We start from the raw sequence: 90,884 nt of genomic DNA on the forward strand, positions 1-90,884 counted from the left end.
GAAGGCCCAAGAGAGCGTGGCAAAGGAGAAGCCGCGAATCGAACGCTTGCAATGGTGGAATGCGGTGCAGGCCAAGGTGCCGGGGTTCTCGGCGGGGAAGGTGTATCACTTCCACCCGGTGGGATTGGCGGGGAATCTTGGGAAAAGACGGCATCCGATCATTCAGATTGATGGGAATAGCGTCGAACTGGAATTTCTTGAAATGTATGTGGGTGGCGATCTCAGTGATGCTGACATTGAGGCTGCCGCCAAAGAGCTTGGGTGTGAGCCAAGCCTAATTTACGCCATTGCGCGTCAGGAATCGGCTCATTCATCTTTCATCAGCGTGGACGGAGAGACGATTCCCTCCATCCTATATGAGAGGCATTGGTTCAGAAAGCTCACAAAAAACGCATCTTATGAACAGACGCATTCTGAAATTTGTGGCCCTGCGTACAGAAGGGCGAGGAAAAACAGTTCGGGAAAATTTATTGATGTAAAAACTGGAGCGGAAGTTGATGCTAAGGATGTGTATGGGTCGTCGGGAAAGCCTCAATACGAAAGGTTAATGACAGCCTATGGGCTCAATGAGGCGGCGGCATTGCAGGCGTGTTCGTGGGGTAAGTTTCAAATAATGGGTTTCAACTACGCCGCTGCAGGATATGGCTCTGTAAAGGATTTTACGGCTGCCATGTCGCTTGGAGATGCCGAGCATATTAAGGCCTTCTTGAAATTTGCAAAAAGTAATTCAACATTATTGAATGGGCTTCGGTCAAAGAATTACGAGTTAATTGCAGAAGGCCATAATGGTTCTGGGTGGAGATCAATTAATCCTGAATATGCGAGAAATATTGAAAGGTTCAGCAATGAATATTCAAAAAAATAGGCATGTATTTGTTTTGTTTGCGCTGTTCTTTGGAACACATATCTTTGCTAAAGAAGGAGATTCTCAGAAGGGGCGTATCCTTTGCAAGGAAAGCGAATCTCCGGTTTTTTCTTTCCGGATCGAGAGATCGACCAAGATCGCCTCAATATGCAAGGGCGCTCGGGATTCGTATTTGGTATATCGGTTTGGTCGACCAGGCCGGGTTGAACTTCAATACCCTAAAGATCTGAACTTGGGGTCGTGGAAATTATTCAAATTCAGCGGCTATTCCAGAGGTGGAGGAATCCAGAATGACGCCATGGGCGACTACACTTTAAAGTTCAGTAATGGCAATGTTGAATACACGGCGTTTCAGGAGTGGCGACTCATCGATAACGGATATCAAATAGGAATGGTAGTGGATGTTGGCAATGTCCGAACCGTTCTAAAGGGGAAAAAAGAGTCGCAGGTTGGGGCGCTTACATTGCTTGATGGAAATGCCAATATGATGAACTCGGAATAGCGATGTGAAATGCTGTCAAGCGCCCGGCCACTTGGGGCGCACGTCGTTCTGAGTGCGAAGGGAATATATTTAATGACTATGGACACACGCGGGTAATGACCGACGCATCAGCACGATTCACAGCATTGCGAGGAAGAATGTGAAAAGTTCCAGAATGGTGGTGGTGACATTGCTGCTATCGGCCATGTGCGCCTGCGAAAGCAAGGACGATACTGGGGTGAGTATTGCTGACGAACATCGTCGAGATTCTACCGAGGTGACCGTCGCCGCTACTCGTATTCTTCATGGGGATAGTAACCCGGGGAAAAGCGACAAAAATCGGTTGTGTCGGCTTGAGTTTCTTGACCGAAATTCAAGTGCGAACAAGTTCCCCGAGCTTTCAAATACAAGTTCGTCGCTATTCGACCGAGTCAAATTTTTTATCGATGGCGCGGAGATTGGTTCAATCGGTATGGGGGCTGAGAACAACCCTTTTGTTCAAGATGACTTCGACAATCACTTTTCACCCAGTTGTGATCTTGCGTGGGTGGGGAATTTGGCATTTGGTACGGTTGAGGATGACAAGGGGCGGGCGGTAAAATTTCACGACCGATACTACTGTGCCTTCGTCAGACTGCCTGACATGTGCGTCGTTGGAAATTCCACGGATTTGATGTGCGACGGACAATTCGATTCTTCAGGTCAATGGGTGCGTAATGATGGTGAAGATTCAGATATCGATCTCTCTTATCGAGTTACCGCCAAGGGTCTGCTTGATGGAAATTTGGATGGATCAGGTCTGGTTGGTTCCATTGGCAACTTGCTTCGTTGCGATCCTGTTTCAAAGGAGAATTCAAGCCTCTATAGTGATTTGATTAAAAGAAATATCATAAAAATGAGTGCGAAGGAACGAGATGATCTTGCTAAAAGAGTTGATGAATTCAGATAGCTTGCCGTCCGACGGGTGTCCTGCTTGATAAATTTGCCAGCAGCGATCGAAAACCAGAATCCACCACTTAATGGTCTGGTAGACCGGTATCACGCCTTCGCCTATGCCCAGGCGTTGCTCTATGAATCGCCCGCATTTCCCGATGCGCAGGGGCAGATGCAGTGGCGACCTGATGACTATGCAATCAAGGAGCTACCATGACCCTGAAATATATTTTTCTGACGCTATTGGTAGCTTGCGCCGGATGTAATGCAGAAACATCTAAAGCAGATGCCTCCAAAGTCAGCCCATTGCCGACAGGAATGGATCACTACAAAATTGCTTTCCAAGGCTGCGAATTTGAATTCGTAGGCCCTTCTGGAAAAGGACAATATGCGCAGGTGCTAGCTGACAGTGACCCCTATGTTGAGGGTGTATTTTCCGGATATTCCCATGCAAGAGATGTGAAAGAAGAAGATAAATTCGAGGTGGATTTTGTTTGTAGACGCGAAAGTGCTGAAAAACTGTGTCCCGAATACCTCAGCCAAAACGCAAAGCAAACCGATCCGATCATAGTTCGGGACACGCAGCAAAAGCACCTTGCCAAATTAAGCCCAATTTACTGGGCTGAGGGCTACGTCAACACGGTTACGGAAATGAGTGTTCCTCGGACGCGAGAACTGAATTTCTGTCTCGGTGACGAGAAGCACAGCCTGACGGGGCGTGCGGTAGTAGGCATTGAGTCGCGCGAGCCTAGGGAAACTCTTGGCACACCACCTTCACCAGAATCGGAGATTGCACTCAATGCGGTTCTCGAATTAATTAAATCCATTCGCTTCGTAGGCACATCGAAGGGGCCGGGTCGATAAATGCGACTGCTGGCTCCTTCTAAGCTGTGCTTGTTCCTGGGTCTATTTATGATGGCCTCCTGTAAGGCGGAGCCGTCAATTGAGTTGACTGGAATTAAGGCAGGATTGCGGGCCCCGACTGGGTTGCTGATTGAACCCGAAGAGAAATTCTCGCGCGCGTACCAGGAAACGGAATGCGTCAATTTCGTGCTCACTAAGGGAGGTGCGAGCGCCGGCATCTTGTGCTCATCAAAGAGTTCGGAATTTCTTTCGGATTTCGGCATTGCCGGACTGGCAGCGGGTTCGACAGACGATCAAGGAGGGTTGCCAGTAGTCACGACCGGAATGGCTGCATACCCAATGAGTGTGATTGTCGAAAAACCCGTGAAGGTTTATTCGGCAAAGGTTGACTGTGATGGGGCTGGTGGAGCCATCTATCGCGCCACATCCACATGCTATGTAACGACTTCATTTCTTGATGATGGTAGGTTTTTATACAGCAACTTCGTCATTGAAGATCACGTGACCCGTACCAGCAAGATCAAGCCTGTAAACGTGGAGGAATTTTGGCAGGGATTGCTGTTGGAGCGCTTCTCGCCCACAAGTCGATTGCGATACTCTTCTGAGGCGGCCGCGCATGGGTTTGAACTCGCCTACCTGTCGATTCAACTTGCGGTAAATCCCTGCATAGACGAAAAAATAGATTGGGCGGATTCTTCCGAGGTCATTGCTCAAATAGCAGAAGCTAGAAATGCCTGGCCCAAAGGTACCTGTGAAGATCAATCTACGGCGCAGTTGCTTTCAGAGTTGCTCTACACGCGCCATGCGGCACTCGCGGCAACCGATGCTCCGCTGGAGGTAGCCAGTAAAGTCATCGAAAACGAAAAACTATTAAAGCTCTGCAAGGACACTGCTTGCATTAGAGAAGTCTCATCTTCCGGAATAAGGGAGTTTAAGCATCTATTTGATGTATCTTCTGTCTATGGCGAAAAGATCAGGCCAGACTTTGTCTTGGATGCAAGGCCAATAGACAGCAAAAACGCGTTGTATGGTGAAATTCTCCGAATTCTTGATGAGGCCGACAACTGGTGCGGGGGTTCATCAATTGAGATTGGCGAGCGAAAGCTTAAGCCAAGCGAATCCAATATCTTCGTTGCTAGCTGCTTTACTGGGGCTCCAGAATATCCATTGTGGATCATCAAAGAAAACAAGGGGAAATTAAAACTACTGCTTGTGTTGGAACAAGGAAGCAACCTGCATTTATTACCGAGAGTTAGTGGCGGGTTGCCTGATCTACGCAACTCAATTCGAGTCAATGCCGGTGAGCGCATTGTGGAGATATATTCTTCCAATGGCGGCAGTTATGAATCCGTTCTCGAGCTTGACGTGCAGAATTCTGGAGATGTAAGTCTTGCTTTTTGATAGGTCTTCCCACCAACTGCGTCGAGTGATCCGAGCCGTCGCCATGTCTCTGGCGCTACTTGCAGGGATGTCCGTCTACGCAGTCGCCGCGCGACCGGATACCGTCACACGTCCAACTTTTGACGAAAAGTCGGTGCCGTCTGAGTTAACTGATGCGCTAGCAGGCAGGGCGACAATACAGAATCTTGACGCTTCATTTTCTGACTCGGCACTCGAAAGTCTGTTCCCAATGGAAGCAGGGGAGCGCATAGAGAGAGATAAGTCCCTTGTGTGGGCGGTCGATGAAAAGAAGTTCTATTTCTTTCCGGTCTCTTACAAGAAGCAAACGTGCAGATTTGTTTTCGTGGATGCCAGCGATATGAAGGTCATAAGTGATGGCGGGTTTTATCTTGACGACTGCACTTTCATATCCCGACCCGAATTAATTGATATAAACAATGATGGAGTCACTGATTTCAGGGTGCGGATGAAGCTCGGGCATCAAATTGGTTCTTCCGTCCGGGTGAAGCACAGCTTGGATTTTATATACGACGGAAATAAAAAAATGTATTGCGAAACTGATAGCGGAATGCCCTGTAATTGAGGGCTATAAGTGGAGTGAATATCATGGGCCGGACGATCCGAGCCGTTGCCGTGACTCTGGCCTTGCTCGCAGGCATGTCTGGCTGGGCTAGTGCCACGCAGCCGGATACCGTCGCACGTCCAACCATTGATGAAAGTGCGCGTTGCCCCTTCCGGATCGTGGTCGAGGAGGGCAGCCTCTGGCACGCTTGGATGACGGAGGAAGACAGAAGCGATATGGATCAGGTGCCGCAACCACAGCGGCACAACGACAGTACCGGATCGGCCTGGGATTTCGTGCAACCGCTTGAGTCCGGTGGCATGGTTCTACAGGTGGCTATCCGAGGCAGTTGCCTGTGGTTGCTGGATGACACCGGCCAGCCGCTTCCGGTCGGTGACGCGGATCACGTATTGGGGAGCATCGATTCTGTTGGGCGCACTGTCAGCGATGACCCTCCGCCAGGTGCGCTTTTCCTGCTCGGTTTCGAGCGGAGCGAGGCAGATCGTGGCACGTCCTACCTCAAAGCTGCTCGTCTGCTGCGGTATTCCCCCGAGGCAACGCGCTTGTCGCCGCTGCTGAATGCTTACCCGAAACTTGTCGATTCACCATACCGTCTGTATGACCGACCCACTGGCTACGCATATGAAACATCGCACTTCGACCTGCGTTTTGGCACGCCCGGCCGATTGTGGATAGTGCAGCAACAAGGTGGCGGGTTCGGCGTGCTGGACATCGAACGCATGAACTATGTGGTGCCACCGATCTACGCAGAGATCCGGGGCTATCAAGTTTCAAGCAACCGTGAGCGTGTGGGTTACTGGGGTGCATTGACGCTGCCTGGCGGCGCTGACGGGGAACAACCCACTATCACCCTGTTCGATCGGACTGGAAAACGGCTGCTCGACGAATTCGATATCACTGCGATCGAGAACACACCGCACGGCAACCTGCAGCCGGTACGCATACGAGACGACGGGCTTCCGTTTCCGGAAACTCCTCCCATCAACTCATCCAGGCTCGACACCGGCAATGCCTGCGTGTACTTGACCCCGACAGGAACGTTGCTGGAGGCACCATTTGCATGGCCCGATCACTCCCAGTTGTGTCCGGCGCCGAATAGCGATGGCTTGCTCACCTTGAGATACGGCGCCGATAAATTTTCCATCTACCGCATCACGCTGAACGGCTCGGACGCGTCGCCGGAGCGGCTCAAGATCAGCGATGTGCATGGCCGTCTGATCACGTCTGACACCCATGGACTCGCGATCGTTGCCGAAGGCGAGGTGGGCGCCCTCCGCTATCGAATCTACGACTTGACGGGAAAGCTGCTGCAGCCCAAGCATTTCGACAAATTCGAGAACCTTGGTTGCGGCCATCGGCGCGTTCACCTTGCCGAAAACGACACTTGGTACAGCATCAACCTGGACGGCACGCTGAGTACGCGCCTGACGTATCCATTCTCGTGCTGATGGCCTGTCCCCACTGGGCTATACCAGCTGAGGCCGCAAAGTCCGTCGATCATGGCATGGGCGGGGCCAAAGCCCGTGCAGAAGTTGCCAGCCTCTTGGAAGTAGTACATAATTTGACGGTACCAACGGCGTAAGATGATGGGAAAGTCTAATACTGTCAAGGAGATAGAGCGAGGATTTATGCCTCGTCTCCCGTTTCGGATTTCGTCCTGAAAGGGGCGGTTCCCCAAGCCCCGTCCGCGGGGTTTTGTGTTGTAAGGCGCTTGAAAACGCGCTGCGATTGCGCCAGTCTGACGCGATCGCCACCGGCCTGGTGGCAGAGTGGTTATGCAGCGGACTGCAAATCCGCGTACGCCGGTTCAATTCCGACCCAGGCCTCCATTACGCAACGCGCTCGACGACACCCGGCCCGCCGGGTGTTTTCGTTTGCGGCGCACTATCGCCGGCATCGGGCGGCTTTCCATTCTGCCGGCGGTGAGGCAGGCTATCCGCATGCCCGGATGGCGAAATTGGTAGACGCATCGGACTTAAAATCCGCCGGCCGCGAGGCCATGCCGGTTCGATTCCGGCTCCGGGCACCAATGACGACCGGGCGCGCTCCAGGCATCGCGCGCCCTTCCACGCGAGGAACGCGATGAGCCGCTACCTAGCCTATGGACTGTGCATCGCGCTCGCGCTCGCCTCCGTCGCGCTGGCGCTGGTCTGGCCCGCCTGGTGGTGGTCGGCGGCCGCATTCGCCGCGCTGGCGCTGCTGGGCACTTGGGACCTGCTGCAATCGCGCAGCACCCTGCGCCGCAACTATCCGGTATTGGCGCACTTCCGCTACGGGCTGGAATCGGTCGGGCCGGAGATCCGCCAGTACTTCATCGAAGGCGATACCGCCGAGGTGCCGTTCTCGCGCCAGCAGCGTTCGCTGGTGTACCAGCGCGCCAAGGGCGTGATGGACGTGGTGCCGTTCGGCAGCCAGCAGGACGTCTACAGCGTGGACTACGAATGGATCAACCATTCGCTGGCGCCCAGTTCGATCGATTCGCATGATTTCCGTGTCGTGATCGGCGCCAACACCGCGCATCCATACTCGGCGAGCGTCTTCAACATCTCGGCGATGAGCTTCGGCGCGCTGTCGGCCAATGCCGTGCGGGCGTTGAACGAAGGCGCGCGCCGGGGCGGTTTCTACCACGACACCGGCGAGGGCTCGATCTCGCCCTACCATCGCGAGAAGGGCGGCGACCTGGTGTGGGAGATCGGCTCGGGCTACTTCGGTTGTCGCGACGGGCAGGGCCGGTTCAGCGAGGAGCGCTTCGTCGAGAACGCGCGCTCGCCGCAGGTGAAGATGATCGAACTGAAGCTGTCGCAGGGCGCCAAGCCCGGCCACGGCGGCGTGTTGCCGGCGGCCAAGGTCAGTGCGGAGATTTCGGTCACCCGTGGCGTGCCGATGGGATACGACTGCGTGTCGCCGGCCAGGCATTCGGCGTTCTCCACGCCGGTGGAACTGCTGCAGTTCGTCGCGCGCCTGCGCGAGCTGTCCGGCGGCAAGCCGACCGGATTCAAGCTGGCCATCGGCCATCCCTGGGAATGGTTCGGCATCGCCAAGGCCATGCAGGAAACCGGCCTGCTGCCGGACTTCATCGTGGTGGACGGCGCCGAAGGCGGCACCGGCGCGGCGCCGGCGGAATTCATCGACCACGTGGGCGTGCCGATGCACGAGGCGTTGCTGCTGATCCACAACACGCTGGTGGGGCTGGACCTGCGCGACCGCATCCGCATCGGCGCGGCCGGCAAGATCATCAGCGCCTTCGACATCGCCCGGATCATGGCGATGGGGGCGGACTGGTGCAATTCGGCGCGCGGTTTCATGTTCGCGCTGGGCTGCATCCAGTCGCAGAGCTGCCACAACGACCGTTGCCCGACCGGCGTCGCCACCCAGGACCCGAAGCGCTGGAAGCACCTGGACGTGCCCGACAAGTCGGTGCGCGTGCAGCAGTTCCACGACAACACGCTGAAGGCCCTGCGCGACATGCTGTGCGCGGCCGGCCTGGAGCATCCGCAGCAACTGGGCCCGGAACACATCCTGCGCCGAGTCTCGCCCATCGAGGTGCGTTCGCTGGCCTCGCTGTACCGCTTCGTCGAGCCGGGCGAACTGATCGACCGTGTGCCGGCGCATGCGGTGTTCCGCGATTTCTGGCCGGATGCCCGCAGCGACTGCTTCGCCGCCCCGCAGCGGGTCAGTGCGCTACGCGACACCAAGGATCGTTGACCTGTGTAGGAGCGCCCCATGGGCGCGATGCTTTCCCCTCACCCCACGCAAGAGCATCGCGGGCATGGCCCGCTCCTACAAATCACGGTGCCCGCAGGAGCGCGATGCTTTTCGCGGCAGCCCCGACCGAGAGCAAAAGCATCGCGCCCATGGGGCGCTCCTACGGGCACCGGCGCCGGGGAACGGCATGCGTTGACCGGATGCCGGGTCCGCGATTACCATACGCGCCCCGATCTTCCGGGCGGTTAGCTCAGCGGTAGAGCACTGCTTTCACACGGCAGGGGTCACAAGTTCGAAACTTGTACCGCCCACCAGTTTCACCAAAAAGCCCGGCAGTGCCGGGCTTTTTCGTTTTCCGGCAGGGTATTCCCGGTGGTCCCGGGGTACGGGATACGTCGGCCTGGAGCTGTCTGCCGGTCCGGTATCCCGGCGTTCACGTCAGCGGGCGGGACAAGGGTGGTCCAGGCCTGTGGCACGGGCCTGCGCAGGACGGCGCGAGTGCGATAAGTAGTTGTTTTCGGAGCCGAAAAGGTGCTCGGGAGGTGGCCGTTTGTGGTACACTCCGACAGTTGCAGAACCCGCTGGAATTCCCGCCCGTCACTGCCTCGCCGGCCTGGTCCCGGCAGGCGGAACTCGGCCCGGATTCCGGCCCGCATAACCAGTGAACCACGGAACCCGAATGGCCGAACTCGCCAAGGAAATCATCCCCGTCAACCTCGAAGACGAGATGCGCCGCAGCTACCTCGACTACGCCATGAGCGTGATCGTGGGGCGCGCACTCCCGGATGTCCGCGATGGCCTGAAGCCCGTCCACCGGCGCGTCCTGTTCGCGATGAACGAGCTGGGCAACCACGCCAACAAGCCGCACGTGAAGTCCGCCCGCATCGTCGGCGACGTGATCGGTAAATACCACCCGCACGGCGACCAGTCGGTCTACGACACGCTGGTGCGCATGGCGCAGCCGTTCTCGCTGCGCTACCTGCTGGTCGACGGGCAGGGCAACTTCGGCTCGGTCGATGGCGACGCCGCCGCCGCCATGCGTTACACCGAAGCGCGCATGGCCAGGATCACCCATGAGCTGCTGGCCGACATCGACAAGGAAACCGTCGATTTCCAGCCCAACTACGACGAGAAGGAACAGGAGCCGACGGTCCTGCCGACGCGCTTCCCGAACCTGCTGGTCAACGGTTCGGCCGGCATCGCGGTGGGCATGGCCACCAACATCCCGCCGCACAACCTGTCCGAAGTCATCGACGGCCTGATCGCGCTGATCGACAACCCGGAGATCGACGTCGACGGGCTGATGCAGTACATCCCGGGCCCGGACTTCCCCACCGCCGGCATCATCAACGGCACCGCCGGCATCGTCGCCGGCTACCGCACCGGCCGCGGCCGCGTGCGCATGCGCGCCAAGGCCGAGATCGAGGTCAACGACGACAACGGCCGCGAGTCGATCATCGTCACCGAGATCCCGTACCAGGTGAACAAGGCGCGGCTGATCGAGAAGATCGCCGAGCTGGTGAAGGAAAAGAAGCTGGAAGGCATCAGCGAGCTGCGCGACGAGTCCGACAAGGACGGCATGCGCATCTACATCGAGGTCAAGCGCGGCGAATCGGCCGAGGTGGTGCTGAACAACCTGTACCAGCAGACGCCGATGGAATCGGTGTTCGGCATCAACATGGTCGCGCTGGTCGACGGCCGCCCGCAACTGCTGAACCTGAAGCAGATGCTGGAAGCCTTCGTGCGCCACCGCCGCGAGGTGGTGACCCGCCGCACCATCTTCGACCTGCGCAAGGCCCGCGCCCGCGCCCACATCCTGGAAGGCCTGACCGTCGCGCTGGCGAACATCGACGAGATGATCGAGCTGATCAAGACGTCGGCCAACCCGCAGGAAGCGCGCGAGCGCATGCTCGCCAAGACCTGGGAGCCGGGCCTGGTCGGCACGCTGCTGGCCGCGGCCGGCGCCGAGGCCTCGCGTCCGGAAGACCTGCCGGCCGGCGTCGGTTTCCACGACGGCCGCTACCAGCTGACCGAAGTGCAGGCCACCCAGATCCTGGAAATGCGCCTGCACCGCCTGACCGGGCTGGAACAGGAAAAGCTGACCGAGGAATACAAGCTGCTGCTGGAGACCATCGCCGGCCTGATCCGCATCCTGGAGAACCCGGACGTGCTGCTGCAGGTGATCCGCGACGAGTTGCTGAACGTGCGCACCGAGTTCGGCGATGCGCGCCGCAGCGAGATCCGCCACAGCGAAGAGGACCTGGACATCCTGGACCTGATCGCGCCGGAAGACGTGGTGGTCACGCTGTCGCACGCCGGCTACGCCAAGCGCCAGCCGGCCAGCGCCTATCGCGCGCAGCGGCGCGGTGGTCGCGGCCGCAGCGCGGCGGCGACCAAGGAAGAGGATTTCATCGACCAGTTGTGGCTGGTCAACACGCACGACACGCTGCTGACCTTCACCAGCCGCGGCAAGGTGTTCTGGCTGCCGGTGCACCAGTTGCCGGAAGCAGGCTCTAATGCGCGCGGCCGGCCGATCATCAACTGGATCCCGCTGGAACCCGGCGAGAAGGTGCAGGCCGTGCTGCCCGTTCGCGAGTACGAGGAAGGCCGCTATGTCTTCTTCGCCACCCAGGACGGCACGGTCAAGAAGACGCCGCTGACCGAATTCGCGTTCAGGCTGGCGCGCGGCAAGATTGCGATCAACCTGGACGACGGCGATGCACTGGTGGGCGTGGCGCTGACCGACGGCGAGCGCGACGTGATGCTGTTCGCCTCCAACGGCAAGGCGGTGCGCTTCGCCGAGAAGGAAGTGCGCTCGATGGGCCGCACCGCCACCGGCGTGCGCGGCATCCGCCTGGCCCCGGGCGAGGAAGTGGTCAGCCTGATCGTGGTCGACGGCGATGGCGACATCCTGACCGCCAGCGCGCGCGGCTACGGCAAGCGCACGCCGGTGGAGGAATATCCGCGCAAGGGCCGCGGCACGCAGGGCGTGCTGGCGATCAAGACCAGCGAACGCAATGGCAAGCTGGTCGGCGCCATCCAGTTGTCCGACCACCACGAGGTGCTGCTGATCTCCGACGGCGGCACCCTGGTGCGCACCCGTGCCTCAGGCATCTCGCAGGTCGGCCGCAATACCCAGGGCGTGACCCTGATGCGGCTGTCGGAAGGCGAAACCCTGCAGGCGGTCGAACGCCTGGACGCATCGCTGGACGACGAGGAAGAAGGCGGCGACGAAGCCGCGCCCGAAGCGTCGGTCGACCGGCAGCCGCAGGCTTGACGCAGCGGCAGGCCGCAAAAGAGCCCTGGGAATCCCGGGGCTCTTTTTTTGCCCGTTCCCATGCTTCCCGGAGAGCGTTAGGAGCGCCCCCTGGGCGCGAGCCTTTCTTCGATCCGGCATCCAGACAAGAGCTCACGCCCAGGGGGCGCTCCTACGGGGGGTTCGTATGCTCAGGCTTGTGTAGGAGGGGCTTCAGCCCCGACGCTTTTCGTGTAGCAGGGCCAACACTACCCGCATTCGTCCGCGGCGCGCATGCTTTGTCACATTGAATGGGCCGACCCCAAAGCGGCCCGTTACCCGTTCTATACTGCCGGCATAACCGGGCAGGGACATGCACATGGAATCGGCACCGAAGATCACCACCGACGCGCGCGCCTCCCGGGTGCGCGCGTTTTTTCTTGTCGCGCTGGCGTTGCTGGCATTGGCCGGCTGCAAGCGCAACGAGACCGGCCAGTTGCCGGAAGCCAGCGGCGAGCCGGTCAAGGCGCAGCGCGCCGAAGTGGAAGGCTTCGCGCTGGTCGGCGCCTATCCGGACCAGCACGACGGCAACCTGGCCATCGCGCTGGAGTTCAGCCGGCCGCTGGTGAGTTCGCAGGACTTCGATGCGCTGCTGGCGGTGACCGACGCCAACGGCGCGGTGGTGAAGGGCAGTTGGGTGCTGGACGACAAGGGCCTGGTCCTGCGCTTCCCGTCGGTGGAAGCGGCCAAGGACTACCAGGTCGCGCTGCGCGCCGGCCTGTCCGCCGCCGATGGCACCCGCCTGGGCCAGGACGACACCCGCAAGGTGCATACCGGCGAGGTGGACCCGGCCGTCGGCTTCGCCTCGCAGGGCAGCGTGCTGCCGGCGCGCGAGAGCCGCGGCCTGCCGGTGGTGTCGATCAACGTGCCGGAAGTGGACGTGGAGTTCCTGCGCGTCGGCGAGAAGCAGTTGCCGAAGTTCTTCTCCGAGTACCAGCGCGGCGGCCGCCGCGGCAGCTGGGACCTGGACAGCGACTACGGCGACAACACCCCGCTGGGCAAGCTGGCCGAGCCGGTCTACCTCAACCGCTTCGTGCTGGGCGGCAAGCCCAACGAGCGGGTTCTGACCTACCTGCCGATCCAGGACATCCGCGAGTTGCAGGACCCCGGCCTGTACTTCGCGGTGATGAAGCGCACCGGCAAGTATTCCGGCGAGTTCGAGACCGCGTTCTTCACCGTCAGCGACATCGGCCTGCACACCCGCGCCTACAAGGACAAGCTGTTCGTGCACACCGCTGCGCTGCGGGACGGCGCCGCCATCGGCGGCGTGGAGCTGCGCGTGCTGGATGCGCGCGGCGAACCCGTGCTGACCGGCAAGACCGACGGCAACGGCAACGCGCTGCTGAACTACACGCTGGACGCCGGCCACGTGCTGGTCGCCATGCGCGGCAAGGACGTGTCGATGCTGCCGTTCAACCAGCCGGCGCTGGACCTGTCCGAGTTCACGGTATCCGGTCGCGAACAGGCCTGGTTCGACGTGTTCGCCTGGTCCGGGCGCGACCTGTACCGGCCCGGCGAGACCGTGCGCATCTCCGCGCTGCTGCGCGACAACGACGGCAAGCCGGTGGCCGCGCCCAAGGAGGGTTCGCAGCCCGTCTTCCTGCGCCTGAAGCAGCCGGACGGCAAGGTGTTCCGCGAAACCCGCCTGCAGCCCGGCGAGCAGGGCTATTTCAGCTTCGAGCAGGCGATCCCGCAGGAAGCGCCGACCGGCCGCTGGCAGGTCGAATTCCGCACCGACCCGGCCAGCAAGGAAGCGGTGCAGGGCATGACGCTGCGCATCGAGGAATTCCTGCCCGAGCGCATGAAGCTGGACCTGGAAAGCGCGCAGGCCGCGCTCAGGCCGGGCGAGCCGCTCAAGCTCTCCGCCACCGCCGCCTACCTGTATGGCGCGCCGGCGGCGGGCAATCGGTTCACCGCCAAGCTGGCGGTGGCGGTGGAGCAGCACCCGCTGGAACAGCTGCCGGGCTATTTCTTCGGCGATCCCACCATGGAGCTGCCCAGGGAAGCCAAGGACATCATCGACACCACGCTGGGCGACGACGGCGTGCTGAAGGAAGACATCGCGCTGCCGGCCGAAGCCAAGCCGCGCAGCACCATCGCGGCCATCGTCTCGGGCAGCGTGTACGAGACCGGCGGCCGCACCGTCAACCGCACGCTCAAGCGGGTCATGTGGCCGGCGGACACGCTGGTCGGCATCCGTCCGCTGTTCGACGACAAGGACGGCGCCGACGCCAACGCCAATGCCGGTTTCGAACTGGTGCGCGTGGATGCGGCCGGCAAGCCACGGCCCGGCCAGGGGCTGAAGGCCACGCTGGTGCGCGAGCTGCGCGACTACCACTGGAACTACTCCGAGGACGGCGGCTGGGACTACGACTTCACCCGCCGCTTCGAGAACAAGGAAACGAAGACGCTGGACGTCGGCGCCACCGCGGCGAAGATCGACTTCCCGGTGGAGTGGGGCGAGTACCGGCTGGACGTGTTCGACCCGGCCACCGGCCTGACCACGCGCTATCCGTTCCGCGCCGGCTGGAGCTGGGACGACCAGAACCGCGGCCTGGACGCGCGCCCGGACAAGGTGAAGCTGTCGCTGGACAAGACGGCCTACAGGGCCGGCGACACGCTCAAGGTCGTGGTGACGCCGCCGCACGCCGGCAAGGGCCTGCTGATGGTGGAAAGCGACCGCATGCTGTACGTGCAGGCCATCGACGCCAAGCCGGGCAGCACGTTCTCCATCCCGGTGACGAAGGACTGGGAGCGCCACGACGTGTACGTCACCACGCTGGTGTTCCGCGGTGGTTCGGCGCCCAGCAAGATCACGCCGGCCCGCGCGGTGGGCGTGGCCCACGTGCCGATGGATCGCCGCGACCGTCGCGTCGCCGTGGGCCTGTCGGTGCCCGCGCAGATGCGGCCGGAGCAGGACCTGCCGGTGACGGTCAGCGTGCCGGAGCTGGCCGGCCAGTCGGCGCACGTCACCGTTTCGGCGGTGGACGTTGGCATCCTCAACATCACCCGTTTCCCGGTGCCGGACGCCAACGCGCAGTTCTTCGCGCAGCGCCGGCTGGGCGTGGACGCCTACGACATCTACGGGCGGGTCATCGAGAGTTTCGAGGGCGGCAGTGCCAGGATGCGCTTCGGCGGCGACATGGCGCTGGCGGCGTTGCCGCAGGCCAAGCGGCCGACCTCGCGCGTGCAGACGGTGGACCTGTTCTCCGGCCCGGTGAAGCTGGACGCCAAGGGCAATGCGCGCGTCGCGCTGAAGGTGCCGGACTTCAACGGCACGCTGCGCGTATCGGCGATGGTCTATTCCGACACGCGCTACGGCAACCGCGACCGCGAGACGCTGGTGCGCGCGCCCATCGTGGCCGAGGCCAGCCTGCCGCGCGTGCTGGCGCCGGGCGACCGCAGCACGGTGACGCTGGATGTGCAGAACTTCACCGGCAAGCCCGGCGACTTCAAGGTGCAGGTCGACGGCGAGGGACCGTTGAACATCGCCGAAGGCGGCCGCAACGCCACGCTGGCCGCCGATGGCAAGCGCACGCTCAGCTTCCCGATCAGCGCGGGCGAGGGCTATACCACCGCCAAGGTGCGCGTGCGCGTGGAGGGCAACGGTTTCAAGGTGGATCGCCGCTACGACGTGCCGGTGCGCGCCGGCTGGCCGTCGGTGCTGCGCTCGCAGACGCGCGTGCTGGATGAACTGGCGCCGGTCGAGATGGGGGCGGGCTTCGCCGACGGCCTGATGAGCGGCTCGGTGACCGCGCGCATGACGGTCAGCGCGTTGCCGCCGATCCCGTTCGCCAGCGCGTTGCAGGGCGCGCTGGAATATCCGTATGGCTGCGCGGAGCAGACCACCAGCAAGGGCTACGCCGCGCTGGAACTGGACGACGCCACGGCGAAGCTGCTGGGCGTGACCGGACTGGACGCGAAGAAACGCCGCGAGCGGATGGAAGGCGCATTCGGCCGGCTGGCCTCGATGCAGGTGGCCAACGGCCACTTCTCGATGTGGGGCAACGACGACTACGTCAATCCCGGGCTGACGCCGTACATCGCCGAGTTCCTGCTGGACGCGCGCGAGGGCGGCTTCGCGGTGCCGGATGCGGTGCTGCAGAAGGCGCTGACCCGACTCAACGAGGACCTGCTGGCCGGCGGTGCGCAGTTCTACGGCTACGATCACCGCGATCATCTCAAGTTCGCCAACCAGGCCTACGCCGGCTACGTGCTGGCGCGCGTCAACCGCGCCCCGCTGGGCACGCTGCGCGCGCTGTACGACAACGAGCGCGGCAAGAGCCTGACCGGCCTGCCGCTGGTGCACCTGGGCATCGCGCTGTCGCTGCAGGGCGACAGGAACCGCGGCGAGAAGGCGATCGCCGAGGGCTTCGCCAAGACCGGCGACCGTCCGGAATACCTGGGCGACTACGGCACCCGCCTGCGCGACGATGCGCTGATGATCGCGCTGGTGCACGAGCGCAAGCTGTCCAGGCCGGAATACGACCGCCGCAGCGTATCGCTGGGCCGCGAACTGGATGCGCGCCGCAACAGCGGCTGGCTGTGGCTGAGCACGCAGGAGCAGGTGGCCCTGGCGCGCCTGGGCAAGGCGTTGATGGTGGACCAGTCCAAGCAGGTGTCCGGCCAGTGGAGCGTCGGTGGCGATGCCGAGGCGATCGCGCCGGTGCGGCTGTTCGGCCGCGGTTTCGACCACGCCACGTTGTCGCGTGGCGTGCGCTTCGTTCCCGAAGGCAGTCCGCCGCTGTACGCCAGCCTGGAAGTGGCCGGCGTGCCGCGTGCCGCCCCCGCGCCGGACAATCGCCAGATCGGCATCGAGCGCCGCTACTACACCACCGACGGCAAGGAGTGGAGCGGTGGCTCGCTGAAGGAAGGCGAGGCGCTGATCGTCCGCGTCGGCATCACCGCCAACGTCGCCATGCCGGATGCCTTGTTCACCGACCTGCTGCCGGCCGGGCTGGAGATCGAGAACTTCAACCTGGGCGACGCCAAGCAGTGGGCCGAGGTGGTGGTGGACGGCATTTCCGTCAGCGACCGCTCCAGCGCCGCCGACGTCAAGCACGAGGAGTTCCGCGACGACCGCTACGTGGCCGCGCTGAAGCTGGGCCGCGGCAGTACCGCCAAGGTGTTCTACCTGGTGCGCGCGGTCACGCCGGGCACCTATACCGTGCCGCCGCCGCTGGTGGAGGACATGTACCGCCCGGACATCCGCGGCGTGGGCAGGTCGACGCCGGCGACGATCACGGTGGTGCAGCCATAGCTCCTGTCCCTCTCCCGCTTGCGGGAGAGGGTGCCGAAGGCGGGTGAGGGTGAACCGGAGCCGGTTTACTTCAGTTTGGTTTGATTTGCGGGTAAAGGAGGCAGAAGCGTTTCGCGCATGGCGCGAGTTACTTTCTTTGCTTGTGCAAAGAAAGTAACCAAAGAAAGCACACCCCGGCGGCATGCCCTCCGCTCCGCTACGGGTCCGCAAGCATCGCGAGAATTTTCCGAAGCAGCTTCCTGCTGCTCGGAAAACGGCGCACATCCATGTGCGCCGCCCCTGTGGGGGTTTTCCCCGCGCCACTTGCCATGCCCAAGGGGCCCCGTTGATCAGCAAGAGCCAATGCAAAAGCAGAAGCGATACTTCCGTGGAATCCTGACCTGGCTGCGCTGGGCCACCGTCGCCGTGCTCGTCGCGCTGCTGGTCCTCGATTTCGCCTTCCCGCCGCCGCTGCCCAAAGCGCGCGACATCAGCACGCTGGTGGTCGCGCGCGATGGCACGCCGCTGCGCGCGTTCGCCGACCGCGAGGGCGTGTGGCGTCACCCGGCCACGCCGGACAGCGTATCGCCGCTGTACCTGCAGGCGCTGCTGACCTACGAGGACCGCTGGTTCTGGAAACACCCGGGCATCAACCCTTGGGCATTGCTCCGTGCGGGTGGGCAATGGCTGCAACGCGGGCGGATCGTCTCAGGCGGCTCCACCCTGACCATGCAGGTGGCACGCATGCTGGACCGCCATTCGCGCACGCCATGGGGCAAGGCCAAGCAGATGCTGCGTGCCGTGCAGCTGGAAGCGCGCCTGTCCAAGCGCGAGATCCTCACCCTGTACCTGGAAAGGGCGCCGTTCGGCGGCACCATCGAAGGCGTGGAAGCGGCGAGCTGGGCGTACCTGGGCAAACCGGCGGCGCAGCTCTCGCATGCCGAGGCCGCCCTGCTCGCCGTGCTGCCGCAATCGCCCAGCCGCCTGCGGCCCGATCGCCATCCTGAAGCCGCGCAGGCCGCGCGCGACAAGGTGCTGAGCCGCATGGCCGAACTCGGTGTGTGGTCGCGCGCGGAGGTCGAGGATGCGCGCATCGAGCCGGTGGTGGCGCGTTCGCTGCAACCGCCGCTGCACGCCGCGCTGCTGGCCGAACGCCTGCGCCGCGCGCAGCCGCGCGCGGCCCGCATCGAGTCCACGGTGGATGCCGGCCTGCAACGCACGCTGGAGGAGCGGGTGCAGGCCTATTTCGCCACGTTGCCCGCGCGCACGTCCGCCGCGCTGCTGGTGGTGGACAACGCCACGATGGAGGCGCGCGCCTACGTGGGTTCGGTGACGTTCGGCGATCATGCGCGGCTGGGCCATGTGGACATGGTGCAGGCCTGGCGCTCGCCCGGTTCCACGCTCAAGCCGTTCCTGTACGGCCTGGCGCTGGACGACGGGCTGATCCATTCGGAAAGCCTGCTGGTGGACGCGCCGCAATCCTTCGGCGGCTACCGGCCCGGCAACTTCGATGCCGCGTTCAACGGCCCGGTCGGCGCCGCCGATGCGCTGCGGCTCTCGCTCAACGTGCCGGCGGTGGACCTGCTGGATCGGGTGGGACCGGCGCGTTTCTCGGCGCGCCTGGCCAACAACGGGCTGGTGCTGCGCTATCCGCCCGGCGCGCAACCGAATCTGTCGCTGATCCTGGGCGGCACCGGCGCGCGGCTGGAGGACCTGGTGGGCGCCTACGCGGCGTTGAACCGCGACGGATTGTCCGGGCGCGTGCGCTACACCCGGGACGACCCTTCCACCGACCGCCGGCTGCTGTCACCCGGCGCGGCGTGGATCATCCGCGAGGTGCTGGAGGCGCACCCGCGCCCCGGTTACGGGAGCGGCCTGCTGGATACCGGCAGCCGCCCGCGCGTGGCGTGGAAGACCGGCACCAGTTACGGTTTCCGCGATGCGTGGGCGCTGGGCAGCACGCGCCGCCATACCGTCGGCGTGTGGGTCGGGCGGCCGGATGGCACGCCCCTGCCGGGCCAGTACGGCGCGGTGACGGCGTTGCCGCTGATGTTCGAAGTGATCGACAGCCTGCCGCGCCTGCGCGGCGATACGGAACGCCCGCCGATGCCACGCGAGGTGGCGGAAACCGATATCTGCTGGCCGCTGGGCCTGCCGCCGGAGGACGATGCGCCGCAGCTCTGCCAGCGTCGCCGGAAGGCATGGACGCTCGGCGGCGCCGTGCCGCCGACCTTCGCCGAACGCGATGCGCGGTTGTGGAGCGCCGGGCGCGAACGCTTCGACGTGGACGAGCGCACCGGCCTGCGCCTGTCCGGCGAATGCGCCGGGCCGCACGTGGCCCGCGGCACCGAGATCGCGCGCTGGCCCGCGCTGGCCTCGCCGTGGCTGCCGGCGCAGACGCGGGCCGCCTCGCGCCTGCCGCCGCTGTCGCCCGACTGCCGGCCCGACGGCCGCGATGCGGTCGAGGAACTGCGCATCGAAGGGCTCAACGACGGGGCGACGCTGGCGCGCGCGCCCGGCAACACGCACGGCGTACGCCTGCAACTACGCGCGCTGGGCACGGAATCGCGCGTGCAATGGCTGCTGGACGGCCGGTGGGTGGCGGAAACCCGGGGCGCGCAGTCCTACCAGTACGATTTCGACCAGTCCGGCGAACACCAGCTCACCGCCTTGGCCGACAGCGGCGCCTGGACGCGGGTGCGGTTCAAGGTGCTGCGCTGACCGGAACCATGGGCTGTGCAGGAGCGGGCCATGCCCGCGATGCTGTCCGTGCGGTGATGGGAAGGCATCGCGCCCATGGGGCGCTCCTACGCCTTTCCGCCTTCCGGATGAGTCAGCCGATCAGCCGATATGCTCCAGCACGTGTTCCGCGGCCGAGACCTTGTATTCGCCCGGGGCCTCGACGAAGACGTTGCGGACGATGCCGTCCTCCACGTACAGGGCGAAGCGCTTGGCGCGCACGCCCATGCCGTAGGCGCTGGCATCCATCTCCAGGCCCAGCGCCTTGGCCAGGTCGGCGTTGCCGTCGGCCAGCATCTGCAGGCCGTCCGGCACGTGCTGGGTCTTGCCCCAGGCCTGCATCACGAACGGGTCGTTGACCGACACACAGAACACCTCGATGCCGCGGCTGCGGAAATCCTGGAAGTGCTGCACGTAGCTGGGCAGGTGCTTTTCCGAGCAAGTGGGGGTGAAGGCGCCCGGTACCGCGAACAGCACCGCCTTGCGGCCGTCGAACAGCGCGGTGGTGTCGACGGTCTCGACTCCGTCGCGGATGCGCTTGAGGACGACTTCGGGAATGCGGTCGCCAACCTGGATGCTCATGGGGGGAATCCTTGCGTGGAGGGAATCTGAACGCAGTGTAGCGCGCCCGTGTCACGCCCCGGTGACGGCCTTGAAAAGCGGGCGCCGGAACCTATCTCCCGGCTATCGGCGCACCGACCGACGCGCCCATCCGCGAGGAGAAAACGACCATGAGCATCGTGCAGTACAACCCCTGGGGCAATCCGCGTGGCCTGCAGGACGAGATCAAGCAGGTATTCGACCGTTTCCTGGGCGAAGCCGACACCGACCCTTCCAGCGTGGTGACCAGCCAATGGACCCCGCGCGTGGACATCCGCGAGGATGCCGACCGCTTCGTGATCCTGGCCGACATCCCCGGCGTGGACCCGAAGGACATCGAGGTCCACATGGACAAGGGCATCCTGACCCTGCGCGGCGAGCGCGTGTCCGAAAAGAAGGACGAGGGCAGCCGCCATTCGCGCGTGGAGCGCGTGCACGGCACGTTCTACCGCCGCTTCGCGCTGCCGGACAGCGCCAATCCCGACGGCATCACCGCCAGTGGCAAGCACGGCGTGCTGCGGATCGATATCCCGAAGAAGCCGGAAACCACGCCGCGCCGCATCCAGGTGCAGTAAGGTGGCTTGGCACCGTCCCCGCGCTCCGGCGCGGGGACGGTGAAGGCGGGAGCGTCCTGCCTTCGGCCCTGCTGCCTATAGAATCGGCCCGTGGCGCCCGCGTCGCGGGCCTTTTTCGTTTACCGGGCACCGTCGTCCGAAACGGCGGCGCCAACAGGATTCCCGCGGAGATTCCATGCAGTTCAAAGACTATTACGCGGTGCTGGGCGTGGAGCCCACCGCCGGCGACGCCGAGATCAAGACGGCCTACCGGCGGCTGGCCCGCAAGTACCACCCCGACGTCAGCAAGGAAGCCGGCGCCGAGGAGCAGTTCAAGGCCGTCAACGAGGCCTACGAGGCGTTGCGCGACCCGCAGAAGCGCGCCGCCTACGATCAGTTGCGCGCGCGCGGTTACCGGCCGGGCGAGGAATTCCGTCCGCCGCCGGATTTCGGCCATGGCGGACCGGGTGCGCAGGACTTCGATTTCGAGGAGATCTTCGGCGGCGCCGGTGGTGCCGGCAGTGGCGGTTTCAGCGACTTTTTCGAGGGACTGTTCGGTCGCCGGGGGCGTGCGGAAGCGCCGCAGCCGCGCGGCCCGCAGGCGCCGCGCGATTCGCGCGCCAAGCTGGCCGTGCCGCTGCAGGCCGTGTACGACGGCGACAGTGTCCGCCTCAACGTCAACGGGCGCCAGTTGGACGTCAGGGTGCCCAAGGGCGTCAAGCCCGGGCAGGTGATCCGCCTGGCCGGGCAGGGCAGCCAGGGTGGAAACCTGTTGCTGGAAGTGGAGTACGCGCCGCATCCGCAGTTCGAGGTGGACGGCCGCAACATCATCCACGTGTTGCCGGTGACGCCCTGGCAGGCAGCGCTGGGCGCCACGCTCAGCGTGCCGACCCTGGGCGGGTCGGTGGACCTGAAGGTCCCGGCCGATTCGGACTCCGGCCGCAAGCTGCGCCTGCGCGGGCGCGGCCTCCCCGGTACGCCGCCCGGCGACCAGATCGTCGAACTGGAAATCACCGCGCCCCGCGCGGAGACCGAGGAACAGCGCAAGGCCTACGCGAAACTGGCCAAGGCCTTCGATCACAGCTAAGGCGCGTATCGGTGCCGAGCATCGCGATCTTGTAGGAGCGCCCCATGGGCGCGATGCTTTCCGGGCATCGACAGGAAGGCATCGCGGGCATGGCCCGCTCCTACAGGTCTCCTGGCTGTTGATGGGGTGTGGCGCATAGTGGCCCGGCGGGGATTGGTGAAATTTTCGCCATCCATCTTGACAGGCCCACCATGCAAGGCGGCGGGACGGTTATCCACAGATTCGTGCACGCTTCATCCACACCTGCTGTGGAAAACCCTCGCATGCGTGGATCACGGTACCGTTGCCGGCGGCTTGTTCCGTGCACAAAAAACCACGCCACCCGAAGGTGGCGTGGCGGTGGCGACGAGGAGTCGCGTTACTTGGCGGCGGCGGGTGCGCCCGGTGCGGTCAGGCCGCGCTTCTCCAGCAGCGGCTCGATCCTGGGATCGTGGCCGGCGAAGTCGCGGAAGATCTTCATGGCGTCCTGGCTGCCGCCCTGCGACAGCAGGGTCTTGCGGAAATGGTCGCCGTTGGCGCGGGTCAGGCCGCCGTTGTTCTTGAACCACTCCACGCTGTTGGCGTCCAGCACCTCCGACCAGATGTAGGCGTAGTAGCCGGCCGAATAGCCGCCCATGATGTGGCTGAAGTAGGGCGTCCTGTAGCGCGGCGGCACCGGCGGGTAGTTGATGCCGTCGGCGGTCAGCGCCCTGGCCTCGAAGTCGAGCACGCCCGCGGCGTCCGGCACCTGGTCGGCGGTGATCTGGTGCCAGCGCTGGTCCAGCATGGCGGCGCCCAGGTATTCGGTGGTGCGGAAGCCTTCGTTGAACTTGGACGCGGCGATCACCTTGTCCAGCAGTTCCTGCGGCAGCGGTTCGCCGGTCTGGTAATGCTTGGCGTAGTTCGTCAGGATCGACGGCCAGTCGGCCCACATCTCGTTGACCTGCGACGGGTATTCCACGAAATCGCGCGGCACGCTGGTGCCGCTGAAGTACGGGTACTTCACGTCGGAGAACATGCCGTGCAGGGCATGGCCGAACTCGTGGAACGCGGTGGTCACCTCGTCCCAGGTCAGCAGGGTCGGCTCGCCTTCCGGCGGCTTGGGGATGTTGAGGTGGTTGGCCACCACCGGCCGGTTGCCGGTCAGCGCCGACTGCGACACGTAGGAGTTCATCCACGCGCCACCGCGCTTGGACTTGCGCGCGTACATGTCGGCGATGAAGATCGCCAGCTGGCTGCCGTCCTCGTTGAACACGTCGTAGACGGTCACGTCGGGGTGGTAGACCGGCAGGTCGGTGCGCTGCTTGAAGGTCAGGCCGTACAGCTGGTTGGCAGCGTAGAACACGCCGTTCTCCAGCACGTTGTTCAGCTCGAAATACGGCTTGAGCTGCGACTCGTCGAAGTTGTACTTGTCGGCGCGGACTTTCTCGGTGTAGTAGGCCCAGTCCCACGCGGCCAGCGGGAAGTTGCCGCCTTCCCTGTCGATCATCGCCTGCAGGTCAGCGGCCTCGCGCCTAGCGTTGGCCACCGCGGCCGGGGCCAGCTGGCCCAGCATGGCGTTGACCGCTTCCGGCGTGCGCGCGGTCTGGTCTTCCAGGCCGTAGGCGGCGTGGTTGGGGTAGCCCAGCAGCTTGGCGCGGTCGGCGCGCAGCTTCATGACCTTGCTGATGATCTCGCGGTTGTCGTACTGGCCGCCCTTGCTGCCGCGGGTGACCGAGGCTTCGTGCAGGCGCTGGCGCAGGGCGCGGTTGGTCAGCTGCGCCTGCGGCGGCTGGCCGGTGGTGTTGAGCAGGGTCAGCACGTACTTGCCTTCCAGGCCACGCGACTTGGCCTCGTTGGCGGCGGTGGCGATCTGCGCTTCGGTCAGGCCGTCCAGTTCCTTGGCGTCGTCGACCACCACGGCGGAAGCATTGACCTCGTCCAGCACGTTCTGGCTGAACTGGCTGCCCAGCGCGGCCAGTTCCGCATTCATTTCCTTCAGCGTGGCCTTGTCGGCCTCGGACAGGTTGGCGCCCGAACGCACGAAGCTGGTGTGGTAGCGTTCGACCAGGCGCACGCCCTCGGCGTCCAGGCCCAGCCCGTTGCGCTGGTCGTACAGCGCCTTGATGCGGGCGAACAGCTTGGGATTGAGGTTGATCGCGTCGCCATGGGCGGCGAACTTGGTGGAGTAGTCCGCGCGCAGCTTGTTGCGCGCGTCGTTGGTATCGGCGCCGACCAGCGCGTAGAACACGGTGGTGGCGCGGTCCAGCACCTGGCCGCTCTTTTCCAGTGCGATGATGGTGTTGTCGAAGGTGGGCGCGGCCGGATTGTCGGCGATGGCCTCGACTTCCTTCAGCTGTTCGGCCATGCCGGCGTCGAAGGCGGGGGCGAAGTCGCTGTCCTTGATCTTGTCGAACTGCGGGTAATGCAGCGGCAGCGGGCTTTCGGCGAAGAACGGGTTGGCCGCCTGGGCGGTCTGGGAAGTGGCCGGGGCGGCGGCCTGGCTGTAGGCGGGCATGGCAAGTCCAAGGGTCGCGGCGAGCGCGAGGGCGAGGCGGGTGGTCATGAAGCGCGACTTCCTTCCAGATGTGGACTTCCAAGGGTAACCCAAGGGGGTAGGCCGGACCCATGACGAAAGGCATGGCCTGCCGATGCGGGCAGGCGACTGGCGGGCGCTCAGGTGCTTTCCCGTGGGAGCGACACGAGTCGCGACCGCGCCCCAAACAGGTGAAACCGATCGTTTGCCACCCGGGCGCGCTGCGGCGCGTTCGTCACAGTGCACCCGGACCGCTATCGCGGCGCGGTCGCGACTCGCGTCGCTCCCACGTCGCAGGGGAGGCGGTTCAGGCCAGTATTTCGTAGCGGCGCCAGATCCACGACAGTTCGTAGAGCAGCGCGACGACGGCGAAAGCGCCGTGGTAGCGCGGGCTGCGCGTGGCGATGGCGACCAGGCTGGCGAGGATGTAGCCGGCGTTGCGCAACGGGTACTCGACGCTCAGGTGCCGGAAGTACGCCTCGCCCTTGATCAGCGTGTCGCCGAAGTCCACCGCGAACATCACCGCCAGGATGCCGAAGAACCAGTGCCGCCGACTGTAGAAGTAGCTGCGGTAGTCCTCGTACTGGTCCACCGTTTCCGGAAACACCAGTGCGCACAGCAGGTACAGCAGCAACGCGTACAGGGTGACGAACAGGTACAGGTTGAAGTCCCAGTGCGACTGGTGCGACAGGCGGAACTCCCACCACCAGAAGTGCAGCAGGTAGACGAACATGAACCCGGCCCAGACCAGATGCACCCAGTACACCTTGCGCGAGCCGGGGCGCTCCACGATGCGCGCCACGTGCCGCAGCAGGTGGGTCAGGCCCAGGCCCACGATCATCCCCAGCAGGATGCGCACGTGGATGTACAGGCTGGCGTAGGAGGCAGGATCGGCGGACTGCGGCATGGCGGTTTCCCGGGACCGGTGCCATGCCAAGGTAGCCGATCGTCGCGCGCCCGCCCAGTCCGCCACGCAATCGCTTGCCGAAGCGTCGCCATGGGTGTCTGATAGCCGCCATCACAGGAGGCGACCATGACCACCGCATACGATTTTTCCGCCCAGGACATCGAGGGCCACGAGCGTTCGCTGTCCGAATACGAGGGCAAGGCGCTGTTGATCGTCAACGTGGCCTCCAAGTGCGGCTTCACCCCGCAGTACACCGGACTGGAGAAGCTCTGGCGCGACCTGGGCCCCAGCGGACTGGTGGTGCTGGGCTTCCCCTGCGACCAGTTCGGCCACCAGGAGCCGGGCGACGAGGCCGAGATCAGGAACTTCTGCTCGCTCAACTACGACGTGACCTTCCCGATGTTCGCCAAGGTCGACGTCAACGGCGACAAGGCGCATCCGCTCTGGCAGTGGTTGAAGAAGGAAAAGAGCGGGCTGCTGGGGTTGTCGGCCATCAAATGGAACTTCAGCAAGTTCCTGGTCGGCCGCGATGGCAAGGTCGTCAAGCGCTATGCACCCACCGACACGCTGGAATCGCTGGCCGACGACATCCGCGCCGCATTGGCCTGAAGGCCGCCATGGTCGAACCCCCTGCCGGCCAGGCGTTCCATATCGAATTCAGTTCCGCCGACTACGGTCTGCGGGCCTGGGTGACGGGCATCAACGGTACGCTGGAGACCACGCTGGCCTGCTGGCAGGCGATCGCCGGCGAAGTGCGGCGCCTGCGGCCGAAGGGACTGCTGGTGGTGGACGACATGGAGGGCGAACCTCCGCCGCCGGAACAGCTGCTGGCCTTCGTCCAGGCCATGCAGGGGCAGGGCCTGGAAGACGTGCGCATCGCCTATGTCGAGCGCCATACCGAGCAGATCCCGCAGGTCGAGGTGGCGGGCCTGCTGGCCTACGAGCACGGCTTCAAGGCGCAGATATTCGAGGATGAAGGCGCCGCGGCCATCTGGCTGCGTTACGGCGAGCGTTGACTGCCCGGCACTTCGGGGCGGTCCGGAGCCTGGCGCGCGACGGGGCCGGTTCCGGCCGGACGCGGGCCTGGGACACCGGACAATCGGGCGGGAACAGGCGTGGGGCCGGGTCCGGCGCGTTGTTGCGTTCTAGCGGGCATCAGCTTGGCCATATCGCACGTTTCCATCGCCCATGACCCTCCGCCGTACCCGCCTGGCCGCGCGCATCGTGGCCGCTGTCCTGATGATGCCGATGTTGTCCCATGTCCATGCGGCCGTCCCACTGGCGCTTGCGGTGGTGGGGGATTCGGACAGCCATGCCTACCATGACCGCGTCTATTTCCGTGCGGGGAAGGCGCAGCGGGGGGGGCGCCACCACGCCACCACGCTGCAATGGACCGAAGTGCTGCATCGCCTGCGCTCATCGCAGATCGACCAGGGCGAATGGGGGCGCCATGGCAGCCGGGGCTACATCGCGCGCGCCGAAGACTGGCTGGGCATCGCGACGCGGACGCCGCCCAAGGAGGACTTCCGCTACAACTTCGCGGTGTCCGGCGCCTCCTGCGACGACCTGATGGAGGGGCAGCGGCAGGTGCCGCACCTGCTGCAGTTGATGGACGAGTCGCCGGCCCGCTGGCGCAACGGAGTGGTGCTGATCCGCATCGGGGTGAACAGTTTTGGGCAACGCGAGAAGCTGGACCGGCTGGCGGCCGATCCCCGCGATCCCGCCGTGCTGGCGCAGGTCGATGCCTGCATCGCCGGCGTGCGCGCCGGCGTCGCCGCCATCCATGCGCGGCACCCGCAGGCGCGCATCGTGCTGGTGGGCATCTTCGACAATGCGCATATCGCGCACAACTTCGACCTGTGGCGCTCGCCGCGCCAGTTGGCCAACCTGCAGCCCGCGCTGGACCGCTACGACGATGCGCTGCGGGCGATGGCGGCGAAGGACGCGCGGATCGCATTCTTCGACGACCGGCAGTGGTTCGCCAACCGTTGGGGCACACGCGACCGGGAAGGCAAACCCGCGTACCGTCCCGTGTCGATCGCGGGAAAATTCCGTGTAACCAATACCGCCGGCGACGCGCCCGTCAACGCCATCCTGGCGGACGGCCATGCCGGCACGGCCTGGAACGCCTTGTGGGCGCAGTCGCTGGTGGTGCTGTTGAACGCCCGCTTCGGGCTGGAGCTGACGCCGATCGGCGAGACGGAAATCCTGCCGCTGGTGCGGGCGGGCCTGCATCCGGTCGAACCGGGCCGCGATGCGACGCCGGATGAGTCTTCGCGCCGGCGCGCGCCGTCTACGGGCTCCTGACGCGACCGCTTATTTCTCGACGAAGGCGCGCTCGAACACGTACTGCCCCGGCGTACCGATGCGCGGCGCGGCGACGAAGCCGCGGCCGTCCAGCAGCACGCGGAAATCGGCCAGCATCTGCGGGCTGCCGCAGATCATCGCGCGGTCCTGCTCGGCGTCCAGCGGTTCGATGCCCAGCGACTGCATCATCTGGCCGGTCGCCATCAGGTCGGTTAGGCGGCCGCGGTTGGGGAACTCGTGGCGGGTCACCGCCGGGTAGTACAGCAGCTTCTCGCGGATGGCTTCGCCCAGGAACTCGTGCTGCGGCAGTTCCTTCTCGAAATAGTCGCGGTAGGCCAGGTCCTGCGCGCTGCGCACGCCATGGGTGAGGATGACCTTGTCGAAGCGCTCGTAGGTTTCCGGGTCCTTGACGATCGACAGCCATGGCGCCAGCCCGGTGCCGGTGCCCAGCAGATACAGGTTGCGGCCCGGGTGCAGGTCGCTGATCAGCAGGGTGCCGGTGGGCTTGCGGCCGATCAGCACGGTGTCGCCCGGCTTGATGTTCTTCAGCCGCGAGGTCAGCGGGCCGTTGGGCACTTTGATGCTGAAGAATTCCAGCTGCTCTTCCCAGTTGGCGCTGGCGATGGAATAGGCGCGCAGCAGCGGCTTGCCGTCGACCTGCAGCCCGATCATCACGAACTGGCCGTTCTCGAAACGGAAACCGTCGTCGCGGGTGGTGGTGAAGCTGAAGTAGTCGTCGGTCCAGTGACGGACGTCGAGCACCGTCTCGGTGCCGAAAGCGGAGGACATGGGGGGTCGTTGCGATCAGTCGAATCGCATTATTGTAGCCGATGGCGCAACCGCGCCTTCCGCCGCGGGTGTCGGCGAATTCATGCCTTGCTTCGGCCTGCGCCGCCGCGCTTGTGGAAATAGACTTGTTCGGCGGCCCAGCGCAGGGGCGGCGAACGCAGCAGCAGATCGAACGGCCAGTCCATCTGCCCGTGGTCGAAGGCCCAGCGCAGCGTGCGCTTGATGAGAAAACGCGGTGCCTCGCGATGGGCGATCCGCTCCGGCGCCGGGCCACCGGCAGAGGCGCCGGCCAGGGCCCGGCCCACGCTCCAGCCATGCCGCCAGGCCGAGTGGATGCCGCCGGCGGTCACCGGTGACACGATGCCGGCCGCGTCGCCGGTGAGGATCACCCCGTCGCGCGCCAGCGGCGCGACCGGGCCGCCGCAGGGAATCAGCCCCGCGCGCACGGCATCGGGCCGGCGCCGGGCAGGCAGGCCGACTGCGCCGCCGACGTGTTCCAGGAAGCCGGCGATGTCGGGTAGGCGAGGGGCGGCAGGGTCGTGCCGCAACGCCAGGCCGGCCTGTACGCCGGTGGGCGTCTGCGCGATCCAGCCAATGTAGCCGGGTGCATATCGCCGGCTGATGAAGCAATGCAGTGCATTAGGCTCCGGCAGCGCGATGCCGTCGAACTCGTGCTCGACGCCGTACAGGAATTCGTGCACGCGCCCCAGCCCGAAACGTTCGGCCACGCGCGACTTCGCGCCATCGGCGCCCACCAGGTAGCGCGCGGTGCCTACGCCTTCCACATGCCACCCGCCCGTGACGCGCTCGGCCGTCCGGAACGATTGTCCCAGCCGCAGCTCGACGCCGGCCGCGCGTTGCCGGTCGGCCAGCCAGCGCATGACCTGGGGCGTGTCGGTGGTGAGGAAGTAGTAGCCGGGCGCCGACAGGCTGATGCTGCGCAGATCGGGCGAATACAGGCGGACTTTTTCCACCCGCCGCACGAACTGCGCGGGCAGGTCCTTCAGGCCGGTGTTCTCGGCCGCTTCCTTCACGATGATGCCGGTGGTGTGCAGGCGCTCCCCGGGGTCTTGCTTGCGCTCCAGCACGCAGACGCGCAGGCCGGATTCGCGTGCGGCCAGGGCGCAGGCCGCGCCGCCGAAACTGCTGCCCACCACGATCGCGTCGTAGGCCGGCTTGTCGTTCGTGTCGGATGTCATCCTCGCCCGATCCATCGCATTTCCCAGGGGACGCACGATGCCGGGACAATGTGGGGCGGGCATGAAGCGGGGCGGTGGCCAAGAAGAAGGGTATCCGGAATTTCTTGTGGGCAGGCGGAGGAGCCGTATCCCTCTCCCCGCTTGCGGGGAGAGGGTGCCGAAGGCGGGTGAGGGGCCGACGGCGCCGCTGCGATTCGGCGCATGAAGCATCATCGAGTGAGGGATTCCAGCATCTTTTCGCACTCGATCCATCATCACGAGCATCATGTCGACGGGCTCTGTCGCCCCTCATCCGGCCTGCCGGCCACCCCGTATCGAGTACGGGGCAGGCTCTTCTCCCCGTTGACGGGGAGAAGGACAACCCCCCACTGAAATCCGGATACCAAAAAGAAAGGGCGCCGAAGCGCCCTTTCATTCATGCCGATGCCGGTGCGGTATCAGCCGTGTTGGCCACCACCGCGCGGGCCGCGGTTGCCGCCACCGGCCGGACGACCGCCGGGACCACGGCCACCGGCCGGGCGTCCGCCGGGACGGGGCCCTGCATGCTGCGGACGATTGCCGCCGGCCGGGCGCCCTTGCGGACGCGGGCCACGGGGCGCCTGGCCGTAGGGGCTGAAGCCCGGGTTGGCGTGATCGGACGGAAAGCTGGGCGCGCTGCCGGGATGGCCGTACGGACGCGCCGCGCGCTGCGGCTTGCCCGCACCCGCGCCTTGGCCTTGCGTGCCGCGCGGACCACGTTCGGCGGCAAAGCCGGTACGGTCGTTGCCGAACCGGTCGCCGCCGAAACCACCGGCACCCGCGCCGGGACCACGCTTGCCGCCGCCGGGTTTGCCGCCCGCGCCGGGGCGTGCGCCGGGCTTGCCACCGTAGGGTTTCTTCGGGCCGCCGGGACCGGCATTGCGGTGGCCGGCCGGGCCGGTGTCCACGCCTTCCGGCACGTACCAGCTGCGGAACGCCGCGGGATTGCCTTCCGGCAGCGGCTTGGGACCCTTCGGCGTGCGCTGCTTGAACGGACGCTGCGACTGCTTGGCGGCGGCTTCGCCGCTGACGGTCAGGCCGCCGTGCGGCTTCTTGCCGCGCCCGCCACGGCCGCGGTCCTCGCGCACGTGGTCGAAGCGGCGCAGTTCGCGGCCTTCGTCGGCGCTGTTGTGGCCGTTGACGTAGGCGTTGCCGGTGCTGCGGCCACCGCCGACATGCACGGTGGACTTGGCGGCCTTGCGCTGGCCGATCACCGGTTGCAGCGTCAGCGCGGCGGGCGTGCCGTCCTCCAGGCCCAGTTCCTTGCGCAGCGCCTGCACCTGGGCGTCCGGCAGTTCCTGCGACTGGCCGCGCAGCAGCGGCTGCGGCAGGCTGACCTTGCCGTAGCGCACGCGCTTGAGGCGGCTGACCTGGCAGCCCTGCGATTCCCACAGGCGGCGCACTTCGCGGTTGCGGCCTTCCTTGACCACCACGCGGAACCAGTCGTGCGAGTCGGTGCCGCCGATGCGTTCGACTTCATCGAACCTGGCCGGGCCGTCGTCCAGCGCGACGCCGCGGCGCAGGCGGTCGACGAGGTTGTCCGGCACGCTTTCCTGGCCTTCCGGCGCGCGCACGCGCACGACGTACTCGCGCTCGACTTCGTACGACGGGTGCATCATCGCGTTGGCGAGTTCGCCGTCGGTGGTCAGCAGCAGCAGGCCGGTGGTGTTGATGTCCAGGCGGCCGATGGCGATCCAGCGGGCGCCCTTCAAGGCGGGCAGCGCTTCGAAGATCGTCGGGCGGCCTTCGGGGTCTTCGCGGGTGGTGACTTCGCCTTCGGGCTTGTTGTAGATCAGCACTCGGGAGGGTTCGGTCAGCGCGCTGGCGACGAAGGTCTTGCCGTCCAGTTCGATGCGGTCGCCGCCCTTGACCGACATGCCGGTCTGCGCGGTTTCGCCGTTGACCTTGACCAGGCCGTCGGCGATGCGCTGTTCAAGCGCGCGGCGCGAGCCCAGCCCGGCCTGCGCCAGCACCTTGTGCAGGCGTTCTTCCAGGCGCTGGGTGTCGGGGGCTTCGGCGCTTTCGCCGCGCTTCAGCGAGAGTTTGTTGCGGGGGGTGTTGCTCATTGTTTCTGCTCCGACGGTGCCCGGTCTTCCTGTTCGGAACCAGCGGCGTCGTCATCCTGGGGTTGAGGTTCGTCGAGGGAAGCGTCTCCGGCGCCGTCGCCGGCTTCCATCGGGGTGTCGTCTTCGGCGGCATCGTCCTGCGACGCGTCCGCGTGGTCCTGTGCCTCGGCATCCGTGCCGGTGTCCGTATCGTTGTCATCGAACGATGCCGCTTCGCCGGCCGTGGCTTCGTTGGCGGCATCGTCGTCCTGCGTTTCCTCGGCGTCGTCGCCGCTGGCGATGCTGACCGGCAGCGGCGCGCCGTCCAGCGGCAGCTGCGGTTCCAGTTCGCCGATGTCCTTGAGTTCGGACAGCGGCGGCAGTTCGTCCAGGCGCTTGAGGCCGAAATAGTCCAGGAAGGTCTTGGTGGTGCCGAACAGCGCCGGCTTGCCGGGCACGTCGCGGTGGCCCACCACGCGGATCCATTCGCGCTCTTCCAGGGCCTGGATGATGTTGCTGCTGACCGCCACGCCGCGGACCTGTTCGATCTCGCCGCGGGTGATCGGCTGGCGGTAGGCGATCAGCGCCAGCGTTTCCAGCGTGGCGCGGGTGTACTTGGTCTTGCGCTCGGTCCACAGGCGCGCCACCCAGGCGTGCACGTCGGCCTTGACCTGGTAGCGGAAGCCGGAGGCGACCTCGACCAGTTCCACGCCGCGGTCGGCGCAGGCTTCGGCCAACTGGTGCAGCGCCTGTTCGACGCCGTCCGGCGGCGCCGGCTCGTCCTCGGGGAACAGGCCGTGCAGCTGCGCCAGCGTCAGCGGCTGGCTGGCCGCCAGCAGGGCGGCTTCCACGATGCGGTTGATGAGCGATTGATCCATTCGGGTTGCGGGTTCCTGGTTCTTGGTTGCCGGTTCCCGGAAGGGCCCGGTGCCGCTTTCGCCAGCGACCGGGAACCTGCAGCCGGAAACCGCTCTTCGGACTCAAGCGTCGTTGGCGGCGTCGCTGTCGTCGAACTCGCTGGAGAACTGCAGCGGTTCGTTGGTGTTGTTCAGCGCCAGCGACTTCACGTAGATCGGGGCAAGCGGGGCTTCCTGCACGATGTCCAGCAGTTGCTCCTTGGCCAGCTCCAGCATGGCCAGGAAGGTCACCAGCACGCCCAGCTTGCCTTCCTCGGCGGTGAACATGCTCTCGAAGCGGTGGAACTTGCCGTCCTCCAGCCGCGTCAGCACGTCGCCCATGCGCTGGCGCACGCTGAGCGCTTCGCGCTTGATGGCGTGGCCGGTGAAGAGCTCGGCGCGCTTCAGCACGTCGTGCAGCGCCAGCAGCATTTCCTTCAGTTCCACCGGCGGCGGCAGCTTCACCGACGCGCGGTCCGGCACGTGCGCCTGCGCCGGCGTGGTGTCGCGGTCCTGGCGGGGCAGGCCATCCAGGTCCTCGGCGGCCTGCTTGAAGCGCTCGTACTCCTGCAGGCGGCGCACCAGTTCGGCGCGCGGGTCGCCTTCGTCGCCTTCCTCCGCCACCGGCCGCGGCAACAGCATGCGCGACTTGATCTCGGCCAGGATCGCGGCCATCACCAGGTACTCGGCCGCCAGTTCGAAGCGCAGCTCCTGCATCACGTTGATGTAGTCCACGTACTGCCGGGTGATCTCGGCGACGGGGATGTCCAGGATGTCCAGGTTCTGCCGGCGGATCAGGTACAGCAGCAGGTCCAGCGGACCCTCGAAGGCATCCAGGATGACTTCCAGCGCGTCCGGCGGGATGTACAGGTCCTGCGGGATCTGCAGCACCGGCTGGCCATGCACCACCGCCAGCGGCATTTCCTGCTGCTGCGGGTGCGGGGCCTGGGTTTGCGGATTCGCGTCGGACGCGAGTTCGGAGCTCATCAAGAAACAGCCGTAATGCTATTCATATCGCCATCGGGGCAGGCGGTGCGCGGCAGGGGCGGCGCGATCCGGTCATGCGCTAACCAACACAATGCGTCGCAGGGCGAACGCTTCCCTTACATCAACCAGCAATGCACACCACGGAGGCGTGGCGGCGGACAGCGAGGAGGTCGTCGGGCGCGGGCGGGTGGGGGCAGCGATTCGGTCGTCCCGGGCCATTCCCGTGCTTCGGGGGCTTGCGGGGCGCGCCGGTGTCAGTCGGTGTATCCCCTGGACGGGCCGCTGCTTCCGGCCGTGCAATGGGGCAAGAGTAAGCGCTGGCGGGGGCGCTGTCCAGCACCGCGGTGGCGGGGCCCACGTACAATTCAGGCATCACCCCGGAGTGGAGACACCATGTGGTATGCCATTGAAGGTTACGACGCGGCCGATGCGCTGCCCAAGCGGCTGGCCGCGCGGGGCGCGCACCTGGCCCGGCTGACCGCACTGCGCGACGAAGGTCGCCTGCTGCTGGCCGGCCCGTGCCCGGCCATCGACGCGGAGGACCCGGGCCCGGCCGGCTTCAGCGGCAGCATCGTCATCGCCGAGTTCGATTCGCTGGAGGATGCCCGCGCCTGGGCCGAAGCGGACCCGTACATGGAAGCCGGTGCCTACGCGCGGGTCGAGGTGCGTCCGTTCCGAAAGGTCCTGCCGTGAGCCGGGTGGAACGGATCCGGGCGGCGCTGGAAGCGGCCTTGCAGCCGCAGGTGCTGGAGGTCGCGGACGACAGCCACAAGCACGCCGGACACGAGGGCGCCCGCGACGGGCGTGGTCATTTCAGCGTGCGGATCGTCAGCGCCGCCTTCGCCGGCAAGGCGCCGTTGGCCCGGCACCGGGCGGTCTATGCCGCACTGGGAACGATGATGCAGACCGACATCCATGCGCTGGCCATCGAGGCACGCACGCCGGAAGAAGCGGCCTGAGCCATCCGGCACTGCGTCATGCAGGCGCTATTGAAAACGTTTACAGTCGCGACCCTCATCATGCCGGGAGGGCGCCATGAAGCTGAACACGCAAACCAGACCCTGCTCCGTGCTGGCCGGCCTGCTGGCCGTCGCACTCGCCAGTCCGGCCGCCTGGGCCGATCCGCAACGGGGCGCGGCGCCTGCCGTCTCCGGCGACCGTGCGGCCGAGCGGGCCTTCGTCGACGCGCTGATGGCGAAGATGACCCTGGACGAGAAGCTGGGCCAGCTGAACCAGCCGCCGGGTGTGGGCAACAACACCGGCCCGGAAGCGATGGCCGGCAGCGAGGACCAGATCCGCAAGGGGCAGATCGGTTCATACCTGGGCACGCAGGGCGCCGAACTGACCTGCCGTTTGCAACGCATCGCGGTGGAGGAGTCGCGCCTGGGCATCCCGCTGCTGTTCGCCTACGACGTGATCCACGGCCACCGCACGATCTTCCCGGTGCCGCTGGGCGAGGCGGCCAGCTTCGATCCGGCCGAAGTGCAGAACGCCGCGCGCGTGGCCGCGGTGGAAGCGACGGCGCATGGCATCCACTGGACCTATGCGCCGATGGTGGACATCGCGCGCGACCCGCGCTGGGGCCGCGTGGTGGAAGGCGCCGGCGAAGACACCTACCTGGGCTCCGTGCTGGCCGCGGCGCGCGTGCGCGGCTTCCAGGGCACGGACCTGGCGGCGCCCGACACCTTGCTGGCCACCGCCAAGCACTTCGTCGCCTACGGCGCGGCCGAGGGCGGGCGCGACTACGACGTCGCCGACATTTCGGAGCGCACGCTGCACGAGGTCTACCTGCCGCCGTTCAAGGCCGCCGTCGATGCGGGCGCGCAATCGGTGATGGCCTCGTTCAACGAAGTCGCCGGCGTGCCGATGCATGCGCACCAGCCGTTGATCGAAGGCGTGCTGCGCCAGGCCTGGGGCTGGGACGGCCTGCTGGTCAGCGACTACACCGGCGTGATGGAACTGATGCCGCACGGCGTGGCCGCCGACCGCGAGGAGGCCGGCCGGCTGGGCCTGCGTGCCGGCGTGGACGTGGACATGGTCAGCACCATCTACCTGAAGGACCTGCCGGCCGCGGTGCGGGCAGGGCGCGTGCCGATGGCGCAGGTGGATGCATCGGTGCGGCGGGTGCTCAATGCGAAGCATCGCCTGGGCCTGTTCGACGATCCCTACCGTTACTGCACGGATGATGGCGCGCGCGAACGCGCGCTGACGCTGACCCCGGCGCATCGCCAGGCCGCGCGCACGATGGCGCAGAAGTCGCTGGTGCTGCTGGAGAACAACAACGACACGTTGCCGTTGTCCAGGTCGCTGCGCACGCTGGCGGTCATCGGGCCGTTGGCCGATCACCCGCGCGCGATGCTGGGCAACTGGGCCGCGATCGGCCGCGAAGAAGACGCCGTCACCCCGCTGGCCGGCCTGAAGGCCGCGCTGGGCGACGGTACGCGCCTGATCGTCGCCAAGGGCGCGGACATCGACAGCCAGGACACCTCCGGCTTCGACGCGGCCGTGCGCGCCGCGAAGCAGGCCGACGCCGTGGTGATGTTCCTGGGCGAACACCCCGACATGAGCGCCGAGGCCAACAACCGCACCACGCTGGACCTGCCGGGCGTGCAGGAACGACTGGCATTGGCGGTGGCGGCGACCGGCAAGCCGGTGGTCGCGGTCCTGTTGAACGGGCGTCCCTTGTCCATCGGCGCATTGCAGGGCAAGGTCCCCGCGATCCTCGAGGCGTGGTTCCCCGGCGTCGAGGGCGGCCACGCCATCGCCGACGTGCTGCTCGGCGACGTCAACCCGTCGGGCAAGCTGCCGGTGACGTTCCCGCGCAACGTCGGCCAAGTGCCGATCTACTACGCGCACAAGAACACCGGCCGGCCGCCGCGCGAGCAGGAGAAGTACTCCAGCAAGTACCTGGACGTGCATTGGACGCCGCAGTATCCGTTCGGCCACGGCCTCAGCTACACCACGTTCGGTTACGGCGACCTGTCGGTGAAGCAGCCGCGATTGCGCGCCGACGGCCAGCAGGAAGTCGCGGTGCGCGTGACCAACACCGGCCCGCGCGCCGGCGTGGAAGTGGTGCAGCTTTACGTTCGCGACGATGTGGCCAGCGTGACCCGGCCGGTGAAGCAATTGCGCGGGTTCCAGCGCGTGGCGCTGGAACCCGGGGAATCGCGCACGGTGACGTTCACGCTGGGCTTCGACGACCTGGCGATGTACGACGCCGCCATGCAGCGCGTCGTCGAGCCGGGCACCTTCACCGTGTTCGTCGGCGGCAGTTCGGCCGATGGTGTGCAGGCGCAGTTCGAAGTGGTGCGGCAATAGCGTCGCGGATGCTGCGTTGCGGCACGGAAAGTGCCGCTTCGTCCGCATCGCAAGTAGTTGAAAACAAAGCACGCATTGCGCGGAATAACGCAGGCTTTACACGTTTCCGTGAAAACGGTTACAGTCCGCGCCACTTGCAGCAGTCATCACCGCGGAGGGGCGGGGAATGGCGCGAACCGCAGTCACCATCAAGGATGTCGCACGCGAAGCCCGGGTCTCCGTGGCGACCGTGTCGCGTGCACTGAACGGCCACGACAACGTCGCCGAGGCCGTCCGCCAGCAGGTGCTGGCCACCGCCGACCGCCTGCGCTACCAACCCCATGCCGCCGCCCGCAGCCTGAGCAGCCGGCGCACCCAGACCATCGGCGTGGTGCTGCCGGACCTGTACGGCGAATTCTTTTCCGAATTGATCCGCGGTATCGACCAGGTGGCGCGCGCGCGCCGCCAGCACCTGCTGGTGTCCAGCTACCACGGCCACCCGGAAGAGCAGGGCGAGGCGCTGCGCGCCATGCGCGGCCGCGTCGATGGCCTGCTGGTGCTGTCGCCGTACACCGACCGCCCGGGATTCCTGGTGGACAACCTGCCGTCGTCGCTGCCGGCGGTGCTGATCAACACGTACCTGCCCGATTCGCCGTACACCGCGTTGAGCGTGGACAACTACGGTGCGGCCATCGCGATGGTGGCGCACCTGGCCGGCGTGGGGCACCGCCGCATCGCCTTCATCAGTGGACCGCGTGAGAACTTCGACGCGCGCGAACGCCTGCGCGGCTACCGCGATGCGTTGTCGAAGCATGTGCCGGACGCGACGCCGATGGAGTACGAAGGCGACTTCAGCGAGGCGTCGGGCTACGAGGCGGGCAAGCGCATCCTGAAGGAAGCCGTGCGCCCGCAGGCGGTGTTCGCCGCCAACGACATGATGGCGCTGGGTTGCCTGTATGCGTTCAACGAAGGCGGTGCGCGCGTGCCGGACGACATCGCGCTGGCCGGCTTCGACGACATCCCGCTGGCCCGCTTCGTTCACCCGACCTTGACCACGATGCGGGTCAGTATTGCGGAGTTGGGCGGGCAGGCGATGAGCCGCCTGCTGGACACCATCGACTCCGACGGCGAGAAAGTGGCGCCGTCCTCGACATTGATCCCCGAGTTGATCGTCAGGGCTTCCAGCGCCGCGCGCCGCGCAGGCAAGGAACCCACGTAGCGAAAGCGGGATCGGTTTTTTTTGATCGTGGATGTAACCGATTACAGCTGGATAGAAAGAAACAAAGCAACACAGAACGCAAGATCCTTTGGAGGGAGAGGCAAATGAAGCGATACACGCAGATGAAATTCCGCCCGAATCGCAGCTTGTTGGCGTGCGCGTTGGCGAGTTGCCTGGCCATCGCCGCACCTGCGGCGATGGCGCAGTCCACTTCGGCGACGATACGCGGCCAGGTTTCCGCCGATTCGGCACCGGCCACGGATGCGCGCGTCACCGCGACGAACGTTGCGACGGGCCTGACGCGCAGCGTGCAGACCAATGCCAGCGGCGGCTACTCGCTGGGCGGCCTGCCGCCGGGTACCTATCGCATCGATGTGACAGCCGCTGGCCAGACCAATTCGCAGAACGTCACTGTTGCGGTAGGCCAGACCGCCACGCTCAATCTCGGAGTGGGCGGCGTGACCGAGGGCGCGCAGGCGGGCGATGCCACGACCTTGGAGACCGTGTCGGTAACGGCGGTACAGCTGGCTGAAACCAGGACCTCCGAAATCGCCACCTATATTTCCAACAAGCAGATCGAAGCACTCCCGCAGAACTCGCGCAACTTCCTCGCGTTTGCTGACACTGCGCCGGGCATGCAGTTCACCACCGATACCAATGGCAATACGCGCCTGCGTTCGGGGGCTCAGGCGGCCACCGGCATCAACGTGTTCATCGATGGCGTGGGCCAGAAGAATTACACCTTGCCGGGCGGCGTGACGGGGCAGGACACGAGTCGGGGTAATCCGTTCCCGCAGTCGGCGATCGGCGAGTACAAAGTCATCACGCAGAACTACAAGGCCGAATTCGACCAGATCAGCAGTGCCGCCATCGTCGCGGCGACGCGATCCGGCAGCAACGAGTTCACCGGCGACTTCTTCTGGGACCGTACCGCTACCGACTGGCGGAGCGCCACTGAGTTTGAAGATCGTCGTGGGCAGAAGGAAGAATCCAAGCAGGAGCAGTATGGCGTTTCCTTCGGAGGTCCCATCATCGCGGATCGCGCCCATTTTTTCCTCGCTTATGAAGCGAAGGAATACACCACGCCGCGTTCCCTGAGGATCGAAAGAGGGTACGGCTATGACGACCTTCCCGCCAACCTGCAGGACGCTTACGGGAACGGCGCCTTCTCGTCGCCTTTCAAGGAGGACCTGTACTTCGGCAAGATCGACTGGTTGTTCGGCGAAAACCACTTGTTCGAACTGACCGCGAAGTATCGTGACGAATCGGAGCTGACCGGTGCGGGCGATGCGATCCCGATGCAGACCGGTGTGGAAAACACGAACGAGGAAACCCGTGTCGATCTGCGTTACCAGTTCACCTCCCAGAATTGGCTGAACGACGCCCACATTACCTATGAAGACGCGTACTGGAGCCCGCGCCCATACACCATGGCACCGGGTTATGTGCTGGTGGATGGCGCGCGCAATGACGTGATATTCCGTGGAGGCGGCAGCGCCAATTTCCAGAACAAGGGCCAGGAAGGCTGGTCCATCCAGGACGATCTGACTTTCACGGGATGGGACTCGCACACATTGAAGATGGGTGTGAAATACAAAGTCGTGACCGTCGATGCGGAAGAGCGCAACTTCTACAATCCCCAGTTCTATTACGACATCCACGAAAGCACCACGCAGCCTTTCCTGGTTCAGTTCGGCGCGCCGCTCGACGGCGTTGGCGATGGCAGCGCCAGCTCGCGGAACAAGCAGTTTGGCATCTATGTGCAGGACGATTGGGAAGTCAATGACAAGCTGACGCTCAATCTCGGTGTGCGTTGGGATTACGAAGAGACCCCGAGTTACGAGGACTATGTGACCCCGGCCGATATCGTGGCCGCGCTGCAGGGTTCCACTGCCATCAACAACCCCAATTCAGGCATCAATGTCAACGATTACATCAGTACTGGCGGCAATCGCAAGGCCGACAAGAACAACTGGGCGCCCCGTGTGGGCTTCTCGTACGATCTATTCGCCGACCAGCGGCACGTGATCTTCGGCGGTGCGGGCCGGTCGTACGATCGCAACCTGTTCGACTACCTGCAGAACGAAGTCACCAAGTCGACGTTCCCGCAGTTCACGTATGAGATCGAGACGCCTGACCACCCGTGCGAAACGACCAACTGCCTGGCTTGGGATCCTAGCTACATGGATCCGGAGGTGTTGCGCGACATCGCCAGCAGCACCGGGGCCGGACGCGAAGTCTATCTCCTGAACAATGATCTGGTTGTGCCCTACTCGGACCAGTTCAGCCTGGGCATTCGCAATACGTGGGGCAGTTGGAACACCGAAGTGACGTTGTCGCATGTCCGCAGCTACGACGGCATGGCGTTCATCCTGGGCAACCGTCGTGAAGACGGCAGCTTCTTCGCACCAGGAACGACTTGGGGCCAGCCGTGGGGACAGGGTTTTGCGCCCTTCGGCAACCTGATCCTTGGCGTGAATGGTCTTGACACCAAGGCGAACTCCCTCTACCTGAAGCTCGAGAAGCCCTATACAAACGCGTCGGGCTGGGGCGTTACGGTGGCCTATACCTTCACGGATGCCGAACAGAACTCGAACATCACGGGTTGGCCGGGCGCTTTCGACTACCCGACCGTGGATGACTATGGCTGGTTCCCGGCCAACAATCTGCCCGAACACCGTATCGTGGCCACGGGTATCTATGACGGCCCATGGGGCCTTACGTTCTCCGGCAAGCTGACGGTGGCTTCCCAGGCTGAGCGTTACGGCACCAACTGTGCGGACGCTCCCGATTTCTCCAATTGCTTCTTCGACTGGTACAAGCCTGACGGCAGCATCGGATTCAAGCAGTTCGACTTGGCCGTGAACAAGGAATGGGATACCGGTACGGACCTCAAGTTCCGTGTGCGTGCAGACGTGCTCAACGTGTTCGACTGGGTCAACTACGCCGGATATGACGATTGGTTTGGCGCCCCGGGAGAGCCTAATGCGAACCTTGGCGTACCCAACAGCCAGTTGTTGCCGACACGCACCTTCAAGTTGTCATTTGGTCTGAGTTGGTAAGCATCGAGTCATGATCGACCGGCCACCCTTCGGGGTGGCCGGTTCATGGCTTCCATAATCCGAGCCGCTTAATTGCGGATTTATTGGGGCTCGGGATGTAAACGATTTCATCGAGGTATCCGTTTTGTTCAAGCGTTCCAACAACCGTCTCGCCGCCGGGCTTTACATCGGATTCCTGGCCGTCCTGCTGGCCGCATGCAAGCCGCAGGCGCCTGAACCTGCGGCGCAGCCTGCCCCCGCTGCGCCCGTGGCCGTCGAGCCCGCCGAACCCGCCGCCCAGCCCGAGCCCCCCGCCAAGCCCGAACTGCCGCCGCTGTTCCGCGACATCGAGCGGCGCACGTTCCAGTTCTTCTGGGATACGACCAACGAAGTGAACGGCCTGACTCCGGACCGCTATCCGTCGCGGCCGTTCGCCAGCATCGCCTCGATGGGCTATGCGCTGACGGCGTATCCGATCGGCATCGAGAACGGATGGGTCAGCCGCACGCAGGCGGTGGACCGCACGCTGACCACGCTGAAGTTCCTGCGCGACCTGCCGCAAGGCCCGCAGAAGGAAGGCAGGGGCGGGTACAAGGGGTTCTATTACCACTTCCTGCAGATGGACAAGGGCCATCGCTACGACAGTTGGGTGGAACTCTCCAGCGTCGATACCGCGCTGCTGCTGATGGGCGTGCTGTTCGCGCAGTCCTACTACGACCGCGACGAGGCGCGCGAGAGGGAGATCCGCGCGATCGCCGACGCGCTGTACAAGCGCGTGGACTGGACCTTCCTGCAACAGAACAAGCCGCTGATCTCGATGGGCTGGTTTCCGGAAAGCGGGACCATCCCGCACGACTGGAAGGGCTACAACGAGGCCATGATGGTGTACGTGCTGGCGATGGCCTCGCCCACGCATCCGGTCGGCCCGGAGGCCTGGGAAGTCTGGACGCGCAGTTACGGCGAGTTGTGGGGCGTGTTCCAGGGCCAGGAGTACCTGACCTTTGCGCCGCATTTCGGCCACCAGTACAGCCACGTCTGGATCGATTTCCGCGGCATCCAGGATGCGTACATGCGCGAGAGGGGCATCGACTATTTCGAGAACAGCCGTCGCGCCACCTACGCGCAGCGCGCCTACGCGACGGAAAACCCGATGAAATGGAAGGAATACGGCGAGAACGTCTGGGGCCTGACCGCCAGCGACGGCCCGCAGCAGACGTTGCAGCAGTACCGCGGTGAGCAGCGCCAGTTCCGCCACTATTCCGCGCGCGGCGCCGGCTTCCGCGAGAACTTCGACGACGGCACCATCGCGCCGACGGCGGCCATCGCATCGCTGCCGTTCGCGCCGGAGATCGTGATCCCGGCCACCGAGGAAATGCACAGGCGCTACGGCGACTACCTGTACTCCAGCTACGGTTTCCTGGATTCGTTCAATCCCAGCTTCGATTACGACATCCCGCTGAAGACCGGGCGCATCGTGCCGGGCAAGGGCTGGGTGTCCAGCGACTACATCGGCATCGACCAGGGCCCGATCCTGGCGATGATCGCCAATTACCGCAACGAGTTCGTCTGGGAAGTGATGAAGAAGAATCCCTACATCCGCGACGGCCTGCGGAAGGCGGGGTTCCAGGGCGGTTGGCTGGCATCGGAGGGAGAGAAAACGGGTGCGGCGGACCAGGCCGCGCAGGCCCAGCAGGCCGATCCCGAAGCCGCCGCGGCGCGTGCGCTGGGCACCGCCGAATCGCGCGCCAACCAGGCGGCCCAGCCCGAGGCGGCGCGCCCGCAGCAGCCGGAGTAAGCTCGCCACATGGGCCTGCGCGTGCCAGCGATGTTCTCTCCAGCACGCATCAGGGTCTTCTCCGGTGGAAGGAGGCCCCTGGTGCGCTGCTGTTTCCTTCTGTCGCTGGCGGTCGCAGCGTGCCTGCTGGCCGGGTGCGCGCGCACGCAGGACGAGCGCCAGGTGGTGACGTTCTGGGTGATGGGCTACGAAGGCGAAATGGTGGCCCGGCTGCTGCCCGAGTTCGAGCGGCAGAATCCGGACATCCGCGTCGACCTGCAGAACATCCCCTGGCTTTCCGCGCATGAAAAATTGCTGACGGCGTTCGCCGGCGAGTCGTTGCCGGACGTCAGCCCGATCGGAAACACTTGGATACCGGAATTCGCCGCGCTGGATGCGCTGGAGCCGCTGGACGACGAGATCGCCGCCACGCCCGGTTTCGACGCCGCCGATTACTTCCCCGGCGTATGGGACACCGGCGTGATGGATGGCCGCACCTATGCGGTGCCGTGGTACGTGGAAACCCGCCTGCCGTTCTACCGCAGCGACCTGCTGGCGAAGGCCGGCATCGGCCGCGTGCCGGCGAGCTGGGAGGAGTGGCGCGTCGCCATGCAGGCGGTCAAGCAGCAGGTGGGGAAGGGCAACTACGCCATTCTGCTGCCGCTGAACGAGTTCGAGCCGCTGCTCAGCCTTGCCATCCAGCAGCCGGAACCGCTGCTGCGCGAGGGTGGCCGCTACGGCAATTTCCGCAGCGAAGGCTTCCGGCGGTCGCTGGGTTTCTACAAGGAAATGTTCGACCGCGGCTGGGCGCCGATGGTGACCAGCAACCAGATCTCGAATGTCTGGGACGAATTCGGCAAGGGCTTCTACTCGTTCTACATCTCCGGGCCTTGGAACATCGCCAGGTTCAAGGAACGCCTGCCGGCCTCGCAGCAGCAGGACTGGATGACCATGCCGCTGCCGGGCCCGGACGGACCGGGCGCATCGCTCGCCAACGGCACCAGCTTCGTCGTGTTCCGCGATTCGCCCAACAAGGCGGCGGCGTGGAAACTGATCGCCTGGCTGTCCTCGCCGCAGGTGCAGGCACGGTTCCATGCGCTGACCGGCGACCTGCCGCCGCGCCGTTCGCCGTGGAAGACGGCGGCGCTGGCCGACGACCCGCATGCCAGGGCGTTCCGCGAACAACTGGAACGCGCGGTGTCCACGCCCAAGGTGCCGGAGTGGGAGCGCATCGCCACCGAGATGCGGCTGGTGGGCGAGCAGGTGGCCAACGGCCGCATGAGCGTGGACCAGGCCGCCGAGGAACTGGACCGCCGCGCCGACCGCATCCTGGAGAAGCGGCGCTGGATGCTGGACCAGGTCGACAAGGCGGGAGCGGCGCCATGAAGCCGTCGATCGCCGGCTGGCTGTTCGCCGCACCCGCGCTGACGGTGATCGTCGTGTTCTTCGGCCTGCCGGTGCTGGCGGCGCTGGCGCTGAGCCTCACCGACTTCGACATCTACGCGCTGGCCGACATCGGCAACCTGCGCTTCGTCGGTTTCGACAACTATGCCGGCCTGCTGCAGAACCCGCTGTTCTGGAAGTCGCTGGGCAATACGCTGTACTTCGTCGTCGTGGGCGTGCCGCTGTCGGTGGCGCTTTCGCTGGGCGCGGCGCTGTTGCTGCATTCCAGGCTGGGGCGCTTCAAGGGCTTCTTCCGCACCGCGTTCTTCGCTCCGGTGGTGACCACGGTGGTGGCGGTGGCGGTGATCTGGCGCTACCTGTTCCACACCAGGTACGGGCTGGTGAACTGGGGGCTGTCGTGGCTGGGCATCGATCCGATCGACTGGCTGGGCGATCCGCACTGGGCCATGCCGACGATCATCCTGTTCGCGGTCTGGAAGAACTTCGGCTACAACATGATCATCTTCCTGGCCGGCCTGCAGAGCATCCCGGAAGACCTGTACGAAGCCGCGCGCATCGACGGCGCATCGCGCTGGGCGCAGTTCCGCCATATCACCCTGCCGCAACTGGGGCCGGTGCTGCTGCTGGTCGGCATCCTGACCATGGCCGGCTACTTCCAGTTGTTCGCCGAGCCGTACGTGATGACGCAGGGCGGTCCGCTGGAAAGCACCAAGAGCGTGCTGTACCTGATGTACGAGGAAGGCTTCAAGTGGTGGAACCTGGGCAACGCCTCGGCCGTGGCGTTCCTCTTGTTCGTGCTGATGACGGCGGTAACCAGCGGGCTGCTGTGGTTCGCGCGTAAGCGGGGAGTGGAATGAGCAAGCGTTCGCATGCGCGTGGGAGCGCCGTCCCGGCGCGAGTTCCTGTTGGCTTCAACAAGCTCGCGGCCGGAGGCCGCTCCCACCTGCATTTCATGGAGGGCAGGCGATGAACCATCGCGCCGCCGCCGTGCTGGTCAATACCCTGCTGGTGCTGTTGGCCGTCATCAGCCTGGGCCCGCTGCTGTGGATGCTGTCGGTGTCCTTCATGCAGACCGGCGAGGCGGGCCACTTCCCGCCGCCGCTGCTGCCGTCCGATCCCACCTGGCACAACTACCGCGAACTGTTCGTGCGCGCCGGCATGGGACGCTACCTGCTCAACAGCTTCATCGTATCCACCAGCGTGATGCTGCTGTCGCTGTTGTTCAACACGATGGCCGGCTATGCCTTCGCCAAGCTGCGCTTCAAGGGCCGTGATCGCACCTTCCGCGCGCTGCTGGCCGCGCTGGTGATCCCCGCGCAGGTGGCGATGATGCCGCTGTTCCTGCTGCTCAAGCAGATGGGGCTGGTGAACACCTACGCCGGCGCCATCGTGCCGGGCATGGCGGCGATCTTCGGCATCTTCCTGGTGCGCCAGTACGCACGCTCCATCCCCGATGAATTGCTGGAGGCCGCGCGCATCGACGGCGCCAGCGAGGCGCGGATCTTCTTCCAGATCGTGCTGCCGGGGTTGAAGCCGATCCTGGTGACGCTGGCGATCTTCAGCTTCCTGGGTGCATGGAACGACTTCATGTGGCCGCTGATCGTGCTGAGCGACGACAGGCTGCAGACCTTGCCGGTCGCGCTGGCGTCGCTGTCGCGCGAACACGTGATGGATTACGAACTGATGATGGCCGGCTCGGTCGTCACCATCCTGCCGGTGCTGCTGCTGTTCCTGGTGTTGCAGCGTTACTACATCCAGGGCCTGTTGCTGGGGAGTGTGAAAGGGTGAAAGCGAGCGTGTTTCCGTACCGTAGGAGCGCCCCATGGGCGCGATTTTTTCCCGGCGAACCGATAAAGAGCATCGCGCCCATGGGGCGCTCCTACGGGGGCATTGTGCTGTCGTTCGCCGGGTTGCTCTGCATGGGCGATGCGATGGCGCAGGGCACGCGCGTGCTGGATGCCTTCGAGGATGCCTCGGCTTGGCGCGTGGTCGTTTCCAACCAGGTCAGCGGCATGCTGCGCCCGGTCGACGGCGTGGAAGGCAGGGCGCTGTGCCTGGACTACGACTTCAACGGCGTGTCGGGCCATGCCGGCATCCAGCGCGATCTGCGGTTGGACTACCCGGAGAACTACCAGTTCGGTTTCCAGCTGCGCGGCGATTCGCCGCGCAACGACCTGCAGTTCAAGCTGATCGATGCCAGCGGCGACAACGTCTGGTGGGTGAACCGGCCGAAATACGAGTACCCGGCCGCCTGGACGCCGGTGCGCTACAAGCGGCGCCACATCGACAAGGCATGGGGCCCCGATCCCGATCATGTACTGCGCAGGAGCGCCAGGATCGAGTTCACCGTCTACAACAATGCCGGCGGCAAGGGTTCCGTCTGCTTCGATCAGCTGACGTTGCAGCCGCTGCCGGTGGACGATGGTTCGCCGCTGACCGGTTCCGCCAGCGCATCGGCGGCGTTCCCCGCCGGTCCGGCAAGCAATGCGGTGGATGGCGATCCGGCGACCGCATGGTCGGCGGACCTGCAGGGCGACGCCGATCCGCAATTGACGCTGGACCTGGGTCGCGTGCGCGAATTCGGCGGGCTGATCCTGCGCTGGAAACCGGAGCAGCACGCTTCCGATTATCTGGTGCAGTTGTCCGACGACGGCCAGCGCTGGCGCGACGCGCGCACCGTGGTGGGCGGCAACGGCGGCAACGACTACCTGGCGTTGCCGGAATCCGAAGCGCGCTACGTGCGCCTGCACGTGGGCGATGGTCCGGCCAGTTCCTTCGCGCTGGCCGAACTGCAGGTGCAACCGCTCTCGTTCTCCACGCATCCCAACGACCTCGTCAAGGCCATGGCGGCCGAATCGCCGCGCGGCCGTTTTCCGCGCGGTTTCATCGGCGAGCAGCCTTACTGGACCATCGTCGGCATCGACGGCGGTCACGAGCAGGGACTGATCGGCGAGGATGGCGCCATCGAACTGGGCAAGGGGGCGCCCAGCGTCGAGCCCTTCGTGCAGGTGGATGGCCGTTGGATCGGTTGGGCGGATGTACGTGCCGCGCAGGAGTTGCAGGACGGATACCTGCCGATTCCCACGGTGGAGTGGCAACATCCTTCGTTCGCGCTGCGCACCACCGCCTTCGCGCAGGGCACGCCGATGTCCTCGCAGCTGGTGGGACGCTACCGGTTGACCAATACCGGTACGACGATGCGCGAGTACGTGCTGGCACTGGCCGTGCAGCCCTACCAGGTCAATCCGCCCAGCCAGTTCCTCAACACCCCCGGTGGCGTGAGTCCCATCCACGGTCTTTCGCTGCGGGCGGGCCGCGCGCGCATCAACGGCGCGGATCGCATCCGCTTCGCGCCGCCGGATGCGACGATGGCGGGTACCTTCGACGGTGGCCTCGCGGCGGAACGGATCGCTGCCCTGGGTCCGGGCGAGGTGGGGGCGTTGCCGGAAGAGGTCGACGTCGATGGTGATGGGACCGGGCTGGCGTCCGGCGCCGTGTTCTACCGCATCCCGTTGGCGCCGGGCGAAAGCCGCGAAGTGTCCTGGATAGCGCCGCTGGAGGGCGCCACGTTGCCCGCGCTTCCCCGCGACGTGGAACAGGCGCAGCAGCAGGTGGCGGCCGGTTGGCGCCACAGGCTGGACCCGGTGAAACTGCAGCTGCCCGAGGCCGGCCGGCCGCTGGCCGATACGCTGCGTACCGGGCTGGCCCACATGCTGATCTCGCGGATCGGGCCGCGGCTTCAGCCGGGCACGCGATCGTACTCCCGCAGCTGGATCCGCGATGGCGCGATGATCTCCGAAGGCCTGTTGCGGATGGGGCGCCCGGAAGTGGTGAAGGAATACGTCGAGTGGTACGCGCCGTACCAGTTCGACAACGGCAAGGTGCCGTGCTGCGTGGACGACCGCGGCAGCGATCCGGTGCCGGAGAACGACAGCCACGGCGAACTGATCTTCAACATCGCCGAGTACTGGCGCTACACCGGCGACACCGCCTTCCTGCGCCGCATGTGGCCGCACGTGCAGGGCGCATTCGCGTACATGGAGGAGCTGCGGCTGAGCGAGCGCACCGAGGCCAATCGCGAACTCAATCCCGCCTTCTACGGCATGATGCCGGCCTCGATCAGCCACGAAGGCTATTCGGCCAAGCCGATGCATTCGTACTGGGACAACTTCTGGGCGCTGCGCGGCTACAAGGACGCGGTGGAGGTGGCCGAGGCGCTGGGCGAAACGGCGCAAGCCCGGCGCATGGCGGCCTCGCGCGACCAGTTCCGCGACGACCTGTACGCTTCGCTGCGGGCGGCGGCCGGACTGCATGGCATCGATTACCTGCCGGGCGCGGCGGAACTGGGCGACTTCGACCCCACGTCCACCACCATCGCGCTGGCGCCCGGCGGCGAGCAGGGCAGGTTGCCCGCCGATCTGCTGGACAACACCTTCCGGCGCTACTGGACCGAATTCGCGCAGCGCCGCGACGGCCTGCGCGAGTGGAAGGACTACACGCCCTACGAATGGCGCAACGTGGCCGCGTTCGTGCGGCTGGGATGGCGCGAGCGCGCGTGGGAAGCGGTGGATTTCTTCTTCGGGGACCGCGCGCCGCAACCCTGGAACCAATGGGCCGAGGTGGTCTCGCGCACGCCGCGCACGCCGTTCTTCGTCGGCGACCTGCCGCACGCGTGGGTCGCCTCGGACTTCGTGCGCTCGGCGCTGGACATGTTCGCCTATGTACGCGAACTGGACGACAGCATCGTGCTGGCGGCAGGCGTGCCGGCCGACTGGCTGGACGGCGAGGGCATCGCCATCGACGGACTGCGCACGCCCAACGGCATGCTCGGATATTCGCTGCGCCGCGCGAATGGCGAAGTCGTGCTTGACGTCAAGGCGGGGCTGAAACTGCCCGCCGGTGGCCTGGTGCTGCCGTGGCCGTACGATGGACAGCCGGGCGAGACGCGCGTCAACGGCAAGCCGGCGCAATGGAAGGATGGCGAACTGCGCATCACCGAACTGCCGGCGCGGGTGGTTGTCCGCGCGCCATAGTCGTCTGGTGCGTTCGCGATGCCGTAGGAGCGCCCCATGGGCGCGATGCTCCTGCTTTCGGATCGGTCCATTCAGAAAGCATCGCGCCCTTGGGGCGCTCCTACGGGAGGATGCATATCGCGCGATGTACTGGCTGCCCTAGGCAGGGACTGGGATAGAGTATGGATGACGGACAGCCGGACCGCCGCCATGCACCGACAGGATCGCGCACCCATTCCGTTGTGGCCGCTGCCGCTGTCGATCGCGCTGCTGTTCCTGGCCGCCGCGCATGTGGCGTACGCGCTTTCGGTCCACGGCGGCCATGTGCCCGCCTGCGTCCCGTACTGGGAAGGCTGCGTGTCGATCAGCCGCGCGGCGCGGCATGGGTTGGGCAATCACCTGTTCCGCTTGCTGGTGATCCCCTGCGCGGTGTTGCATGCCCTGGTGTGGTGGCTGTCGGCGAAGTGGTTGCGCGGGGGCGTGGCGATGCTGGTGCTGGGGATCCTTTCGGCGCTGGCGCTTGCGGTATACGCGACGTTCCTGGGCACCCAGGGCGAGGTCTACCAGTTCCTGCGCCGCTACGGCGTGGTCGTCTATTTCGGCTTCGGGTACATCGCCCAGCTGGCGTTGATGCGGCGTGCGCATCGCGCGCAGGCCTTGCCCGCGCCCACGCTTGCCGTCATGTCCTCGCTTTGCCTGGTCATGTTGGCGCTGGGCATCGGCAACGTGCTGGCCGGTGCCGTGGTAGACGATCCCGATGCCAAGGACCGCTGGGAGAACATCCTCGAATGGTGGCTGGGGCTGCTGATGGTGGGCTGGCACGTCGCCCTGGCGTGGGGCTGGCGGCGGCAGAGCCTCGCCGTGCGCTTGTTCGACACAGGTACCCAGTAGCTCGCCGCGCGATGGGCTCCCCCTGTAGGAGCGGCTTCAGCCGCGACCGCGAAAACAACAAGCCTTTGGCCACGGATTCACACGGATAAAGCCCTTTGTCTTGACCCGCTTCTTGCGCTTTGATTCGTATCCAATCGCCCTTTGAAATGCACGACCGATCCGCTCAATCCCTCCGCCACGACTCCGGACCACGAAAGGATTGCGCCGCGGATTTACCCGGATCCTGCGGATGAATCCCAACACCGTATCCGCGCAGATCCGTGTCAATCCGTGGCCGAAAGGATGTTCTTTTTCCCCGGTCGCGGCTGAAGCCGCTCCTACAGGGGAGGTCAGCCGCGCACGCGCCGGACGATGGCCGCGGCCTTGGCCGAGCTCTCGGTGACCTTGTCCCACTGGCCGGCGTCCAGCCAGCCCTTCGGCACCATCCACGAACCGCCGATGCAGACCACGTTGGGCTGCGACAGGTAGTCGGCCGCGGTGTCCTCGGTGATGCCGCCGGTGGGGCAGATCTTCAGTTCCGACAGCGGGCCGGCCAGGCCCTTGAGCATCGCCAGGCCGCCGACGGCGGTGGCGGGGAACAGCTTGCAGACGCGGAAGCCGCGCGCCATCAGCGACAACAGTTCGGTCGGCGTGGCCGCGCCCGGCACCACCGGGATGTCCGCCTCCGCCAGCGCGTCCGCCATCTCCGGCGGCGTGCCGGGCGTGACCAGGAAATCCGCGCCCGCCGCGATGGACTGCTCCATCTGCTCGACGGTCAGCACGGTGCCGGCGCCGATCACGATGTCCGGCAGCTCCTGCTTCAGCATCGCCAGCGCCTCCATCGCCACCGGCGTGCGCAGGGTCAACTCGATGGCGGGCAGGCCGCCTTCCAGCAGGGCGCTGGACACCTTGCGGGCTTCGTCCAGCGTATGCACGGTGACGACCGGCAGGATGCCGGCGGCGCGGAGGAGTTGTTCGGCTTTCTGCTGGCGGGCTTCGATGGTCATGGCGGGATTGTTTCTGGCAAGGCGGGATATGTCTTGTGGGAGCGACGTAAGTCGCGATGCTTTTTCTGCAGAGCTGTCGCGACTTACGTCGCTCCCACATGGGGAGTGGGGCTGCCGTCCGCGGTATCAGGCATCCTTGGCTTCGTGCGGGGCTTCCGCGGCGTACGCGGCATCGCCCAGTTCGTACTCGGCATCGTATTCCCAGGTACCGTCGTGGTAGGGCAGGCCGCACGAAACCGACATGCCGCCACGGTCGGCCGGCGTCACCACGTCGCGGTTCACCGCGAACAGGTTGCGGCCCAGGTCCAGCGCGGCCGGCGTGGTGTTGGGCGCCAGTTCGCGCGCCGCCCATTCGGCCGCGTCGACCAGCGCTTCCAGCGTGCCGGCTTCGGCGTCCAGGCGCACGATGTCGCCCTCGCGCAGCTTGCCGATGGGGCCGCCGCGCGCGGCTTCCGGGGTCAGGTGGATGGCGGCGGGCACCTTGCCCGATGCACCGGACAGGCGGCCGTCGGTGACCAGCGCCACCCGCCGGCCCTGGTTCTGCAGCAGGCCCAGCAGCGGCGCCAGCGAATGCAGTTCCGGCATGCCGTTCGCGCGCGGGCCCTGGTAGCGCACCACGGCCACGAAATCCTTCGGCAGCGCGCCGGCGGCGTGCAGCTTGTTGAGCGCGCGCGGATCGTCGACCACCACGGCCGGCGCTTCGATGCTGCGGTACTCCGGCTTCACCGCCGAGATCTTGATCAGCGAGCGGCCCAGGTTGCCGCGCAGCAGGCGCAAGCCGCCCTGCGCCTCGAACGGACGCGCGACCGGCCGCACGACGTCCTCGTCCGCGCTTTGCGCCACGCCCGGGGCGTAGGCCAGCCTGCCTTCCAGCAGGCGCGGTTCGTCGCCGTAGGCGCGCATGCCGCCGGCGACGATGGTGGGCAGGTCGTGCATCAACCCGGCGTCGAGCAGTTCGCGGAACACCAGTTGCGTGCCGCCTGCCGCGGCGAAGCGGTTCACGTCGGCTTCGCCGTTGGGGTACACGCGCGCCAGTAGCGGCACCGTCTGCGAGATCAGGTCCATGTCGTCCCAGGTCAGGACGATGCCGGCCGAGCGCGCCACGGCGATCCAGTGGATCGTATGGTTGGTGGAGCCGCCGGTGGCCATCAGCGCGGCCATGGCGTTGACGATGGCGCGTTCGTCGATCAGCTGGCCGATCGGGCGGTAGTCGTCGCCCAGCGCGGTGATGCGCAGCGCGCGCTCGGCGGCGGCGCGGGTCAGCGCCTCGCGCAGCGGCTGGTCGGGATTGACGAACGAGGTGCCCGGCAGCTGCAGGCCCATCGCCTCCAGCAGCACCTGGTTGGAATTGGCGGTGCCATAGAACGTGCAGGTGCCGGCGGCGTGGTAGCTGGCGGCTTCGGCTTCCAGCAGTTCCTCGCGGCTGGCTTCGCCGGCGGCGTAGCGCTCGCGCACTTCGGCCTTCTTCTTGTTGGGGATGCCCGGCGTCATCGGGCCGGCCGGCACGAACACCGCCGGCAGGTGGCCGAACGCCAGCGCGCCGATCAGCAGGCCCGGCACGATCTTGTCGCACACGCCCAGGTACAGCGCGGCGTCGAACATGTCGTGGCTCAGCGAGATCGCCGTGGCCTGCGCGATCACGTCGCGCGAGAACAGCGACAGTTCCATGCCCGGGCGCCCCTGCGTCACGCCGTCGCACATCGCCGGCACGCCGCCGGCCACTTGCGCGGTGGCGCCCAGCTCGCGCGCCACCTGGCGGATGATCTCGGGATAGAACTCGAACGGCTGGTGCGCCGACAGCATGTCGTTGTAGGCGTTGACGATGCCCAGGTTGGGCGTGGCGTCGGCGCGCAGGCGGCCCTTGTCGGTCGGCCCGCAGGCGGCGAAGGCATGCGCCAGGTTGCCGCAGCTCAGGCGCGAACGCTGCGGCCCGTCGCGGTGGGCGGCGTCGATGCCTTCCAGGTAGGCGCGGCGCAGCGGGGCGCTGCGCTGGCGGATGCGTTCGGTGACTTCTTGGATGCGCGGGTGCAGGCTCATTGGCGTAGGGCTAGGCTGCAGAAGGATGCATTCTGCATGTCATGGCGGAAGGATGCCGTGAGAGCGGCCGGCGCGACGGATTCCGGCAGGCGGAACGGGGCGGCACGGGACGACGGCGGGGCATGCTGCTTTGTACTTGCTTTGCGCCATGCGCGAAAGTCACCAAAGCAAGACCAGTCTTGGCGCGGGACAGGCATGCTGCGTCGCAGCGAGCCGCTTCCCCATGGCGGCCGCGCTGGTGCCGGTTTACTTGCCGGGGCCGAAGAATTCCACCGCGTACGCCGCCGCGCCCAGCAGGCCGGGGCGGGGATGCACGTTGGCCAGCGTGGGCACGCGCGCCATCGCGGGTGAGAAGCGGCCCTTGTGCTCGAAGCGCTGGCGGAAGCCGGAATGCTGCAGCGAGGCCAGCAGCTTGGGCACCAGCCCGCCGGTCAGGAACACGCCATCCCACGCGCCGGTGGTCAGCACCAGATCGCCGGCGATGGCGCCGAACACCGCGCAGAACACGTCCAGCGTGCGCACGCAGCGCGGATCGCCGGCGGCGGCGCGGGCGGTGACGTCCTTCGGTTCCAGTGGACCGCCCGGATCCTCGCCGGCGATCTCGCTGAGCGCGCGGTACAGGTTGACCAGGCCGGGGCCGCAGATCAGGCGTTCGTTGGACACGCGCCCGAACTGCGCCGACAGGATTTCCAGGATGCGGATTTCCTCCGGCGTGCCGGGCGGGAAACTGACATGGCCGCCTTCGGTTTCCAGCGCATAGGCGCGGCCGTCGCGGATCACCAGCGCGGCCACGCCCAGCCCGGTGCCCGGGCCGATCACGGCATAGGTGCGCGGCGTGGACAACGGCGTGGGCGACCACTGCGCGCCGCCGATGGCCACCACGTCCTTCGGCGCCAACAGCGACACCGCCATCGCCTGCGCGGCGAAGTCGTTGACCAGGCGCAGGCCGTCGAAGCCCAGCGCCTGCCGCGTGCGCGCCACCGAGATCACCCACGGATGGTTGGTGATGCGCGCTTCGTCGCCGTCCACGCGCCCGGCCACCGCGAAGATGCCGTTCTGCGCGGTCGCGCCGGTTTCGTCCAGATAGTGCCGCGCGGCGTCGGCCAGCGAAGGGAAGTCGGCCACGGCGAATTCGCGCACACTGTCGTCCAGTAACGGCGCCGCGGCCTGGGCATCGGCCAGCGCGAAGCGCGCGTTGGTGCCGCCGATATCGGCGAGGAGCACGCGGTCGGCGTTGCTCATGCGGACGACTTCCTGTTCGAGGCGTAGGGGCTTCCGAAAGTGATCCGCTGCATTCGCCTGGCTGGTCCTCTGTTGCCGGTCGTGGGCCACGTTGTGTGGGCGGCGCATGATAGCGCGCGGGTCGGCCGCCTGCGTGCCACGCCGTTGTCGCGCCGACCGTGCGTATACGTATGCGCCTGCTCGCGGCGCGGTGCCGCGGACGCCGGATCGCGATGGGCATGCGGGGCAGTGAAAAGTGTCGGCGGCATCGACGCGCGATGGCTTGCGTTGTGAAAACGGTTACATGGCAGAATAGCGCAACTTCCCAAGGCAAGGAATCGGGAAGCGCGGCATTCCAGCGGCGCCCGGCCAGGGCCCGCCTGCAATCGGGAGGGACCCGGCGGCAGCGATCACCACAGCGGGCGCCGCCCGACCGGAGCAGGCATGGCAAGTGTTCAACTCGACCGCGTGCGCAAGGTGTACGACAACGGCCAGGTGGCCGTGCACGGGGCCAGTTTCGAGATCGCCGACGGCGAGTTGATGGTGCTGGTCGGCCCGTCCGGCTGCGGCAAGTCCACGCTGCTGCGGATGATCGCCGGGCTGGAGGACATCTCCGAAGGCGACCTGCTGATCGGCGGCAAGCGCGTCAACGACGTGCAACCGAAGGATCGCGACATCGCGATGGTGTTCCAGAGCTATGCGCTATACCCGCACATGACCGTGGCCGAGAACCTCGCCTTCGGCCTGAAACTGCGCGGCCATCCCAGGGCCGAGATCGAACGCCGCGTCAACGCCGCCGCGGAAACGCTGGGCATGTCGCACATGCTGGGCAAGCTGCCGCGCGAGATGTCCGGCGGGCAGCGCCAGCGCGTCGCGCTGGGCCGCGCGCTGGTGCGCGAGCCTTCGGTCTTCCTGCTGGACGAACCGTTGTCCAACCTGGACGCCAAGCTGCGCCATTCCGTACGCACCGAGATCGGCCGCCTGCATCGCCAACTCCGCGCCACGATGGTCTACGTCACCCACGACCAGGTGGAGGCGATGACGCTGGGCCAGCGCATCGTGGTGCTGAAGGAGGGCGAGATCCAGCAGATCGACACGCCGATGGCGCTGTACGAGAAGCCGGCCAACCTGTTCGTCGCCGGCTTCCTCGGCAGCCCGGCGATGAACGTGCTGCACGGCACCTTGCAGCGCGCCGAGGGGCTGCGACTGGTGCTCGATGGCGGCGATGCGCTGCCGCTGGGCCAGGCGACGGTGGCGGATGCCTGGCTGGGGCGCCGCGTGGCGATGGGCGTGCGGCCGGAGCACCTGCAGCCGGCCGGCATCGGCAAGCCGGCGTTCGAGGCGCAGGTGGAACTGATCGAGCCGGTGGGCAACGAGGTCTTCGTCAACCTGTCCCATGCCGGCCAGTCGCTGGTTTCGCGCGTCGCGCCGCAGCATTTGCCGGAGCCGGGGCAACTCCTGCGCGTCACCGTCGACGGCGGCGTGCTGCACTTCTTCGACGCCGACAGCGGACAGCGCCTGTAGGTTGGGGTTACATCCCGGTGCATCGGAATGATGGGTGCCGGCTCGGCAGACCTGACCTGTAGGCAATGACATCGAAACCCATTGTAGGAGCGCCCTTGGGCGCGATGCTCTTCCGCGGCCGTCCAGAAAAAAGCATCGCGCCCGAGGGCGCTCCTACAAGTTGGCCTTATGCGACACGCGAAGAAAAGGGAGGCCGGAGCCTCCCTTTCTTCATCCGGCCGGAAGCACGGACTCAGCCGCGGCTGACTTCGTACACCGCCTGCGCGACCTTGTCGATGTTCTGCTGGTTCAGCGCGGCCACGCAGATGCGGCCGGTGCCGATGGCGTAGATGGCGTATTCCTCGCGCAACCGGTCCACCTGCGCCTTGCTCAGGCCGGAGTACGAGAACATGCCGGCCTGCTGCTGGATGAAGCCGAATTCCGGCGCGCCCAGCGCCGCCAGCTTGCCCACCAGCGCCGCGCGCAGGGCGTGGATGCGTTCGCGCATGCCACCCAGTTCCTGTTCCCAGCGGCCACGCAGTTCGTCGCTGCCCAGCACGCCGGCCACCAGCGCGCCGCCGTGGGTGGACGGACTGGAGTAGTTGGAACGGATGGTGCGCTTGATCTGCGATAGCACGCGCCTGGCCTCGTCGCGGTCGGCCGCCACGAGGGACAGCGCGCCGACGCGCTCGCCGTACAGCGAGAACGACTTGGAGTACGAACTGGCCACCACGAACGCGGGGATGCCGGAATCGGCGAACAGGCGGATGGCCTGCGCATCGGCGTCGGCGCCCTGGTCGAAGCCCTGGTAGGCCATGTCGACGAAGGGCAGCAGGTTGCGTTCCTTCACCAGTTCCACGACCCGCTTCCACTGCGCGCTGGCCAGGTCCACGCCGGTGGGGTTGTGGCAGCAGGCGTGCAGCAGCACGACGGTGCCGGGTTCCAGCGCGCCCAGGTCGGCCAGCATGCCGGCGAAATCCAGCCCATGCGTGGCCGGGTCGTAATAGCGGTAATCCACCACCTCGAAACCGGCGCTGGCGAACACCACCCGGTGGTTTTCCCAGCTGGGACTGCTGATGGCGATCTTCGCGCCGGGCAGCGCGCGCTTGAGGAAATCGGCGCCGATGCGCAGCGCGCCGCTGCCGCCGATGGTCTGCGCGGTCACCACGCGGCCGGCGGCGAGCACGGCCGAATCCGCGCCGAACACCAGCTTCTGGGTCGCCTGGTTGTAGGCCGGCAGGCCGTCGATGGGGATGTAGCCGCGCGGCCTGGCGTCGGCGGCCAGCGCCTGTTCGACCTGGCGCACGGAGTCGAGCAGCGGGATGCGGCCTTGTTCGTCGTAGTAGATGCCCACGCCCAGGTTGACCTTGCCGGGGCGGGTGTCGGCGTTGTACGCCTCGGTCAGTCCCAGGATCGGGTCGCCGGGGACCAGTTCGACGGATGCAAAAAGAGACACGGTGTCAGGACCAGTTTGAAGTGTGGGGAAGGGGGTGTCCGCGCAAGCGCAAACCCCGCGATCCTATCAGGCCGGGACGGTTCGCGGCCCAGGCGCGCGGAAATGCGCTCCAAAGTTCATGGCACGCTCTAGAATGGGCCGCCGGGGTACACGACCGGCGAGCATGGGCGGTCCCCTTCGGTCCGAATGTGGCGGCCGGCAGGCCGCCATGTGTCCGCGTCCGCCGAGGAGCAGGGCATGTCGAGCTGGATTCGTCGTCGTCTTGTCTGGCTGGCCGTGCTGCCGGTGTTGGCGGTGGGGCTGTATGCATTGGCCGGCTTCTGGCTGCTGCCCCGCATCGCGCGCGCGCAAGGCCACCGCTTACGTCAGCGAGGAACTGGGCAAGTCGCTGAGCCTTGGCGAGTTGCGCTTCAACCCGTTCACCTTCCGCGCCGAAGCGCACGACATCGCCATCCGCGAACGCGGACCGGCCACGGGCAAGCCGCTGGTCGCGCTGCGCAGGCTGGCGCTGGATTTCCAGCTGTCCTCGTTGTGGAAGGGGGCGTACACGTTCGGCGAGGTCGCCCTGGAAGGGCCCTACGCCAACGCCATCGTGCGTCCGGACGGCTCGCTCAACCTGGTCGAACTGGTACCCGGGGAACGGGATGATTCGCCGACGCCATCGGTCTTCGTCGGCCATCTGGCGGTGACCGGGGGCGCGATCGATTTCGCCGACCACAGCCGCCGCCTGCAGCCATCCAAGCGGTTGGCGCCCATCCATTTCGAACTGCGCGATTTCCACACCATGGCCGGGCAGGGCGGCGACTTCCGGTTGGCCGCGGCCGGCGACCAGGGCGAACGCTTCGATTGGCATGGGCGCGTGTCCCTGCAGCCCTTCGCGTCGCAGGGCGATTTCACGGTGGCGAAACTGCAGGCTCGCACGGCTTATGAATTCCTCAGCGAACAACTGCCGATGGAACTCGCTGCCGGCGAGCTGGACGTGGCCGGCCATTACGATTTCTCCGCCGGTGGCGCGGATGGCCTGCGGCTGGACGCCGCGCTCTCGCAGGCGAAGGCCAGTGGCCTGACCCTGCGCGCGAAGGGCGATGCCGAGGACGCGGTGGTGTTGCCGGGCGCGGAGCTGGCGGGCACGCGCTTCTCCTGGCAGAAGCGGGAAATCCTGATCGACGCCCTGCGGCTGGACGGCCTGGAAACCGCGTTGCGGATGGAAGCCGACGGCAGTTTCAACCTGCAACGCCTGCTGCCGCCCGTCGATACGGCGGTGGCGCCGACGGACAAACCGTGGCTGTTCCAACTGGGACGACTGAGCGTGGAAAACGCCGACGTGCAGTTCGAGGACCGCATGGTCCGTCCCGCGTCCCGGTTCCACCTGCAACCGTTGTCGCTGGCTGCCGAACGCGTGAGTCTGGATCTTGCGCAAGCGGTGCCCATCCACCTGTCGGCCACGGTGAACGGCAAGGCCAGGCTGGCGTTGCAGGGCGAGGTGGTGCTGGCGGATAACGCCGGCAAGCTGCAACTCGACCTGAGTGGATTGCCGCTGCGCGACGTGCTGGCGTACCTGCCGGACTTCCCACGCCTGGAGCTGCGCTCCGGCGACGTCGCGGCCAAGGGCGAACTCGAACTGCCGTCCGGCATCGGCAAGGGACCGCAACTGGCGTTTCGCGGCGAGGCGACCATCGATCGTTTCTCCCTGGTCGAACGCGCCAGTCGCCGCGAAGTGGTGGCCTGGGACCGGGTGGACGCGCGTGGCGTGCACTACACCCAGGCGCCGGAAGCCGTGCGGATCGCACAGGTGCGGGCGCGGAAAGCCTTCGCCATCGTCGTTGTCGAGCCGGACAGTACGCTGAACCTGGCCAATCTGTTCGCCGGACAGGCCAGCGCATCGCCGCAGACCGGGCCGCCGATGGCGATACGCATCGACGACCTGCAACTGGACGACGCCACCATGGCGTTCGCGGACCAGTCGATCGACCCCAACTTCAGTGCCCGCGTCGAAGCCCTGCGCGGGCATCTGCGCGGATTGTCCACGGCCGCCGACGCGGTCGCCCGCGTCGAACTGGACGGGCAGGTGATAAACCGCTACTCGCCGGTGCGCATCGAGGGCGGCATCAATCCGTTCGCGTACGACCGCCAGACCGATCTGAAGATGAGCTTCCGCAACATCGATCTGCCGATCTTCAATCCCTACTCCGGCCGCTTCGCCGGCTACGCCATCGCCAAGGGCAAGCTGACCACCGAACTGCATTACCGGATCGACCACCGGCAACTGGAAGCCGCGCACCACGTGATACTGGACCAGTTGGAGTGGGGCCAGGAAACCGACAGCAAGGAGAAGGTCTCGCTGCCGATCCGGTTGGCGACCTCGCTGCTGAAGAACCGCGACGGCGTCATCGACCTGGACCTGCCGGTGACGGGATCGCTGGACGACCCCAGCTTCCGGGTCTGGCCGGTGGTCTGGCAGATCCTGAAGAACATCCTCGTCAGGATCGTCACTGCGCCCTTCGACTTCATCGGCTCGCTGTTCAAGGGCGCCGAGCAGGCGCAGTACGTGGATTTCGCCCCGGGTTCGGCGACGATTCCCGACGGCGCGCGCCAGAACTTGGCGACGCTGGCCAAGGGTCTGGCCGAGCGGCCGGCGATACGGCTCGATATCCCCTCCGGTCCCGCGCTGGACGTCGATGCCGGCGCGATGGCCGATGCCCGCCTGGCCGAGGCGCTGCTGGGCCTGCGCAAGGGCGAGCCGGTGGCTTGGGACAGCCTGGACATCGACGACCAGATCGACCTGCTGGAGAAGCTCTACCGCCAGCAACTGGGCCATCGGCCGGACCTGCCCAGGCCGGAGGTCGCCGAGGAGGCGAGCCGCCAGGAAAGGAAAGCCGAACGCAAGCAAGGCGAGCGCGATGGCCTGCGGCAGGCGCTGCTGCCGCGCTACCAGCCCGGCCCCGCGGAACTGGAGGAACTGGGCCGCCAACGCGCCAACGCCATCCAGGACGCCCTGCTGGCCGAGGACAGCCTGGATCCCGCGAGAGTGTTCATTTCCGCCGCCAAGGGGCCGGCGCCGCACGAGGGCGGGGTGCGGGTGGAACTGGCGCTGGAATAGCCGGGGCGACGGCGGCCTACGGGCCGCCCTTCCGTGCGGCAGGCGTCTGTGATCGCTTAGGGGCGAGATTTTCCGCTGGAAAAACTGGCCCCTCGAAGTGATGGACCGTGGGCTCCGCCGAGAAGAACTCCTGCAAGCCCAGCATGAACTTCCCATGGTCCTCGCTCATCTCGAAACCGGGGGTATGGTCCTCGAGCGATTGCCATTGCATGATCAGGCTGAAATGTTGTGGCGTCTCGACCCCTTGGGTGAGAACGTGGCCACGGTGACCTTTCGCACTGCTGAGCAGCGGGGCGACCTTGGCGAACTCGAGTCTGAACTTCCCGACATGTTCATCAAGGATGGGAAGTAGAGCGATCTCATAGATCATGGCGTGCTCCAACCGACGCGTGCTCAGAGACGGCCATGTGCGGGATGAGCAGATGGCTCGACCGCAATCGCGATCTTTCCCTGGAGACCGTTCCCGGGGGTTTCCAATCGAGCGTGGGCCAGAGGAATTTCGGAAAGTGGGTAAACGGCACCAAGATGGGGTCTCAACTGGCCTCGTTCCACCAACGCATTCAGCTCATCGAGCTTGCCGCGGTTCTGTCGCGTAAACACGAAGTGATAGCTCGCATTCTTGCCCCAGGCCTGGATGAGGTTTTGCGGCTGTGCAACGTCAACGATGGTGACCACGCGGCCGAGCTGAGCGAGCACATCCGGACTGCGGGATAGCGTCGTGCCGCCGATGGTGTCGAACACGACATCTACGCCGTGACCATTCGTTTCCCGCATGATGGCATCGACATAGTCCTCTTTCTCGTAATCGATGACGACATCCGCGCCCAGACCTCGGGCGAATTCGAAACTCGATTCCCGTACTGTGGTGAAAACCTTGGCGCCGATTGCCTTGGCGAGCTGAATCGCCACATGGCCCACGCCTCCCGCGCCGCCGTGTACCAGTACGCTTTCCCCCACCCTCAGTGCCGCACGTACAACCAGTGCTTCCCACGCCGTTCCGCCCACCAATGTCAGGCTCGCCGCCTCAAGATGACTCAGGGAAGAGGGCTTTTTCCCGACAATGTTCTCGGAAGCAACGTGGTACTCGGCGTAGCTGCCCGGCCCGTCGAATATCTGGGGGGTGTACCAAACTTCGTCCCCCGGCAAGAAGCCTGTCACCCCCGGGCCGACTTCTTCGACCACGCCCGATACGTCATGACCCGTAATGGCCGGCAATTGCACCAGATCTGCGTAATCGCCGCGGCGGACCTGGTAATCCAGTGGGTTGATTGATGTGGCATGTACGCGCACGAGGACTTGTCCCGCGTTTGGCACAGGCTTTGGCACATCGCAAAGTTCGAACGACTCCGGACCACCAAATGATTTGAGAAGTACTGCCTTCATTGGATTTCCTCATTTCGTAAAATAGATATATAGGGAATTACCGATATATAGGGGTAAAAGATCACAACTCGTTCCCCATGATCTCGGCAAGAGCGCTGATAGTTGCTTCGTTACGCTTGTAGTACGTCCATTGACCAATCCGCGTGGCCTCGACCAAACCCGCCCGCTGCAGCGTTGCAAGATAGTCGGACACCGTCGACTGAGACAGACCGACGCCTTCCTGGATGCTGCTCACGCAGACTCCGACCGCATGAACGTCCCCCTCGTCCTGGGGCGGGAAGTTCCTTTCCGGGTCCTTCAAGCCCTTCACGATTTCGAGGCGCGTTCGGTTCGAGAGAGCTTTGAAGATTTCGAGCAGGTCCATGTGGCACATAATATCGATATTTACCGATATGTCAATGCGGTGTCGAGGAGCTGTGCGCTCGAACGTGCATGGAAGTGGATGGGCTAGCTGCTCATTAGGGTGGAAACTTGGGCGGGGAGTGGCCTCCGTCCCCGCCAACACCTGACTATGCTTGGGACAAGTGCGCCATCATGGCGGCAGCAGGCAGCTATACTCATCGGTTGGTGCAGCCACGGCCGCACCTGATTGCCAGCCGAATCAACGGGTTGGCGGTCCAAGTTCATTCCATTTAACACTTGCGGCAGCGCGCCGGCCCAGATCGGTCGCGGTGCCCGGAAGACACCGCCGCATGCGCCTTTCCACCATCAAGCTGTCCGGTTTCAAGTCCTTCGTCGATCCCACGGTGCTGCACCTGCCGACCAACATGACCGGCGTGGTCGGCCCCAACGGCTGCGGCAAGTCCAACATCATCGACGCGGTGCGCTGGGTGATGGGCGAAAGCTCGGCCAGCCGCCTGCGCGGCGACTCGTTGACCGACGTGATCTTCTCCGGCTCGGCCGCGCGCAAGCCGGTCTCGCAGGCGTCGGTGGAACTGATCTTCGACAACAGCGACCACGCCATCAGCGGCGAGTTCGCCGCGTTCAACGAAATCTCGGTCAGGCGCCTGGTCAGCCGCGACGGCCAGAGCAGCTACTACCTCAACGGCACCAAGTGCCGCCGCCGCGACATCACCGACCTGTTCCTGGGCACCGGCCTGGGCCCGCGCAGCTACTCGATCATCGAGCAGGGCATGATCAGCCAGATCATCGAGGCGCGCCCGGAAGACCTGCGCATCTACCTGGAAGAGGCCGCCGGCATCTCCAAGTACAAGGAGCGCCGCAAGGAAACCGAGACCCGCATCCGCCACACCCGCGAGAACCTGGATCGCCTGGGCGACCTGCGCGAAGAGATCGGCAAGCAACTGGAACACCTCAAGCGCCAGGCCAAGCAGGCCGAGCAGTACCAGGCCCTGCAGGAAGAGCGGCGGGTCAAGGATGCCGAATGGAAGGCGCTGGAATTCCGCGGCCTGGACGGCAAGCTGCAAGGCCTGCGCGAGGGCTTGGCGCAGGAAGAAACCAAGTTGCAGCAACTGATCGCCGAACAGCGCGAGGCCGAGCGCCACATCGAGACCGACCGCCTCAAGCGCGAGGAAAGCGTCGAGGCCTTGAACAAGGCGCAGGCCGAGGTCTACCAGGTCGGCAGCACGCTGGCCCGCATCGAGCAGCAGATCCAGCACCAGCGCGAACTGGGCGAGCGGCTGAAGAAGGCGCGCGACGAAGCGCACAACGCCTTGCAGGAACTCGGCCAGCACATCAGCGGCGACCAGACCCGCCTCAACGTGCTGCGCGAATCGGTGGCCGACGCCGAGCCGCAGCTGGAGCAGCTGCGCGAGGAGGACGTGTTCCGCCAGGACGCGCTGCGCGAGGCCGAAACCCGCCTGTCCGACTGGCAGCAGCGTTGGGAAACCCACAGCCGCGAGTCCGCCGAGGCCTCGCGTGCCGGCGACGTCGAACGCACCCGCGTCGATTACCTGGACCGCCAGGCCTTCGAGGCCGAGCGCCGTCGCGAAGCGCTGGCCAACGAGCGCGCCGGGCTGGACCTGGACGCGCTGGCCGCCGCGTTCGAGCAACTGCAACTGCAGCACGACACCCAGAAGGAATCGCTGGAAACGCTGACCGAACAGGTCGAGGTCCGCAAGCGCGCCGCCGGCGACGTGCAGGAACAACAGCGCGCCACCCAGACCGAGCTGTCCGACGTGCGCAAGCGCACGCAGGAAGCCCGCGGCCGCCTGTCCTCGTTGGAGACGCTGCAGCATGCCGCGCTGGGCCAGGAGCAGGGCGCGGCGATGACCTGGCTGCAGGCGCGCGGGCTGGACAACGCCGCGCGCGTGGGCGAGAAGCTCACCGTCGAACCGGGCTGGGAAAACGCCGTCGAAGGCGCGCTGGGCCAGTTGATCGAGGGCGTGCTGGTCGATGCCCCGGAAGCCCTGGTCGATGCGCTGGGCGAACTGGGCGAAGGCCGCATCGCACTGGTGTCGGACGACCGCAACGACGTGAACTTCGCCCCGACCTCGCTGGCCGCCAAGGTGCAGGGCCCGGCGGCGATCCGCCGCCTGCTGGCCCGCCTGCACGTGGCCGAAGACCTGGCCGAGGCGCGCCGCCTGCAATCGCAGCTGGGCGAGGGCGATTCCGTCATCACCCGCAACGGCGAACGCCTGGGCGCGGGCTGGGTGCGCGTGCTGCGCTCCGGTGCGGCCAAACAGGGCGCGCTGCTGCGCGAGCGCGAGATCCAGTCGCTGCGCGGCGAGATCGAAACCCTGCAGGCGCGCGAAGCCGAACTGGAACACCGCATCGCCACCCTGCGCGACCAGTTGCTGGCCGCCGAGCAGCACCGCGAGGACGCCCAGCGCACGCTGTACATGGCCCACCGCAGCGTGTCCGAGCTGGCCGGCCAGTTGCAGAGCCAGCAGGGCCGGGTGGAGTCCACCCGTACCCGCATCGAGCGCATCGACACCGAGATCGCGCAACTGGTCGAAACCCTGGACACCAGCCGCGAACAGGCGCGCGAGGCGCGCGCGAAGCTGGAAGATGCGGTCACCCGCATGGGCGACCTGGAGACCACCCGCCAGGCGTTGGAGGCCGAGCGCCGCCAGCTGGTGGAAGCGCGCGACCAGGCCCGCGAAGCCGCGCGCACCTCGCGCGACACCGCGCATGCCCTGGCGCTGACGCTGGAATCGCAACGCGCGCAGATCGTCTCGCTGAGCCAGGCGCTGGATCGCATGGGCGGGCAGCGCGGGCAACTGGATTCACGCCTGGAAGAACTGACCCTGCAATTGAACGAAGGCGACTCGCCGGTGCAGGAACTGGAAGCCCAGCGCCAGGCCGCGCTGGAGCACCGCGTCACCGCCGACCGCCAGCTCAACGAAGCGCGCGCCGCGCTGGAGGCCATCGACAACGACCTGCGCCAGTACGAACAGACCCGCCACCAGCGCGACGAACAGGCGCTGGCCCAGCGCGAGCGCATCTCGCAGCGCAAGCTGGACCAGCAGGCGCTGTCGCTGAAGGCCGACCAGTTGTCCGAGGCCGTGGTCGCCGCCGGCTTCGTGCTGGACGACGTGATCAATACGCTGCCGGAGGTGGCCGACATCCGCGAATGGGAACAGGCGGTCGCCCAGATCGACGGCCGCATGCGCCGGCTGGAACCGGTCAACCTGGCCGCCATCCACGAATACGGCGAAGCCAGCCAGCGCGCCGAATACCTGGAAGCGCAGAACGTCGACCTGACCACCGCGCTGGAAACGCTGGAAGACGCCATCCGCAAGATCGACCGCGAGACCCGCGGCCGCTTCAAGGACACCTTCGACCGCGTCAACGCCGGCGTGCAGGAACTGTATCCGCGCCTGTTCGGCGGCGGCCATGCCTACCTGGAACTGACCGGCGAGGACCTGCTGGACACCGGCGTGGCCATCATGGCGCGCCCGCCCGGCAAGCGCGTGTCCAACATCTCGCTGCTGTCCGGCGGCGAGAAGGCGATGACCGCGGTGGCGCTGGTGTTCGCCATCTTCCAGCTCAATCCCGCGCCGTTCTGCCTGCTGGACGAGGTGGACGCGCCGCTGGACGAGGCCAACGTGGGCCGCTTCACCAACATGGTGAAGGAGATGAGCGAGAAGGTGCAGTTCCTGTTCGTCAGCCACAACAAGGCGACGATGGAAGCCGCACACCAGCTCAGTGGCGTTACCATGCGCGAGCCGGGTGTCAGCCGACTGGTGTCGGTGGACCTGGAAGAGGCCGCGCGCCTCGCGGGAGCCGCTTGAGTTTGATCGACCCACCTTGCCGGAGAAACCCCTAGTGTCCGACATGGCCATGCTTCGCATCGGAATCCTCATCGCCGGCCTCCTGCTTCTGGCGGCGATCTTCTTCTTCGGCCGTCCCAAGAAGCCCAGCCAGGGCCGGCGGCTGGAACCCAGCGAGCGGGACAACGCGCGCGTCGAGCCCAGCCTGGCGGGCGACGACGCCGCCGAACACGCAGCCAACTACAGCGACGACAACGTCAGCCAGCCCGAACTGGGCCTGGCCGGCGGCACCCCGGTGGCCAGCGCCGACAGCGACCTGGGCAAGCGCCCCAGCCAGGACTTCGACAAGATCATCTCGCTGTACGTGGCGGCCAAGGCCGGGCAGGTACTGCGCGGCGAGGACATCGTGGTCGCCGCCGAGAAGACCGGCCTGGCCTTCGGCCACATGAACGTGTTCCACCGGCTGGTGGAAGGCCACCCCGAGCGCGGCCCGGTCTTCAGCATGGCCAACATCATGCAGCCGGGCAGCTTCGACATGGCCCACATCCGCGAACTGGAAACCCCGGCCATCGCCTTCTTCCTGACCCTGCCGGCACCGATGACCGCGCTGGAGGCGTGGGAAAAGATGCTGCCCAACGTCGAGCGCATGGCCGAGCTGTTGGGCGGCGTGGTCCTGGACGACAGCCGCAACACCCTGGGCCGCCAGCGCATCCAGCACATCCGCGAGGAACTGCGCGCCTACGACCGCCAGCACGAAGCGCCGCCGTTGACGAAGACGCCGCGGTGGTGAGGGTGCTGTAGGAGGGGCTTCGGCCCCGACACGGACAGTCATGGAGACCGACGCATGGACAGAGAACAGGCCGCCGGCCCAGACCCGCGCCCCATCCATCGAGGCGACATCTTCTGGGTGGCGGCCGACGAGTCGCGGGGCTCCATTCCGGGCGTGCCGCACCCGCATGTCGTCGTGCAGGACGACGTGTTCAACCAGTCCCGTATCTCCACGGTCATCGTCTGTGCGCTCAGTTCCAACCTGAAACGCGTTTCCGAACCCGGCGTGGTGCTGCTGGATGCCGACGAGGGCGGGCTGGCCAGGCAGAGCGTGGTGATCGCTTCGCAGGTCTCGTCCCTCTACAAGCATCGCCTGCAGGAGTACATCGGCCGGTTGAATGACCAGCGTGTCGATCAGATCGTCGCGGCCCTCCGATTCCTACAGACATCTTTCCAGCGATGAGAGGGGGTCGGCACGCAGCATGGAGTGCGTAGGATGGGTTGAGCCGAAGGCGATACCCATCATCTGGATGCATCCATGACGATGTTGATGAGGACTTCCGGTTCAATCCATACTGTGAACGGGTTTATGGACCCGGGGGGTTCATACGGGCCGAAGCCGCTAGGTGGGTAGGCCCAATCAAGACGAGAGGCATCATGAGATTTCTTCTTGCAGCGACCCTAGGAATCCTGCTCTCGGGCTGCAGCCCTGAAAGGGTTCAAGTGAGCGCCGAGAGATTGGAACATCTGGCGATCTTCGACTGCCCTGTTGCTTCGGGAACATACGAGGAGGCAGAGATAGAAGACCTGATCGCTCACCCGGACCTCTTCGATGCAAAGGCGATCAAAGTATCCGGCTTTTACCACTCATCCTTCGAGCATCAGGCGTTATATCCCACGCCTGCTGATGACATCTTCGAGCATGGCCTGTGGATTCTGGGCGGCAATGACGCATTGAAGGGAAAGCGGATCGTTGTGCGGGGCGTGTATGCGCCATCCATACACGGTCACTTGGGCCAATGGCCCGCTTCAATCTGCGTCCACTCGGTCGTCGCGGCGGAGCACACAGGATGAGTTGAGCAAAGCGGCTTTCAACGGCGAAGCCAGTCTGCCCATCATCTGCATGCATCCGTGGCCATGTTGATGGGTATCGCCTTCGGCTCAACCCGTCCTGCGGATAGACTGGCGGCGATGATTGGGAGAGCCCTATGACCGACCTGAAGATCACTGACGTCCGCCCCTTCGTCCCCGCAAAGAACTTCGAGGTCTCGAAGGCCTTCTACGAAGCCCTCGGCTGGACGATCAAATATCTCGACGACCAACTGGCGTTGATGGCCAATGGCAACCATCGCTTCTACCTCCAGCGGTATTACCAGAAGGACTGGGCGGAGAACTCGATGCTGCACATCACGGTCGTCGATGCCCGTGCCTGACATGAACAGGTCAGCGAGGCGCTGGCCTCGGGCCGCTTCCCCGGCGCCCGCGTCGCGCCGCCGAAGCAGGAGCCCTATGGTGCGCTCGTGACCTACGTCTGGGACCCCGCTGGGGTCCTACTGCATTTGGCGCAGTGGACGCATGCATGACACTGGCGGTCGCCGAAGATAGGGTGAATCTCGACCCGCCCCGTATGGGCGCATGCCCTCCAATACCACCATAGGGCTGGCGGTTCATCGGCGTACTTGCCATTCCGGCAGTGTCGGCGTATGTTTTACCCAGGTAAAACATATGCAAAGGGCCATCATGTCCTGCACCGCCACCCTCCGCCAGTCCGGAGGCTCCATCATCCTTTCCATTCCCAAGGCCATCGCCAATACCCTTGCGGTCGAGGCGGGCTCGGTCGTGGAACTGATGGTGGAAGGCCGCACCCTTACGGTGTCGCCCGCACGGCGTGGCCTGGCACAGCGGCTGGCCGACAGCCCTCGCACGCCGGCCGCATGGACGCGGGATGAAGCGTGGCTGGAGGATGCGCCGGTGGGACGCGAACTGTTGTAGGACGCAGACACCATGGGCAAAGGAATCCCACAGCGCGGCGACATCCTGGAACTGAGTCTGGACCCGACGCACGGTCGCGAGATTCGTGGTTCCCGTCCGGTCCTGGTACTGTCGGCCAATGCCTTCAATCAGGCATCCGGCCTGCTTCTGGTGGCGCCCATCACCCAGGGCGGCCAAGCCGCCCGCGAAAACGGCTTCAGCGTGACCCTGATGGGGACAGGGCTGCGTACGCAAGGCGTCGTGCTGTGCGATCAGACCCGGACGGTGGATGCGCGTGCGCGCACGTTCAAGCGGATCGAGAAGGCGCCAGCGAACCTTGTCGAAGAGGCGTTGGACGCCGTGCGCGCGATCCTGGAGTGACTGCCGCGTCGCGCCGCGGCCGGTAGAATCGTCGCATGGAACCCGCCACCCGCATTGTCGAACTGCGCCGCCAGTTGGAAGACGCCAACTACCGCTACCACGTCCTCGACGAGCCCAATATCCCGGACATCGAGTACGACCGCCTGCTGCGCGAACTGGACGAACTGGAAGCCGCGCACCCTGAACTCGTGACCCCGGACTCGCCGACCCAGCGCGTGGGCAATGGGCCGTCGGCGAAATTCGCCGAGGTGCGCCATGCCATCCCCATGCTGTCGCTGGGCAACGCCTTCAGCGACGAGGAAGTGCACGATTTCGCCCGTCGCATCGCCGACAAGCTGAAGCGGCCGGTACTGAAGTTCTCCGCCGAGCCCAAGCTGGACGGCCTGGCCATCAGCCTGCGCTACGAGAACGGCGTGTTCGTGCAGGGCGCCACCCGCGGCGACGGCGCCACCGGCGAGGACGTCACCGCCAATTTGCGCACGGTGAAGGCCATTCCGCTGCGCTTGCGCGGAATAGCAGGATTCGGGATTCGGGATTCGGGATTCGGAGAAACGGCAGCGCCTTCGCCTTTGCCAGTCCCCAATCCCCAATCCCCAATCCCCGCCGTACTGGAAGTCCGTGGCGAGGTCTACATGCCGCGCGCGGATTTCGAGAAGTACAACGAACACGCCCGCCTGCACGGCGGCAAGGTGCTGGCGAACCCGCGCAACGGCGCGGCCGGTTCGCTGCGCCAGCTCGACCCGCGCATCACCGCGCAACGCCCGTTGGCCTTCTTCGCCTATGGCACGGGGCTGGTGGAGGGCGGCGAACTGCCGGATTCGCATTCGGCCACGCTGGCGCAGCTGCGCGCGTGGGGCTTCCCGGTCAGCAGCCTCAGCGAAGTGGTGGAGGGCGCCGACGGCCTGCTGGACTACTACCGCCGCATCGGCGAACGCCGGGACGCGCTGCCGTTCGACATCGACGGCGTGGTCTACAAGCTGGACGACGGCGAAGGGCAGCGCGAGATGGGCTTCGTCTCGCGCGCGCCGCGCTGGGCCATCGCGCACAAGTTCCCAGCGCAGGAACAGGCCACCACGGTGGAGGCCATCGAGATCCAGATCGGCCGCACCGGCGCGGCCACCCCGGTCGCGCGGTTGACGCCGGTGCACGTGGCCGGTGTCGTCGTCACCAACGCCACCCTGCACAACGCCGACCAGATCGAACGGCTGGACGTGCGCGTGGGCGACAGCGTGATCGTGCGCCGTGCCGGCGACGTGATCCCGGAAGTGGTCGGCGTGATCGCCGAGCGTCGGCCCGAGGGCACGGTGCCGTGGCGGATGCCGGCGAACTGCCCCGTATGCGGCTCCGAGATCGTGCGCGAGGAAGACGAAGCGGTGTGGCGCTGCTCGGGCGAACTGAGCTGCCCGGCCCAGCGCAAGGAAACCATCCGTCATTTCGCCTCGCGCCGGGCGATGGACATAGAGGGCCTGGGCGACAAGTACGTCGAGACCCTGGTCGATGCCGGCATCGTGCGCGGCGTGGCCGACCTGTACCGGTTGCGGCGCGATCAGTTGCTGCAACTCAAGCTGGTGCTCGACGCCGAATCGCCGGAGGCGCTGGCCGGCGCGGTCAAGCCGCACCTGCGTCCGGAAGGCAGCGGGGACGTGCTGAACGCCATCCTCAAGCTCGACGGTGCCGACGACGACTGGCGCGCGCGTGCGCTGGCCCAGCGGATCGATTTCGCATGGAACCCGAAGAAGATCGCCACCAAGTGGGCGGACAACCTGATCGCGGCCATCGACGACAGCCGCGACGCCACGCTCGAACGGCTGCTGTTCGCGCTGGGCATCCAGCACGTGGGCGAGAGTACGGCCAAGGCGCTGGCGCAGTGGTTCGGCGACCTGGAATTGATCCGTCGCCTGCCGTGGCCGCTGTTCAAGCGGTTGCCGGACATCGGAGGCGAGGTGGCGCGCTCGCTCGGCCACTTCTTCGAGCAGCCGGGCAACCAGCAGGCCATCGACGACCTGCTGACCGTGGGCAAGGTGCGCATCCGCGACATCCACCCGCCTTCTGCGAAGCTGCGGCCGGAGCTGGACCTGGCGGCATTGTTGGTGGAGGCGGAAATTCCGACCATCACGCCATTGCGCGCGCAAGCGTTGACCGCCGCGCTGCCGACCGCCGAGCGGATCATCGACGCCGAGCCGCAGCACTTCATCGCCGCCGGCCTGCCCGAAGCCTCGGCTGCGGCATTGCAGGCATGGCTCGAACAACTGGGACATCCCAGGCTGCTGCTCGAAGGCGAGAAATACATCGCCCGCATCCTGGAAAGCGCACCGCCGCTGGAAGAAGTCGCCACCGGCCCGCTCGATGGCAAGACCGTGGTGCTGACCGGCGGATTGGCGTCGATGAGCCGCGACGAAGCCGGCGCGAAACTGGAAGCGCTGGGTGCCAAGGTGGCCGGCAGCGTGTCGAAGAAGACGCATCTGGTGGTGGCGGGCGAGGCGGCCGGCTCCAAGCTGGCCAAGGCGCAGGAACTGGGCATCGAGATATGGGACGAGGCGCAGCTGCTGGATTTCCTGGCGCGGCACCCATGAGCCGCCTTGCCGTCTCCCGTGGGAGCGACGTGAGTCGCGACAGAACATGGCCGGTAAAGTCTCGTCGCGACTCACGTCGCTCCCACAGGGGGGCCAGCCGATGACCTGGCAGCCCTCCGCTTCGTTCGAAGCCATCCGCCTGCGCGCCTGGGTCAACCGGCTGGTGCGCGAATTCTTCCATGCGCGCAACGTGATGGAGGTGGAAACGCCCATCCTGTCGCGGGCCGGCAACACCGACCCGAACATCGCCTCATTCTCGCTGGAATTCTCGGGCCGCACCGACGGCGCGCCGCGCACGCGGTGGTTGCGGACTTCGCCGGAGTTTCCGCTCAAGCGGTTGCTTGCGGCCGGATTGGGCGACTGCTACGAGCTGGGCCGGGTGTTCCGCGACGGCGAGGCGGGAGGGCGCCACAACCCCGAGTTCACCATGTTGGAGTGGTACCGGGTGGGGTGGGACCTGCCGCTGTTGATCGACGAAACCATCGAGCTGGTGCAGGCGGCGCTGGCGATGGTGGGACGCACGGCCGCCGCATCGCGCATCAGCTTCCGCGAACTCTACATCCGGCGACTGGGCATCGACCCGATGACCGCGGACATCGACGCACTGCGTGCGGCGGCGGCCGGCATCGCCATCGACGGCGAAGGCCTGACGTGCGACGACTGGCTGGACCTGCTGATGACCCACCGGCTGCAACCTGCGTTCCCGCGCGATCAGCTGCTGGCCGTCCACGACTACCCCGCCACGCAATGCGCGCTGGCGCGGCTGGCGGAGCGCGATGGCGTACGGGTCGCAGAGCGTTTCGAGCTGTACCTTGGCCCGCTGGAGCTGGCCAATGGCTACCATGAACTCGCCGATGGCCGCGAACAGGGCGAACGCTTCCGGCGCGACGTGGCCGTGCGCGCTTCCCGCGGGGTGGCGTCGCCGACCATCGACCAGTCCCTGCTGGACGCGCTTTCGCACGGCTTCCCCGATTGCTCTGGCGTGGCATTGGGGGTCGATCGCCTGTTGATGGCGATGCTCGGCACGGACCGGATCGCCGACGTGCTGGCCTTCGATTTCGCGCGAGCCTGAAAGCCGGCAAAACGCTTTCGCGCGCTGCGATTCCTGCAAACGGTTTCTTGGGTTCATGTTCATGATGGCGACGTAGATTCGTCGTCAATGCAACGAACCGAGGAACGTGCGATGAGCCGCCAAATGGTCTTCTCGCTGATGCTGGGTGCTCTGGCCATCATGGGGATGCGGTCCGCACAGGCCGCACCGCAATATGGGCACGCCGGATACGGCGGCGACGTGGTGCGCTGCGAATCGAAGGACGGCCGCTATCGCCAGTGCGCCATCGATACGCGCGGTGGCGTGCAATTGACCCGGCAGCTGTCCAGCAGCCGCTGCGTGCAGGGCCGCAGCTGGGGATACGACCGCGGCGGCATCTGGGTCAACCACGGCTGCCGCGCGGAGTTCCGCAGTGGGTACGGTGGCGGCGGGTCGATCGGCGGCCAGCGCATCCGCTGCGAATCCGACAACGGCCGTACGCGCACCTGCGCGGTGCCGTCGCGCGGCGAAGTGAGGCTGGTGCGGCAGTTGTCCAGCGCGCGCTGCACGGAAGGCCATAGCTGGGGGCGGCAGCGCGACGCGATCTGGGTATCCCGCGGCTGCCGTGCGGAATTCGAGGTCGCCGGTCGCGGCGGGCAGTGGGGGGGCGGCGGCTGGAACGACGGCGGTTACGGCCAGACCTTCCGCTGCGAATCCGACAACGGCCGCAACCGCCATTGCCGGGCCGATGCGCGCCGTGGCATCGCACTGGTCCGTCAACTGTCCAGCTCGCCGTGCATCGAAGGCCGTACCTGGGGGCGGGATCGCGGCGGCGTGTGGGTGGATCGCGGCTGCCGGGCCGAATTCCGCAGCTGGTAGGCGGGCGTCATGGGGCGGGAAGGGCGGGCCGGTACAATGGCGGCATGAACGACGCCATCGACTACGCCCGCTACGACCACATCCGCCCGATCCGCTGGACCGGCACCGCGCTGGAGCTGCTGGACCAGCGCAAGCTGCCGTTCGTGGTCGAATACCTGGCCTGCACCAGCAGCGACGAGGTCGCCGACGCCATCCACGCGCTGGTGGTGCGCGGTGCGCCGGCCATCGGCATCGCCGCGGCCTGGGGCGTGGTGCTGGCCTCGCGCGAGGTGCTGGCCGCCACGCCGGCCGAGGCGCTGGAGAAGCTCGAGCCCGCCATGCAGCGCCTGCACGATGCGCGTCCCACCGCGGTGAACCTGGCGTGGGCGCTGACGCGCATGCGCGCGGCGTTGAAGACAGCCGGAGGCGACTGGCGCGGCGTGCTGGAACTGGAAGCGCTGGCCATCACCGAGGAGGACCTGGCCGCCAACCGCCACATGGGCGCGCTGGGCGCGGCGCTGATCCCGAACGGCAGCGGCGTGCTGACCCATTGCAATACCGGTTCGCTGGCCACCGCCGGCTTCGGCACCGCGCTGGGCGTGATCCGCGCCGGCGTGGCGCAGGGGCGCATCGAGCGCGTGTACGCCGGCGAGACGCGGCCGTGGCAGCAGGGCGCGCGGTTGACCGCCTGGGAACTGCTGCAGGACGGCATTCCCGCCACCCTGATCGCCGACTCCGCGGCCTCGCACCTGATGAAGACCGGTGCGGTGCAGTGGGTGGTGGTGGGCGCGGACCGCATCTGCGCCAACGGCGACACCGCCAACAAGATCGGCACCTACCAGCTGGCCATCGCCGCGCGTCACCACGGCGTGGGGTTCATGGTGGTGGCGCCGTCGTCCACGGTGGACATGGACACGCCCAGCGGCGATGCCATCCACATCGAGGAACGCGACCCGGCCGAGCTGTACGGCATCGGCGGCACGCGCACGGTCGCCGAGGGCGTGCCGGCCTGGAACCCGGTGTTCGACGTGACGCCGGCGGAACTGATCGATGCCATCGTCACCGAGAAAGGCGTGATCGAACGTCCCAACGAGGCGCGCATGCGGGCGGCCTTCGGCCGCTGAAGCCCTGCCAAGCCGCGCGCGATCCGCCGCAAAGCGTCATGGCGTGTCAGTTGGCGCCGCTGGTCCGGGATGGGCCATTCCGGCGATGGAGCGGATTTCCCGGGCGTCGTGCCTTGGCCTGTATGTCAAAACCGTGACGATCGTCGATTGTGCCGACGAATGGCACGACAATTGCTTGAAGGGGGTCATCGTTCCCGGAAAACCGCGCATGAGCGCATACGTCTTCACGCTTCGCACGACCACGTCGCGCTCCCGCCTGGGGCAGGGCGTGCTGCGCCTGTTGTCGCGCCAGTCCACCCGCGACCTGAGCCCGGACGACAAGGAAGACCTGGCGCAGGCGCAGTTGCGGGCCACCCGTCCCATCGTCAGCGGGGTGCTGCTGTGCGGGGCGGTGCTGCTGGGGTTGACCGGGCTGTTCGAGATGACCGGCGTCACCCCGTCGATCGGCTATCCCTGGTGGGCCGTGCAACTGGCGGCGATGAGCGTGGCCGGGTGCGCGGTGGCGGTGATGCGCCTGCCGGACTGGAGGCCCCGCCTGCTGTTGACCATGCTGGCCACGCTGCTGATCGCGATCTTCATGAGCATGCCGTTGCCGGGCGCCACGGGTCAGCTGGCGCTGCGCACCGGGCTGTTCCAGCTGCTGCCGCTGGCGCTGATGGCGTTGATGGTGCGCCCGGCATCGTTGCTGGCCATGGGCACCCTGATCGTGTCGATGGCCTACGCCCGCATCGTGGTGCACGGCGCGCCGGGCACCGGCAACGCGCTGTACTGGCTGTATACCCTGACCACGATCGGCTTCGGCGCCGTCCTGGCCGGGTACCGCACCGACTTCGCGGTGTCGGCCTGGCGCATGCGCCGGCGCCTGATGCAGCAGGCCTACAACGACGAACTGACCGGCCTGCTGAACCGCACGGGTTGGAGCGAACATGCCGGCCGCGCGCATGCCCGCGCCTTGCAGGACGCGGTTCCGCTGGCGCTGGTGTTCTTCGACATCGACCATTTCAAGGCCATCAACGATGAGCACGGCCATGAAGGCGGCGACGCCGTCCTGCAGCGCCTGGGCACCATCATCAAGGCGCGCGCGGGCGACGGCGGCATTTCCGCCCGCATCGGCGGCGAGGAATTCGCGGTGCTGTTGACCGGTGAAAGCGCCGCGTCGGCGACGGCTTTCGCGGAGCGCGTGCGCGCCGAATTCGCCAAGGGCCATGACGGCATGCAGGCCACCGTCTGCGCGGGCATCGCGTACCACCGCAAGGGCGATACGCTGCGCGAACAGATGCGCCAGGCCGACCTTGCGCTCTATGCCGCCAAGCACGCCGGCCGCGACCGCGTGATGGTGGCCGCCCGGCCGGCCTGACCGGGCGATCCGGTCGCCGGTCCGGTGTTCCGCTCCCGCTCCGGTGTCAGGCGTTCGTGGTTTCCTGCGGCTTCAGCCGTTGCCATACCGCGCGCATGATGGGCTGTGCGCGGTACCAGCCGATCGGCGTGGACGGGCAGTAGCGCCGCAGGCGCTCACGCAGGGCCGGGGCCACTTCGTCGAAGGCTTGCCGGTGGTGCAGCAGGTAGCCGTCGTAGCCCACCTTGAGGCAGGTTTCCAGGTCGTTGACGGTGGCGCCGACCACCTGGAAGGTGGTCTCGTGCAAACGCGTCTTCCAGTAGGCCAACTCGGCATCGATGTCCACGATCTGAGTGGTGGCGAAGGTGTTGCGTAGGTGCTGGCTTGCCATGTTGTCATCCCTGTCTGTTGCGTTGAACGACGAAGGATGAGTCTTGGTTCGAGGCAGTGAGGATTAAGTGAAATAAAGATGTATTTAACCCTTGATTAACGCGTGCGGTGATTTCTGTTCATCTTTGCGACGACGGCGTGAGTGCAGCGTGCGTCGCCCGGCCTACAAACGGTTCGTGAGTGCCACCACGGTCGCGCGTTCTTCCATGGCCTCGCGTGGAAGTCCCGACAGCGGTGCGTCGCTGCCCAGCGGCGCGCGCATGCGCCGCCACACCCGCATCACGACGTCCTGCGCGATGGGCCACTCCAACCGCGCGCGGCGGGGCAGGCTGCGTTCGTAGCGGCCGGCAAGGGCGGGCATCAGGTCGGCCAGCGTCTCGCGGTGCGCCATCAGGTAGGTGTCGTAGGCGAACTTCAGCGTGGGCACGTAGTACCGGAAAGGCGTACCCGATCGGTGGAAGGGCCACTGAGTATGGCAGGTTTCCCAGAAGCGCAGCTCGGCATGGATGTCGATCGCGGCGCAGGGTAGGTCGCTGCCGGGGAGTGTGAAAGCGGGCGTTTCCTGCAGGGGCAACATCGTTTTCGCTCCACGGCCTTTGGACCCTGGCAGGGTGAGCGGAAACCATGAAGTGCGGTTTACTCCCGGAAGACAGCCGCGTTGCACTCCAGGGCGGCGTCATCGCTCGTGCCCCGTGATGCGAGGCGGCACGGTCAATGCAGGGTGCCCGCGGGCCCGATGCTGCCGTCCAGCCAGCGCCAGGTTTCGCGCAGCAGCGTGCGTGCGATGCTCCAGTCCGGCCCGGCGTCGCCGCGCAGCAGTTCCCACTGGTTCTCCAGTTCGCCTTCCGCGTCCAGGTCGAGCTGCCCGCCGTAGTCCGGATGCGTGGCCGCCGCCAGTGCGTAGGCATGGCAGGCGTCTTCCCAGCTCATCTCCGGATGCAGGCGGATGCGCCGCAGGTAGTCGTGGGTGCTGAAAGCGGCGAACCTGTCCGTGTGCTGCCTGTCGACCGCGGCGGCGGCAGGGACCTGCGCGCGCGGCGAAGATTCGTGGGCATGCGGCCGCGTCCGCTGCAGTGTTTCCAGGTGTTCGCGGTAGCGTCTGCGATCCATGGCAGGCATCTCATGCTGGGGACTACCGTGTTATCGCGTGGAGCGTTACCCCGTCGTGAGCGATCTGTGCGCATGGCGATCACATCGCTGACTGTTTTTCGCAGGCCGCGCCGCCCGCGACTTGCTCGCGTCTCACCGGCTGCGACGCGGATCGGGTCAGATGCCGCGACTTCTTCGCGAGCGCCCCCGATGCCTGGTCAGACCGGTTTGCTGAGACAACTCGAATCCGAGACCGTGCTGCTGCCGGCGACCGCCGGCGATGGCACCGCCTTGGCCGAACGGCTGGCGGCCAAGTACCACGACCGCGTCACCGGGCGCTTCGTCATCCCCGGTCGCGAAGGACGCTACGCGGAACTGCCCGCCGACCTGCCGGAACCGCTCGCGCGCGCCTTGCGGGCGCGCGGCATCGCCCGGCTGTACTCCCACCAGGCCGAGGCGTGGCGGCACGCGCAGGAAGGGCATCACCTGGCCGTGGTCACGCCCACCGCCTCGGGAAAATCGCTGTGCTACACGATGCCCGTGGCGTCGTCGGCGTTGTCGCGCCGGGGCAAGGCGCTGTACCTGTTCCCGGCCAAGGCGCTGGCGCAGGACCAGGTGGCCGAACTGCTGGACCTGAGCAAGGCGGGCGACCTGGGCCTGAAGGCCTTCACCTTCGACGGCGACACCCCGGGCGACGCGCGCCAGGCGATCCGCCTGCACGGCGACATCGTGGTCAGCAACCCGGACATGCTGCACCAGGCCATCCTGCCTCACCACACCAAGTGGGCGCAGTTCTTCGAGAACCTGCGCTACGTGGTGATCGACGAGGTGCACACCTACCGCGGCGTGTTCGGCAGCCACGTGGCCAACGTGCTGCGGCGGCTCAAGCGCGTGTGCGCGTTCTACGGCGCCAGCCCGCAGTTCATCCTGTGCTCGGCCACCATCGGCAATCCGCAGGCGCATGCCGAGGCGCTGCTGGAGCTGCCGGTTCACGCCATCACCGAGTCCGGCGCGCCCAGCGGCGACAAGCACGTGCTGCTGTGGAACCCGCCGGTGGTCAACCCCGACCTGGGCCTGCGCGCCTCCGCGCGTTCGCAGAGCAACCGGATCGCGCGGCTGGCGATCAAGGCCGGGCTGAAGACGCTGGTGTTCGCGCAGTCGCGGACGATGGTGGAAGTGCTGACCAAGTACCTCAAGGACGTGTTCGACCACGATCCGCGCAAGCCGGCGCGCATCCGCGCCTACCGCGGCGGCTACCTGCCCACCGAGCGCCGCGAGGCCGAGCGCGCGATGCGCGATGGCCGCGTGGATGGGATCGTCTCGACGTCGGCACTGGAACTGGGCGTGGACATCGGCAGCCTGGACGCGGTGGTGCTGAACGGCTATCCGGGTTCCATCGCCGCCACCTGGCAGCGCTTCGGCCGCGCGGGGCGCCGGCAGCAGGCGTCGCTGGGCATCCTGGTGGCCAGTTCGCAGCCGCTGGACCAGTACGTGGTGCGGCACCCGGAGTTCTTCGCCGACAGCCCGCCGGAACACGCCCGCATCGCGCCGGACCAGCCGATGATCCTGCTGGACCACATCCGCTGCGCGGCGTTCGAGCTGCCGTTCCTGACCGGCGAAGGATTCGGCCCCATCGATCCTTCGCCTTTCCTGCAACTGCTGGACGAGGACAGCGTGGTGCACCGCGAAGGCGACCGCTACGAGTGGATCGCCGACAGCTACCCGGCCAACGCGGTCGGCCTGCGTTCGGTGGCCGACGGCAACTTCGTGGTGGTGGACCGCACCGACGGCCGCCAGGCCATCATCGCCGAAGTGGATTTCAGCGCCGCGCCGCTGACGCTGTACGAAGGCGCCATCCACATGATCCAGTCCACGCCGTACCAGGTCGAGCGGCTGGACTGGGAAGGCCGCAAGGCCTACGTCGTCCGCACCCACGTGGACTACTACACCGACGCCATCGACTACACCAAGCTGAAGGTGCTGGAACGCTTCGACGGCGGCATCGCCGGGCAGGGCACCTGCCACCACGGCGAGGTGCACGTGGTGCGGCGCGTGGCCGGCTACAAGAAGATCCGCTACTACACGCACGAGAACATCGGCTACGGCCCGGTCAACCTGCCGGACCAGGAAATGCACACCACCAGCGTGTGGTGGCAACTGCCGCCGCTGGTGCTGGAATCGGCCTTCGAGTCGCGGCAGGAAGCGCTGGATGGCTTCCTCGGCGCGTCGTACGCGCTGCACATCGCCGCCACCGTGGCGGTGATGGCGGAGGGGCGCGACCTGCAGAAGGCGGTGGGCGATGGCGACGGTGCCTGGTTCGCGCTGCCCGATACGCAGGGCAGGGGACAACTGCGCGGCGGCGAGAGCCAGGTACTGTCGCCGCTGTCGGGCGATCGCTTCATTCCCACCGTCTACCTGTACGACAACTACCCGGGCGGCATCGGCCTGAGCGAACCGCTGTGGCGGCGCCAGCGGGAACTGGTAGGGCGCGCCGTGCAACTGGTCGCCGCGTGCGACTGCCGCGCGGGCTGCCCGGCCTGCGTGGGACCGGTGCTGGCCGTGGACGAGCAGGCCCGGACCACGCCGCGGGCCTTGGCGGCGCGGGTACTGCGCTTGCTGGATGCAGCATGAGCCTGAGCATCGAGAAACTGCAACGGCTGCGCGAGCAGGCGGGGCGGCAGGACGCCGGGCGCGCCGTCGCGCCGGCACCTGCCGCCCCGCCCACGGCCCCCACGCAGGCCGACGATCCGCTGCCGGCGCTGCGACGCATGCTGGGCCTGCGCGAGCGGGCGCGCCCGCCGGTCCGCGCGCGTGCGCCGGACCGGGCCCTGCCGGGCGAGGAGATCGCGCCCGGCCTGCTCTATCTGGAACAGCGGCTGCCCTTCGACGACGTGCCGTTGCGGGTGGATGGCGCCTTCGCCCGCAGCGAACCGATGCCCACGCAGGGAATGCTGTTGTTCGACACCGAGACCACCGGCCTGTCCGGCGGCACCGGCACGCGCGCCTTCATGATCGGCGCATCGGACTTCGTGCCGGGCGGGCTGCGCGTGCGGCAGCTGACGATCACCCACCTGTCGGCCGAGCCGGCGATGCTGCACGAATTCGCCGGCTGGCTCTCCGCGGACACGCGGCTGGTCAGCTACAACGGCCGCTGCTACGACGCGCCGCTGCTCGCCACGCGCTACCGGCTGGCGCGGCTGGCCAGCCCGCTGGCGGAACTGCCGCACCTGGACCTGCTGTTCCCGGCGCGCCGGCGCTATCGCGGCGTGTGGGAGAACTGCCGCCTGGCGACCATCGAGCGCAACGCGCTGGGCATCGTGCGCGAGGACGACCTGCCCGGTTCCGAGGCGCCGGGTGCCTGGCTGCACTACCTGCGCGGCGGCGACGCGGCACTGTTGCGCCGCGTGCTGTCGCACAACTTCCAGGACGTGGTGACGCTGGCGCACCTGTTGCTGCACCTGGCGGGTGATGAAGGCGCCGTGTCGCCGATGCGATAGGAAGGGTTGGCGCCGGCCCACGCAAATCCGTTCGGCGGCATGCACGCGCTGTCGGGGATCCACCGACAGCGCGCCGGGCAGAGTGTGAAGCGTTGCTCAGTCCTTCATGCCCATGTTCAAGAACCACCGGGCACGGCCGACAACCTTGCTAGATTTCATCGGGTACGGACGCCGTGTGCTTGCGTCCGCGTGGCCGCACGAACGATCCAAGGGGAAGTGCTTTGCGCATTCTGTACGTTGGCGATACCGCCTGCCTGCCGGAAGACCTGTCCGACTACATCGGCGACATGGGCGATGAATGGACCGTGGAGGTCGTCGCCGATGGCAACGCCGCCATCTTCGCCGTCGCCAACGGCCCGGTGGACGTGGTGATGACCGGGCCGGCGCTGCCGGACCTGCCGCCGGCCACGCTGCTGGGGCAGATCCGCACGCTGCGGCCGGAGACCATCCGCATCGCCTTGCTGGAAGGCGATGGCGAAAGCCTGGCCGCCCCGATCAAGCTGATCGGCGTGGCGCACCGCTTCCTGCCGCTGCCGCTGTCGTCGGAAACCGTGCTGGAAGCCATCCACAGCCTGGAAGAACTGCGCGACCTGCTGGACAGCCCGCGCCTGCGCCGCGCCATCGGCCGCGTCGAACACCTGCCGTCGCCGCCGCACCTGTACTTCGCGCTGACCCGCGCGCTGGAAGAGGACGAAGGCACCGCCGGCGACATCGCCAAGCTGGTGGCCGGCGATCCGGCCATCGCCGCCAAGGTCCTGCAACTGTGCAACTCGGCCTACTTCTCCAATGGTCGCGCGATCACCGACCTGCGCGCGGCGGTGACGCGGCTGGGCCTGGGCACGCTGCGCGACCTGGTACTGGCCAGCGAAGTGTTCTCGATGAAGACCAACGCCAACATCGACCGGGTCGCGCTGCAGCAACGCGCGCTGCTGGCCTCGCGCCTGGCCGCGAAGATCCTGCCGCGCACCAGCTCGGAGCTGGGCGCCACCGCGGCATTGCTGGCCGACATCGGCCTGCTGCTGCCCGGCGTGCGCGACGAGCGCGATCCGCCCAACCACGATGCGCAGGACGACCGTCCCGGCCATACCGAGGCGGGCGCCTACCTGCTGGGCCTGTGGGGCCTGCCGATGCCGATCGTCGAAGCGGTGGCGTTCCATCGCCAGCCGCAGCGCTCCAGCCTGCGCAGCTTCTGGGTGCCGGGCGCCGTGCACGTGGCCGGCGCACTGGCCAGCAACGAACCGGTGGACGAGGCCTACCTCAAGTCGCTGGGCGTGCTGGACCAGTTGCCCAACTGGCGCCAGATGGCCGAGACGATGGTGGAGCGGGTGGAAGGGCAGGCGGCGTAACGCTCCGCCACGCGGCGGGCCATGGCCCATCGCGACCGCGCTCCAAACAGGTGAAGCCGATCGTTTGCAATCCCGGCGCGCTGCGGCGAGTTCGTCACAGTGCACACAGACGCGCTATCGCGGTGCGGTCGCGACTCACATCGCTCCCACAGGATGCGCGGGCTTCCCATCGAAGCCCACGGCGCCAACGCGCAAAAAAATCCCCGCCGCGAGGGAGCCCGACGGCGGGGGTGCAAGGACTGCATCGAAGCTCGTTTTTTCAGGGCATCCCGGCGGTTCAGCGCATCAGCTTGAACAGCGATAGCGACTGCATCTGCATGAAGACGGTCTGCGCGGCCTGCAGGGCGGTGTTCTCCATCTCGTAGCGGCCGATCGCCTCGGCCCAGTCCAGGTCGCGCAGCGTGGACAGCGTGCCCTTCAGGGTGACGCTGTTGGCTTCGCGCAGGGCGGCGGCATCGTCGATGGCGGACAGCTGCGCGCCGCCGCTGGCGCGGGCGTCGATCATGCTTCCCTGCGCGGTGGCGATGTCGCGCATCGCGCTCTGCAAGCCGTTCTGCATGGCAGCGCGCTGGGCGTCGGTGGTGGGGTTGGTTTCCAGCGTGTCGATCAGGCCGCGCACGGTGGCGAAGATGTCGCGCGTGCCGGCGGGGCCTAGCGTGAAGCTGTCGCCCGCGGCCGGCTGGCCGTCGAGCTTCACCTGCACGCCGGCGAAGGCGATGCTTTCCCCCTTGGCGTAGGTGCCGGAGGCGATCAGCGCGTTGCCGGCGTCGCGCACCTCGTAGGTGTCGGCGCCGATGAAGCTGATCTGGTAGGTGCCGCCGGTCCATGCGCCGGTGTCGGTGACGCTGAAATCCATCAGCAGGCCGGTGCCGGTGTTGCCGGCGGCGGCGCTGCCGTCGATGCGGCCGTCGCCGGTGCGCAGGCGGATGAACACTTCGCTGCCGGGCAGCGTATCGGACACGAACATGTCCGGCGCCACTTCCACCTGCCGCTGGGTCTGGTCGCCGCTGTAGATCACGTTGCCGCCGGCGATGGCGAACGGCGCGCTGCCGTCGGCAGTGCCGCCGAACAGATAGCGGCCGGCGCCGTCGGTGCTGTTGGCCAGGTCCAGCAGGCCGGCGTAGATGGCTTTCAATTCGGTGCTGATGGCGCGGCGGCTGTCGTCGCCCAAGGCGGCGTTGTTGGCCTGGATGGTCAGCTCGTGGATGCGCGCCATCGCGTCGCCGACCTGGGTCAGCGCGTTCTCCTGCAGCCCCAGCCGGTTCTGCACGGCATTGCCATTCATCGCGAAGCGTTCCAGTTCGGCCAGTGCGCGGTCCAGGCCCACGGCGGTGCCGGCCGCGACCGGGTCGTCCTTCGCGGTGACCAGCTTCAGTCCGCTGGAAAGCTGCTGCTGGGTGTGCGCCAGCTTGGCCTGCTTGGCCAGCATGGTGCTGATCGACTGCTGGTACATCATGCCGGTGGAGATGCGGTAGTTCATCGGCGGGTGGCTCCCAGCAGCGACTGGAACAGGGTGTCGGCGGCGGCGATGATCTGCGCGGCGGCCTGGTAGGCCTGCTGCAGGCGCATCAGGTCGGCGGCTTCCTCGTCCAGGTTGACGCCGGAAATCGAATCGCGCGCGGCCTGCGCCTGGTCGTGGATGACTTGCTGCGCCTGCGCGGAATAGTCCGCCTGGCGCGCGGCCGAGCCGACCTGCGTGGTCAGTCCGCCGATCGCGCCGTTGAGGGTCAGCGTGCCGCCGTTGAGCACGCGCGCGTCGTCCAGGTTGGCCAGCAGCGTGGCGTTGCCGTTGTCGCTGGAATTGGCGCCGGTGGGCGATACGGTGAAGGTGTCGCCGGCCGCGGGCGCGCCGTCCAGCGTCAGGCTCCAGCCGTTGTAGGCGATGGTCTGTCCCGGCGTGTACGCGAACGGCCCGTTGCCGTCGATGGTGTACTGGTTGGCGTCGATGAACTCGATATCCACCGGCGCCAGCAGGTTGGCGTTGGCGGTGTCGGTGATCTTCAATCCGCTCGGCTTGCCGGTGCCGGTGTTGGCCAGGTCGATGGTGGTCTTGACCGGCGTGGCCGCCGCGATGCGGCCGGGATCGGTGATCGCCACGCTGATGTTGCCTGCGGCGCCGGCGGTGGGTTGCAGCAGGAAGCGGTCGTTGGTCGCCGGCGTGCCGGAGCCCAGCACCACTTCCACGCCGTTGACGACCAGCGGATCGGCGGCGGTGCCGGTGCCGGTCATCGGGATCGTCGCGCCGGTGTCCGGATGCGTGGCCACCCAGTTGGCGCCGTCGAAGCGCAGCAGCACGTTCTGCCCGTTCAATGCGCCGGCGTCGCCCAGCGCGGTCTGCAGCACGGCGTTGCCGGTGTTGCCGGCATGCGACGACACGCGTGGCGCGGACAGGGCGAAGAAGTCGCCGCCCATCTGGCCGTACAGGTCCATGCCGGCGTTGTGGCCGGCGTTGAAGGTCTGCGCCAGCGAGGTGGCCACGCGGCCCAGTTCGGCCATGGCCGGGTCCAGCACCGTGGTGCGGAATTCGATCAGGCCGCCGATCTGCCCACCGAGCGCGCGCTTGTCCAGGGTGACGCGCTGGCCGTTGGTCTCCAGCGCCACTTGCAGGCGTTCCGGGCGGTAAGGATCGGCCACGGTCACCAGCTTGCTGGCGGTGGCGCCCACCACCAGCGGCTGTCCGCCGGCGCTGAACACGTTGACCAGCCCGCCGTCCTGGATGACCGCATTGCCGCCGGTGTAGCCGACCAGTTCGCTGATCAACTGGTCGCGCCGGTCCAGCAGATCGCCGGAGGGATTCGTGTTGCCGCCGATCTGGCCGTTGAGCTGGGCGATTTCCCTGGCCAGCCGGTTCACTTCGCCGACGGAGGCGGTCAGGCCGGCATTGACTTCGTTGTCCAGGCCGTCCAGGTGCTGGTCGATCTGGCGGAAGCGCGTGGCCAGCGCGTTGGCCTGCGCCAGCAGGCTTTCGCGGTCGGCCGAGCCGGCCGCGTTCGACGACAGCGCGCTGACCGCATCGAAGAACGACGACCACGGCGCGCTGATGCCGGTGGCCTTCTCGGAGAACAGGCTGTCCATGCGGTTGGACAGCACCGACAACTGCTGCAACCGGCTCAGTTCGCCGCCGCTGTCCAGCAGGCGCGAGGTGGCCAGCGAATCGGCCATGCGGCGCACGTCGACGACCTGCACGCCGTTGCCCTGGTAGCCGTAGCCGTAGAACGTGCCGTCGCGCGCCTCCAGCTCGACGCGCTGGCGCGAGTAGCCCGGCGTGTTGATGTTGGCGACGTTGTGGCTGACCGTGGACAGCGCGCGCTGGAAGGCGATCAGGGCGCTGCTGCCGGTGGCGAGAAGGTTGGACATGCGGTCTCCTTGTGTCAGCGCCGCAGGGTGTTGCCAATGGCCGAGCCGACCGCCGAACCGACGGCGTTGCCGACGGTGGAGCCCATCGCCGACAGCACCTTGCCCAGCGTGGGTCCGTTGGCGATGGAGGCGATCTTGTTGGCGTAGGTGGGATCGGTGGCGTAGCCGGCCTTCTGCAAGCCGCGCGCGAAGCCGCTGATGTCCTTGCCCGCGGCCAGCGCCTGCCGGTAGCGCGGGTTGGTCTTCAGCAGCCGCACGTAGTCGGCGAAGCTTTCGGCGGGCGAGGCGTAGGCGCGGAAGTCCGCGGTTTCCGAGTGCCGCACGCCGTTGGTGTACTCGTGGGTGGCGGTGCGGGCGCGTTCGCCCTTCCAGCCGGCGGCCTTGATGCCGAACAGGTTGTGCGCGCTGCCGCCGTCGCCGGTCTTGATGATGCGCTTGCCCCAGCCGGTCTCCAGCGCGGCCTGCGCGACCAGCGCGCGCGGGTCCACGCCCAGTTCCTTCGCCGCGCGCTTGGCGTGGTCCCAGATCTCGGCGACGAAGCGTTCCGGCGTGTTGCGGGCGTACTTGCCGGGATCGGCCGAGGCGACGTTCTCCACGTCCGCGCAGGCGTCGTCGGGGCGGACGGTGAGCGTGTCCAGGGTGATCGGCAGCGGCAGGTCGCCGGTGGGGCGCGATGCGTTGGCGCCACCGGTAATGCCACGGCCGGCGATGGCGTCCAGCATGGCGCCGGATTCGGCCGACGGCATCAGCCGGCGATAGGCGGACAACGCGGTGTCGGCCGGGATGGAGGGCGTGGCGGTGTCGGTGGCCCCCAACTGGCGCGCGATCATCGGCGCCAGGCCCAGTCCACGGCCCTGCGTCATCGCCTTGGCCAACTGCTGGTCGTACATGTCGCGGAAGGTCTGGTTCTCGCCCGGGAACAGCGAGTCGCCGAAGCTGGCGTCGCGCATGCACTTGATCAGCATCTGCGCGAACTGGCCTTCCAGCTTGCGCGCCACGTCGTGGATGCGCGCGTTGTCCGGCTTGCCGCCGGCTTCCGCCAGCGGCATCGCGGGTTGCAGCGCTCCGAGCGACGTCGTGGCCATCAGATCACCTCGAGCTCCGCGCGCAGCGCGCCGGCCTGCTTCAGCGCTTCCAGGATGGCGATCAGGTCGCCGGGCGCGGCGCCGACCTCGTTGACGGCACGGACGATCTCGTCCAGCGAGGTGCCGCCCTCGAACTTGAACATGCGACTGCCTTCCTGGCTGACGGCGACGCTGGACTGCGGCGTCACCACGGTCTGCCCGCCGCGCGAGAATTCGTTGGGCTGGCTGACGTTGGCCGATTCGGTGATGGTGACGGTGAGCGAGCCATGGGTGACGGCGGCCGGCATCACCTTCACCTGCGCGCCGATCACCACGGTGCCGGTGCGGGCGTTGACGATGACCTTGGCCGGCGCGCTGCCGGGCGTCAGTTCCAGGTTCTCCACCTGGGCCAGGAAGTTGACCCGGCGGCTGACGTCGGCCGGCGCGCGCACCGCCACGGTGACGGCGTCCAGCGCGTAGGCGTTGCCGGAACCGAACTGCTGTTCCAGCGCGGCGACCATGCGCGAAACGGTGGTGAAGTCGGCGCGGTGCAGGTTCAGGGTGATGGTGCCGTCGCCGGCCTCCATCGCGTTGGCGACGGCGCGTTCGACGGTGGCGCCGTTGGGAATGCGGCCCACGCTGGGCACGTTGACCGACACGCGCGAGCCGTCGCGGCCCTGCGCGCCGAAACCGCCCACCACCAGATTGCCCTGGGCGATGGCGTACACCTCGCCGTCGGCGCCGCGCAGCGGCGTCATCAGCAGGCTGCCGCCGCGCAGCGAGGTGGCGTTGCCGATCGACGACACGGTGATGTCGATCGGCTGGCCGGGCTTGGCGAAGGCGGGCAGGTCGGCGTGGATGGCCACGGCGGCCACGTTCTTCAGCTGCGGGTTGACGTTGGGCGGCACGTTGACGCCCAGCTCGCCCAGCATGTTCTTCAGGCTCTGCACGGTGAAGGGCGCCTGGCTGGTGCGGTCGCCGCTGCCGTCCAGGCCGACCACCAGGCCGTAGCCCACCAGCGGATTGCTGCGCACGCCGCCGACCTGGGCCAGGTCCTTGATGCGTTCGGCGCGCGCGGCGGGGGACAGGCACAGCAGCACCAGTCCGAGCCAGGCCAGCAGGCCCAGCCAGGTATAGGTGTCGATGCGGCGCGGCTTCTTCGCGGGTGCGGAAGTCGAGCGGTCGGCGTTCGGGGTGTCCATGGCGCGTCGCTCAGTTCGGGAAGATCGGCGAGTTGAAGAACCGGCCCAGCCAGCCCATCGAATTGGATTGCGCGATCGCGCCGCGGCCGCCGTAGGCGATGCGCGCTTCGGCCACCTTGCTGGAGGGGATCGAGTTGTCGGTGCCGATGTCGGCCGGCCGCACGACGCCCTGGATCTGCACCAGCTCGTCGCCCTGGTTCAGGCGCATGTTCTTCTGGCCCTGCACGACCAGGTTGCCGTTGGGCAGGCGCTGGATCACGGTGACGGTCACGCTGCCCTGCAGGCGATTGCTCTGCGCGCTCTTGCCGTTGCCGCTGAAACCGCGGTCGCCGTTGACCGAGGCGCTGAGGATGTCGCGGCCGTTCCAGGTGACCGGCGCGCCGGCGATGTTGGGTGCGGACATGGCGATCTCGGTGCTCTTGTCCACCGAAGTGGTGGCCGAGGTCTGCGCGGTGGTGTTCTCCACCAGGTTGATGGTCAGCAGGTCGCCCACGTCGCGCGCGCGGCGGTCGGCGTACAGGTTCAGGCCGGGACCGGCGCGGTAGATGGAGCCGGCGGTGGCGGGCGCCTGCGCGGCGACGATGGGCTGGATCGGCTGCATCGGCGCGTACGGGCGCACGTCGCCGTAATAGCGCGCGCAGCCCGGCAGCAGCATCAGCGCGCAGGCGAGGGTGGTGGCGGACGTGGTGCGCTTCATGGCGTGCCTCGTGATGGGATGCATCAGACGTTGTTGTTCAGGTAGCCCAGCATGGAATCGGTGGTGGAGATGGCCTTGGCGTTCATCTCGTAGGCGCGCTGGGTCTCGATCATGCTGACCAGCTCTTCCACCACGTTGACGTTGGAACCTTCCAGCGAACCTTGCACCAGGCCGCCCAGGCCGTTGAGGCCGGGGGTGCCGTTCTGCGCGGGACCGGAGGCGGTGGTTTCCACGTACAGGTTCTCGCCCTTGGCCTGCAGGCCCGAGGGATTGACGAAATCGGTGAGCGTCAGCGAACCGATCTCCAGCGCCTGCGCCTGGCCGGCCATCGTCACGCTGATGGTGCCGTCGGCGCCGATGGTCATCGATTGCGCGCCCTCGGGCACCTGGATGCCGGGTTGCACGGGATAGCCGCTGTTGGTGACCAGTTCGCCCTGCGCGTTGATCTGGAACGAGCCGTCGCGCGTGTAGGCGGGCGTGCCGTCGGGCAGCAGCACTTCGAAGAAGCCGCGGCCGTTGACCATCACGTCCAGCGAGCGGCCGGTCTGCTGCGGGTTGCCCTGCTGGAAGTCCTTGGAGGTCGACACCACGCGCACGCCGGTGCCCAGTTGCAGGCCGGACGGCAGCTGCGTCTGCTGCGAGGTGGAGCCGCCGGGCTGGCGCACCTGCTGGTACAGCAGGTCCTCGAAGCTGGCGCGGTCGCGCTTGAAGCCGGTGGTGTTGGTGTTGGCCAGGTTGTTGGAGACCACGGACATGCGCGTCTGCTGCGCATCCAGCCCGGTCTTGGCGACCCAGAGTGCTTGGTTCATGGCGTGGTTCCTCTCTGCGGGAATGGAGAATGGGGAGTCGGGAGTGGGAAACGCCCGGTTCCTCGCATGAGATCAAGCAAGTCCTGTGCCGGAATGGAAGGCGGGATTCCGGCACGGATTTCCGGCGCTCCCGAAAGAACCATCCCGTCATTCCGGCGCAAGCCGGAACCCAGTGCCTTTGCGCTTCAGCCAACCGAAAGCCACCAGGCTCCCGCTTTCATGCTGACTACACACCGGAGTCGCGCAATTCCGAACTCTTGCCGCTCGGCGAGCGAAGTCGCTGGGTTCCGGCTTGCGCCGGAATGACGGGATGGAGGAATTGGGGTTTCCGGATCCTGATCGGTGATCGCCCACTACCTGTTGGACGCTACGAACCCGTCGGATGCGTAGGGTGCGCCCTGGCGCACCACCGCTCTCCGACGCACGCGGTCCAAGCCCCTCTCCCACCGGGAGAGGGGTTGGGGTGAGGGCCGAACGAAGCCCGTCTGTTTCTTGTCTCCTGCATCGGTTACATGCGGAATTCACTAGAAACGTTCATTTTCGTTGAACGCGGAACGTGCACCTCCGGATTGGCCCCCTGTCGCTTCCGACGTGGCGCGCTCGCCGCGAGGCGTCACTTTCTTTGCTTGTGCAAAGAAAGTAACCAAAGAAAGCACACCCCAGGCGGCGCGCCCTGCGCTTCGCTCCGGGTGCGCAAGCGGGCCGGGAATTTTCGTAAGGCACATCCGTGTGCCATACGAAAACGCCGCCCATCCCGGGCGGCGCCCTACGGGTTTTACCCGGCCCGCTTGCCGCGCCTAAATGGGGGCCCCAAAGGCAACAGCAAAAGCAGAAGCAACTGGGCTCCGGATGTATCCGCGTCGCCTTGGGGCCCCTGAGGTCCGGCAGTCCCGGCAGGTACAACC

General features: G+C 66.4%; 68 protein-coding genes, 3 tRNA genes and 1 pseudogene. 48 read left to right on the forward strand and 24 right to left on the reverse strand.

Translation table 11 applies throughout. From position 1 onward, the window contains the following. From AAD027_RS17685 to pbpC, 15 genes are all read left to right on the forward strand, one after another. Positions 1-865, forward strand: an 865-nt coding sequence (locus AAD027_RS17685; protein WP_341727358.1) for an N-acetylmuramidase domain-containing protein, incomplete at its 5' end; no start/stop codon positions are given. Next, positions 846-1,367, forward strand: a complete 522-nt coding sequence (locus AAD027_RS17690) for a hypothetical protein (RefSeq protein ID WP_341727359.1) — start codon at positions 846-848, stop codon at positions 1,365-1,367. The genes AAD027_RS17685 and AAD027_RS17690, both read left to right, overlap by 20 nt. Positions 1,368-1,530: 163 nt before the next feature. Further along, positions 1,531-2,295 (forward strand): hypothetical protein, encoded by a 765-nt coding sequence (locus AAD027_RS17695; protein ID WP_341727360.1) that lies wholly within the window; start codon positions 1,531-1,533, stop codon positions 2,293-2,295. 24 nt (positions 2,296-2,319) lie between these two features. After that, positions 2,320-2,496 carry a hypothetical protein gene (locus tag AAD027_RS17700; RefSeq protein WP_341727361.1) on the forward strand — a complete coding sequence of 59 codons (177 nt, stop codon included), beginning with the start codon at positions 2,320-2,322 and terminating at the stop codon, positions 2,494-2,496. Next, positions 2,493-3,143 carry a hypothetical protein gene (locus AAD027_RS17705; protein WP_341727362.1) on the forward strand — a complete coding sequence of 217 codons (651 nt, stop codon included), beginning with the start codon at positions 2,493-2,495 and terminating at the stop codon, positions 3,141-3,143. The genes AAD027_RS17700 and AAD027_RS17705 overlap by 4 nt, the downstream gene beginning before the upstream one ends. Beyond that, on the forward strand, positions 3,144-4,544 hold the full coding sequence (locus AAD027_RS17710; protein WP_341727363.1) for a hypothetical protein: 1,401 nt from the start codon (positions 3,144-3,146) through the stop codon (positions 4,542-4,544). It abuts the gene before it with no gap. 43 nt (positions 4,545-4,587) lie between these two features. Next, positions 4,588-5,127 (forward strand): hypothetical protein, encoded by a 540-nt coding sequence (locus tag AAD027_RS17715; protein WP_341727364.1) that lies wholly within the window; start codon positions 4,588-4,590, stop codon positions 5,125-5,127. A 23-nt stretch (positions 5,128-5,150) separates the two neighbouring features. After that, positions 5,151-6,575 (forward strand): hypothetical protein, encoded by a 1,425-nt coding sequence (locus tag AAD027_RS17720; RefSeq protein WP_341727365.1) that lies wholly within the window; start codon positions 5,151-5,153, stop codon positions 6,573-6,575. Between the two features lie 307 nt (positions 6,576-6,882). After that, positions 6,883-6,956, forward strand: a tRNA-Cys gene (locus AAD027_RS17725). 113 nt (positions 6,957-7,069) lie between these two features. Further along, positions 7,070-7,156, forward strand: a tRNA-Leu gene (locus AAD027_RS17730). A gap of 53 nt (positions 7,157-7,209) precedes the next feature. Beyond that, positions 7,210-8,832, forward strand: coding sequence for an FMN-binding glutamate synthase family protein (locus AAD027_RS17735; RefSeq protein WP_341727366.1), 1,623 nt, complete (start codon positions 7,210-7,212; stop codon positions 8,830-8,832). A 239-nt stretch (positions 8,833-9,071) separates the two neighbouring features. After that, positions 9,072-9,146, forward strand: a tRNA-Val gene (locus tag AAD027_RS17740). Positions 9,147-9,511: 365 nt separating this feature from the next. Next, positions 9,512-12,109 carry a DNA gyrase subunit A gene (gene gyrA / locus AAD027_RS17745; RefSeq protein ID WP_341727367.1) on the forward strand — a complete coding sequence of 866 codons (2,598 nt, stop codon included), beginning with the start codon at positions 9,512-9,514 and terminating at the stop codon, positions 12,107-12,109. Positions 12,110-12,446: 337 nt separating this feature from the next. Further along, complete coding sequence (locus tag AAD027_RS17750) at positions 12,447-17,387, forward strand: alpha-2-macroglobulin family protein (RefSeq protein WP_425605489.1); 4,941 nt, start codon at positions 12,447-12,449, stop codon at positions 17,385-17,387. A gap of 342 nt (positions 17,388-17,729) precedes the next feature. Beyond that, complete coding sequence (pbpC, locus tag AAD027_RS17755) at positions 17,730-20,087, forward strand: penicillin-binding protein 1C (RefSeq protein ID WP_341727369.1); 2,358 nt, start codon at positions 17,730-17,732, stop codon at positions 20,085-20,087. 120 nt (positions 20,088-20,207) lie between these two features. On the opposite strand, the gene AAD027_RS17760 is transcribed toward pbpC, so the two are convergent. Further along, a complete protein-coding gene (locus AAD027_RS17760) occupies positions 20,208-20,687 on the reverse strand; it encodes a peroxiredoxin (RefSeq protein ID WP_341727370.1) in 480 nt (159 codons plus the stop codon). A 149-nt stretch (positions 20,688-20,836) separates the two neighbouring features. On the opposite strand from AAD027_RS17760, the gene AAD027_RS17765 reads away from it, so the two are divergent. Beyond that, the gene (locus AAD027_RS17765) at positions 20,837-21,280 is read left to right on the forward strand and encodes an Hsp20/alpha crystallin family protein (protein WP_341727371.1); all 444 of its coding nucleotides are present in this window, start codon (positions 20,837-20,839) and stop codon (positions 21,278-21,280) included. Between the two features lie 175 nt (positions 21,281-21,455). Further along, positions 21,456-22,346 (forward strand): DnaJ C-terminal domain-containing protein, encoded by an 891-nt coding sequence (locus tag AAD027_RS17770; protein ID WP_341727372.1) that lies wholly within the window; start codon positions 21,456-21,458, stop codon positions 22,344-22,346. Between the two features lie 358 nt (positions 22,347-22,704). Here the strand turns inward: AAD027_RS17770 and AAD027_RS17775 are convergent, their stop codons facing one another. Both AAD027_RS17775 and AAD027_RS17780 read right to left on the reverse strand, forming a co-directional pair. Then, a complete protein-coding gene (locus tag AAD027_RS17775) occupies positions 22,705-24,870 on the reverse strand; it encodes a M3 family metallopeptidase (RefSeq protein ID WP_341727373.1) in 2,166 nt (721 codons plus the stop codon). 277 nt (positions 24,871-25,147) lie between these two features. Further along, positions 25,148-25,747 carry a hypothetical protein gene (locus AAD027_RS17780; protein ID WP_341727374.1) on the reverse strand — a complete coding sequence of 200 codons (600 nt, stop codon included), beginning with the start codon at positions 25,745-25,747 and terminating at the stop codon, positions 25,148-25,150. A 126-nt stretch (positions 25,748-25,873) separates the two neighbouring features. Here AAD027_RS17780 and AAD027_RS17785 point away from each other — a divergent pair, with 126 nt between their 5' ends. The 3 genes from AAD027_RS17785 (at position 25,874) to AAD027_RS17795 (ending at position 28,054) form a co-directional block, all read left to right on the forward strand. Beyond that, positions 25,874-26,356, forward strand: coding sequence for a glutathione peroxidase (locus tag AAD027_RS17785; protein ID WP_341727375.1), 483 nt, complete (start codon positions 25,874-25,876; stop codon positions 26,354-26,356). Positions 26,357-26,364: 8 nt separating this feature from the next. Next, complete coding sequence (locus AAD027_RS17790; RefSeq protein WP_341727376.1) at positions 26,365-26,763, forward strand: hypothetical protein; 399 nt, start codon at positions 26,365-26,367, stop codon at positions 26,761-26,763. Positions 26,764-26,935: 172 nt separating this feature from the next. Then, positions 26,936-28,054, forward strand: a complete 1,119-nt coding sequence (locus tag AAD027_RS17795; RefSeq protein WP_341727377.1) for an SGNH/GDSL hydrolase family protein — start codon at positions 26,936-26,938, stop codon at positions 28,052-28,054. A 9-nt stretch (positions 28,055-28,063) separates the two neighbouring features. Here AAD027_RS17795 and AAD027_RS17800 read toward each other — a convergent pair whose 3' ends face one another. The 5 genes and pseudogenes from AAD027_RS17800 to AAD027_RS17820 form a co-directional block, all read right to left on the reverse strand. Then, positions 28,064-28,843: a ferredoxin--NADP reductase gene (locus tag AAD027_RS17800; RefSeq protein ID WP_341727378.1), complete on the reverse strand. Its 780-nt coding sequence runs from the start codon at positions 28,841-28,843 to the stop codon at positions 28,064-28,066. Positions 28,844-28,923: 80 nt separating this feature from the next. Further along, positions 28,924-30,042 (reverse strand): NAD(P)/FAD-dependent oxidoreductase, encoded by a 1,119-nt coding sequence (locus tag AAD027_RS17805; RefSeq protein ID WP_341727379.1) that lies wholly within the window; start codon positions 30,040-30,042, stop codon positions 28,924-28,926. Between the two features lie 437 nt (positions 30,043-30,479). Then, positions 30,480-32,126, reverse strand: a complete 1,647-nt coding sequence (locus AAD027_RS17810; protein ID WP_341727380.1) for a pseudouridine synthase — start codon at positions 32,124-32,126, stop codon at positions 30,480-30,482. Beyond that, positions 32,126-32,983 (reverse strand): annotated as a pseudogene (gene scpB, locus AAD027_RS17815) (SMC-Scp complex subunit ScpB); the annotation flags it as partial. The pseudogene scpB and the gene AAD027_RS17810, both read right to left, overlap by 1 nt. Positions 32,984-33,085: 102 nt before the next feature. Then, complete coding sequence (locus AAD027_RS17820; protein WP_341727381.1) at positions 33,086-33,988, reverse strand: segregation and condensation protein A; 903 nt, start codon at positions 33,986-33,988, stop codon at positions 33,086-33,088. Between the two features lie 393 nt (positions 33,989-34,381). On the opposite strand from AAD027_RS17820, the gene AAD027_RS17825 reads away from it, so the two are divergent. The 11 genes from AAD027_RS17825 to AAD027_RS17875 all read left to right on the forward strand — a co-directional run bounded on the left by AAD027_RS17825 (position 34,382) and on the right by AAD027_RS17875 (position 50,626). Beyond that, entirely contained in the window at positions 34,382-34,681 is a 300-nt protein-coding gene (locus AAD027_RS17825; protein ID WP_341727382.1) for a YciI family protein, read from the forward strand. Beyond that, entirely contained in the window at positions 34,678-34,947 is a 270-nt protein-coding gene (locus AAD027_RS17830) for a BolA family protein (RefSeq protein ID WP_341727383.1), read from the forward strand. The genes AAD027_RS17825 and AAD027_RS17830 overlap by 4 nt, the downstream gene beginning before the upstream one ends. A gap of 76 nt (positions 34,948-35,023) precedes the next feature. Continuing rightward, positions 35,024-37,306, forward strand: coding sequence for a beta-glucosidase BglX (gene bglX, locus AAD027_RS17835; protein ID WP_341727384.1), 2,283 nt, complete (start codon positions 35,024-35,026; stop codon positions 37,304-37,306). Between the two features lie 166 nt (positions 37,307-37,472). Further along, the gene (locus AAD027_RS17840; protein WP_341727385.1) at positions 37,473-38,504 is read left to right on the forward strand and encodes a LacI family DNA-binding transcriptional regulator; all 1,032 of its coding nucleotides are present in this window, start codon (positions 37,473-37,475) and stop codon (positions 38,502-38,504) included. Positions 38,505-38,608: 104 nt separating this feature from the next. Next, entirely contained in the window at positions 38,609-41,566 is a 2,958-nt protein-coding gene (locus AAD027_RS17845) for a TonB-dependent receptor (protein WP_341727386.1), read from the forward strand. A gap of 124 nt (positions 41,567-41,690) precedes the next feature. After that, positions 41,691-43,340, forward strand: a complete 1,650-nt coding sequence (locus AAD027_RS17850; RefSeq protein ID WP_341727387.1) for a glucoamylase family protein — start codon at positions 41,691-41,693, stop codon at positions 43,338-43,340. A gap of 81 nt (positions 43,341-43,421) precedes the next feature. Further along, positions 43,422-44,705, forward strand: a complete 1,284-nt coding sequence (locus tag AAD027_RS17855; protein ID WP_341727388.1) for a sugar ABC transporter substrate-binding protein — start codon at positions 43,422-43,424, stop codon at positions 44,703-44,705. Further along, positions 44,702-45,580 (forward strand): carbohydrate ABC transporter permease, encoded by an 879-nt coding sequence (locus AAD027_RS17860; protein ID WP_341727389.1) that lies wholly within the window; start codon positions 44,702-44,704, stop codon positions 45,578-45,580. Before AAD027_RS17855 ends, AAD027_RS17860 begins: the two co-directional genes overlap by 4 nt. Before the next feature lie 109 nt (positions 45,581-45,689). Then, positions 45,690-46,511 carry a carbohydrate ABC transporter permease gene (locus AAD027_RS17865; RefSeq protein ID WP_341727390.1) on the forward strand — a complete coding sequence of 274 codons (822 nt, stop codon included), beginning with the start codon at positions 45,690-45,692 and terminating at the stop codon, positions 46,509-46,511. An 80-nt stretch (positions 46,512-46,591) separates the two neighbouring features. Continuing rightward, the gene (locus AAD027_RS17870) at positions 46,592-49,756 is read left to right on the forward strand and encodes a discoidin domain-containing protein (protein WP_425605490.1); all 3,165 of its coding nucleotides are present in this window, start codon (positions 46,592-46,594) and stop codon (positions 49,754-49,756) included. 189 nt (positions 49,757-49,945) lie between these two features. Next, entirely contained in the window at positions 49,946-50,626 is a 681-nt protein-coding gene (locus tag AAD027_RS17875) for a hypothetical protein (protein WP_341727391.1), read from the forward strand. Positions 50,627-50,955: 329 nt separating this feature from the next. Here AAD027_RS17875 and AAD027_RS17880 read toward each other — a convergent pair whose 3' ends face one another. The 3 genes from AAD027_RS17880 to glk all read right to left on the reverse strand — a co-directional run bounded on the left by AAD027_RS17880 (position 50,956) and on the right by glk (position 54,999). Further along, positions 50,956-51,612 carry a bifunctional 4-hydroxy-2-oxoglutarate aldolase/2-dehydro-3-deoxy-phosphogluconate aldolase gene (locus AAD027_RS17880; protein ID WP_341727392.1) on the reverse strand — a complete coding sequence of 219 codons (657 nt, stop codon included), beginning with the start codon at positions 51,610-51,612 and terminating at the stop codon, positions 50,956-50,958. Between the two features lie 126 nt (positions 51,613-51,738). After that, positions 51,739-53,649 carry a phosphogluconate dehydratase gene (edd, locus tag AAD027_RS17885; RefSeq protein WP_341727393.1) on the reverse strand — a complete coding sequence of 637 codons (1,911 nt, stop codon included), beginning with the start codon at positions 53,647-53,649 and terminating at the stop codon, positions 51,739-51,741. Between the two features lie 246 nt (positions 53,650-53,895). Then, the gene (gene glk / locus AAD027_RS17890) at positions 53,896-54,999 is read right to left on the reverse strand and encodes a glucokinase (protein WP_341727394.1); all 1,104 of its coding nucleotides are present in this window, start codon (positions 54,997-54,999) and stop codon (positions 53,896-53,898) included. A gap of 315 nt (positions 55,000-55,314) precedes the next feature. Here glk and AAD027_RS17895 point away from each other — a divergent pair, with 315 nt between their 5' ends. Beyond that, the gene (locus AAD027_RS17895) at positions 55,315-56,394 is read left to right on the forward strand and encodes an ABC transporter ATP-binding protein (RefSeq protein ID WP_341727395.1); all 1,080 of its coding nucleotides are present in this window, start codon (positions 55,315-55,317) and stop codon (positions 56,392-56,394) included. 232 nt (positions 56,395-56,626) lie between these two features. Here AAD027_RS17895 and AAD027_RS17900 read toward each other — a convergent pair whose 3' ends face one another. Then, positions 56,627-57,829, reverse strand: a complete 1,203-nt coding sequence (locus AAD027_RS17900) for an amino acid aminotransferase (protein ID WP_341727396.1) — start codon at positions 57,827-57,829, stop codon at positions 56,627-56,629. A 304-nt stretch (positions 57,830-58,133) separates the two neighbouring features. Between AAD027_RS17900 and AAD027_RS17905 the strand changes: the two genes are divergently transcribed. Continuing rightward, on the forward strand, positions 58,134-60,929 hold the full coding sequence (locus AAD027_RS17905) for a DUF748 domain-containing protein (protein WP_341727397.1): 2,796 nt from the start codon (positions 58,134-58,136) through the stop codon (positions 60,927-60,929). Between the two features lie 16 nt (positions 60,930-60,945). Here AAD027_RS17905 and AAD027_RS17910 read toward each other — a convergent pair whose 3' ends face one another. The 3 genes from AAD027_RS17910 to AAD027_RS17920 all read right to left on the reverse strand — a co-directional run bounded on the left by AAD027_RS17910 (position 60,946) and on the right by AAD027_RS17920 (position 62,676). Beyond that, entirely contained in the window at positions 60,946-61,299 is a 354-nt protein-coding gene (locus AAD027_RS17910) for an antibiotic biosynthesis monooxygenase family protein (RefSeq protein ID WP_341727398.1), read from the reverse strand. 23 nt (positions 61,300-61,322) lie between these two features. Further along, positions 61,323-62,312: a zinc-dependent alcohol dehydrogenase family protein gene (locus AAD027_RS17915; RefSeq protein WP_341727399.1), complete on the reverse strand. Its 990-nt coding sequence runs from the start codon at positions 62,310-62,312 to the stop codon at positions 61,323-61,325. A gap of 61 nt (positions 62,313-62,373) precedes the next feature. Then, entirely contained in the window at positions 62,374-62,676 is a 303-nt protein-coding gene (locus AAD027_RS17920; protein ID WP_341727400.1) for an ArsR/SmtB family transcription factor, read from the reverse strand. 328 nt (positions 62,677-63,004) lie between these two features. Here AAD027_RS17920 and smc point away from each other — a divergent pair, with 328 nt between their 5' ends. From smc to AAD027_RS17980, 12 genes are all read left to right on the forward strand, one after another. Continuing rightward, entirely contained in the window at positions 63,005-66,508 is a 3,504-nt protein-coding gene (smc, locus tag AAD027_RS17925; RefSeq protein ID WP_341727401.1) for a chromosome segregation protein SMC, read from the forward strand. Positions 66,509-66,542: 34 nt separating this feature from the next. After that, positions 66,543-67,277 (forward strand): cell division protein ZipA, encoded by a 735-nt coding sequence (zipA, locus tag AAD027_RS17930; RefSeq protein ID WP_341727402.1) that lies wholly within the window; start codon positions 66,543-66,545, stop codon positions 67,275-67,277. A 54-nt stretch (positions 67,278-67,331) separates the two neighbouring features. Continuing rightward, positions 67,332-67,718 (forward strand): type II toxin-antitoxin system PemK/MazF family toxin, encoded by a 387-nt coding sequence (locus AAD027_RS17935; protein ID WP_341727403.1) that lies wholly within the window; start codon positions 67,332-67,334, stop codon positions 67,716-67,718. 194 nt (positions 67,719-67,912) lie between these two features. Beyond that, positions 67,913-68,329 carry a hypothetical protein gene (locus AAD027_RS17940; RefSeq protein WP_341727404.1) on the forward strand — a complete coding sequence of 139 codons (417 nt, stop codon included), beginning with the start codon at positions 67,913-67,915 and terminating at the stop codon, positions 68,327-68,329. A gap of 134 nt (positions 68,330-68,463) precedes the next feature. Further along, positions 68,464-68,688: a VOC family protein gene (locus AAD027_RS17945; RefSeq protein ID WP_341727405.1), complete on the forward strand. Its 225-nt coding sequence runs from the start codon at positions 68,464-68,466 to the stop codon at positions 68,686-68,688. A 202-nt stretch (positions 68,689-68,890) separates the two neighbouring features. Then, positions 68,891-69,247 carry an AbrB/MazE/SpoVT family DNA-binding domain-containing protein gene (locus AAD027_RS17950; RefSeq protein WP_341727406.1) on the forward strand — a complete coding sequence of 119 codons (357 nt, stop codon included), beginning with the start codon at positions 68,891-68,893 and terminating at the stop codon, positions 69,245-69,247. Positions 69,248-69,259: 12 nt separating this feature from the next. Beyond that, positions 69,260-69,607 (forward strand): type II toxin-antitoxin system PemK/MazF family toxin, encoded by a 348-nt coding sequence (locus AAD027_RS17955; protein WP_341727407.1) that lies wholly within the window; start codon positions 69,260-69,262, stop codon positions 69,605-69,607. Positions 69,608-69,642: 35 nt separating this feature from the next. Then, a complete protein-coding gene (gene ligA, locus AAD027_RS17960) occupies positions 69,643-72,180 on the forward strand; it encodes an NAD-dependent DNA ligase LigA (protein ID WP_341727408.1) in 2,538 nt (845 codons plus the stop codon). A 100-nt stretch (positions 72,181-72,280) separates the two neighbouring features. Next, complete coding sequence (epmA, locus tag AAD027_RS17965; protein WP_341727409.1) at positions 72,281-73,252, forward strand: EF-P lysine aminoacylase EpmA; 972 nt, start codon at positions 72,281-72,283, stop codon at positions 73,250-73,252. A gap of 111 nt (positions 73,253-73,363) precedes the next feature. Then, the gene (locus AAD027_RS17970; protein ID WP_341727410.1) at positions 73,364-74,089 is read left to right on the forward strand and encodes a DUF3011 domain-containing protein; all 726 of its coding nucleotides are present in this window, start codon (positions 73,364-73,366) and stop codon (positions 74,087-74,089) included. Between the two features lie 44 nt (positions 74,090-74,133). After that, a complete protein-coding gene (mtnA, locus tag AAD027_RS17975) occupies positions 74,134-75,192 on the forward strand; it encodes an S-methyl-5-thioribose-1-phosphate isomerase (protein ID WP_341727411.1) in 1,059 nt (352 codons plus the stop codon). A 208-nt stretch (positions 75,193-75,400) separates the two neighbouring features. Further along, positions 75,401-76,549, forward strand: a complete 1,149-nt coding sequence (locus AAD027_RS17980) for a GGDEF domain-containing protein (protein WP_341727412.1) — start codon at positions 75,401-75,403, stop codon at positions 76,547-76,549. A 46-nt stretch (positions 76,550-76,595) separates the two neighbouring features. On the opposite strand, the gene AAD027_RS17985 is transcribed toward AAD027_RS17980, so the two are convergent. The 3 genes from AAD027_RS17985 to AAD027_RS17995 form a co-directional block, all read right to left on the reverse strand. Next, on the reverse strand, positions 76,596-76,919 hold the full coding sequence (locus AAD027_RS17985; protein ID WP_341727413.1) for a hypothetical protein: 324 nt from the start codon (positions 76,917-76,919) through the stop codon (positions 76,596-76,598). 162 nt (positions 76,920-77,081) lie between these two features. Beyond that, positions 77,082-77,495: a hypothetical protein gene (locus AAD027_RS17990; RefSeq protein WP_341727414.1), complete on the reverse strand. Its 414-nt coding sequence runs from the start codon at positions 77,493-77,495 to the stop codon at positions 77,082-77,084. Positions 77,496-77,629: 134 nt separating this feature from the next. Continuing rightward, on the reverse strand, positions 77,630-78,028 hold the full coding sequence (locus AAD027_RS17995) for a hypothetical protein (RefSeq protein ID WP_341727415.1): 399 nt from the start codon (positions 78,026-78,028) through the stop codon (positions 77,630-77,632). A 189-nt stretch (positions 78,029-78,217) separates the two neighbouring features. Here AAD027_RS17995 and AAD027_RS18000 point away from each other — a divergent pair, with 189 nt between their 5' ends. From AAD027_RS18000 to AAD027_RS18010, 3 genes are all read left to right on the forward strand, one after another. Continuing rightward, entirely contained in the window at positions 78,218-80,638 is a 2,421-nt protein-coding gene (locus tag AAD027_RS18000) for a DEAD/DEAH box helicase (protein ID WP_341727416.1), read from the forward strand. Further along, positions 80,635-81,504 carry a ribonuclease H-like domain-containing protein gene (locus tag AAD027_RS18005; RefSeq protein ID WP_341727417.1) on the forward strand — a complete coding sequence of 290 codons (870 nt, stop codon included), beginning with the start codon at positions 80,635-80,637 and terminating at the stop codon, positions 81,502-81,504. The genes AAD027_RS18000 and AAD027_RS18005 overlap by 4 nt, the downstream gene beginning before the upstream one ends. A 221-nt stretch (positions 81,505-81,725) precedes the next feature. Next, positions 81,726-82,850, forward strand: coding sequence for an HDOD domain-containing protein (locus AAD027_RS18010; RefSeq protein WP_341727418.1), 1,125 nt, complete (start codon positions 81,726-81,728; stop codon positions 82,848-82,850). 277 nt (positions 82,851-83,127) lie between these two features. Here the strand turns inward: AAD027_RS18010 and flgL are convergent, their stop codons facing one another. Genes flgL through flgG form a run of 6 tightly spaced genes read right to left on the reverse strand, consistent with a single transcriptional unit; the run spans position 83,128 to position 89,979 of the window. Then, positions 83,128-84,330 carry a flagellar hook-associated protein FlgL gene (gene flgL / locus AAD027_RS18015; RefSeq protein WP_341727419.1) on the reverse strand — a complete coding sequence of 401 codons (1,203 nt, stop codon included), beginning with the start codon at positions 84,328-84,330 and terminating at the stop codon, positions 83,128-83,130. After that, positions 84,327-86,207: a flagellar hook-associated protein FlgK gene (flgK, locus tag AAD027_RS18020; RefSeq protein ID WP_341727420.1), complete on the reverse strand. Its 1,881-nt coding sequence runs from the start codon at positions 86,205-86,207 to the stop codon at positions 84,327-84,329. Before flgK ends, flgL begins: the two co-directional genes overlap by 4 nt. A gap of 14 nt (positions 86,208-86,221) precedes the next feature. Beyond that, complete coding sequence (flgJ, locus tag AAD027_RS18025) at positions 86,222-87,256, reverse strand: flagellar assembly peptidoglycan hydrolase FlgJ (RefSeq protein ID WP_341727425.1); 1,035 nt, start codon at positions 87,254-87,256, stop codon at positions 86,222-86,224. 35 nt (positions 87,257-87,291) lie between these two features. After that, complete coding sequence (locus AAD027_RS18030; protein ID WP_341727421.1) at positions 87,292-88,473, reverse strand: flagellar basal body P-ring protein FlgI; 1,182 nt, start codon at positions 88,471-88,473, stop codon at positions 87,292-87,294. A gap of 10 nt (positions 88,474-88,483) precedes the next feature. Continuing rightward, the gene (gene flgH, locus AAD027_RS18035) at positions 88,484-89,170 is read right to left on the reverse strand and encodes a flagellar basal body L-ring protein FlgH (RefSeq protein ID WP_341727422.1); all 687 of its coding nucleotides are present in this window, start codon (positions 89,168-89,170) and stop codon (positions 88,484-88,486) included. 23 nt (positions 89,171-89,193) lie between these two features. Next, positions 89,194-89,979: a flagellar basal-body rod protein FlgG gene (gene flgG, locus AAD027_RS18040; RefSeq protein WP_341727423.1), complete on the reverse strand. Its 786-nt coding sequence runs from the start codon at positions 89,977-89,979 to the stop codon at positions 89,194-89,196. Positions 89,980-90,884 lie beyond the last annotated feature (905 nt).

The organism is Pseudoxanthomonas putridarboris, assembly GCF_038321125.1.
In the GTDB taxonomy this organism is placed as follows: Bacteria; Pseudomonadota; Gammaproteobacteria; order Xanthomonadales; family Xanthomonadaceae; genus Pseudoxanthomonas_A; species Pseudoxanthomonas_A putridarboris.

Bases quoted from the DNA above. Each gene is read 5' to 3' on its own strand.
- AAD027_RS17780 (WP_341727374.1), bottom strand. From the start codon at position 25,747: ATGCCGCAGTCCGCCGATCCTGCCTCCTACGCCAGCCTGTACATCCAC.
- AAD027_RS17810 (WP_341727380.1), bottom strand. From the start codon at position 32,126: ATGAGCAACACCCCCCGCAACAAACTCTCGCTGAAGCGCGGCGAAAGC.
- AAD027_RS17865 (WP_341727390.1), top strand. From the start codon at position 45,690: ATGAACCATCGCGCCGCCGCCGTGCTGGTCAATACCCTGCTGGTGCTG.
- AAD027_RS17720 (WP_341727365.1), top strand. From the start codon at position 5,151: ATGGGCCGGACGATCCGAGCCGTTGCCGTGACTCTGGCCTTGCTCGCA.
- flgG (WP_341727423.1), bottom strand. From the start codon at position 89,979: ATGAACCAAGCACTCTGGGTCGCCAAGACCGGGCTGGATGCGCAGCAG.
- AAD027_RS17970 (WP_341727410.1), top strand. From the start codon at position 73,364: ATGAGCCGCCAAATGGTCTTCTCGCTGATGCTGGGTGCTCTGGCCATC.
- bglX (WP_341727384.1), top strand. From the start codon at position 35,024: ATGAAGCTGAACACGCAAACCAGACCCTGCTCCGTGCTGGCCGGCCTG.
- glk (WP_341727394.1), bottom strand. From the start codon at position 54,999: ATGCGCCGCCCACACAACGTGGCCCACGACCGGCAACAGAGGACCAGC.
- AAD027_RS17990 (WP_341727414.1), bottom strand. From the start codon at position 77,495: ATGTTGCCCCTGCAGGAAACGCCCGCTTTCACACTCCCCGGCAGCGAC.
- AAD027_RS17950 (WP_341727406.1), top strand. From the start codon at position 68,891: ATGCCCTCCAATACCACCATAGGGCTGGCGGTTCATCGGCGTACTTGC.
- AAD027_RS17805 (WP_341727379.1), bottom strand. From the start codon at position 30,042: ATGACATCCGACACGAACGACAAGCCGGCCTACGACGCGATCGTGGTG.
- edd (WP_341727393.1), bottom strand. From the start codon at position 53,649: ATGAGCCTGCACCCGCGCATCCAAGAAGTCACCGAACGCATCCGCCAG.
- gyrA (WP_341727367.1), top strand. From the start codon at position 9,512: ATGGCCGAACTCGCCAAGGAAATCATCCCCGTCAACCTCGAAGACGAG.
- AAD027_RS17825 (WP_341727382.1), top strand. From the start codon at position 34,382: ATGTGGTATGCCATTGAAGGTTACGACGCGGCCGATGCGCTGCCCAAG.
- AAD027_RS17870 (WP_425605490.1), top strand. From the start codon at position 46,592: ATGGGGCGCTCCTACGGGGGCATTGTGCTGTCGTTCGCCGGGTTGCTC.
- AAD027_RS17995 (WP_341727415.1), bottom strand. From the start codon at position 78,028: ATGGATCGCAGACGCTACCGCGAACACCTGGAAACACTGCAGCGGACG.
- AAD027_RS17945 (WP_341727405.1), top strand. From the start codon at position 68,464: ATGACCGACCTGAAGATCACTGACGTCCGCCCCTTCGTCCCCGCAAAG.
- AAD027_RS17800 (WP_341727378.1), bottom strand. From the start codon at position 28,843: ATGTCCTCCGCTTTCGGCACCGAGACGGTGCTCGACGTCCGTCACTGG.
- pbpC (WP_341727369.1), top strand. From the start codon at position 17,730: ATGCAAAAGCAGAAGCGATACTTCCGTGGAATCCTGACCTGGCTGCGC.
- flgH (WP_341727422.1), bottom strand. From the start codon at position 89,170: ATGAAGCGCACCACGTCCGCCACCACCCTCGCCTGCGCGCTGATGCTG.
- AAD027_RS17770 (WP_341727372.1), top strand. From the start codon at position 21,456: ATGCAGTTCAAAGACTATTACGCGGTGCTGGGCGTGGAGCCCACCGCC.
- ligA (WP_341727408.1), top strand. From the start codon at position 69,643: ATGGAACCCGCCACCCGCATTGTCGAACTGCGCCGCCAGTTGGAAGAC.
- AAD027_RS17775 (WP_341727373.1), bottom strand. From the start codon at position 24,870: ATGACCACCCGCCTCGCCCTCGCGCTCGCCGCGACCCTTGGACTTGCC.
- AAD027_RS17705 (WP_341727362.1), top strand. From the start codon at position 2,493: ATGACCCTGAAATATATTTTTCTGACGCTATTGGTAGCTTGCGCCGGA.
- AAD027_RS17895 (WP_341727395.1), top strand. From the start codon at position 55,315: ATGGCAAGTGTTCAACTCGACCGCGTGCGCAAGGTGTACGACAACGGC.
- AAD027_RS17765 (WP_341727371.1), top strand. From the start codon at position 20,837: ATGAGCATCGTGCAGTACAACCCCTGGGGCAATCCGCGTGGCCTGCAG.
- AAD027_RS17980 (WP_341727412.1), top strand. From the start codon at position 75,401: ATGAGCGCATACGTCTTCACGCTTCGCACGACCACGTCGCGCTCCCGC.
- AAD027_RS18005 (WP_341727417.1), top strand. From the start codon at position 80,635: ATGAGCCTGAGCATCGAGAAACTGCAACGGCTGCGCGAGCAGGCGGGG.
- AAD027_RS17880 (WP_341727392.1), bottom strand. From the start codon at position 51,612: ATGACCATCGAAGCCCGCCAGCAGAAAGCCGAACAACTCCTCCGCGCC.
- mtnA (WP_341727411.1), top strand. From the start codon at position 74,134: ATGAACGACGCCATCGACTACGCCCGCTACGACCACATCCGCCCGATC.
- AAD027_RS17715 (WP_341727364.1), top strand. From the start codon at position 4,588: ATGTCTCTGGCGCTACTTGCAGGGATGTCCGTCTACGCAGTCGCCGCG.
- AAD027_RS17820 (WP_341727381.1), bottom strand. From the start codon at position 33,988: ATGAGCTCCGAACTCGCGTCCGACGCGAATCCGCAAACCCAGGCCCCG.
- AAD027_RS17845 (WP_341727386.1), top strand. From the start codon at position 38,609: ATGAAGCGATACACGCAGATGAAATTCCGCCCGAATCGCAGCTTGTTG.
- AAD027_RS17905 (WP_341727397.1), top strand. From the start codon at position 58,134: ATGCATTGGCCGGCTTCTGGCTGCTGCCCCGCATCGCGCGCGCGCAAG.
- AAD027_RS17985 (WP_341727413.1), bottom strand. From the start codon at position 76,919: ATGGCAAGCCAGCACCTACGCAACACCTTCGCCACCACTCAGATCGTG.
- AAD027_RS17910 (WP_341727398.1), bottom strand. From the start codon at position 61,299: ATGATCTATGAGATCGCTCTACTTCCCATCCTTGATGAACATGTCGGG.
- AAD027_RS17795 (WP_341727377.1), top strand. From the start codon at position 26,936: ATGACCCTCCGCCGTACCCGCCTGGCCGCGCGCATCGTGGCCGCTGTC.
- AAD027_RS17935 (WP_341727403.1), top strand. From the start codon at position 67,332: ATGGACAGAGAACAGGCCGCCGGCCCAGACCCGCGCCCCATCCATCGA.
- AAD027_RS18000 (WP_341727416.1), top strand. From the start codon at position 78,218: ATGCCTGGTCAGACCGGTTTGCTGAGACAACTCGAATCCGAGACCGTG.
- AAD027_RS17840 (WP_341727385.1), top strand. From the start codon at position 37,473: ATGGCGCGAACCGCAGTCACCATCAAGGATGTCGCACGCGAAGCCCGG.
- AAD027_RS17955 (WP_341727407.1), top strand. From the start codon at position 69,260: ATGGGCAAAGGAATCCCACAGCGCGGCGACATCCTGGAACTGAGTCTG.
- flgK (WP_341727420.1), bottom strand. From the start codon at position 86,207: ATGTCCAACCTTCTCGCCACCGGCAGCAGCGCCCTGATCGCCTTCCAG.
- AAD027_RS17710 (WP_341727363.1), top strand. From the start codon at position 3,144: ATGCGACTGCTGGCTCCTTCTAAGCTGTGCTTGTTCCTGGGTCTATTT.
- AAD027_RS17920 (WP_341727400.1), bottom strand. From the start codon at position 62,676: ATGGACCTGCTCGAAATCTTCAAAGCTCTCTCGAACCGAACGCGCCTC.
- flgL (WP_341727419.1), bottom strand. From the start codon at position 84,330: ATGAACTACCGCATCTCCACCGGCATGATGTACCAGCAGTCGATCAGC.
- AAD027_RS17875 (WP_341727391.1), top strand. From the start codon at position 49,946: ATGCACCGACAGGATCGCGCACCCATTCCGTTGTGGCCGCTGCCGCTG.
- AAD027_RS17690 (WP_341727359.1), top strand. From the start codon at position 846: ATGAATATTCAAAAAAATAGGCATGTATTTGTTTTGTTTGCGCTGTTC.
- AAD027_RS18030 (WP_341727421.1), bottom strand. From the start codon at position 88,473: ATGGACACCCCGAACGCCGACCGCTCGACTTCCGCACCCGCGAAGAAG.
- AAD027_RS17760 (WP_341727370.1), bottom strand. From the start codon at position 20,687: ATGAGCATCCAGGTTGGCGACCGCATTCCCGAAGTCGTCCTCAAGCGC.
- AAD027_RS17940 (WP_341727404.1), top strand. From the start codon at position 67,913: ATGAGATTTCTTCTTGCAGCGACCCTAGGAATCCTGCTCTCGGGCTGC.
- AAD027_RS17750 (WP_425605489.1), top strand. From the start codon at position 12,447: ATGGAATCGGCACCGAAGATCACCACCGACGCGCGCGCCTCCCGGGTG.
- epmA (WP_341727409.1), top strand. From the start codon at position 72,281: ATGACCTGGCAGCCCTCCGCTTCGTTCGAAGCCATCCGCCTGCGCGCC.
- AAD027_RS17785 (WP_341727375.1), top strand. From the start codon at position 25,874: ATGACCACCGCATACGATTTTTCCGCCCAGGACATCGAGGGCCACGAG.
- AAD027_RS17860 (WP_341727389.1), top strand. From the start codon at position 44,702: ATGAAGCCGTCGATCGCCGGCTGGCTGTTCGCCGCACCCGCGCTGACG.
- AAD027_RS17735 (WP_341727366.1), top strand. From the start codon at position 7,210: ATGAGCCGCTACCTAGCCTATGGACTGTGCATCGCGCTCGCGCTCGCC.
- AAD027_RS17790 (WP_341727376.1), top strand. From the start codon at position 26,365: ATGGTCGAACCCCCTGCCGGCCAGGCGTTCCATATCGAATTCAGTTCC.
- flgJ (WP_341727425.1), bottom strand. From the start codon at position 87,256: ATGCCGCTGGCGGAAGCCGGCGGCAAGCCGGACAACGCGCGCATCCAC.
- AAD027_RS17915 (WP_341727399.1), bottom strand. From the start codon at position 62,312: ATGAAGGCAGTACTTCTCAAATCATTTGGTGGTCCGGAGTCGTTCGAA.
- smc (WP_341727401.1), top strand. From the start codon at position 63,005: ATGCGCCTTTCCACCATCAAGCTGTCCGGTTTCAAGTCCTTCGTCGAT.